This is a genomic window from Enterococcus sp. FDAARGOS_375, assembly GCF_002393265.1.
Classification (GTDB): Bacteria; Bacillota; Bacilli; order Lactobacillales; family Enterococcaceae; genus Enterococcus_D; species Enterococcus_D innesii.
The window spans coordinates 3198187-3313529 of record NZ_CP023515.1 but is presented as its reverse complement, the minus strand read 5'-3'; the positions used below and the strand labels follow the sequence as shown (position 1 = coordinate 3313529).

The following is a 115343-nucleotide window of genomic DNA, read 5'->3' as shown; positions in this document are numbered from 1 at the left end:
TTTAATGGTTTCGTGTTTTTCTTTATTGTATACGGAACGAATTTTTGCTGCAGAAGCGAGTTTTTCACTAACGGTGGAAGAACCAATCATTTTTGATTTTCAGGAGATTGATTTTAGCAATGAATTACTGAGTTATGAAGGTAGTCTAAAAGTTGAAAGTTCTGCCAGTGATGTGACAACGGCTTATCACTTGGAGATCTCTTCAAATGGCAGTGGTTTGAGCGCTGCTTTTGAAAATGCGGCAGAACTGGTGGCAACAGAAACGATGGATGACCACCATTTTTATGTTACATTAGATCCTAAAAAATTTCTGACGGCAGATCAAGGTAACTATAAAGTAATTTTTACTATCACGGAAATCTCTTCTGCAGCGACGAATCAAAATTTGTCGTCTTCACTTTTGCCGTCAAGTAACAACCAAGAAGACCATGCATCCATCGTCGAGAGTGATGAGAGTGTAGGGGAATCAGCTACGACAAGTACCTCTTCAACAGAGGCAACCTTTTCCACAGAGAGTCTCTTGCAGAGTAATGCAAGTTCTTCTCTAGTGGAAGAAATGGAAACGACTGATACTTCCTTCATGCCGGAATAAACAAATAGTGGCTTGGCTTTTCCTTGTTTGCTAGAGAGAGTGGGTCAAAGTAATAAGCGTTACGACCGTTATCTGAAAAAATTTCACTTTTCATGTCTATTTATTTTCGTTAACTGCCACCAGTTTTGATGGAGGAAAATGAAAATTTCGCGAGATAAGATTAAAAAAACCTTTATTCTTTTGGTGAAAAAAATTGCAAAAAGAAGAGAAGTTTGCCAAAAAAAATAGTGTATAGTTTTTTTGTAAGCTCGATTCTTACAAAAAAATATATAAGGAGGAATGAAATCAATGAAAAAGGTTATCTTAGCAACAGCGTTCTTATTTGCTCTCTCTATTGGTGTGTCCGTACCTGTAGCAGCAGAGGAAGTTGCTGTAACTGTTAACGAAGGAACAGCAACATTTACGTTAGAAACACCTGCTGAAACAAAAACGGTTGACTTTGCAGAGATTAGTTTTACGGATGCAAAAGCAGATCCGCTATCAGGTACTTTCTCACTATCGGGAACATTAGCGAATAAATCCTTCGGTGCAAAAAAAGTGGTGATCACAGCACAAGTGCCGGGAGAAACAATTGCACCTGGTCTAACCGTTGCTACAAGTGAAGTATTCAGTGTGGAAGCAGAGCAAGGATACGAAGCAACTCAAACAGGTACTTTTGACTATACGATCGATCCAGCAACATTTGACAGTACCAAAGAAGCAGATTATCTAATCACTTTGACTGCATCAGAAGCTACGGACGTTACACCTTAATTTCATGTCTAGTTCTAATTGCGAGAAGAAATACGGTTTTTTTAAGGTGGTCTTTTTTTGCCTGTTCTTAGGAATGTTCTTTTACACTGAAAGTGTAGCAGCGGAAGAACAGATCAGCTCTTCATTTGATGTTTCGATCCAAGCTGATGATGAGACAAGTCAGATAAAGGATATTCAATTTGCACCTCAATTGAATCAGGAATATCGCTATACGGCAACTGTTACCAATCTTGAAAACTATGCCATTGAAGTCTCGATTTTTCCAAGTATCGCTGTTTCCACGAGGAATTCGATGACTTATGTAGCGGAAACAGAAAATTTACTGAACCAAGATTATGATTTAAAAAATTATGTAAAAATCCAACCGCAAGATGGGAATTTCGTTGATGGTTTTTTGCAATTAGATGCAAAGCAAAGTCGAGATGTTCAAATCATCATTAATGTAAATAAAAGGATTCATGGGGAAGTATTAGGTGGGATCAATTTTTCTCAGGTAATCGACATACAAGAAAATAAAGATTCTGTAGATATTCAGCAAGTCTATCAGAAAGTAATCGTCGTTCGCCTAAAACTGAATGAACTGGCTAAAGGAACAAAACAGACTATCGGGGATTTTGAATTTACGATTACTGGAGACACAACGACTCTTTCTTATTATCTATATAATAATGATCCGCTTGTGACCTATGCTGAGGGTGGCACCTATCGTGTGATCAATCCCAATCAGGAGATTATCGCTGAAGGGAAGATAGAGTCGGAACAGATTGTTCTTTCACCCTATATAAAAACGCTCTTTAATGTCCCATTGTTGGATGGGGCCGAATTGATGTCTGGGGAGTATCAATTTATACGATCAGATGGCAACGACGAAACGACAACGTATTTTCATTATACAAAGGAAGAGGTCGACCAGTTTATTGAGGAGGCTGCTGATTCTAGCAATACAATTACTGTTCAATCAAAAGCCAATCTTTGGTTGGTCATCGCCTTATCACTCGTTTCCGTCTTGCTTATTTTGACGCTTGTAAAATTGCTAAAAAAATAAGAGAAGTTTAGGGGAGATCGTTACCCCTAGACTTTTCTTGTTGCGTAAAATCTTTCTTAATCCTTTGACAGACCGTTGGGCGGCCGCTGATTTTGCTCTCCCACAGGACTGTCTCGAAAAAAGCTGTTTTTATTTTGTACTTGCTTATTTTCTATAGTTTTTTTCACTTTGATCAGGGGAAAGGTTCGGTGGTAAATCGTTAAAGGACTTTACAAATCGGTTGGCTTCATTGGTCCTTTGAGTAATTGATGATCCTTGCAGTAGTTTTTTATGAACGGCAGGATCATTTCTTTTTGCTTTTTATTATTAAAAAGAAGCAGATTTTAGCATAAAAGAGATATTCTTTTTTATTAATAACTAATGTTATATGTTTTCTTGTTAACTATGAGTTAACTAACATCACAGAAGTAACTATCGTTAAGAAGGAGATTACCATGGATTTATGGAAGTTGTTTCTAACGGAGCGGCAAGAACAAAAATTGAATTTATTAGAGGATATTATTTCAAGGACGGAAGCATCAATCGATGAATTAGCTTGTAAGCATTCACTTACGAACCGCAATGTGAAATCATTAATCATGCAGATAAACGAAGATTACATAGAAAACACAAGCACGACAGACGCACTGATCAGATTCGAAAATCGATTATTTCGGATATCCACGTTGAAAGCATCAGGAACTTATCCTTCGCTGTATTCAAATTTGAAAATAACGTATATTAAGCAAAGTGCCGTTTTCCAAGTCTTGATTTACTTTCTTAGGCATCGAAAAGTGGGGATGATCAAACTATCCACTCATTTTAATTATAGTCAGTCTTATTGTTATAAATTAGTCAATAGGGCAAACGATATCATACGATCTATGGGGATAGACTGTCAAATCAGTAAGCGAATGAATTATTTGATTGTGGAAGGAAGGGAGAGTCAAATCAGAATGCTTTCATATATCTTGAATAGCCATTCTACGACATTTGCAGAAGACAACAATTACCTTTATAGAAACGAAAAGAGTCCTACTAAGATTCAACGGGACAAACTTTCTAGAATAACTAGAATTTTTTTAGATGCGCATAAGATGGGCCACTATACCGATGTGATCTCAGATCAGGAGATGTCTATTGGTTTGTGCTTGTACGAAGAGCTTCATTTAAGCTTTTCCCAAACGTTTTATCCTTTAAATAAAAAAATAAATGATGCTGCTTTTCAATCAGAAAAATTTCTTTACTATCTCTTTGCTGTATATTTCTTTCCAGAATACTTAACTCCTGAGATTTGTGAGCGTTTAGGGGAAGGGTTAATGAGACTAACAAAAAATCCTATCGTGGATAGAGCGGTTGAAGCATTAGAAAAAATGGAAGAAAGTTATAGCATTCCTGATAATCTTCATCGCACGTTTGTCTTCCAGCTGGTCTATCGCTCTTTAATCACAGATAAACTAAGCTTAAGCTCTTTCTTTTATCTTGAAGACAAGAAATTATTGATGAATGATAAATTTTTAACCATAAAAGAGATGTTAAAATCTGTTTACAAAGAAAGTATATCAGAGCGAGACTTAGATATATTTAGTACCCAGTTAACTGAGCTGCTCTATTCTTATGTTGGACATGTCATGGCAAAACCCTTGCATGTAATGATCCATATTACGTACCATGCCAACTATGCTGTGTTAGTGAAAAATTATATAACAGGTGTATACAAACCAGAGACAGTTACCATGGTAGGAAATTTTGCAGATGCAGATCTTGTTATTTCTGATCGGTTCGTTGAGTCGAAAGAAAATCAGTATTTTTTCTTTCTTGAAGATATCCATAATATTGAGACATGGAAAAGATTAGGGGAGTTTATTAATAGCAAGATTATTGAAGGACGAATTCGATCAGATACGATAGAAAAAATCAGCTAGTATTAGCGGAAAGAGTACAGTTTTGATTAAAAGGCTAAGTAAATTCTTGGTTACATTCAAACAAAAAAGATATCTATAAAAGAAGGCTGCGACAGTCATCTTTTATAGATATTTTTTTAAGACGTAATTAGGCTAAACTAATGGGATGAGGATAAGGATTTTTTGATGGAGATTTCAACCACTTCAGGCATTTGGATCACAGAGATGGTTGAAGGATCATACGAGCCATCAGGTAATTTTTTTAGAAAGTAATTTTTGATTTCTTCTACTTCTGTCGGGCGAATATTTCGTTTTTTATTGATCAGCAGAATTTCATTGTGGTTCGGCGCTGAGGTAAAGATCACGGTCGTATCTCCGGCTGTGTAAACCTTTACAAGTTCTGCGTCGGTATTTTCAAGTTGATTCAGTACTAGTCGAGAATGGCTGTTCGTAACATTGATTAATTTCACCAGACTCACCTCACATTCTATGTATTTATTAATAACATTATAGGGCGTTTTTTTTCAAAAGAAAAGCCAGACAACTCGGAATTACCCAATTTTTTGGCAAAACATGGTTGTCTGGCAAAGGAAACGGTTCAAGACACGTTTTTAAAGCTTGTTACTCGTTAGTTTCCGAAGATTCTTCTTCAGTCGTGTCGGCTTCTGAAGAAGGTGCAGGGGATTCAGCGGAAGTTACAATAATCTTATCTGAATCTTCCAATTGGGCTTTTAACTGACGCACTTGCGGATGCTCCAAATAGAATTCTGCAATCCCATCTTCGATTTGATCTTGGATCGTTCTACGCAGCGGGCGAGCACCCATCGTTGCACTGTAACCAAGATCCACCAATTTTTCTTGCACGTCTTGTGGAACATCGATATGCAGTTTTTGATGACTAAGGGTTTGATTGACATCATGCAGCATAAGTGACACGATCGATAACAAGTTTTCCTTGCTTAGTGCCTTGAATTCGATGATCCCGTCAAAGCGGTTGAGAAATTCTGGCGTAAAGTAATTGTTCAATTGATTTAACACGGAACGAGTGATGCCTTCACGTGCGGCACCAAAGCCAACATTGGCTTCAACTTTGCCGGTTCCGGCATTACTTGTCATGATGATCAGGGTATCTTTAAAGCTGACCGTACGTCCTTGGGCATCCGTCAAACGACCATCATCGAGAATTTGCAAGAACATATGCAATACATCAGGATGGGCTTTTTCCACTTCATCCAATAGAATCAAGCTGTAAGGATTCCGGCGAACTTTTTCAGTCAATTGACCTGCTTCTTCATAGCCGACATAGCCAGGAGGAGAGCCGATCAATTTTGATACACTGTGTTTTTCCATGTATTCTGACATGTCGAAACGAATCATTGCTTCTTCGGAGCCAAACATTTCATAAGCTAATTGTTTGGCTAATTCCGTTTTCCCGACACCGGTTGGACCGACGAAAAGGAAAGAGCCGATCGGACGATTTTGCTTCCCTAAACCAACCCGGTTTCTGCGAATCGCTTTGGCTACTTTATCGATTGCTTCATCTTGTCCGATAACTTTTGCTTTCAAGTCATCCGCGAGATTTTTTAATTGGGTTTGTTCTTTTTCTTTCAATTCGCCAACTGGAATATTCGTCCGTTCTTCAACGATTTGTTCCATGTCTTTTTCAGTAATGACTGGCGTTTCTTCTTCGCTGATTTGACGTTCTTTCATTTTTTGCAGTTTGTTGATTTGATCGCGATAGTAAGCAGCTTTTTCAAAATCTTCTTCTCGAGAGGCTGCTTGTTTTTGTTCTTCTGCTTCTTGCAATTTCTTTTCGATCGTTTTTGGATCAACGATTTGAATCGTCAAGTTTTTCTTCGAACCTGTTTCATCTAGTAGATCGATCGCTTTATCAGGCAAGAATCGGTCTTGGATGTAACGGTTAGAAAGGGTAGCGGCAGCTGCGATCGCTTCATCAGTATATTTCACATGATGATAATCTTCATAGCGTGGCTGCAGGCCTTTTAAAATACGAATGGTTTCTTCAACAGAAGGTTCATCCACACGCACTGGTTGCAAACGGCGTTCTAAAGCAGCGTCTTTTTCGATAATGCGGTATTCATTTAACGTCGTTGCTCCGACCATTTGTAGTTCTCCACGGGCAAGCGCTGGTTTTAAGATGTTTCCAGCATCCATATTACCGTCGCCAGCTGCACCAGCCCCAACGATTTCATGGACTTCATCAATAAACAAAATCACGTTTTCTGCTTGCTTGATTTCTTCAATCAATTTTTGGATGCGTTCTTCAAATTGGCCACGAATACCTGTACCTTGCACAAGAGAGGCAACGTCTAGGCGAATGACTTCTTTGTCCATCAGTTTTTGTGGCACATCGCCATCAACGATTTTTTGGGCTAACCCTTCAACGACGGCAGTTTTCCCAACTCCGGGTTCACCAATAAGAACAGGGTTATTTTTGGTTCGGCGATTAAGGATCTCGATCACTCGTTTGATCTCTGAATCACGACCAACGACTGGATCGACTTCGCCATCACGAGCCATTTGAGTGATATTAATGCCGTATTCTCCTAACAAACCTGCAGGTGCTTGGTTATTGCGTGGAGGCTGACCGCCGACAAAACCGTTACCGCCAGTTTGTGTCGGTGGAGTTTGTTCATAAGGGGTATTTCCTTGCTGCATTTGACGAGACATTTGACGGAATAGATCATCAAGATTGCCAAATCCAAAAGGATCTTGCGCCATTGCAGCTGCAGCATTCCCAGATTGAGCTTTTAATTTTTGGTAACAACTTTGACAATAATCGAGTTGTTTTCTTTGACCATTGACATTGGCATATAAATGAATTGAAGCTTCATTTTTGCCGCAACTTTGACAAAGCATAGATTCACGACCTTTCATATTTGTTCCAACAACCCTATTTTACGGCGCTTTTGATTGCTTGTAAAAGAAAAGGGGCTGTGGGCAAAGAAACGGTCACCTTCGAGGCAATGTATTATTGACCTTTACTGACCATGATTCTATTATACTAACTTTTTGTCAGACTGCAAGAATTTTACTCTGAAAAGTTCTCGCTGCTTTTTCATCTACAAAAGCGTCTTTTAAATAGAAATCAATTCAATTATAATAGAAAGAAAGAGGTGAGAATGGACGATGGAGAACAGAGATTTTGCTGTAGAAGTAGTGCGTTTACGCAATGGAGAGATCAAAGAATTGATTGTTCAACAGCCGGAATTTCTGGCATTTAGAGATGTCTGGCTCCAGCTGGAAGATCGGTCTTCTTTTGTCGGAGAAGCGGGGTTAAACGGGAAGATCATCTACCGTTATGTACAAGAAAATTAATAGGACATTTATTTCAATCGTTTATTTAAGAGAAAACGGTTGTCTATCGATGAAAAAAATGGTAATCTTAACAGTTGAAAGGGCGATTTTTTTCGGGTGTCATTGCATGCATGGAAATTTTGCCTTCACACAAAAAAACGTATCATAAAGGAGATTGATCAATATGGAAAAGAAAGATTTTCACGTAGTTGCTGAGACAGGGATTCACGCACGTCCAGCTACATTATTGGTTCAAACAGCAAGCAAATTTAACTCTGATATCAACTTAGAGTACAAAGGTAAATCAGTAAACCTTAAATCAATCATGGGCGTAATGTCATTAGGTGTTGGCCAAGGTTCTGATGTTACTATCACTGCTGAAGGTGCTGACGAAGCAGATGCAATCGCTGCAATCGTAGAAACAATGAAAAAAGAAGGTTTGTCTGAATAATGGTTGAGATGCTAAAAGGAATTGCTGCTAGTGATGGTGTAGCCGTTGCGAAAGCCTACCTGTTAGTACAACCTGATTTATCTTTTTCAAAAGTATCAGTTGAAGATACTGCAGCAGAGGAAGCACGCTTAGATGATGCGCTAGCGAAGTCAACAGCGGAATTACAACAAATCCGTGACAAAGCAGCACAAACTTTAGGTGAAGCAGAAGCACAAGTATTTGATGCTCATTTAATGGTTCTTTCAGATCCTGAGATGATCGGTCAAATCAAACAAAACGTGATAGATAACAAAGTCAATGCAGAAGCTGCGTTGAAAGAAGTTACTGACATGTATATTGGTATGTTTGAAGCAATGGATGACAATGCTTACATGCAAGAACGGGCAGCTGACATCAAAGATGTTGCGAAACGTATCTTGGCGCATTTGTTGAATGTGACTTTGCCTAATCCTTCAATGATCAACGAAGAAGTAGTCGTTGTTGCGCATGACTTGACACCAAGTGATACTGCACAATTAGACCGCAACTTTGTAAAAGCTTTTGTAACAGATATCGGTGGACGTACTTCTCATTCCGCTATCATGGCACGTTCTCTTGAAATCCCAGCAATCGTTGGAACAATGGAGATCACTGCAAAAGTGAAAGCGGGCGACATCTTAGCTGTTAACGGTATTATCGGTGACGTTATCGTCAACCCGACAGATGACCAAGCAGCTGAATTTGTTGAAGCTGGGAAAGCCTACGCAGAACAAAAAGCAGAATGGGAAAAATTGAAAGATGCTGAAACAGTTACCGCTGATGGTAAGCACTTTGAATTAGCTGCGAACATTGGAACGCCTAAAGATTTAGAAGGTGTCCACAACAATGGTGCAGAAGCAGTCGGTTTATACCGGACTGAATTCTTGTACATGGATTCTCCTGATTTCCCAACAGAAGAAGACCAATACAAAGCATACAAAGCAGTTTTAGAAGGAATGGCTGGCAAACCAGTGGTTGTCCGTACAATGGATATCGGTGGCGATAAAGAACTTCCTTACCTAAAATTGCCTCATGAAATGAATCCTTTCTTAGGCTATCGTGCATTGCGTATCAGCTTATCTGAACTTGGGGATGACATGTTCCGTACCCAACTTCGTGCGTTGTTACGTGCTTCTGCTCACGGCAACTTACGTATCATGTTCCCAATGGTGGCAACATTGAAAGAGTTCCGTACTGCGAAGAAAATGTATGAAGAAGAGCGTCAAAAATTGATTGACGAAGGCGTTGAGGTTTCTAACGAGATCCAAGTCGGAATCATGATCGAAATTCCAGCAGCTGCTGTCTTAGCAGACAAGTTTGCGAAGGAAGTTGACTTCTTCAGTATTGGTACCAATGACTTGATCCAATACACCATGGCTGCAGACCGCATGAATGAGCGCGTGTCTTACTTGTACCAACCATACAACCCATCAATTTTACGTTTAATCAAAAACGTGATCGACTCAGCGCATGCTGAAGGAAAATGGGCTGGTATGTGTGGAGAAATGGCCGGCGATCAAACTGCTGTGCCACTTCTTGTAGGTATGGGCTTAGATGAGTTCTCAATGAGTGCAACATCTGTTCTGAAAACACGTAGCTTAATGAAACGCTTGTCAACGACTGACATGCAAGAATTAGCAAAACGTGCTTTAGAAGATTGCGATACAATGGAAGAAGTTGTAGAGTTAATCGAACAGTATGTAAACTAATCATTTCTAGGCAACAAGCAATTTTTGCTTGTTGCCTTTTTTGTTTTAAGAAGACATTTTGTTTGAGTTGACTTGCAACAACTTACTACTTTTTTCAGAAAACGAACAGTTTTGTCATATCTTGGAATTAAGCTATGATTCCCTGAGTTTTTCCCGTATCATGGTTAAATGGGGAACAAAATCTAGGACCATGGTAGGAGTATCTCTGCGATCGCCTATGGTATACTAATATCAGATATAAGCATTTCCAAGGAGGAATCATCTTTGAAAGTACTTCTTTATTTTGAAGGAGAAAAATTATTAGCTAAATCAGGTATCGGTCGCGCATTGGCTCATCAGCAACGAGCGCTGACATCTGTCGGGATTCCTTTTACTCTTGATAAAAATGATGAGGATTATGACATTCTTCACATCAACACGTATGGAATCAATAGTATGCATATGGTCAACAAAGCCAAAAGACAAGGGAAAAAAGTGATTTACCATGCCCATTCTACAGAAGAGGATTTTCGGAATTCATTTATCGGTTCAAATCAGCTTTCGCCATTATATAAAAAATATTTGATCAATCTTTATTCCAGAGCCGATCAATTGATCACCCCGACCCCTTATTCGAAAGAACTTTTGGAAGGGTATGGTATCCAAGTGCCGATCGAAGCAATCTCAAACGGGATCGATCTTGACAAATATCAGCCGGATCAAGAGAAAGAAAAAGCCTTTCGTGAGTATTTCAATCTACTACCAGATCAAAAAGTGATTATATCGGTCGGTTTGTTTTTTGAACGAAAAGGCATTCTTGATTTTGTAGAGATAGCCAGACAATTGCCTGAGTATACGTTTATCTGGTTTGGTCATACACCAATGATGACGATTCCTAAGCAGATCCGCGACCTTGTCAATGAAGACCATCCAGAAAACGTGCTATTTCCCGGCTATATCAAAGGAGACATCATCGAAGGGGCATATTCAGCGGCTGATCTGTTCTTCTTTCCTTCCTATGAAGAAACAGAAGGAATTGTGGTCCTTGAGGCGTTAGCCAGCCACCAAAATGTGCTTGTTCGGGATATTCCTGTTTATAAAGGTTGGCTAAGCAATGGGCACAATGCATACATGGAAAAAAACAATCAAGGATTTATTGAGAAAATCAAAGGAATCGTGGAAGGCACGTTGCCACAGTTGAGTGAAGCCGGCTATGAAACGGCCAAGCAAAAAAGTATTGATGAAATCGGATATGAACTAAAAGAAGTTTATACAAAAGTGATGAATACGGAATGAAGAAACTAATGTAAAGTTTGGAGGGACCGTTTTGAAAATCGGATTTTTTACAGACACCTACTTCCCCCAGGTAAGTGGTGTGGCGACATCGATCAAGACATTGAAAGAAGAGCTTGAGAAAAAAGGCCATAAAGTCTATATCTTTACTACGACCGATCCAAATGCTGATCTGGATGAAGAAGATATCATTCGCATGCCAAGTGTCCCGTTTGTGTCCTTCAAAGACCGGCGAATCGTAGTGCGCGGCATGTTATATGCCTATTTGATCGCCAAAGAATTAGAGTTGGAATTGATCCATACCCATACCGAGTTTGGCTCTGGGATGTTAGGGAAAATGGTGGGGCGCAAATTGCAGATTCCTGTGATCCATACCTACCATACGATGTATGAAGACTACTTGCACTACATCGCCAACGGAAAGGTCTTACGACCATCTCACGTGAAATATCTTTCACGGCTCTTTGCCAACCACTCGACAGGTGTTGTTTGCCCAAGTGAACGAGTCATCGATACGCTGAGAGGGTATGGTGTGGTTTCACCGATGCGGATCATCCCCACAGGGATCGAAGTTGAGAAGTTTCGTCGACCGGACATTACAACTGACATGAAAAAAGAATTGCGGGAGAAATTGGGTATCACTGAGAATCAGCCCATGCTGCTTTCCCTCAGTCGTATTTCCTATGAAAAAAATATTCAGGCAATCATCGACGGGATGCCAGAAATTTTAACGAAGATTCCTGATGCGCAATTAGTGATCGTTGGGAAAGGTCCACATAAAGAAAAATTAGAAGAAAAAGTGGTGGATATGGCTTTATCTGACCATGTTCAATTTGTCGGTGAAGTGGCGAATGATAAGGTAGCGATCTATTATCATGCGGCAGATTACTTCGTCAGTGCCTCCACCTCAGAAACACAAGGTTTGACTTACACGGAAGCAATGGCCGCTGGGACACCATTAGTCGTTGAAGGCAATGACTACTTAAACACCTTGATCGATGATCCGTCTTTAGGCGTCACCTATGAGAGTGATCGGGATTTCGCAAAAGCATTTATTGATTATTATGAACGAAAGATTCCTGCTGATCCCGAAGTTCTTGCTAGGAAGATGTATGAGATTTCGGCACTACGTTTTGGTGAGTCGATGCTGTCTTTCTATCATGACATGGTCGCTTATTATGAAACAGAACGCATCGAAAAAGAAACCGAGCAAACATTAGAAAAATTCAAAGTTAAATTGAAGGCATTTCGCCGAACGATTGATTAAACAGAAAATTTTCGCAAGTTCATGTTTTTAGCGTATACTAAAGACATGAACTTTTTTATTTTGGAGGGATCTGCATGAAATTAGGATTTATCGGTACTGGCGTCATGGGTCAAGCGATGGTTGGTCATCTCTTAGCTGCAGGACATACAGTGAATGTTTACAATCGGACGAAAGCAAAAACAGATGAACTCGTTGCGAATGGAGCAATTTGGTGTGACACCCCAACAGAAGTTGCATCAGAAAGTGAAATCATCTTTACAATGGTTGGTTATCCATCTGACGTTGAAGAGGTTTACTATGGGCCTCAAGGGATTTTTCAAACGACTGTGACAGGCAAAACATTGGTGGATTTTACCACCAGCACCCCTGATTTGGCAGAACGAATCTACCAGACAGCGAAGGAAAAAGGAGCAGCGAGTATTGATGCGCCAGTTTCTGGTGGTGATCTTGGTGCGAGAAACGCCACGCTAACGATTATGGTTGGTGGCGATGAAGAAGCTTACCAACAAGTAAAACCACTTTTTGAAGTATTAGGAAAGACGTTTCAACTTCAAGGAGGGGCAGGGAAGGGTCAGCATACGAAAATGGCCAATCAGATCATGATTGCCGGAACTATGACGGGGATGACAGAAATGCTGGTCTATGCAAACCAAGCGGGTCTAGATTTACCACGAGTGATTGACACGCTTTCTGGCGGTGGGGCAGCCAATTGGTCCATGACGAATTACAGTCCACGTATCCTAAAAGAGGATTATTCACCAGGCTTTTTTGTCAAACATTTCATCAAAGATTTGGGGATCGCTTTGGATGAAGCCAAGAAGATGGGATTGGATTTGCCGAGCACCACTTTAGCTAAAAAATTGTATGATCAGTTGGCTGAAAAAGGCTTCGAAAATGACGGAACGCAGGCGCTGATTAAACTTTGGTGGCAAGATGAAAAAAAATCTTAAAATGACAAAAAAAATACGAAAAATCAATGCAAGATAGAGGATGTTTTGATACAATATAACGGACAGAAAAAGGAGGCTTACGAATGAAAAGTTCGCAATTAGTCGCTATCATCAAACGTTTAGAAGCGATGGTCGAAGCGCAAGACAATGAAGTTCAAGTACGTCGTTTTGAAAAAGAAGGCGTCGAAAAATGTACCGTTACTTATGACAATTCGACAGAAACGTTTGAATTAACGGAAGCAGAATCAAGTCAATCTTATCAATTTGATAACGTTGATATTGTAGCCATGGAAATCTATGATTTGATCCAATAAGAATGAGTGAGACGTTCGTCGTCATTTTCTCATTTCTATACAGCAAGCCTACTGGGGCTTGCTGTTTTTTATTTATCTGCTGCTTTTTCTTGGCGATACAGGTGATTGAGGATGATCCCTAATGGATCGAGATCTTTCGGGGCTAAAGGAAGCGCAGCGCTTGCTGGCGGAAGTGGCTGGAATGTTTCTTCAGGAGAAAGAATGTTTGTTTGGATCAACTTGCCAAAGCTAACTTGATAGTATTTGATTTGAGTCGTCTGTGATCCTGGCTCCTCTAAGTCAAGGGGTATAGAAAAAATCACTTCTGGTTCTTGAATAAACTGATTGACCCTCACGATTTCTTGGTAAAAGCTTTGCGCCGAATGGATTTCTCCCTGTAGCAAACTTGCTTGTTCAAATAATAAATGATCAATAAGATAGGTTAAGCGTTCATCCAAAAGTGAGAAGCACTCGGTTTTTTGTCCAGCAAAAAAACAGCCGATCTCTCGCCACTTCTCTTCCAAGGGATACGCCTCCATTTGAGGGAGTTGCTTACGTAAGGTCAATAGCGTCAGTTCGTTGACAGTCGGCAATTGAAAGGTTTCTGACAATAATTGAAACAACATCGGCAATTTTTTTGTTTGCCGAAAGGGACCATAACTGCCAATTTGTGGTGTTTGAGTGATCGTGAAGCTATGATTCGTCAAGTCAACAAAGCAGTAGTTGGCTGAATGGTTCATTTGTCGGTTGTAGATAGGATGAAAAGCTTGGATCAAACGACATTCAAGTAATAGTGCATCCAATTCTGTATCTGTTTCGATCGTTTCAAAATCAACGACATTATAAACAAGTCGAAGCACCTTATTGGCATGCTGCTGGTTTTTTCGGAAGTAGGAAACGACACGCTGTTTCAATGATTTGGCTTTTCCTACATACAAGACTTCGTTGTGCTGATCTTTCATTAGATAAACACCAGGCTTTTCAGGCAGGGCATTTGCTTTGTTTTTTAGAAACTCTTTGTTCGGATTCATCGATCGTTCCTCTCCTTCCTCCAAAGAGTAGCAGATGAAGTGTAAGAGAGCAACGTTTGCTGGCCATTGACAAGAAAAAATTAGAAATAGAGTGGAGGCAACGCAATGATAAACTTTGACATTCAAAGGAAATTTCTCTATAACGGAAACGGATTATTTTGTCAACTCGCAGCTTTTAAAATCTTAGAAAATCAATTCTTAAATAAAAATGCGCTTAAAAATAAAAAAAGTTCGAAAAAATTCTTGCATTTCTCAATAACTTCCGATATAGTTTGACTATCAAATGATTTGATTATCAAAGTATTCGGATGGTGAAGGTTATGGAACCCAATTTAGAAACAGTTAATGACTACTTAGTCAGCGTCTTTAATGACATCTTAGTGATTGAAGAATCTGAATTGAAAAAATCTCAATTCAAAGACCTTTCAATTACCGAAATGCATACCATCGAAGCCATCGGGATGTACAAAAAAAAGACCACGACTGAAGTTGCCAAAGAGCTTTCGATCACTGTTGGGACTTTGACCATCGCGATCAATCGTTTGGTGAAAAAAGAATATGTAGAACGGATTCGCAGTGAAGATGATCGGCGAGTCGTCAAACTAGGTTTGACGAAAAAAGGAAAACTCCTTTATCGTGTTCATCAGCATTTTCATCGTGAGATGGTGAAAGGTGTCTTGAGTCAGATGTCTCCTGAAGAGGAACAGGCACTGTTGAAAGCACTGAAAAATCTGCATGACTTTTTACAAGATTATAAGTGAGAATAATGGATGAATATGTTTGGGAAAATTACCGCGACTGCAAGTTATGTTCCAGAAAAAATCGTAACAAATGATGATCTATCAAATTTGATGGATACTTCAGATGAATGGATTCATTCTCGTACGGGAATCAAACGTAGAAGAGTCGCTGTTGGCGAAAACACTTCTGACCTTTGTATTCGCGTCGCTCAAACGCTCTTGCAAGATGCTCAGCTTTCAGCAGAAAGTCTAGATTTTATCTTGGTAGCGACGATCACACCGGATTTCAATACACCGGCGGTTGCTTGCCAAGTCCAAGGAGCGATTGGGGCAGTCAATGCCTTTGCTTTTGATATCAGTGCAGCATGTGCTGGTTTCGTTTATGCATTGTCTATGGCTGAAAAACTGATTCGAACGGGCGCTAAAAAAGGATTGGTCATCGGTGGAGAAGTACTTTCAAAAGTCTTGGATTGGAACGACCGTTCGACGGCTGTTTTATTCGGAGATGGTGCCGGTGGTCTATTGCTGGAAGCATCTTCAGAGCAGCATTTGCTCAAAGAGTCTTTAAAAGCAGATGGGAAGCGAGGCATGTCCTTGACATCTGGTTTTCGCACGAATGAGAATCCTTTTTCACAAAACGCTCCGGCGTATAGTGCTTGTATGCAAATGATTGGACGAGAAATCTTTGATTTTGCGACGCGTGATGTGGTCGCCTCGATCAATGATCTGACACAAGATGAAGCAATCGATTATTTTTTGCTTCACCAAGCAAATTCTCGTATTTTAGACAAAGTTGCTCGCAAGCTGAAGCAGCCCCGTGAGAAATTTTTGCAAAATATGCAAGATTATGGCAATACTTCGGCAGCCTCGATTCCGTTATTGCTAGATGAAGAAATCAAACGAGGTACACTGTCCCTTGGCAGTGGTCAAAAAGTGGTGTTCTCAGGTTTTGGCGGCGGATTGACATGGGGAACTATGTTAGCCACCTTATAACTTGTTCACGAAACAAAATTACTATTGAAAAACACATTGGAGGAATATACACATGGTATTCGAAAAAATTCAAGAAATCGTAGCAGAAGAATTAGGAAAAGAAAAAGAAGAAATCAAATTGAACACGAACATCCAAGAAGATTTAGAAGCAGATAGCTTGGATCTTTTCCAAATCATTAACGAGATCGAAGATGAATTCGATGTGAAGATCGAAACAGAAGATGGTATCACAACCGTTGAAGATCTAGTTAAATATGTAGAAAAACAACAAGCATAAAACAAAGGCTAGGCAGACAGCCTAGCCTTTCCTTTTTAAGAACGTGTTTTTGCTGATTCATAGACGAACTGCAAGAATCCATGTTCTCCAACGATAACCATCAAAGTAATGAAGGAGTGCAAAATGAAGACAGCCTTTTTATTTAGCGGTCAAGGTGCACAGTACCCAAAAATGGGGGAAGAGCTCTATCACCAAGAAGCAATCGTTCGTGAGACGTTTGAACAGGCCAGCACGATTCTAGGATATGATATGGCCGAGTTATGCTTTACTGAAAACGAACGTTTAAACCAGACGGAATATACACAGCCTGCCATTTTAACAGTAAGCACGGCTTTTTGGCGACTTTTGGATGCGCAAGAAATCAAAGCAGATGCTGTTGCTGGCTTGAGTTTAGGTGAATATACAGCCTTAGTCGCTAGTGGTGCGCTTGATTTCCAGACCGCAGTCGCATTGGTGCAAAAGCGCGGTCGGTATATGGCAAGTGCGGCGCCAGCAGGTGTTGGGAAAATGGTCGCTGTGATGAACACACCCGCTGAAACGATTGAAGAAATCTGTAAAGAAGCAAGTCAAGCCGGGATTGTGACACCAGCCAATTACAATACGCCGCAGCAGATCGTCATTGGAGGTGAAGCGCCGGCAGTGGATAAAGCGGTGGAATTGTTACAAGCTGCTGGAACCAAACGGGTGATTCCTTTAAATGTCAGTGGTCCTTTCCATACTGCTTTGTTGGAACCCGCATCGCAGCAATTAGCACAGGAATTAGATCAAATCACCTTTGATGAGTTGCAAGTACCTGTCATCAGCAATACGACCGCGCAGCCAATGCAGCAAGACCAAATCAAGGAACTGTTGACGCTGCAAGTGAAATCGCCAGTGCGTTTTTACGAAAGCATTGCGACACTAAAGCAGCTTGGCATCCAACATGTCATCGAGATCGGACCAGGAAAAGTATTGAGCGGTTTTATGAAGAAAATAGACAAAGAAATCCAGACTGCGCGTGTAGAAGATAGCCAAACGTTGGCAGATACACTAGCCCGATTCAACTAGGAGGAATTTATGGATCTGCAAAATAGAAACGTCTTTGTAACTGGTAGCTCGCGAGGGATCGGTTTTACCATCGCGGAAGCCTTTGCCAAAGAAGGAGCGAATATCGTTTTAAATGGACGAAAAGAAATTCCCCAGTCACTGATCGATCGCATCACCAGCTATGGCGTGAAATGTGTAGCGATCAATGGGGACATTTCTGATTTTGAACAAGCGGCAACCATGCTTTTAGAAGCAGAAGCGGCAGTCGGACCGATCCACATTTTAGTCAATAATGCCGGGATCACGAATGACAAATTATTGTTGAGAATGAAACCCGAAGATTTTGATTCAGTGATCAAAATCAATTTGACTGGTACCTTCAATATGACGCAGCACGCGTTGAAAAAAATGATGAAGCTGCGAGAAGGCCGCATCATCAATTTGACGAGTGTGGTCGGCTTGACGGGAAATATCGGGCAAGCCAACTATGCGGCAAGTAAAGCTGGCGTGATCGGTTTTACGAAATCTGCCGCTCGTGAAGGTGCCGCTCGGGGGATCACCTGCAATGCGATCGCCCCAGGTTTTATCGAAACAGAGATGACTGAAGTGCTGTCGGATAAAGTCAAAGAACAATCATTGGCTAATATTCCATTACAGCGTTTTGGATCCACACAGGATGTTGCACAAACAGCAGTCTTTTTAGCAAAAAGCCCCTACATCACTGGTCAGGTGATCAGTGTAGACGGCGGGATGGCAATGCAAGGGTAGGAGGAAGAATAGATGAATCGAGTAGTAGTTACAGGATACGGCGTCACTTCTCCAATCGGAAATGACCCAGAAACATTTTTAGCAAGTTTACAAAACGGGACCAACGGCATCGGCCCGATTACAAAATTTGACGCAGAAGCAACAGGGATCTCAGTTGCCGCTGAAGTCAAAGATTTTCCGTTAGAAAAGTACTTCGTTAAAAAAGATACGAAGCGGATGGATCTTTTTTCCATTTATGGAATTTATGCGGCGTTAGAAGCGATGGAAATGGCGAAGTTAGATACAGAAACCATTGATGTGGATCGTTTTGGCGTGATGGTTGGTTCAGGGATCGGTGGCTTGCCAACGATTCAAGACCAAGTGATTCGGATGCATGACAAAGGAGCAAATCGAGTATCACCAATGTTCGTACCGATGTCGATTGTAAATATGGTTGCCGGCAACATTGCGTTACGGGTAGGTGCGAAAGGCATTTGTACGACGACTGTTTCCGCCTGTGCTTCTGGTACCCATTCAATCGGTGAAGCTTTTCGGAACATCAAGCATGGCTATGCAGATGTTATGATCGCTGGTGGTTCAGAAGCGACGATCTGTGAAATCGGTATCGCTGGTTTTGCGTCTCTGACGGCGTTAACCACTGAATCAGACCCTGACAAAGCTTCCGTTCCGTTTGATAAAAATCGTAGTGGGTTTGTCATGGGTGAAGGCGCTGGTGTCTTCATTTTAGAATCATTGGCGCATGCGCAAAAACGTGGGGCAACGATTTTAGGTGAAGTCGTGGGGTACGGTGCGAACTGTGATGCCTACCATATGACTGCACCAAACCCTGATGGATCAGGTGCTGGAAAAGCAATGAAATTGGCGATGCAAGAAGCGGCGATCACCCCAGCTGAAGTTGGCTACATCAATGCCCACGGTACAAGCACACCTGCCAATGACAGTGCAGAAGCGACATCGATCCAATACGGATTAGGGGAAGACTATAAAAAACCATATGTCAGCAGTACAAAGTCAATGACTGGTCATTTGCTTGGGGCGGCTGGTGGAATCGAAGCCATTGCTTCACTATTAGCATTACAACATCAATTTATTCCACCAACCATCAACGTGACAGAACAAGATCCTGAGATCGACTTGAACGTTGTTATCAATCAAAGCCAACCAGCAGATTTGACCTATGCCATGAGTAATTCACTTGGGTTTGGCGGTCATAATGCAGTGATCTTGCTGAAACGTTGGGAGGAAGCGTAATTGGAAACACATGAGGTAAAAGAGCTGCTCAGCCAATTCGATCAATCGACGTTAACTGAGCTTCAATTAAAAAAAGAGACCTTTGAACTTTATTTTAATAAAAATACGACAAGTGGGCTACAAAATGCATCCTCTGCACCTGCAGCGAATGCTGCGCCAACTCCTGTTGCACCAACGCCTGCTGTCTCAGCAACACCTGACACAGTAGAAACGGCAAAACCTGCCTTAGAGGGCAAAGAAGTTGTCTCTCCATTAGTGGGTGTCGTTTATTTGAAACCAAGTCCTGATAAAGACAACTTCAAACAAATCGGCGATCACGTGAAAAAAGGCGATATTCTTTGTATCGTGGAAGCGATGAAAGTCATGAATGAAATCGTCAGCGACGTTGATGGCGAATTAGTTGAAGTCTTGGTTGAAAGCGAACAAATCGTTGAATACAATCAACCATTATTCCGTGTGAAAGAAGGGTAAAGCAATGAGCGCATTAACGATTCAAGAAATCAAAGAAATCATCCCTCATCGTTATCCGATGCTTTTAGTGGATCGGGTAGAGGAGTTAGAAGAAGGCAAACGGGTCGTTGCGAAGAAAAACGTTACTATCAATGAGCCATTTTTCCAAGGTCATTTTCCCCATGAACCAGTGATGCCCGGAGTATTGATCGTGGAAGCAATGGCGCAAGCAGGTGCTGTGGCATTGCTATCATTGGAAGATTTTCGTGGGAAAACTGCCTACTTTGGCGGTTTAGACAAAGCGAAATTCAGAAAAAAAGTAACACCAGGCGATACCTTGATCTTAGAAGTAGAAATAATCAAAGTGAAATCTGCAGCCGGCATCGGCAAAGGAATTGCCTATGTTGATGGAAAAAAAGTGGCGGAAGCAGAATTGACTTTCATGATTGGATAGGTGAGACATGTTTTCTAAAGTATTGATCGCAAACCGTGGCGAAATCGCCGTACGTATCATTCGCGCTTGTCGTGAATTAGGTATTCAAACGGTCGCCGTTTATTCAGAAGCAGATAAAGAAGCGTTGCATACAGAGCTTGCCGATGAAGCGATTTGTATCGGACCTGCCAAAGCAGCCGACTCTTATTTGAATGTACAGCAGATCCTAAGCGCTGCGATCGTCACAAAGGCTGAGGCGATCCATCCCGGATTTGGCTTTCTTTCAGAGAATAGCCGCTTTGCTGCGATGTGCGAGGAATGCAATATCGTCTTTATTGGGCCAAAGAGTGAGACTATCGATGCAATGGGAAACAAGATCAATGCAAGACGCTTGATGATCGAAGCAGAAGTACCGGTCATTCCCGGAAGCAAAGGCGCGATTTCTGATGTGGAAGAAGCTTTAACGATCGCTGAAGAGATTGGTTACCCGGTCATGCTCAAAGCAGCAGCCGGCGGTGGCGGTAAAGGGATACGGAAAGTCGCAGATAAAGAAGCATTGCCGCATCATTTTGCTTCCGCACAGCAAGAGGCGAAAGCGGCATTTGGCAACGATGAAATGTACATTGAAAAAATCATTTATCCTGCTCGACACATAGAAGTGCAAGTGTTAGGTGATTCTTTTGGTAATATTATCCACCTTGGTGAACGCGATTGCTCGCTACAACGCAACAACCAAAAAGTGTTGGAGGAATCTCCTTCTGTGGTGATTTCTGAAAGCAAGCGAGCAGAACTAGGAGAAGCAGCGGTACGTGCCGCACAAGCGGTAGGGTATCGTAATGCTGGCACGATCGAGTTTTTAATGGCGGACACTGGGGAGTTTTATTTCATGGAAATGAACACTCGAATCCAAGTGGAACACCCCATCACCGAAATGGTGACAAACATTGATCTAGTCAAAAAACAACTTGAAGTCGCTAGTGGTGAACCGCTAGGCTTGACGCAAGCAGACATCAAGATGACGGGCGCGGCGATCGAATGTCGGATCAATGCAGAAAATCCAGCCTTCAATTTTGCACCCTCTCCTGGTAAGATCAACAATTTGTTTTTACCAAGTGGCGGTCTAGGCGTTCGTGTAGACAGTGCCATGTATTCCGGCTACACGATCCCACCTTATTATGATTCGATGATCGCTAAAGTGATTGTTCACGGTGAGAATCGTTTTGAAGCATTGATGAAAATGCAGCGGGCGTTAGCTGAATTAGTGACCGATGGTGTCATTACGAATGCAGAATTCCAAATGGACTTGATCAGTCACCCGAAAGTGATTGCGGGAGACTATACTACCGCCTTTTTACAAGAGGAATTTTTGCCGAATTGGACACCTGAACAATAGGAGGGAAGTTGAGTGGCTTTATTTAAGAAAAAAAACTACATTCGCATCAATCCTAATCGAGGTCAGCTGCCAACGAACGAACCAGTCGTCCCAGATAATCTTTGGGCGAAATGTCCTAGTTGCAAACGAACGCTTTATACGAAGGAGATGGGGGCAGAGAAAGTCTGTCCTCACTGCGGATATAATTTCCGAATCAGTGCCTGGGAACGGATCGCTATCACGATTGATGAGAAAAGTTTTGAAGAATGGGACACAGATGTAACCACAAAAGATCCTCTTGATTTTCCTGAATATTTGGATAAAGTCGCACAAATGCAAGAAAAAACTGGGTTGCATGAGGCTGTCCTCACAGGAGAAGCAAAAGTTCAAGGATTGCCGTTAGCGATCGGGATCATGGATGCGAATTTCATCATGGGCAGTATGGGAACGGTCGTGGGGGAGAAGATCACCCGTTTGTTTGAACGTGCGATCGAAAAACAGCTACCAGTTGTTCTTTTTACCGCTTCAGGTGGTGCACGGATGCAAGAAGGAATTTTGTCACTGATGCAAATGGCAAAAATCTCTGCGGCGGTAAAACGCCACAGTAAAGCTGGCTTGTTTTATCTAACGGTTTTAACGGACCCGACCACCGGTGGCGTCACCGCTAGTTTTGCGATGGAAGGGGATATCATCCTGGCAGAACCGCAAGCCTTGATCGGTTTTGCTGGACGACGTGTGATTGAACAAACCATTCGTCAGGAACTACCTGAAGACTTTCAAAAAGCAGAGTTTCTGTTAGATCATGGCTTTGTCGATCAAATCGTTCCACGGACGAACTTGCGGGAGAAAATCCACCATTTGATTTCTTTGCATACGCGGAAAGGATGGGATCGCAATGACTAGAGCAGCCCACGAAATCGTTGAACTCGCTCGCAGCAAAGACCGTTTGACGGCACTGGATTACTTTGAAGGCATTTTTTCTGAGTTTGAAGAGTTTCATGGAGACCGTCTGTTTGGCGAAGATGAAGCTGTCGTTGGTGGGATCGCTTGTTTAGATGGCAAGCCAGTGACCGTGATCGGTATTCAAAAAGGCCGTAATCTGCCTGAAAACTTACGCAGAAACTTTGGCTCGCCACATCCGGAAGGCTATCGCAAAGCGTTACGCTTAATGAAGCAAGCCGAAAAATTTCAGCGACCTGTGGTCACATTGATCAATACAGCAGGGGCATTTTGCGGTATTGGTGCGGAAGAGCGCGGGGAAGGGGAAGCAATTGCCCGTAACTTGATGGAAATGTCCGATTTAACGGTGCCAATTCTGGCAATCATTATTGGTGAAGGCGGCAGTGGCGGTGCCTTAGCACTGGCATTAGGCGATGAAGTGTGGATGATGGAACATTCGATCTATGCGATTTTATCTCCCGAAGGCTTTGCTTCGATCCTATGGAAAGATGGCAGCCGTGCCAAAGAAGCTGCTGGCTTGATGAAGATCACTGCCCAAGAACTATATGAATTAGGCGTTATTGAAAAAGTGATTGCTGAAACCAATGAAGAGGCCTTTTTACCGAAAGAGCAATTGATGGAACAGATGAAAGCGGCAATCTCAACGAAACTTGCTGAACTTTCTACCTTACAAACAGAAGAATTGCTTGAGGCAAGGTATCAGCGTTTTCGCCGATTTTAACAACTAGGATATCCACTCTAATTAGAGGAAGGATATCCTAGTATTTTTTTATTGAAAGTGTTATTGAATAAATCGTGCAAATGACAAAGTTTTTAGTTTAAAATTTAATTATTCTGTGCTACTATGTATATATTCTGAATATAAGAAGATTATATTGCATAAATATTTGTTTTGAAGAGGAGCGTTTTTAATGAAAAAATTATTTGGAGCACTTGTTGTATTGACGGGGATTTTGGTTTTAGGAGCTTGTGGGAATGGCGGCTCATCGAGTACTGGAAGTTCTAGTGCCAGCGGTTCGGCGGATAATCAATTGGAAGCCATCAAAGCAGCTGGTGTGTTAAATGTGGCAACTTCTGCTGACTTTGCCCCGTTTGAATTCCATGCCTTGATCGATGGCAAAGATACGATCGTGGGCGCAGATATCGATATGGTCAATGAGATCGCTGATCGTCTTGGTGTTGAAGTAAATATTTTGGACCTTGATTTCAATGCTGTTTTGACTGCTTTGCAACAAGGAAAAGCCGATATCGCTGTTTCAGGCATCTCAGCAACTGACGAACGTAAACAGACTTTTGATTTCACCGACAACTATTTTACACCAGAACAAAAATTAGTTGTCAATAAAAATAACGAGTCGGCATTTGATTCAATCGAAAGCTTGTCTGGCAAAAAAGTAGGCGCTCAAAAAGGCTCGATCCAAGAAATGATCGTTCAAGACCAATTAGCTGATTCGCAATTGGTTTCCATTGCCAAAGTCCCGAATCTAGTCAATGAATTGAAACAAGGCTCGATCGACGGTTTGGTCCTTGAAAGTGCGGTTGCTGAATCGTATGTTGCACAAAATGATGACCTCGTGATCACTGATGTAGCATTAGAAGCATCTGAAGGCGATTCTTATGCAATTGCTTTACCTAAAGGGAGTACCGAACTACAAGAAGAGCTAAACAGTATTTTGAAAGAATTGATTGAAGATGGTACAATCGATGAGTATGTACAAAAGAACACAGATCTAGCCAATGAAAATGCGGCGCAATAGATAGAACGGAGTAGACACAATTATGGATTTATCCTTTTTAGCGATATATTACCCTTATTTTCTTTCTGGTGTGGTGATCACCATCGTGATCTCTATCATCACCGTGATCTTTGGAACGATTCTAGGGGTGATTTTTGCCCTAATGAAATTATCAAAAGTGACGCCTTTGCGCTGGTTTGCTAATGCGTATATTGAAGTCATCCGCGGCACACCGATGCTTGTGCAAATTTTGATCGCTTTTGGTCTTTTGCAAGGAATGTTTGCTTTGCCGACGGTCTCAATCGGCGTGCTGAGTCTTGATTTTGGGCGGCTCTTCCCAGGGATCATTGCCTTATCACTAAATTCCGGGGCATACGTTGCTGAAATCGTCCGAGGGGGGATCAATGCCGTTGATTACGGACAAACAGAAGCGGCAGGATCTTTAGGGCTGCGGCCTTTTCAAACGATGCGTTATGTCGTGTTGCCACAAGCACTACGCAACATTTTGCCGCCACTAGGCAATGAATTTATCGTTTTGATCAAGGATTCCTCTTTGCTTTCAACGATCGGTATCTATGAGTTAATGAACAGTGCCCAGATCGTTGTCACCAGTTCTTTCCAACCGTTAACGCCTTTTTATGTAGCGGCGGTCATTTACTTCATCTTGACGTTTACGACTTCGCGACTATTGAGTTTATGGGAAAAGAAACTAGGCAAAGGCTATCGTCGTTAAAAGGAGAAGACAAGCTATGATGTTAGATATTCAAGATTTACACAAAACCTTTGGCAGCAATCAAGTGCTAAAAGGGATCACCACGACGATCGATCAAGGAGAAGTCGTGGTGGTGATTGGGCCATCTGGGTCAGGAAAAAGTACGTTTTTACGCTGTTTAAACCTATTAGAAGTACCGACAAGCGGGAAGATATTTTTTGAAGGAACCGATATTACCGATCCAAAAAATGATTTATATAAGATGCGGGAAAAAATGGGTATGGTTTTTCAAAATTTTAATCTTTTTCCGAATATGACGGTTTTAGAAAACATTACCTTGTCCCCGACGAAAGTCAAAAAGGTAGCAAAATCGGCAGCGGATCAGTTGGCAAAACAACTTCTGAATGATGTCGGTTTACCAGATAAAGCAAAAGCTTATCCTCAAAGTCTTTCTGGTGGACAAATGCAGCGGATCGCCATCGCACGAGCTTTGGCGATGGAACCGGATGTGATGCTCTTTGATGAACCGACTTCTGCGTTAGATCCTGAAATGGTTGGCGAAGTATTGTCCGTTATGCAGCGTTTGGCTCAGCAAGGAATGACGATGGTCATCGTCACTCATGAAATGGGCTTTGCGAAGGAAGTCGCGGATCGGATTTTATTTATGGATCAGGGAATCATTATGGAGGAAGGAACGCCAGAACAGATCTTTGATCATCCGAAAAATCCACGAACCATTGATTTTTTGAGTAAAGTATTGTAAACTGCGAGAAGTTCGCAGTTGTTAGAGATAAATTTGGACCTTTCCTAAGCATCCTTTCAGTAAAAGGATGCTTTTTTGACGGAAAAATGACTACATTGAAGAAGTGATAGAACAAACGGTTGTCTTGGCAGGTTCCTTTTTCAGTTCTTTTACAAGAAACCTGCAGAAACTGGCGCACTTGCTAGTATTCAAAAAGATTCTATTGTATAATTACAGGTTGAAGAGGTCTGATCTTGATAGAAACCATCTGCGTGATTTTATGCAGATCGGACTGTTTCTTTTTAAGGATCGACAATTTGGATCGTTGACGAGTCGCCGATTTTTAATATGCGAAGAAATTATGCAGCAAAGGAGATTTTATGTTTTCAAATTATAAACCGACTTGGATGGTCGATGCGATTTATAAAATTACGCCCAGCCAACTTAAGGCACAGGGAATCAAGGGGATTTTGACTGACCTTGACAATACCTTGATTGCTTGGAACAATCCTGATGGAACCGAAGAATTAAAAAACTGGTTATTGGAAATGAAAAACGCTGGCATACCGGTGATAGTGGTTTCTAACAACAATAGTGAACGAGTGGCACGGGCAGTTGCCCCCTTTGGCTTAAAGTACGTACACCGCGCATTAAAACCTTTTTCAAGAGGGATCAAACAAGGGTATCAGCAATTAGGTTTGAAAAAAGAAGAGGTCGTCATGATCGGTGATCAAATCATGACGGATGTACGAGGTGCCAATCGTGCCGGTGTTCGCAGTATTTTAGTGAAACCAGTGATCCCAACGGATTCTTGGAAAACCCAGTTTAATCGAGCGGCAGAAAGAAAAATCATGAACTATCTATTGAAACATAACCCAGAGCTAAAATGGCGTGGAGGAATTTAATATGACAGAAGGAATCGAAGAAATTCACTGTATCGGCTGCGGGGCATTGATTCAAACAACAAACCCTAACGAATTGGGTTACACCCCGCAATCTGCATTAGAAAAAGGAATTGAATCAGGAGAAGTCTATTGTCAACGTTGCTTCCGCTTGCGCCATTACAATGAGATTCAAGATGTTTCGCTGACAGACGATGATTTTCTGCGTTTACTGAATGAAATCGGAGAAAAAGATGCCTTGATCGTTAATGTCGTCGATATTTTTGATTTTAATGGTTCATTGATCCCAGGACTGCACCGCTTTGTTGGGAATAATCCTGTCTTATTAGTGGGCAACAAGGTGGATATTTTACCGAAATCTTTGAAAAAATCGAAGATGACCCAATGGATGAAGGAACGTGCCCATGAAGCTGGCTTAAGACCCGTCGATGTATTATTGACGAGCGCCAAGAAACCAGGTGAAACGGAAGCTTTACTGCAAGCGATCGAAACGTATCGTGAAGGACGCGATGTGTATGTGGTTGGTGTGACAAATGTTGGGAAATCGACATTGATCAATCAAATCATCAAACAAACAGCGGGGATCAACGAACTGATCACGACTTCGCGCTTTCCTGGAACCACATTGGATAAAATCGAGATTCCATTGGACGATGGGCACTTTTTGATCGACACACCAGGAATCATTCATCGTCATCAAATGGCGCATTATCTAGGTAAAAAAGATCTAAAAATCGTGGCACCAGCCAAAGAGATCAAACCGAAAGTGTATCAATTGAATCCAGAACAAACCTTGTTCTTAGGAGGACTTGCCCGGTTTGATTTCATTCTAGGAGAACGCAGTTCATTTATTGCTTATGTAGCAAATGATGTGGCGATCCATCGGACCAAATTAACGAAAGCCGATGAGTTTTATGAGAAACATGTTGGTGGGCTGCTGCAGCCGCCGCGAGCAGATGAAGTGGCGGATTTTCCTGAACTCGTCCGTTTTGAATTTTCAATCAAAGAAAAAACCGACATCGTTTTTGCGGGACTTGGCTGGATCACGATCACCAAACCGTGTGTCATCGCCGGGTGGGCGCCAAAAGGTGTCGATGTGCTTAGACGTAAAGCATTAGTATAAGGAAGAAGGAAGATTATGGACTTACGAGGAAAACAAAAAAGATTTTTACGAAGTGAAGCGCACCATTTAAATCCGATTTTTCAAATCGGCAAAGGCGGCTTGAATGACGCAATGATGGCGCAAATTGAAGAAGCACTAGAAAAACGAGAATTGATCAAAGTCTCATTGCTCCAAAATACCGATGAGGTTGCTGACGAAGCAGCTGAAACGATCCGTGAGAAAGTCGGCTGTGAAGTGGTACAGATCATCGGACGAGTGATCGTTTTATTCAAACCGTCAAGCAAAGAAAAATACCAAACGATTTCAAGCAAAGTTCGTTCAATTTAGGAGGGAAAAGGCATGCAAGGACAAACATTTGGCAAGGTACAAACGGTTTTAGAAACACAAACACAAGAACTGGTACCGAAAAAGCAAGTGGGCATTCTTGGTGGAAATTTTAATCCAGTACACTACGCACATCTGGTCATGGGTGAGCAAGTAGGGCAAGCATTAGGGCTGGATAAAGTTTATTTCATGCCTGAGTATTTACCGCCTCATGTTGATGAGAAAAAGACGATCCCAGCTGAGCACCGCTTGGCGATGTTGGAGTTGGCGATCGCCGATAATCCGCGATTTGCTGTAGAGACCATTGAGTTGGAACGAAAAGGGAAGAGTTATACAGTTGATACGATGCGGGAATTGACAGCTAAGAATCCAGATACTAATTATTATTTTATCATTGGCGGAGATATGGTGAACTATTTACCAAAATGGCATCAAATCGATGAGCTGATGGAATTGGTAACGTTTGTGGGGGTTCGCCGCCCGGAAGTGCCCATTGACAGTCCATACCCGATTATTTGGATTGATATCCCCTTGATGGATGTCAGCTCAACGACAATTCGTAAAAAAGTACAACAAGGTTGTTCCGTTCGCTACTTATTGCCAGATAATGTGTTACATTATATTCAAGAAAAGGGGTTGTACTTGGATGAAGAGTGAACACTACACACAAGCAGAACGGGAACTTTTGATGCAAAAGGTCCAAATGCAGATGAGTCAAAAGCGCTTTGAGCATGTGTTGGGTGTCGAAAAAACCGCCGTTGCCCTTGCGGAAAAATATGGCGCTTCACCGGTCAAAGCCAGCATTGCTGCTTTGACTCATGATTATGCAAAAGAACGCAGCGATGAAGAATTTCGATTAGTCATTCGTAGAGATGGCTTTGATTTGGATCTCTTGAACTGGAACAATGCGATCTGGCATGGACTCGTCGGTGCTGATTTCGTTCAACGAGAATTAGAGATCGATGATGAAGAAATCTTACAAGCGATCCGTTTGCACACCACCGGAGCTGCCAAGATGAGCCTACTAGATAAAATCATCTATGTGGCAGATTATATCGAACCCGGACGAACGTTTCCTGGAGTCGTTGAGGCTAGGGAAATCGCAATGATCGACTTAGATGCCGCTGTTGCTTACGAAACGAAACATACCTTGCTTCATTTGATCGAAACAGAAGCAGTTATCTACCCAAAAACGATCGAAACCTACAATTTTTGGGTAGCCAAATATAGGAGGGAATTACCATAGATAGTCAGAAAATATTAGAAATTGCTGTAAAAGCCGCCGATTCAAAACATGCCGAAGATATTATGGCATTAGATGTGCGGGAAATCTCTTTACTAGCAGATTACTTTGTGATCTGTTCAGGAAATAGTGAACGTCAAATCAATGCGATCATCGATGAAGTCATCGATAAAGAAGAAGAAAATCAAGTATCTGTTCGCCGTGTCGAAGGAAAAGATGGTGGAAAATGGGTCTTGATCGATTTAGGTGACGTGATCGTTCACGTATTCAGTGCCTCAGAACGTGCTTTTTACAACCTAGAAAAATTATGGTCTGATGCGCCGCTTGTGGATCTTAATGAATGGGTCGTGGCGTAATGGCTTACGAAACCTTCGCATTTGTCTATGACGAAGTAATGGATTCCAGTCTCTATAAAAAGTGGCTGGATTTTTCTTGTCGTCATTTAGGAGAAAGAAAACAGCTGTTAGAATTGGCTTGTGGAACCGGTGCGTTAGCCGTTGAATTTGCCAATGCTGGTTTTGATGTGACTGGGTTGGATCTTTCAGAAGAGATGCTGATGATCGCTAGTCAACGGGCAGAAAAAGAAGCGGCAGCTGTGCAGTTTGTTGCGGGTGACATGCTGGATCTCGTAGATGTTGGCACCTATCAAGCAATTACCTGTTATTCTGACTCCCTTTGCTACATGGAAGACGAGCAGAGTGTGCAGCAAGTTTTTGATGGTGTTTACAGTTGTTTAGAAGAAGATGGCGTGTTTTTATTTGATGTGCATTCTTTATATCAAATCGATGAAGTCTTTCCTGATTATAGCTATCATTACCAAACCGATGAATTTGCCTTTCTTTGGGAAAGCTATCAAGGCGAAAAAGACCATAGCATTGAACACTTTCTGACCTTTTTTGTTGCACAAGAGAATGGCTTGTTTGAACGCTTAGATGAGCTTCATCAAGAAAGAACCTATCCTCTCGAAAGCTATTTAAGAATGTTAGAAAATGCTGGTTTTGCTAATGTTGAATGCTACGCCGATTTTATCGATACGAAACCAAATGAAAAAAGCCGTCGCTGGTTTTTTGTCTGCCATAAGTAACCGTTATGTAAAACAGGAGGGATGTCGATGAAGGCTTGCGGACTAGTCGTAGAATATAATCCTTTTCACCATGGACACCAATACCACGTGGACAAAGCTCGGCAAGAAACCAACGCCGAGGTCATTGTAGCCGTGATGAGTGGAAATTTTTTACAGCGTGGTGAACCGGCAATCATCGATAAATGGCAGCGAGCCCAAGCGGCATTGCAAAATGGCGTCGATTTGGTCGTTGAACTGCCATCCGCTTGGGCCGTCCAGTCTGCTGATTTTTTTGCAGCGGGAGCGATTAGGGTCTTACAAGATCTGCAATGTGATTCTTTGTGTTTTGGAACAGATGCGAAACAACCCTTTGACTATGCAAAGTTCGCTCAGTTTGAAAAAGAAAATCAGCGGATGATCGATGATGCATTTCAACGCATAGCTAGGCAAAATGCTACCTATAGTCAAAAAATGAGTGCGGTTCTCAGTGAGCTTTATCCTGAGTACCATGCAGAAAAAGATCAGCCGAATCATCTGTTGGGTATGGCGTATGCACGGGAAGTGTTACATTATGAAAAACCATTGCGCTTGGTCCCCATCCAACGTGTTGCGGCGTCCTATCATTCAGAACAATTCGATCATCCAACGATCGCCAGTGCAACAGCCATTCGCCAAGCAATCAAACAAGGTGCAGCTGTTGCGGATTTTGTTCCGGAAGCTACACAAAACTTTCTTTCACAAGCAACAGTCGACTGGGAAGCTTTTTGGCCGTACCTTCAATACCAGATCATTTCTGCCCCTCTTGAAAAATTAGCGGCTATTTACCAGATGGAAGAAGGACTAGAATATCGACTGAAACAATATGTGACGGCGGCGGATTCTTTTGCAGATTTTATCAAGTTGTTAAAGACGAAGCGTTATACCCAAACGCGGCTGCAGCGCCTTGCTTGTTATGTATTGTTCCAAGTGACAAAAGCTGAAATGAAGGAAGCCCAAGAACATTCCTTTATTCGAGTCTTAGGGTATACGAAGCAAGGGCAGCACTATTTAAAAGAGGTCAAAAAAGAGCTGACCCTGCCGCTGATCGCTAAATTCGGTAAGCAAGAAGCACAGCGCTATGGCTTGTCATTGCGGATCGACCAGATCTATCAACAAGGGAATGCTCAAATCACAGAACAAAATTTTCGAAGAATTCCGCTTTTTATTGATAAATAAGTGAAAATTACTTCACAGAACGCCATTTGACAAGTATAATGAATAAGGATTTTTAAAAACAAGAAAGCGAAGTGAAATCATGGGTCGTAAATGGGCAAATATCGTAGCGAAGAAAACTGCTAAAGATGCAAACAATAGCCGAGTTTATGCAAAATTTGGAATCGAAATCTACGCAGCAGCAAAATCGGGTGATCCTGATCCGCACGCGAACCAAAAATTACGCTTTGTTATCGAACGTGCGAAAACCTACAATGTGCCAAAACACATTATTGACCGTGCGATTGAAAAAGCCAAAGGTTCTGGCGATGAACAATACTCAGAACTTCGATATGAAGGATTTGGACCAAACGGATCTATGGTGATCGTCGATACTTTGACAAACAACGTCAATCGGACTGCAGCTGATGTTCGGGCCGCGTTTGGTAAAAACGGCGGGAACATGGGCGTTTCAGGTGCAGTTGCTTATATGTTTGATAACACGGCACTCTTTGGCTTTGCCGGTGACGATGCGGATGAGATCTTAGAATATTTGATGGACAAAGAGATCGATGTTCGTGATGTTGTTGAAGAAGATGGACAAATCATCGTTCACGGTGAACCAAGTGACTTCCATGCCATTCAAGAAGCCTTGAAAGAAAAAGGAATCACTGAATTCTCAATTGCAGAAATGCAAATGATTCCTCAAAATGAAGTAACCTTGACGGGTGACGATCTAGAAAAATTCGAAAAAATGATCGATGTGTTAGAAGATCTTGAAGACGTACAAAACGTCTATCACAATGTGGCAGACGCCGAAGAATAAAACGCACTTGGCAGCCTAGAGGTAATCTGGCTGCCATTTTTTGGTGTTTTTTTTCAATGGGTTTTCCGCTGCTTAGCCAAGTGAAAAAACAAGAGAGCGAGAAGCACTTCTCTTGAAAATTCTTCCAGATTCATTATCTTTTCAGTTGGTTTCTAGGCATTTTATATGTTATGATTTACTACATAAGCAAACAACTCGTTAGGGGGGCAGACATGGAAGAAAAAATCGTTTTAGAGCCATTTAATCGAATCTTAAGTGGTTTTGAGAAGCTAGCAGAAGTGTCTGTATCGATTTCTGACTGTTCGGCCCTTTGCCGAAAATATAAAAAGTATGGGGTAGAGGGGTATCGTTTGGGCGATTATCGTGGTTCTTCCTACTTAAATCGTTATTTAAACGTCGTGGTTGATCGCGCACCATTATTGATTTATAAAGAGCGTTTTTTGATTCCATTAGTCTTTCGCATGTCGGAATACTCTGAACGACTTTTTATCGATGAGTACCGAATGGAAGGGTTCTTCTTGCTGTTGGATTGGCTTTTAGAGCACCGACCAGAAAAAGCAATTATTGATTATAAACGAACGCGTGCTTTGCCTCACAGAAAAGAATTTGTTATCGATAGTTCATATGTACTTTTTCGATTGACAGAAATTCTTGATGGTGCTGGCTTCCCTCTTAGTCGCTTTACGACGATTGAGGAATTTAGTCAATGGAATCGTACCCATCGCTTGATCGATAACGGCAGTATCGGCCGACATACAAAATTATTCGTTCCAGAAGAGCCAGAACACGTTTCTGAGCTGCAAATGATTTTAACCATCGTCGGGATGCGTTATCCAGAAACCCGCTTGTTTATCGGCGAATTAAAAGGCTAAAAAACATCACTTTCGACTGTTTCTTCAAATGAAACAAGCCGATCGTGATGTTTTTTGTTAGTTTTTTAGTCAATCTTTGATGCTTCTTGGAACTGATAAGTGGCAGGATTAGCTTTTGCTAAAAGCGGCAATTCTTCGTTTGTAAGAATTGTCAACTGATGCATGGCCCGTGTCGCCATCGTATAGAAAATCAATTGGTCTTGTTCGGTCTCAAAAGCGGCCCCCAGCGTCCAGACAAAGACTTGGTCAAACTCTAGCCCTTTTGCTAAAAAGGCGGGGAAGATCATCACATTGCGTTTCATGAAGTCTTCTTCAGAAGTAATCAACTGCACTTGATCCTGCATTGTTTCTGCCAATTGATCATATAATTGTTGGCAATCCTTTGCGGTTTTACAAATGATCGCGGTGCGCCAACGCTGATTCTCAGCTGCGTCACGAATACTAGTTTCTAGGAAAGCCAGATTTTCAGTTGCAGTTCCTTTAGTAATTACTGGTACCGCCCCTTTACGAGCCGTCAATTCCACTTGATCACTGCCCACTAAAAATTGATTGGCGAAATCTGTGATTTCCTTAGTCGAACGATAGCTGGTTTTCAATTGATAACGTTTTACACTTTCGTGAGGGAATAATTCTGCTAATGCCCCGACGATCGTTTCATTGCCATACACTTTTTGATTCAAATCGCCGCAAAGGGTGATACCAGCCTTTGGATAAAGCTGACGCAGCAATGCCACTTGGGCAGGTGGGAAATCTTGCATTTCATCAATAAAGATAAACCGAGCTTTTTCTTCGACGTGAACAGGATAGAGCTGTTTAATCAGTAAGAAAAACAAAACGGCGTCTTCTTGTTTGATCTGTCTTTGGCGCATACCTTGACGAATGTCGGCAATACTTTGCTGCCAAGCCGCAGCCTCGATGCCAGTTTCTTTGACTGCAGCAGACTCAACCGATTGTAGAAAGTGTAAGTATTGTTTGGCTTGGTTGATAAACTGAAAGTTTTTCACTCCCCGCGTCAAGGAACGGAACTTCTTGCGGACGATTTGCTGTCTGAGCTTCTTCCGCAAACGACGTTCGTTTTCTTCGCTGTATTCTTGATGAGGATCGTTGGCGAATACTTGTTGCAATTGTTCTTCGGTCGCTTCTTTGACCCAGTCTTTTTTGGCTTCATCTTTTTCCAAGCCGCCGATTTTTTTTAATAATTTCGTTTGAAGCAGTTGGGTTCTTTGGTAAATCGGCAGTTCATTATTGGTTTCTTGATACCAGCGGCGAATTTGTTCTTTTGTCAAATAGGTTTGCCCTTGGATTTTTAGATCACGGAACAAGGGACCAATCGGTGCGATGGAACGGACATAACGGTTGATTTTTTCCACCAAGAAAAGACTGCTTTTGATTTTTTCAATGGCGTCGTCGTCTCCGCTTAAAAAGGTTTCTTCTTGTTGGGTTTCTTTCGTCACTTCATAGCCAGTCAGAATCAATTGGATAAAGTGGTGGAAGGTTCTTGTGGGCACTTCACTTTCCCCTAAAGAAGGCAGGACCATGGAAATATAATCAGAAAACAAATGATTGGGTGAAAACAGCAAGACTTGTTTTTCATCCAGCCATTTGCGATTCCGGTAAAGTAAAAAGGCGACCCGCTGCAACAAAGCAGAGGTTTTCCCACTTCCAGCAATCCCTTCGATCAGTAAGAATTTATTGGTGGTATCACGAATGATTTGGTTCTGCGCTTTTTGGATCGTTGAAACGATGTTACGCATTTGAGAAGAAGAGGCTTCATCCAAAATTTCCAACAAAAATTCGTCATTGATGATCTCCGAAGTATCGACCATCGACAAGATTTCACCATTTTGAATTTTAAATTGGCGTTTCAAAAGCAATTCTACCGTAAACCGATCAGTGTCTGTTTCGTAGAAGGTCTCACCAAGCTCTCCTTCATAGTAAAGATTGGCGATCGGTGCGCGCCAGTCAATGACGATCGTTTCTTCATCTTTGTCTCGCAATGAAGCGATCCCCAAATAGAGGGTCTCGGTCTCTTGTTCTTCTTTGAAATCGATTCGAGCAAAATACGGATTGCCCGCCATCGTTGTTAAGGTTTTGACGCGTTTTTCTTGCGATTCTGCGGTTTGGTATTTTATCAGCAATTCTTGTTCATGCTGCTGGTACTCGATAACTGATTCATAAAAGGCTTCACTGTCGCCCCCGCGAATTTTCTTATCGGCGATTTCTTTTAATTGATCATCCATTTTAGCGGCTAATTCTTGTTTTTGCTGCGAAAGGATCGCTTGTTCTCTGTGGATCAGAGCAATGGTTTCATTAACATGTTGTTGTTCTTTTTGACGTTCGTTCACGAAGGATCCTCCTTAAAAAAATTGCGACATAAAATTATAGCATATTTTCCCTGCGAATGTCGTGGAAAAAAAGAAACTATGCTAATATTTATAGAAAGAGCATAGTAATTCAAAAATTAGTCGAATTAGAGGTGGAAAGAGTGAGGGAAGAAGCAGAACTACTCCGACTGATCCAATCGGTGGGCGAAGGTGTTGGGGCACGTGCCATCGGTTTATCTGGTTCACGGACCGATCCGCAGGCGCCAAAAGATTTTTTGCAAGACTTTGATGTGGTTTATGTAATGGATGATATTCAGCCCTTGGTCGATGATCCTTCATGGTTAGAAGCCTTTGGACCGCTCATGATCAGGCAAACACCGGAAGCTAGCACCATCTATCCGCCCAGTCTGAGTGGTTGTTTTACGTACTTGATGCATTTTTTAGACGGAGTAAGAATCGATCTCATGCTTTGTCCTCTTGCACTGGTCGATCGGCTGGCTAACGAACCAGGCTTGCAGCCGCTGCTTGATCCAGACCAATTACTAAGTTTTACTAATCAAGCAAATCATTCGCATTACTGGATCAAGCGTCCGACCCAAGCCGCTTTTCGGGAACACTGCAACGAATTTTGGTGGGTAAGCACGTATGTCGTGAAAGGGCTGCTTCGAAAGCAGCTGATTTATGCTGCGGATCATTTATACACCATTTGTTGGCAAGAATTGTTATGGATTGAAGATTTGTTTGTTGCCCACACTCAGCAATTTCAGGTGAGTACTGGAAAAAATCATAAATACCTGCAGTCGTTTCTCACGGAAAAGGAGTGGCGGGAATTGACCTCATTGCTTGATTTTTCCACGATCACTGCTTGCGGTCAGTCACTTTTGAAGATGCAAAAACGTTTTGATGACCAAGCAAAGAAAATCAGCGAGAAATTGGGATTGGCTTATGATTGGCAAGAAGCTGAGAATGTCCAAACATATACGAAGTATTGGAGTGAAAAAAATTGGCAGATGAGTCCAGAGAATCAAAAATAAAAGGCAGTCAGATTCAGGCTTTTTGGCAACGATTTTTAAAAGTAAACTCAAGAAACCAATCTGCTCTGACCTATGAAGATGCTTGGTCCTTTGGTGATACCCCACAAATGGCCGATGAACTGGCAGCACTGGTTTTAGCTGGCAAAAAGACGGCAACGACATCTGCCGCTGCGCTCTATGAAATCGAGCAAGAAGCATTGCCGCAATCAGGAACGTATAGTGTTCTTTTAGATGGTTCGGATGTCCCAAGAGCTGTTCTTTATTTAGAGTCAGTGTCGATCGTGCCTTTTGATGAGGTGACAGCAGCGTTCGCCTTTTTAGAAGGGGAAGGAGATCGCACTTTGGCTTATTGGCGCCGTGTTCATGAAGCTTTTTTTCGACGAGCTTATGCCTCAGCGGGTTTGTCTTTTCATGCTCAAATGCTGTGTGTTTGCGAGAAGTTTTCTGTTGTGTATCAAGAAGATGAAGGCCATGATTTTCAATGAAAAGCGCGACAATCGCTTTTGTCTTTTTGAAAAAGGTGTATAATCAAAAGCAAACAAAGGAGGAAATCGTATGCCATTTATCCATGTCGAACTAGTTGAAGGGCGTTCACAAGAACAACTGACGAATATGATGAAAGAAATCACTGAGGCAGTCCATAAAAATACGGGTGCCCCTAAGGAGCATATCCACGTTATCATCAATGAAATGAAGCAAGGAACCTATGCTGTGAATGGCGATTGGAAATAATTCTCTTGCTTTTTCTTGTAGGTAGTGGTTTAATTGAGCCATAATCGATCAATAAAAAAGACACCTGAATTTGAGAGTCTTCGATAAGAGAGGGAAATCTTGGCTGAAAATTTCCTAGAAGAAAACCAAAGGATGACCACTTTTTTTAGACCTCTGTCGAAACGGAGGCGGTTGAACCGTTATCTCATGAAGAGGAAAACAGACTTTTTCTGTTTTTAAACAATAGGTGGAACCACGAGTGATCGTCCTAGTATCGTAACCGATACTAGGACTTTTTTTATTGATTGAAATCATTCAAAGGAGGACATTCATATGTCATTATTTATTACATTTCCTGATGGCGCAAAAAAAGAATTTGCTGTTGGGGTAACAACCAAAGAGATTGCTGAAAGTATCTCGAAAAGTCTTGCAAAAAAAGCCTTAGCTGGAAAAGTCAATGGACAACTGATCGATCTTAATCGTCCGATCGAAGAAGATGCAACGATTGAGATCGTGACACCCGATCACGAAGACGCCTTAGGCTTACTTCGTCATTCGACAGCTCATTTAATGGCTCAAGCTATGCGCAGACTCTATCCATCGATCCATTTTGGGGTAGGACCTGCAATTGATTCTGGTTTTTACTATGACACAGATAATGGGGAAAACCCAGTAACTGCGGAAGATCTACCTGCAATCGAAGCAGAAATGATGAAGATCATCAAAGAAAATCTGCCAATCGAACGACGTGTATTAACAAAAGAAGAAGCGTTGGCCCTTTTTGCCGAAGATCCATACAAAGTAGAGTTGATCACTGAATTACCAGATGACGAAACGATTACTGCCTATCAGCAAGGTGAATTTGTCGATCTTTGCCGCGGTCCTCACGTCCCATCAACTGGTCGTATCCAAGTATACAAATTGTTATCAGTGGCAGGTGCTTACTGGCGTGGAAGCTCTGATAACCAGATGATGCAACGAGTATACGGAACAGCCTTTTTCGATAAAAAAGACTTGAAGGAATTTATCCGTTTACGGGAAGAAGCAAAAGAACGCGATCATCGTAAACTAGGGAAAGAATTAGAATTGTTTATGTTGTCTCCTGAAGTCGGCGCTGGTCTGCCTTTCTGGCTGCCAAAAGGAGCAACGATCCGTCGTACGATCGAACGTTATATCGTTGATAAAGAAGTTAGCCTTGGGTACCAACACGTATACACACCAATCATGGCAAACGTGGACTTATACAAAACATCAGGGCATTGGGATCATTACCACGAGGACATGTTCCCACCAATGGATATGGGTGATGGCGAAATGCTGGTTCTACGACCAATGAATTGCCCGCATCACATGATGGTTTACAAAAATGACATCCATTCGTATCGTGAACTACCAATTCGAATCGCTGAATTAGGGATGATGCATCGCTACGAAAAATCTGGCGCGCTATCAGGGTTGCAACGGGTTCGTGAAATGACCTTAAATGACGGTCATACATTCGTTCGTCCTGATCAAATCAAAGAAGAATTCAAACGGACACTGGATCTTATGGTGGGCGTTTACGAAGACTTTAATATTACTGACTATCGTTTCCGTTTAAGCTATCGCGATCCACAAAATAAAGACAAATATTTTGATGACGATGCGATGTGGGAAAATGCGCAAACAATGCTAAAAGCAGCCATGGATGAATTAGAATTGGATTATTTTGAAGCTGACGGTGAAGCAGCTTTCTACGGACCTAAACTAGATGTCCAAGTGAAAACAGCTTTAGGTATGGAAGAAACATTGTCAACGATCCAATTGGATTTCTTATTGCCAGAACGTTTTGATTTGACATACGTTGGTGAAGATGGCGAAAACAACCACCGTCCAGTGGTGATCCACCGCGGGATCGTTTCAACAATGGAACGTTTTGTGGCTTATTTGACAGAAGTCTATAAAGGCGCATTCCCAACTTGGTTGGCACCAATCCAAGCATCGATCATTCCGGTCTCAGTCGAAGCCCACAGCGACTATGCCTACGAAATCAAAGAACGTTTGCAAGCGCAAGGTCTACGAGTGGAAGTAGATGATCGCAATGAAAAAATGGGGTACAAGATCCGTGCGTCGCAAACACAAAAAATTCCTTACCAAATCGTTGTTGGGGATCAAGAAGTCAATGACGCAACAGTCAATATCCGTCGCTATGGCAGCAAAGAAACTCAAGTGGAAGAGTTGAATCTTTTTGTTGATGCTATGGCTGCAGAAGTGAAAAACTATAGTCGCGCATAGTTTTTGTTACAAAGAAGATAATTGTCTTATAGTATATGCACCTGCTTTTTAGCAGGTGCTGTTTATCTATTTTTGTTCTATAAAAACTGTGGAAAATGCAGAAAATTTTGTTTTTGTGAATAAAATCATATATAATTAACAGGTAGCAACAAGGAGAAAAATAGAAGGGGTATGTGATGAACTATAATTATGGAGTAAGAAAAAAATCGGTTGTATCGGTCATTCTATTAACATTTATTACTTGTGGCATTTATACATTCTTTTGGATGTACCAAACAACCAAAGAACTAGCAGAGTACAGTGGGGACAATCGTCTTTCACCAGAGACGTCGATTTTATTAACGATCCTTACTTGTGGGTTGTACCAAATTTATTGGTGGTATCGAATCGCGGATATCTTTATGAGTGCGCAACAACGAGCGAAAATGCCTCGTTTGAGTGACAACAAAATTCTGTTTGTTGTCTTAAGCCTCTTTAATTTTGATTTTATCAATATGGCGATTTTACAAGGAGACATGAACCAAATGTGGGAAGCAGTTGATCAAAATACTATGACATCATCTGATGCTTCAAATGATCCGTTTGATTCAGATGATTGGGTCGATTATTGATCTGTCCGTTTAAATGGATAACGGGGGTTCCTTGTTCAGGTTGTGGCATGACGCGCGCATATTTACATTTATTCCAAGGCGATCTTCAAGGCGCGCTACATTTTCATCCCTTGTTTTGGTTAGTGCCGATCGTATTCGGGATCGTTTTATTCAAAAAAAATCCGAAAATCGGCAAACTTTACCACAGTCAAAACCTGTGGGTGACATTGACACTTTTAGTACTAGTAATTTATGGTGGTCGGCTCTGGCTTCATTTCCCACATGAAGCGCCCATGGACTTTGATCCAGAAAGTATTTTCCCACAACTACTACGTCGGATTGGTCAAGTGATTCACTAACATCCATTCACCCAAGCATTAAAAAACATTAAGAAAATGCTTTGTTTTTTTCTGAAAGCGAAGGGAACATGCGACAGTAGTTGAATCTTTATGAAAATTGTGTTATATTTACAATGTAATGATACTTAGAGTGAGTGAGCGGTTTTTTCGCTCACTCTTTTTAATGGAATGAAGTTCGTTTCGTTGAGAAATAAAGGAGGCGATGTTGTGAGTACAGTAGTGGAAACTGTTACAGATATAGTGACCCCTATTCTGGTTGCGCAAAAATTTGAATTAGTTGAAGTAGAATTCGTGAAGGAAGGGAAAAATTGGTTTCTTCGTGTGTTCATCGATAAAGAAGGCGGAATCGATATCGAGGAATGTGCCTTTGTCAGTGAACAACTTAGTGAACAATTAGACCAATGCGATCCTGATCCTATTCCACAAGCCTATTTCTTGGAAGTTTCTTCCCCTGGCGCCGAGCGTCCATTGAAGAAAGAAGCAGATTATCAACGGGCAGTCGGCGAGTACATTCATGTTTCTTTGTATCAACCGATTGATGGAGAAAAACAGTTCGAAGGCTTTTTACAGTCATTCGACGAAAATCAGCTAGTTATGAAGACCCGAATCAAAACCAGAGAAAAAGAACGAACGATCGACCGGAAAAATATTGCCAAAGCTCGTTTAGCCATTCAATTTTAAACACGGAGGAATGAAAGAATCATGAGTAAAGAAATGTTGAATGCATTGGATGCATTAGAAGCAGAGAAAGGCATTTCAAAAGAGATTGTCATCGATGCCTTGGAAGCGGCATTGGTTTCAGCGTACAAACGTCATTACGGGCAAGCACAAAATGTGGAAGTGGAATTTGATCAGAAAAAAGGCAACATCCACGTATATGCAGTCAAAGAAGTGACAGAAGAAGTCATGGACTCGCAACTAGAGGTTTCATTAAAAGAAGCGATGACAATCAACCCCGCTTATGAAATCGGCGACAAAATCCGCTTTGAAGTAACACCTAAAGACTTTGGTCGTATTGCGGCGCAAACGGCCAAACAAGTCATTTTGCAACGAGTTCGAGAAGCAGAAAGAAACATTATCTATAACGAATTTAGTGCTTATGAAAAAGACATTCTACAAGGAATCGTAGAGCGTCAAGACAATCGTTATATTTATGTGAACTTAGGTAAAATTGAAGCAGTACTTTCAAAACAAGACCAAATGCCAAATGAGTTTTATCAACCCCATGATCGGATCAAAGTATTCGTTTCTCGTGTTGAAAATACGTCTAAAGGGCCTCAAGTATTCGTTAGCCGTAGCCATCCAGATTTGCTACGCCGATTATTTGAACAAGAAGTGCCAGAAGTATATGATGGTACTGTAGAGATCGTAAGTATCGCTCGTGAAGCAGGGGATCGTGCCAAAGTGGCTGTTCGTTCTTTTGATGCTAACGTTGATCCTGTCGGCACTTGTGTTGGTCCTAAAGGACAACGGGTTCAAGCAATCGTCAATGAACTAAAAGGCGAAAATATGGACATCGTGGAATGGAATGAAGATCCAGCGATCTTCATTGCCAATGCATTGAATCCAGCGGAAGTTAGCGACGTTATTTTCGATGTTGATAATCCGAAGTCTTGTACCGTTGTCGTGCCTGATTACCAATTGTCATTGGCGATCGGTAAACGGGGACAAAATGCCCGCCTGGCAGCGAAATTGACTGGCTTCAAAATCGATATTAAATCAGAAACAGACATGGAAGAGTTTTATGCGAAGTTGGATGAAGGCGACTATATCGATGAGTATGATGCAAATGCTTCAGAAGCTGCTGAAGAAATCAGCACAGAAGCAACGGAATCTACAGAAACGCTCGATGAAGCAATCCTTTCATCAGACATGACTGCAGATGATTACGAAAATGTTGAGTTTGACGAAAAATAGTTGAGGTGAGATCGTGATGAAAAAACGAAAAATTCCTTTACGAAAATCAGTGATTTCAGGTGAAATGTTGCCTAAGAAAGAAATGCTTCGTATCACTCGTTCAAAAGAAGGCGTTGTTTCTATTGATCCAACCGGAAAAATGCCTGGTCGTGGTGCCTATATAGCGATCGAACCGGCTGAAGCCCAGAAAGCTTGGGATAAGCGTATTTTAGATCGAGTGTTGGAAACGAAATTGACAGATGAATTTTACCAAGAACTATTGGACTATGTAACGCACCAAAAAGCGCGAAAAGAGTTATTTGCAAATGAATAAAACCAAAGCATTAAATATGTTAGGACTAGCCATGCGTGCTGGGAAATTAGTGACTGGTGAAGAAATGACCTTAAAAGAGATTCGCAATGAGAAAGCTGCTTTGGTCATTGTCGCCAGTGATGCTGGTAAAAATACACAAAAGAAAATTAAGGACAAAAGTTCTTATTACGAAATTCCGCTCCTAGATGCATTTTCTGCTGATGAAATCAGTGCGGCCATTGGGAAACCAAGAATGGTCATTGGCATCTTAGATCAAGGATTTGCAAGGAAGGTGCAGGAATTAATATTAGGTTAGGAAGGTGATTGCATGGGGAAAAAAAGAATTTATGAACTTGCAAAAGAATGGAACAAATCGAGCAAAGAGGTTGTTGAAAAAGCACAATCTTTAGGCTTTGATGTCAAAAATCATATGGGCGCGATCTCAGATGGAGAGGCGCAGAAATTGCAGCAGTCATTAGGCGGCAATCCAAATGGTAAAACATCTGCAAACTCAAATCCCGCAAATCAGAAACCAGCCAACCAGCCGGAAAAACAAGAACAAAAGAAATTTAAAACGCAAAGAAATAATCCTAACTTCCAAAACCGTCATAACAATCAAAGTCAACAGCGAACTGCGCAAAGTAATAACCGTCCTGCTGGTCAAGGACAAGTAGATCGCACGAACAGTCAAGGAAGTAACAGACCAAATAACCAAGGAAGTCATAATCGAGTGAATAACCAAGAGAATCGTAACAATCAAGGGCAACAAAATCGCCCAACAAACCAAGGACAACAAAACCGTCCGAATAATCAAGGGCAACAAAACCGCCCAACAAACCAAGGACAGCAAAACCGTCCAAACAATCAAGGACAACAAAACCGCCCGAATAACCAAGGGCAACAAAACCGTCCAAACAATCAAGGACAACAAAATCGTCCGAATAACCAAGGACAACAAAACCGCCCAACAAACCAAGGGCAGCAAAACCGTCCGAACAACCAAGGACAACAAAACCGTCCGGCCGCTCAATCTGGAGGAAATACGCAAGGGGCAGACCGTAACAATAACCGTGCGCAAGGATCGAATGATTCCCGTGGAGGAAATCAAAACCGCGGCAAGTCAAATTACGGTGGTCCCAATAACAATTTCAACAATAACAATCGCAACAAATTTAACAAAAAAGGCAAAAAAGGCCGTCAGCAGACGGAAAAGAAACCGCCAGTTCCAGCACGTAAATTCCGTGAGTTACCAGAAGTATTGGAATACACAGAAGGCATGAACGTAGCGGATATCGCGAAAAAAATCTACCGTGAACCAGCTGAAATCATCAAGAAACTCTTTATGATGGGGGTTATGGTCAATCAAAACCAACCTTTAGATAAAGATACGATTGAACTGCTTGCTACTGATTACGGAATTGAACCACAAGAAAAAGTCCAAGTGGATATCGCAGACATCGATAAATTCTTTGAAGAAGAAGAACAAGTCGAAGAGAACTTGGTGTCACGACCACCTGTTGTGACGATCATGGGACACGTTGACCATGGGAAAACAACCTTGCTTGATACTTTACGCCATTCACGAGTGACGAGTGGTGAAGCTGGAGGAATCACCCAGCATATTGGGGCTTACCAAATCGACATCAATGGCAAACCAATCACTTTCTTAGATACTCCTGGACACGCGGCCTTTACCAGTATGCGTGCACGGGGAGCAAGTATCACCGATATCACGATTTTAGTTGTCGCAGCTGATGATGGTGTGATGCCACAGACGGTGGAAGCAATCAACCATGCGAAAGCAGCAAAAGTACCGATCATCGTTGCAGTAAACAAAATCGATAAGCCAGGTGCCAACCCACAACACGTGATGCAAGAATTAAGTGAACATGAGTTGATCCCAGAAGCCTGGGGTGGCGATACGATTTTCGTTGAAATCTCAGCGAAATTTGGGCAAAACATTGAAGAATTGCTTGAAATGATTCTTTTAGTAGCAGAAGTGGAAGATTTGAAAGCTGATCCTACCCAACGGGCAATCGGTACCGTCATTGAAGCACGCCTTGATAAAGGAAAAGGACCTGTGGCTACCCTATTGGTTCAACAAGGAACGCTTCATGTAGGTGATCCAATCGTTGTAGGGAATACCTTCGGTCGTGTTCGGGTAATGACGAATGACTTAGGTCGTCGTGATAAAACAGCAGGACCTGCTACACCTGTCGAAATCACAGGATTGAACGATGTCCCTCAAGCAGGGGATCGTTTCGTTACTTTTGAAGACGAGAAAACAGCTCGGGCAGCAGGGGAAGAACGGGCAAAACGTGCTTTAATGGAGCAACGCGCATCAAGTAGTCGTGTGACATTAGATAACTTGTTTGAAAGTCTAAAAGAAGGCGAACTGAAAGAAGTAAATGTCATCATCAAAGCAGACGTACAGGGTTCAGCTGAAGCATTAGCTGCGTCATTGAAGAAAATCGATGTGGAAGGTGTGCGAGTAAACATCGTCCATTCAGCCGTTGGTGCCATCAATGAAAGTGATGTAACGCTAGCAGCGGCAAGTAATGCCATCATCATCGGATTTAACGTCCGTCCAACACCGCAAGCCAAACAGCAAGCGGAAGCGGAAAAAGTCGATATTCGTTTGCATCGCATCATCTACAAAGCGATCGAAGAAATCGAAACAGCGATGAAAGGGATGCTTGATCCTGAATTCGAAGAAAAAATCACTGGTCAAATGATCGTTCGTGAAACATACAAAGTTTCTAAAGTGGGTACGATTGCTGGTTGCTATGTGACGGAAGGCAGCATTCGTCGTGACAGTGGCGTTCGCGTGATCCGCGACGGTATCGTTATCTATGAAGGCAAACTTGCCAGCTTGAAACGCTTCAAAGACGATGTCAAAGAAGTGAAGCTAGGGTTTGAATGTGGCGCGATGATCGAGAAATTCAACGATCTTAAAGTTGATGACGTGGTCGAAGGCTATGTGATGGAAGAAGTACCGACAAAATAACGGAATGACAACTATACAAGGAGGCTTTTTGAATGGCTAATTATCGAGATCGCCGAGTGGCACAAGAAATCTTAAAAGAAGTCAATCAAATTCTTCGTAAAAAAGTTCGTGATCCTCGCGTGCAAGATGTGACGATCACAGATGTACGAGTAACTGGAGATTTGCAGCAAGCAACGATTTTTTACAGCACTCTAACGGACTTAGCTTCAGATAAGCAAAAAGCCCAAGCAGGACTGGAAAAAGCAACTGGTTTAGTTCGTCGTGAATTAGGTCAAGCGTTAACGCTCTATAAAGTCCCAGAAATCCAATTTGAACTGGATGAATCTGTACAATACGGGAATAAAATTGATGAAATGATTCGTTCATTGCACTCAGAAGAATAAAAAAAGAACAGCTTCCAATCGAAGCTGTTCTTTTTTTATTTGAAATGAGCATCAGGTATTCATCAGTAAAGTGACCAGTCCAGCAACCCCTGTCCCCAAAAGCCAACCGCCAATCACGTCTGTTAAAAAATGGATCCCTAAGTAGACTCTGCTAAAGCCAATCATAAAGCTTAACAAAATTGCCAGTAGAGTCATCGGAAGGACTGCTGTGGGAACCAAAATTCCAAGATTCAAAGCAATCGTTCCGTACATAGCGGCTGATGTGGCAGCATGGGCACTAGGAAAACTATGGTCCTTTTCTTCAACCAAACGATGATCGATCGGCCGATCTCTTCGGACGATTCGTTTGATTAGATAAGCAGCTGCTGATACTATGAAGATACTGACTGCTGTTTTTGGTGCAAGATCCGCCCGCGATGATGGAAAGGCAAACAACAGTAAAGCGATCGCAACTGTCGGAAAGGCTTTTCCTAAATTGGTAAAAAAGTGCATCATGCGCGTCAAAGACGGAGTACGGCTTTGGATGATCTGCAAAGCAAACGCTTCTTCCCAACGCTGCATCGTGCCGAGCTGAATCATGATCAAAAAAATGGCAAATCCAATAAATGAGCCTATCGTTAAAACAACCATTTTAGGACCTCCTTATATGCTTAGTTTATCATGTAATGAGAAGGTGCGAAAAGGATTTTGTCGTGCAATGATTTTTTTTTATATGTTATAATAAGCAAGTTGAAGTGAAATGGAGGAATACGATGGACGGGATTTTACCATTATGGAAAGAGCGTGGACAAACTAGTCACGACTGCGTGTTTAAATTACGAAAAATATTAAAGACAAAAAAGATTGGGCACAGCGGCACACTAGATCCTGACGTGGATGGTGTCTTGCCCATTTGTATCGGAAAAGGAACGAAAATCGTTGAATACTTGGTTGATTCTGGAAAAGTCTACACCGGTGAGATCACTTTGGGCTTCAGTACCACTACAGAAGATCGGTCGGGGGATATCGTTGAACAACAAGCACTAACTCGTCCGTTTACGAAGGAAGAGATCGATCAGGCAATGAAACAGTTGACGGGTACGATTACCCAAGTACCCCCGATGTATTCGGCGGTCAAAGTCAATGGCAAACGACTTTACGAATATGCCCGCAACAATGAAACTGTCGAGCGGCCACAACGCAAAGCCGAAATTTATTCCTTTGAACGAATTTCAGAGCCGGTTACTCATGAGGACAATACGCAAAGCTGGCGTTTTGAAGTTTCTTGTGGAAAAGGGACTTATGTTCGCACATTAGCGGTCGACACAGGGAAATTGCTGGGTGTACCCGCGCATATGTCTGATTTGACACGCCTAAAAAGCGGTGGTTTTTCTAAAGAACAATCTTACACGATTGCAGAGGTTCAAAAGGCAGTCGATGAACAACGTGTTCCGGAACTACTACTACCTTTAGAATACGGGGTATCGGAGTTTGTTCAAGTGACGATCGATGCGGACCTCTGGCAGAAAGTAAAAAATGGCATGCGTTTGCCATTTCGTGCATTTGGATTACAAGAGCGCCCAGAAGAGTTAGTGGCGATTTTCTATCAAGAAAAATTAATTAGTATTTATAAAGCTCATGACAAATACCACGATATGATGAAACCGGTAAAAGTCATCCGTACAGAAATAGGAGAATGAACATGGAAATCATTGAAATGAGACACCCTTATGATCACGCAACGATTCCTGAAGAGGAGATCGTCTTAGTTTTAGGCTTTTTCGATGGCGTGCATCTAGGCCATCAGAAAGTCATTGAAACAGGGCGCAAGATTGCAGAGGAAAAAGGATTAAAATTGGCGTTGATGACCTTTAATCAACATCCCTCGATCGTGTTTCAAAAAGTCGATCCTGAAAAAATGCAATACCTGACCAGTTTGGCTCAAAAAGAAGCGCATATGGAACAACTTGGGGTAGACATTCTTTATATCATTGAATTTACTTCTGCTTTTGCAAATTTGGCACCGCAAGTATTTGTAGATGAATACATGATCGGACTGCATGCAAAAGTTGTTGTTGCAGGTTTTGACTATACCTATGGCAAGAAGGAAATTGCCAACATGGCGCTGTTGCCAACCTATGCAGAAGGACGTTTTGAAGTTGTGACTGTCGCGCAAGAATCGTTTGATGAAGAAAAGGTTAGCTCCACACGCATTCGCTCTGCGCTACAAAATGGCGATATGGCGCAAGTCAATCGCTTGTTAGGGTATATTTATGAATTTGAAGGAACCGTCGTTCACGGTGATGCTAGAGGACGAGAACTTGGGTTTCCAACCGCGAATATCAAAGTGAAGAGCACTGTTCGGTTGCCAAAAGAAGGTGTCTATGTGACGGAAATCAAAGTCGGTGACAAGTGGTATCCATCGATGGGATCGATTGGTCACAATGACACCTTTGGTCAAGGGCGCCAGTTAACAGTTGAAATCTATATTCTCGATTTTCACCAAGATATTTATGGGGAAACTGTGGCAATCCGTTGGCATCATTTCTTGCGTGATCAAGTGGCTTTCAATGGTGCGCAAGCATTGATTGAACAATTAAAGCAAGACGAACGAGACACTGAAGCTTATTTTGATGGCCTTTCAGAAGAAAACTAATCATTCGTAGTGAAAAGAAGCGTTTCTGGCTTCTTTTCACTTTTTCTTTTTCTCTCTTTTTATAACGTAGTTTATTTGAATTCTAATGCTTTCCCCATGAGGAAAAAACGTTTTTTCGATATACTAAAAAATAGGCTAAAATGATAATTTATGCAGTACGCTGCAAAGGGAAAGGGAGAGAAAAAGTGACAATTGGAAAAAAAGCGAAAAAGGGGAAAGAAAAGAAAGATTTAACCAAAATGAAAACGCCGCATACGTATGTCATCATTTTTGGGGTTGTGCTGTTGGCATGGTTGCTGACTTTCTTAGTTCCCGCTGGGAAATTTAGTACACAAGAAATCGAGTATACCGATGCAAATGGGGAAATCAGTACCAGAACGGTCTTAATGCAAGATTCGTTTCGTTATGCCTACCCGTTAGATAACGAATACGTCTATCAACAGTTGAATCAATTGGAAGACGATCCACAAGAGCTGGAAGAAATAGATGTCGATCCTGAGGCTTTAGCAGCTGTTCTAGCTGAAGGGCCTAAAGAGTTATCCCAGAGTCAATTAGATGAGGTGGGACTAACCGATGATACGCTTTACAGTCTTTACGGGGAAAAAATTTATGATACTTCTGAAAAACTGCATAAAACAGCCAAGGTTTGGGGAACTGATGACTTTAACGGTTTCGGTTTTTTAAATTTTGTTTTTGAAGGGTTGGTTTCTGGCGATAAATATGGATCAGCAGTTGGGATCGCAGCGCTGATCTTAGTGGTCGGGGGTGCATTTGGTATTATCATGCAAACCGGAGCGATCGATGCAGGGATCTTTGCGTTTATCAGCAAAACCCGTGGATTAGAACGTTTGGCATTGCCGTTATTGTTCTTTGCTTTTTCATTTGGGGGTGCTACTTTTGGGATGGCAGAAGAAGTCATTCCGTTTTCGATGGTCATGGTACCTTTCGTGATCGCATTAGGGTATGATTCGATCGTGGCGGTCACTGTCACTTATGTCGCCTCCCAGATTGGGAATGCCACCTCGTGGATGAGTCCATTTAGTGTGGCAGTGGCTCAAGGGATCGCAGGTATTCCGGTTCTTTCAGGGGCAACGTTCCGAATCATCATGTGGGTCGTGGTTACCGCATTATCTGCAGGATACCTCATGATCTATGCCGAAAGAATCCGCAAGAATCCGGAGAAGTCACTAACCTATCAATCGGATGCATATTTTAGAAATCATCTTGAGAAAACCTCTAGTGAGCAAAAACCCTTTCTATTAGGTCATAAATTGATCTTGGTTGAAATGCTAGCAGTCTTGATCTGGATCGTTTGGGGTGTGACACAAAAAGGCTATTATATTCCTGAGATTGCTTCCCAATTCTTTGTTATGGGCTTAGGGGCAGGAATCATTGCAGTTCTCTTCAAATTAGAAAATATGGGCTTGAATGACGTGGCGAGTGCTTTTCAATCAGGTGCCTCAGAATTGGCAGGAACTGCAATCGTTGTAGGGATGGCCAAAGGGATTCTTCTGGTTCTCGGCGGTTCTGATGCCAACGTGCCGTCAGCGTTGAATACGATTTTGCATAGCATCGGCGGTTTGTTAAGCAATGTTCCAGCATTTATTGGGGCTTGGTTCATGTACATTTTCCAAAGTTTCTTCAATTTGATCGTGACTTCAAATTCAGGTCAGGCTGCATTAACCATGCCGATCATGGCACCGTTAGCCGATCTTTTGGGTGTATCTAGACAGATCGCTGTCTTGGCTTACCAATTGGGATCAGGCTTTATGGATGCCTTCACGCCAGTATCAGCAAGTCTAATCGGTGTCCTGGGTGTCGCAAGAATCGAATGGGTGAAATGGGCGAAATTCCAGATCAAAATGCAAGGGTTCTTATTTGTATTAGGAACGATCTTCATCTTTATTGCGGTCGCAATCGGCTTGCAATAAGAAGTAATTAGGCACAAGGAGGAAGCACTCATGAAGGTGATACGACAAGCGGAGGTTTACGCGCCTGACTATTTAGGAAAAAAAGATATTTTATTAAATGAAGACAAGATTATTGCCATTCAAGATTCGATTCAAGGAGGATTCTCAGGCGTTGCTCTTGAAGAAATCGATGGCAGAGGGTTGCTTGCTGTGCCTGGTTTTATTGACTGTCACTTTCATATCTTAGGAGGTGGCGGGGAAGGTGGTTTTCAAAACCGGACACCTGAAGTGAAATTGTCTCAGCTGACCTCTGCAGGAGTGACGACGGTAGTTGGTTGCTTAGGTACTGACGGAGTAGGCAGAGATATGACTGCCTTGATCAGTAAGGCCCGTGGACTAGAGGCGGAAGGCATCACGACTTACTTGTATGACGGTTCTTATCGATTGCCATTGACGCCTGTCACGGATTCCATCATCCAAGATTTTTTGACTATCGATAAAATTATTGGTATTGGTGAAATTGCCGTTTCTGACCATCGTTCTTCACAACCAAGTTTCGAAGAATTTACCCGCGCGGTTGCGGATGCTCGTGTCGGTGGGATGCTTTCTGGAAAAGCAGGCATCGTGAACGTCCACTTAGGTGGAGGGAAGAAAAAATATGAGCTGCTTTTACGAACCATCGAAGAGACAGAGATTCTAATCAGCCAATTTTTACCTACACATGCCAATCGGACCAGTGAGCTTTTCGAAGCGAGTATTGCTTTTGCAAAAATGGGTGGAACGATCGATTTTACGGCGAGTGAAGATCCTGATTTCTGGGAAAAAGAAGACGATGAGGTTCGCTTCAGTAAAGGATTGAAACGTTTGTTAGCAGAAGGGATCGGGCTGGATCAATTTACCATGACCTCTGATGGGCAAGGCAGTCTCCCTTACTTTGATGAAAACAATCAATTCATAGGTCTGGGTGTCGGCAGTTCGCGAGCGCTGATGGTAGGCATTAAAGAAGCAGTCCAAAAAGAGCAGATTCCATTGGAAATCGCCATTCGTGCAATCACTTCCAATCCAGCGAAAGTATTGAAGCTTGATCAAAAGGGACGTCTTGCAGCAGGGATGGATGCTGATATTTGCTTGCTGAACAAAGAATCATTCGCTGTAGAAACAGTTCTAGCAAAAGGCAAAACGATGGTAGAAAAACAAGAAGTGAAAGTATGGGGTACCTTTGAGCAACTAGCGTAAAAAGAAGCCAATTTTGGCAGACTAAGAGTCGGTTGTTTTTCTAAACAGAGTTGTAAAAGACAAAAAAGCAGCCCGATCTATGACCAGCATTTGCTGGACTTGATCGGGCTGCTTTTTCACTTAAATGCAAGAATTCTTATGCTTGCAGCTCATCTAATTTCTTCATGTCTTCTTCAGAAATTTCAAAGTCAACTTTGGCATTATCTGAAATGTATTCTTCATGAACGGATTTTGGCAATGGCAAAATATCTTTTTGTAGTAGGTAACGAATAGAAAGCTGTGGAATCGATTTTCCATAGGCTTCCGCAATCGTTTTGACCGCATCGTTGTCTAGTAAACGACCAGTAGCGATTGGTGAATAGCCTTCCACTAAAATTTCGTGCTCTTTGCAAAATGCCAATAATTCTTCATTTGTGCGACCAATATGGTAAATAAACTGATTGACCATTGGTTTCACATCGCAATGATCGAAAATATTTTGTAAATCTTTTTGATCGAAGTTTGAAACACCGATCGATTTTACTTTTCCACTTAAGTAGGCTTCTTCTAATGCTTTCCAAACATCGATGTTTTCAAGATAAAAATCTTTATTTTCTGGATTGTTTCCCATGATTTTCCAAGGACGAGGGGCATGGATCAAAATCAAATCGATATACCCTAAGTCAAGTTTTTTTAGAGAAGCATCAATGCTATCAACCGCTTCTTGATAAGTTTTTAACTCAGCAGGTACTTTCGTGGTAACAAAAATCTCTTCACGAGCAACGCCTGAATCGCGGACAGCTTTCCCAACTGCTTCTTCATTTTTATAAGCAGCAGCTGTATCGACATGTCGATAACCATCTTGGATGGCAAATTTTGTTGCATTGTAAGCATCTTCTGGCGAAGATTGCCAGGTCCCAAGGCCGATCTTAGGAATCGTCAGTTTGTTCTGCAAAGTAAATGTTTCTTGTAATATCACGTATTTCAACCTACTTTCGTCGCTTTTTTTAGTTACATCTTTTATTATAAAACGTTTTCTTGTTTGATACAAATCTGACGCTGAAACTTTTTCGGTAAATTGACTTTCAAAGGGATCTTTGATACAGTAGCAGCAACCTCAAGCTGGAAAGATGTGGTAAGAATGGATTTTGTAAAAGAAGATTTTGCCTACTATCGGCGCTCTTTTGAATTGATGTATCGTAGTTATTTCCGTAGAAGAATGCTTGCTCTTGGCGTGGCGATTTTGATTATCTTAGGTTACCTATTTTTGTTACAAGAAAGTTTGCTTTTAAATATCATTTTGTTGGTTATTTTGCTAGGGATGATGGCATGGTTAGTTTCACTTTATCAGCGAGCGAGTGAGGTCGTACTTGCTTTCGAAGAAGAAAATCAGGTGCCGCAAATTTATCAACTGACAGAATTCGAGGATCATTATGCATTCCACATGAAGGATGGAACAACGATGCGCGTGAAGAAAAACGGCAATCGCAACTTTCCTTCCAATAATAAGCAGTACACGCTGATGGCAGGGTATAAGAAAGTGTTTTTTGTGCAACAACCCCTAATGATCTTTTATTATGACCTCTTAGAGATGAAGTATGATGAAGCGTATCGATTAAAGCGAAATCGCCAAAATGGGTTCAGGCGTTGGTCCCGGTATTTCAGTTTTCGCTCCTTTAAAGGATCTATCGGAAATGTTTTTCAATTTTTGCTAGGAAATATTTTTTTCTTATTTATCGCCTATCGGTTGATCCGTTACTTGATCGACATCTTGCTTCATGTTTTTTAATCGATCAAGCGTCCTTACATTCCTCACTGTTTTCATAGACTGATGAAAAAGATGATAGGACTTAATTTTTAAATCAAGGTATACTAGAGTCAGATAAGGCAAGCGATTGTCTTTCAAGAAGAGAGCTACTCTTATTCAGTAAGCCGCCGACAACAGCTTATCTTTTGTGGCGCTAACAATTTGGGGGAAGTGTTAGTTCTTGTAGCAGACCGCAATTTTTCTGTTTGCCATAAGAACAAAAACGGTAGTTTACCGTACTTAATAGGAGTAGTCCTCTTGGTTTTTTCTATGATTGTTCTGAAACATCACTTTCTTGAAGTGGTGTTTTTTTGCTTATTGCTATTTCAAGTGATAGGAGAATTCACAGATCTGTGCTACAATAAGTGCCGATACTCTCAGCAATGCGAGTGAAAAAGAAGATAGAGGAGAATCACTTAGTAATGCTTGAAGGTCAAACAATAAATGATCCATCTACAAAAAGCGCAGGAAATATTTCCGCGTATCTACATATACCTTTCTGTGAACATATTTGCTACTACTGTGACTTCAACAAAGTGTTTTTAGAAGGCCAGCCAGTGGATGAATACATCGAAGCACTGTTGAAGGAAATTGAGTTGACTCTTTTCCACCAGCCAGTCAGCGAAGCGGAAACGATTTACATTGGCGGTGGGACGCCAACGTCGCTTTCGGCAAGCCAGCTGGATCGATTGCTGTCAGGCGTACACGAATTATTGCCGACTCACACAACGAAAGAGTTTACCGTGGAAGCAAATCCTGGTGATTTGAGCGAAGACAAAATGCTGGTGTTGAAAAACCACCAAGTCAATCGATTGTCTATGGGGGTCCAGACCTTTGATAATCGCTTGCTAAAAAAGATTGGTCGCAAGCATACTGCTGAAGATGTTTATTCAACCATCCAACTGCTAGAAAAACATGATTTTCAGAATGTGACGATCGATTTGATTTATGCACTTCCGGGACAAAGCATTGAAAGCTTCCGTGATACGCTGACGCGAGCGATTGATCTCGGGTTGCCTCATTATGCGATGTATTCCTTAATCTTAGAAAACAAAACCATGTTTATGAACTGGGTTCGCCAAGGAAGAATGGCACTACCTTCTCAAGAAGCTGAAACGCAGATGTTTGACGAAGCGATCGCTGCGATGAACAAAGCTGGCTTGACCCAATATGAAATCAGTAATTTTGCCCGACCAGGGTATGAGTCCTTGCACAATCTAGTGTATTGGAACAATGAACATTATTTTGGCTTTGGGGCAGGCGCTAGTGGTTATCTTGGACAGTCTCGCTACAAGAATAAAGGACCGATCCAGCATTATTTGAAACCATTGCAGGAAAATCAGTTGCCAATCCACGAAATCGAAGAATTGACAACCAGCAATCAAATGGAAGAGGAACTTTTTTTAGGCCTCCGTAAAAAGGCTGGCATTTCAAAAATACGCTTTGCAGAAAAATTCGGGAAGTCTTTTCAGGAAATCTATGGTTCAACTAGCGAACAGTTGATTCAAAAAGGCTGGTTGGCTAGTCAAGGTGATCGTGTCTTTTTAACGAAAGCTGGGATGTTCATTGGCAACGAAGTGTTTGAAGCATTTCTCTTGGATGGAGAAAAATAAGAAAGAACAAGGAAGAAAAGCAGCCATTTCGCGCTGCTTCTTTTTTGCTTTCTTTTTTTAGCACTCTCTTAGAAAGAGTGCTAAAAAAGTGATGCAAATACTTGACATTCCTAGCAAATATGGTATATTTATAATCGTGTTAGCACTTAATAGGAATGAGTGCTAACGGAGGAGTGGATAAAATGTTGACACCTAGACAACAAATGATTTTACACCTCATCATCCAAAACTATACGAATACTGGTCAGCCCACGGGCTCGAAGCGATTGATGGAAGATGGGGTTGAAGCTAGCTCTGCCACCATTCGTAATGAGATGAAGGCGCTGGAAGAAGCTGGACTTCTATTAAAGACACATTCATCTTCAGGGCGTGTGCCATCAATAAAAGGGTATCGCTATTACGTTGATCACTTATTGAAGCCATCTGAAGTTGACCAAAACGAAATTCAAACCATTCGTCATTCTTTTGGAAAAGATTTTCATGAAATCAATGAAATCATCCAGCAGTCTGCCACGATCTTGTCCAACTTGACTAGCTATACAGCGTTGTCTCTAGGGCCAGATATGAAGGAAAGGAAATTGACGGGCTTTCGAATCGTCCCTTTGAATGCACGACAGATCATCGCGATCATCGTGACGGATAAAGGGAATGTCGAAAATCAAGTCTTTACCCTTCCTGAATCGATGAGCAGCGAAGATTTGGAAAAAATGGTAAGGATCATCAACGACAAATTGATCGGTGAACCTCTAATGACGGTCTACCATCGATTAAGAACCGAGATTCCGATGATTCTGCATAAGTATTTTCAAACGACTGACGGAATCGTTGATCTCTTTGATACGATGCTGAGCCATATTTTTGAAGAAAAAATCTTCGTCGGCGGGCGAATGAATCTTCTGGATTTTGAACCGACGCAAGATGTTAGTCAGTTCAAATCGATGTATTCATTTATGAAAAACGCAGATCAGCTGACACAGCTGCTGGCGCCAAGAGATTCTGCGATTCAAATCAGAATCGGCTCTGAGCTTGGCAATGACTTGTTACAAAATATGAGTTTGATCCAAGCCAGCTATGAAATCGAAGGTCATGGACAAGGAACGATCGCTTTATTAGGTCCATCAAGTATGCCGTATTCACGGATGTTTGGACTGATGGAAGTTTTTCGAGGCGAGTTAGCAAAAAAATTGGCCGATTATTATCGCGCATTAGACGCTGCCAATGAATAAGCGGCAATGAAACAAATCGTAGAAGGGATGGTTGAAACGTGACGGAAAAAGAAGAGCGTTTAGATGAAGAATTAGCTAAAACTGCTGAAGAAACCGCAGAAACACCTGAATCTTCAAATGAATCAACTGAAACTGAAGCACAGACTCCTCAACCAGAGGAAGAAGCAGTGGAAAAAAGCGAATTGGAACTTTTGCAAGAAAAGAATAACGAATTGGAAGATCAATTCCTGCGTGCTCGTGCAGAGATCGCAAATATCACTTCACGTAACCGCAATGAGCGGGAACTTTTACAAAAATACCGCTCGCAAGATCTTGGCAAAAAACTGTTGCCAGCAATCGACAATTTGGAACGAGCGATGGCAGCAGATGTCGATCAAGACCAAGCGGCGAATTTGAAAAAAGGCGTTGAAATGGTTCTTGAAAGTCTGCGTCAAGCCTTAAAAGAAGAGGGAATCGAAGAGATTCCTGCTGAAGGTGCAATGTTCGATCCGAACTTGCATCAAGCGGTGCAGACTGTACCTGCCTCTGATGAAACACCGGCAGACACAATCGTTACTGTCTTGCAAAAAGGGTATAAATTGCATGATCGTGTCTTGCGTGCAAGCATGGTCATCGTTGCACAATAGTTCTTTCTATCTATAAGTAGATGTTTAAATTAAAAAAGGGAGTGTATTACTTATGAGTAAAATTATCGGTATCGACTTAGGAACAACAAACTCAGCTGTTGCTGTCCTTGAAGGCGGCGAAGCAAAAATCATTACGAATCCAGAAGGAAACCGTACCACACCTTCTGTTGTTTCATTCAAAAATGGTGAGATCCAAGTAGGGGAAGTTGCAAAACGCCAAGCAGTGACAAACCCGAATACGATTTCTTCTATTAAACGCCATATGGGTGAAGCAGGATACAAAGTAGAAGTTGAAGGCAAATCTTATACACCACAAGAAGTTTCCGCAATGGTTCTTCAATACATCAAAGGATTTGCTGAAGACTATTTAGGTGAAAAAGTTGAAAAAGCAGTCATCACTGTTCCTGCATATTTCAACGATGCACAACGTCAAGCAACTAAAGATGCTGGTAAAATTGCCGGTCTTGAAGTAGAACGGATCGTCAATGAACCAACTGCTGCAGCTTTAGCTTATGGGTTAGATAAAACAGATAAAGATGAAAAAATCCTAGTCTTTGACTTAGGTGGCGGTACTTTCGACGTATCGATCCTTGAATTAGGCGATGGCGTCTTTGACGTATTGTCAACTGCTGGGGACAACAACCTAGGTGGGGATGACTTTGATAACAAAATCATCGATCACATGGTAGCAGAATTCAAAAAAGAAAACGGCATTGATCTTGGAAAAGACAAAATGGCTTTGCAACGTTTGAAAGATTCTGCTGAAAAAGCGAAAAAAGACTTGTCAGGTGTAACAAGTACCCAAATCAGCTTACCGTTTATCACAGCTGGCGATGCTGGTCCATTGCACTTGGAAATGACCTTGACTCGTGCGAAATTTGATGAATTAACAGCAGACTTAGTAGAACGTACAAAAATTCCAGTACGCCAAGCTTTGAAAGATGCTGGCTTATCACAATCAGAAATCGATGAAGTGATCTTAGTTGGTGGTTCAACTCGTATTCCGGCAGTAGTTGATGCTGTACGTAAAGAAACCAATAAAGAACCAAACAAATCAGTAAACCCAGATGAAGTGGTAGCGATGGGTGCTGCGATCCAAGGTGGCGTGATCACTGGGGATGTGAAAGATGTTGTCTTACTAGACGTTACACCATTATCATTAGGTATCGAAACGATGGGTGCTGTCTTCACAAAATTGATCGATCGTAACACAACGATCCCTACAAGTAAATCACAAGTCTTCTCAACTGCAGCAGACAATCAACCTGCCGTTGATATCCATGTCTTGCAAGGGGAACGTCCAATGGCTGCTGATAACAAAACATTAGGAAGATTCCAATTGACGGATATTCCACCAGCACCTCGTGGCATCCCTCAAATCGAAGTAACATTTGATATCGATAAAAATGGGATCGTCAATGTTTCTGCAAAAGATTTAGGTACACAAAAAGAACAAAAAATCACGATCAAATCATCTTCAGGTTTATCAGATGAAGAAATCGAACGCATGGTAAAAGATGCTGAAGCAAATGCTGAAGCCGACAAACAGCGCAAAGAAGAAGTTGATCTACGCAATGACGTCGATGCATTGTTGTTCACTGTTGATAAAACATTGAAAGAGCTTGAAGGCAAAGTGGATGCAGACGAAGTCAAAAAAGCGGAAGAAGCTCGTGATGAGTTGAAAGCTGCGGTTGAAGCAAACAACTTAGAAGAAATGAAAACCAAACGTGATGCTTTGAATGAAATCGTACAAAACTTAACCGTTAAATTATACGAACAAGCAGCACAACAACAAGCACAAGAAAATCCAGAAGCTGCACAAGGCGGCGCAGACGATGTGGTTGACGCCGACTTTGAAGAAGTAGACGGTGACGATAAATAATCGCTGTTTGTGAAAAAGCCAAAGTCACCGCTTTGGCTTTTTCTTATGAATTTGCGAAACGTATTTTTCTAGAGCGAATTATATGCTAAAATACGAGAGACGCAAGAATAGAGTGGAGGGAAGCCAATGGCAGACAAAAGAGATTATTATGAGGTCTTAGGTCTACAAAAAGGGGCTTCGGATGACGAAATCAAAAAAGCTTATCGTAAGCTTTCAAAACAATATCATCCAGACATCAATAAAGAACCTGATGCAGAAGCAAAGTTTAAAGAGATTTCTGAGGCCTATGAAATATTAAGTGATTCCCAAAAAAGAGCTGCTTATGATCAGTATGGTCATGCTGGTACCGATCCGAACTACGGAGGCGGTTATGGCGGTGGATTCGGCGGCTTTAACAGTGGCGGATTCTCCGGTGGCGGTTTTGGTGGATTTGAAGACATTTTCGAATCGTTTTTCGGGGGTGGAGGCGGCAGAGCAGCCAATCCTAATGCACCCCGACAAGGAGCGGACTTGCAATATGCGGTGGATCTTTCCTTTGAAGAAGCGATTTTCGGAGTGGAAAAAACTGTTCAATACAATCGTGAAGAAACCTGTCATACCTGCGGCGGGAACGGGGCAAAACCAGGTACTTCACCAGAAACCTGTCATAAATGTCATGGTGCAGGTACTATCAATGTTGAACGTCAAACACCACTTGGTCGTGTGATGAGCCGTCAAACCTGTGATGTTTGTCATGGAACTGGGAAAGAAATCAAGGAACCATGTACAACATGTCATGGTACTGGCCATGAAAAGAAAAAACATAATGTAAAAGTCAACGTGCCTGCAGGTGTCGAAGATGGACAACAAATGCGTTTATCTGGCCAGGGAGAAGCTGGGACCAACGGTGGTCCTTATGGGGACTTATACGTTGTTTTCCGTGTGGAAGAAAGTGATATTTTTGATCGTGACGGTTCTGAGATTTATTACGAGCTACCGCTGAACTTTGTCCAAGCTGCTTTAGGTGACGAAGTCAATGTACCAACGGTTCACGGGAATGTGAAGTTAAAAATCCCAGCTGGGACCCAAACAGGTACAAACTTCCGCTTACGCGGTAAAGGAGCCCCTCGCTTACGGGGAGGCGGCAATGGCGATCAACAAGTCAAAGTGAAGCTGATCACACCGAAGAACTTAAATGAGGAACAAAAAGAAGCATTGCGGGCTTATGCAAAAGCTAGTGGACATGAAACCACCGAACAACAACCAGAAGGATTTTTTGATAAAATGAAAGATGCTTTTGGTGGGAAAAAGAAATAACAAGTCAATAATCCAATTCATGCCCTGATAAAACCATCCGTTTTATCAGGGCATGAGTGGTTGAAAGAATATAAATGTGCAGTATGGACGAGAATCGAATCTTCTTGTCCATCTTTTTTTCTTTTCCTTTGAAATCGCTTGCTTAGTATGTCACAATGAAAGTAGACCAATTAAAGGAGGAGATACAATGGAAAGAATATTTGCGAGTCCGTCACGATACGTTCAAGGAAAAGGTGTATTGAAAGATGGTTTATCCCACATTAAAGATCTAGGGAAGAAAGTGCTGCTTTTGACCGATGAAACAGTTTGGAAAATTGCCGGTGAAGACTTATTTGATAATCTCAAAGCAGCTGATTTAGATCCGGTAAAAGAAATTTTTGGTGGAGAAGCTTCTGCAAATGAAATCGATCGTATCGTCTCTAAAGCCAAAAGCGAATCCATTGAAGTGATTGCTGCATTAGGTGGCGGGAAAGCCATCGATACTGGGAAAGCTGTTGCAGATGAATTAAAAATCCCGATTGCCGTTTTGCCAACGATCGCTTCTACTGATGCACCAACTTCGGCACTTTCTGTTATTTATACAGATGAAGGTCGCTTTGAAAAGTATCGTTTTTATCACAAAAATCCTGAACTTGTCTTAGTGGATACAGCCGTTATTGCGAAAGCGCCTGCCAAGTTATTGGCAGCGGGTATTGCGGATGCACTCGCAACCTATGTCGAAGCACGCGCCGTTGCCCGAAGCCATAGTCAGAATATGGTTGGCGGCATTCAACCAATTGCCGGCATGGCGATCGCTGAAAAATGCGAAGAGATTCTTTTTGAGAATGCGCTGAAAGCCTATCAAGCAAATAAAAAACTAGTCGTTACCGAAGCGTTTGAACAAATCGTGGAAGCCAACACTCTGTTAAGTGGTTTAGGTTTTGAAAGTGCTGGTCTGGCAGCAGCTCATGCGATCCATAATGGCTTGACAGCCCTTGAAGGAGACGTCCATGATTTGACTCATGGAGAGAAAGTTGCTTACGGGACACTTACACAATTGATGCTGGAAAACGCGGATCCTGATGAAATTGACCAATATATTGAGTTGTATCAGGCGTTGGAATTACCAACGACATTAGCTGAAATGCATCTTGCGGATGTCAGTGATGCAGACCTTATGAAAGTCGGCAAACAAGCAACCATCGAAGGGGAGACGATTCACAATATGCCGTTCACGGTATCTGCAGAAGATGTTGTAGCCGCGATCAAAGCCGTGGATGCCTATGTGACCGCTTATTATCCTCTATGATGTTATTTTATAAACGTTCATTGATCGATACTTGTTGATTAAAAAAAACGTTTGACAATGAAAAAGAGTCGTGCTATTTTGTTAACAAGCAAATTAAAGGAGGGAACAAGACATGACGAACTTCAACACGCAAACTACATGTTGTTGTTGTATGGTGCAAAAAGCAGCATACCCATTTGTCATGCCTATTATTAGTTCCTTTGTCGCAGCAGATCGCTGAGTTTTTTAGTGATTCGCTTCTATCCGGATAAGACGACATTTTTGGGGTACTGATGTAATAGTCAGTACCCCTTTTTGTTTGCTATTTTTTACCGCTTTCATTGGCGACGGCTGGTGATTGCAAACGAAAATGAGTACATGAAGCATACGAGTTGTACCAAAAACTTGAGCGAGGAGTCGAGCGATGATCGTTAATAATATAAAAGCATTGATTGGGCAAACCCCATTCTTTGAATTTGATGCCGCAGCATTTGGTGGCAAAAAGGGAAGTACCATCTATGCAAAACTTGAGTATTTAAACCCTGGCGGAAGTATCAAGGACCGGTTAGGAAAATATTTGATCGATGAAGCGTTTCGTGAGCATGTGATCGATCATGAGACAACCGTTATCGAACCGACAGCGGGAAATACTGGAATTGGTTTGGCTTTAGCTGGGATCGAGTATGGCTTAAAAATGATTTTTGTCATTCCTGAAAAATTCAGCCTTGAAAAGCAGCAATTGATTGAAGCATTAGGCGGGACCATCGTTCATACGCCCACTGAAGCAGGCATTCAAGGGGCGATTGAAAAAGCAAAGGAACTAGCAAAACAGCTGCCAAATAGTTTTATGCCAATGCAATTTCACAATCAAAACAACCCTGCAGCCTACCAAGCAACCTTAGGCCCAGAGATCTTTCAGGAGCTATCTGGAAAAATTGATAGCTTTGTTGCCGGGGCTGGTAGCGGGGGAACCTTCGCAGGTGTCGCAACATACTTAAAGAAACAAAAATCTAGTACTCGTCTTGCTGTTGTTGAACCAGAAGGATCAATCTTGAATGGCGGTCCTGCCCACGGCCATGAGATTGAAGGGATCGGTGTTGAGTTCATTCCACAATTTTTTGACGATTTACGTATTGATCAAATTTATACGATCAGTGATGCGGAAGGCTTTGCCTTTACTCGTTACTTGGCAAAAAACTATGGTCTGCTTATTGGGAGTTCAAGTGGTGCCGCCATGGCAGCAGCCGTCAAAGAAAGTTTTGTTTTGCCAACGGGCAGCTCGATCGTCACAGTTTTTCCCGATGGTGGCGACCGCTATCTATCAAAACAAATTTATGCTGCGAATCCACAATTACACCATTTACAGGAGGAGAATACAATGCACTTTAATACAAAAGTAATCCACGGTGGTATCAGTGAAGACGAAACGACTGGGGCGGTCAGTGTGCCGATCTATCAAACATCAACTTACAAGCAAAACGCACTTGGTCAGCCAAAGCAATATGAATACAGTCGTTCAGGCAATCCAACTCGTTTTGCCGTAGAAGAATTGATTGCGGATCTTGAAGAAGGCGCCCAAGGGTTTGCTTTTGCCTCTGGATTAGCAGCCACCCATGCGGTCTTCTCGCTGTTTCAGACAGGAGATCACGTCATTTTAGGGGATGATGTATATGGCGGGACGTTTCGTTTGCTTCATCAAGTATTAGAAAAAAGCGGCTTGACTTATTCGCTAGTCAAAACCGATGATTTAGCTGCTATTGAAGCAGCAATTCTTCCTGAGACCAAAGCGATTTTTCTAGAAACACCGACGAATCCATTATTGAAGATTACGGACATCGCAATCGTTGCCCAACTAGCTAAAAAACAGGACATTTTGACGATCGTGGATAATACCTTTGCGACGCCATATTTTCAAAAGCCGCTGCAATTAGGCGCAGATATTGTGATTCACAGCGCTACCAAGTATCTCGGTGGACACAGTGATGTAGTAGCTGGGTTAGCGGTTGCCAAAGAGCTACAAATCGCCAAAAGAATTGCTTTTTTACAAAACGCCATTGGTGGTGTATTGGGGCCTCATGATAGCTGGTTGATCCAACGAAGCATCAAAACACTTGCTTTGCGGATGGAAGCACATCAAAACAACGCGATGAAAATTGCCCACTACTTACAAGCACATCCAGCTGTCGCAAAGGTTTATTATCCAGGATTGATTGACCATGAAGGACATGAAATCGCCAAATCACAGATGTCTGGCTATAGCGGTATGATATCTTTTGAACTAACCGATGAAACGAAAACAGCCGGCTTTGTTGAAGCATTAAAGATTTTTACTTTAGCAGAAAGTTTAGGTGGTGTGGAAAGTTTGGTAGAAGTGCCAGCCGTGATGACCCATGCCTCAATCCCTAAAGAAATTCGCCAGCAATCTGGGATCAAAGATGGCTTGATTCGATTGTCGGTCGGCATCGAAGACGGTGAGGATCTACAGGCAGATTTAGAGCAAGCGTTTGAAAAGGCAGGTAACTAGTGATGGGGAGAGAGTTTATTCCAATTTTTTCAGACTGGGCAGCTGAGTACGATGAAACAGTTGCAGGTAAGGATGAAGAATATCGAGCAGTTTTTTTAAAATATGAACAGTTACTAGCAGAAATTGCTGAAAAGGCAGGGCGGTCTGTGGTAGAATTTGGTAGTGGAACTGGAAATCTAACACAAGCTCTACTTGATCAAGGAAAAAATGTGCTGGCGATCGAGCCATCGCCAGAGATGCGGCGGATCGCCAAGTCAAAACCCAGTCTTTCTAAAGTGACTTTTGTTGATGGTGATATGGAGGTTTTTCCTGAGATCACGGATGCGATTGATACGATCGTTTCTACCTATGTTTTTCATCATCTTACGGAGGACGAAAAACAACGGGTGATCGGCAAATATGCGGCGATGCTGCCAAAAGGCGGGAAAGTGCTTTTCGGTGATACGATGTTTCTTTCTTTAGCCCGCAAAATGGAACTAATCGACAAAGCGCGTCAAGCTGGTCACCAGCGACTAGCCGCTGATCTGGAACGGGAGTACTATCCAGTTACTGCGGATATCGAACGGTACTTTCGCCAACATGGGTTTACCAGTCGTTTTAAGCAAATCAATGAGTATGTTTGGCTTGTGGAAGCACAAAGAGAGTAGGAGAGAAGTACAATGAAAATGAACGTTGAAAGCTTTAATTTGGATCATACGAAAGTCAAAGCACCTTATGTACGGGTTGCCGATAAAAAACAAGGAACGAATGATACCATTATCAAATATGATGTCCGTTTGAAGCAGCCGAACCAAGCGCATATGGATATGGCAAGTCTGCATTCTTTAGAACATTTGACGGCAGAATTGATTCGTAATCATGCAGATTATATCGTGGATTGGTCACCAATGGGCTGCCAAACCGGCTTTTATTTGACTGTCTTGAATCATGACGATTATGAAGAGATTTTGACAGTCCTTGAAAAAACCATGAAGGATGTTTTGCAAGCAACTGAAGTACCTGCCAGCAATGAAGTGCAATGCGGTTGGGCGGCGAACCATACCTTAGAAGGTGCGCAAAAATTAGCGCAAGAATTTCTTGATGAACGTGACAATTGGTCGACCGTTTTTGCCTAAACGAAAAAGATCATAGAAAAAAGTGCCTGTGTTTGTATTCACGGGCACTTTTTTTGTTGGCTAAGCAATAAGAAGAGGATTCAATATTTGGGGTTCTTCAAAGTGATAAGCTGCATTTTTGTTATCTTTTTGTAAGGCGTATTAGTTTTGGGGTGAACGTTGGTAAATAAGTGTAATATGTCGCTTCTGATCTGCTCACTGGATTTCAAATATTATTTGATAGTTTCAATAAATTATAAGTTGCAACTTACGCGGGTGAAAAGGAAATATTATAATAGAATTAACTACTCAATAAAAATGTGCTATATCAAAGGTGAATCCTAGTGGCTCTTACCAGGTCGGTAGGAAGTAGCACGCGGTTTGCCAAGAATGTATGTAAGCAAATCTTTTTTTAATAAAGAAGGAGAGGAAGAAAAGAAGATGAGCATCTTAAAGCAATGGCAAGCAAAACATCAAGCGAAAAAAGAAGCGAAAAAACAAGCGTTACGTTTAAAAAATGCGAGGCTTCGTGCGCAAGGAAAAGAGCCATTGAAAGGTTGGGGAAAGATGGTTGATACCGGCATCGGTGGGGCAAACAAAGCAAACCCGATCGATACAAAAGTATTTTTAGGTGAAAATCAAAAACAGATCTCAGAAGAAACAAAAAGAAAAAATCAATGAAAAAAGACCTCTGCAACAGTCCGAGAAAAGAACTGTTCCAGAGGATTTTTTTAGATATTCAAAACTTTGTCTAAGAAATCTTTCGTACGATCGTGCTTAGGGTTGGTAAAGATTTGCTCAGGTGTGCCGTCTTCTAAGAAATTACCGCCATCAATAAACATCACGCGGTTCGCTACTTCTTTGGCAAAGCCCATCTCATGAGTGACGATCACCATGGTCATTCCTTGTTTTGCCAAATCCTTCATAACATTTAGTACATCCCCAACCATTTCGGGATCGAGTGCGGAGGTTGGTTCATCGAACAGCATCACATCGGGATTCATCGCTAAAGCTCTCGCGATCGCCACCCGTTGTTTTTGTCCTCCAGATAGATTGTCAGGGTACATGTCTTTTTTATCAGCCAGACCTACCGTCTCTAATAAACGAATCGCGTTTTGTTCCGCTTCTTGCCGAGAAGCATTTTTTAGATCCATCGGGGCTAGAATGATGTTTTCTAAAACTGACAAGTGCGGGAAGAGATTGAAATGCTGAAACACCATGCCGATATGTTGTCGTACAGCATTGATGTTGGTGTTCTTATCCATCAGATGCGCGCCATCAATGATGATATCACCGCTGGTTGGTTCTTCTAAGCGGTTCAAACAGCGTAAGAACGTCGATTTTCCAGATCCTGAAGGACCAATCACACAAACAACTTCTCCTTCAGCGATGGAAACATTGATATTGTTCAATACGGTATTGTCTCCGTATTTTTTCACAAGGTTTTCAACTAAGATTTTTTCTTTCATGCTATTTCACCTTCTTTTCTAAAACTTTTGCAAGTTTCGTTAAAGCTGTGATCACGACTAAGTAAATAATCGCGATGATCAAGTAAACATAGGTACTTTGCGTGGTCCGAGCAACGATGATTTTCCCGGTTTGCAATAATTCTACGACTCCGATAACCGAGATGATCGTTGTATCTTTCAGCGAGATAACGAATTGGTTAACGAAAGATGGAATCATGATTTTGATCGCTTGCGGTAAAATGATTTTCTGCATCGTCCGAGTGTAGGTCATCCCCAAACTTCGAGAAGCTTCCATCTGACCTTTTGGCACCGCATTGATCCCGCCACGAACGATCTCAGCGATATAAGCACTGGCATTTAAGGTCAATGTAATGACCCCGGCTGCAAAGTCCGGAATTGTGATACCAATCGCATCGGAAAGACCGAAGAAGATGAAGAAAGCCAATACCATCATCGGGATACCACGAATGATATCTACATAGATTCCTGCAAAAACCCGTAAAGCTTTGATTGGTGCGACACTAAATAGTCCAAAAATGATCCCGATCACTAATGCTAAAGCAAATGAAATCAAGGCTAGTAAAAGGGTATTCCATAATCCTTTTAATAAGACGTTATAGTTGTTGCTGATCAAACCAGTGATCGTTGATTCATCTACTCGTTTTTCTGTGGCAGAACCATCTTCAATGTATTTGTTGATGATTTGATCGTACTCCCCAGTACGTTTCATTTCTTTCAATGCTTCATTAAACATTTGGATCAATTCAGGATTTTGGCCTTTTTTCACCGCAAATCCGTACTGACCGCCAGATTCTTTTTCAATCGGTGTCATTAGTTTTTGTCCTTGGCTGATGGCATAACCAATCACTGGATAATCATCCATCATGGCATCAATTTGCCCACCGTTAACAGCCGCATATAATTGATCGGCGGCATCATAATATTTGATGGAATAGCCATATTTCTCTTCGTTGGCGATCAGGAAGTCTGCACTTTCTGTCCCAACTTTCGCACCGACGGTTTTCCCATCTAAATCTTCATAAGATTTGATGGAATCATTGCCTTCTTTTACAGCAATCTGAATACCACTTTCAAAGTAAGAATCAGAAAAGTCATAGGATTGACGACGCTCATCAGTGATTGTCATCCCAGCAATCATCCCATCTGCTTGGTTACCGTCCAACGCTTGCAAAGCTCCTGAAAAACCGATGAAATTGAATTCAATGTTGAATCCTTGCAATTCTGCAGCCCGATTCATTAAATCAACATCGATTCCCACATATTCGTTGTCTTCGTTTTGAAACTCGAATGGGGCAAAAGCGGAATCACTGGCAATGCGGTAAACATCTTTCTTTGGTTCGACTTTCACCATTTCGCTAGTGTCTGCATCTGAATCAGACGTTGTGATGTAAGTATTGACGATTTCATCGTATTTGCCGGAAGCTTTCATATTGGCTAAACCAGCATTGAATTTTTCAAGTAGCTCTTGATTTTGGCCTTTTCTGACAGCGAATCCGTAAGAAGCACCTTTTTCAGGTTCGCCGACAAGTTTCATCGGTTCGCCATTGTTAATAGCATAGCCAAGCACTGGAAAATCATCGAAAGCGGCTGCCACAGTACCATTGCGTACAGCGCCATATAGTCCAGTAGCGTCATCATATAATTTGATGTCGTAGCCATATTGGTCTTTATTGCTTTCTAGAAAGCGGGCACTTTCGGTACCAACCTTTGCACCGACCGTTTCGCCCTCAAGATCTTCATAGCTAGTAATGCTGTCATTATCTGCAGCTACAGCCATTTGGATCCCGCTATCAAAATAAGGGTCAGAGAAATCAAAGGTTTCTTTACGTTCCTCTGTAATACTCATCCCAGCGATCATGCCATCTAGCTGATTTGATTGCACTCCTTGAATGGAGGCGTCAAAACCTAAAGGACGTAAATCGACTGCGAAACCTTGATCTTCAGCGATCGCGTTTAATAAATCTATATCGATCCCAACATATTCATTGTTTTCATTTTGAAATTCGAAAGGCGCAAATGTTAAATCTGTTCCTATCTTATACGTAGTTTCCTCCGCATTCGCTGACTTTACCGAAAAAGTAAAAAAGCTGACAATCAGCGCGATTATAGCGAAGGTCATGTGTTTTCTTTTCAAGAAAATTCCTCCTTTAGATATAACGTATCTATAAATTATATGGATTTTTTCTTCAACACACAAGTCTTTCTCTTTAAAAATATGACAAATTCCTTCAAACCTCACATCGGATGTTAGAAAAACGAACATGTTAAGTTATGCTAAATCGCATGAAACTTTCATAGCAAATGATGGCGAAAGTATGTTCGCTATGATATACTTATTATACTTATTTATGGAAAAGCGACAGCGAGTTTTTCTTTTTTTGTTGTCGTTTAGAATAATCGAGGGGGAATGAAGATGATCGAAAGAACAACTTCCCATGAATTTGACTTAGTATCAAAATATCAACCAGCAGGTGATCAGCCGGAAGCGATTCGTCAGTTGGTTGACGGGGTGGTCGGTGGAAAAAAAGCACAGATTTTGTTGGGAGCCACTGGTACTGGTAAGACTTATACGATTTCTAATCTAATCAAGGAAGTCAATAAACCGACATTGATCATTGCCCATAATAAAACATTGGCTGGACAATTATATGGCGAGTTCAAAGACTTTTTTCCAAATAATGCGGTCGAGTACTTTGTCAGTTACTATGATTACTATCAACCAGAAGCGTATGTTCCTTCCAGTGATACATACATTGAAAAAGACTCCAGTGTTAATGATGAAATCGACAAGCTACGGCATTCGGCAACCAGTTCTTTATTAGAAAGAAACGATGTGATCGTTGTAGCGTCCGTCTCCTGTATTTTCGGTTTAGGTTCGCCGATTGAGTATGCGAGACAAGTTGTTTCTTTACGAGTAGGGATGGAAAAGTCTCGAGACCAACTATTAAAAGAATTGATCGAGATCCAATTTGAGCGAAACGACATCGATTTTCAACGGGGACGTTTTCGCGTGCGTGGCGATGTTGTGGAGATTTTTCCAGCTTCTCGTGACGAGCGAGCATTACGCATTGAGTTTTTTGGGGATGAAATCGATCGAATCCGTGAAGTCGATGCCTTGACGGGTGAGATCATGAGTGACACCGAACATGTGTCGATCTTTCCGGCAACCCACTTTGTGACCAATGAAGACCATATGGAACATGCGATCGCCTCGATTCAAAGTGAGCTGGATGCCCGACTGGAAGTCTTGCGAGCGGAAAATAAGCTGCTAGAAGCACAGCGTTTAGAGCAGCGAACCAATTATGATATTGAAATGATGCGGGAAATGGGGTACACCTCAGGGATCGAAAACTACTCTCGCCACATGGATGGACGAAAAGAAGGGGAACCGCCCTATACGTTATTGGATTTCTTCCCAGATGATTTTCTATTAGTAATCGACGAATCACACGTAACGATGCCGCAAGTTCGTGGGATGTATAACGGAGACCGGGCGAGAAAACAAATGCTAGTGGACTACGGTTTCCGCTTGCCTTCTGCGCTGGATAACCGTCCGTTGCGTTTGGAAGAATTCGAGAAACATGTCAATCAAATCGTCTATGTTTCGGCCACGCCTGGTCCTTATGAGTACGATCAAACCGATACCGTCGTTCAACAAATCATTCGTCCAACTGGTCTGTTAGATCCGGTGATCGAAGTACGACCTATTATGGGTCAAATCGATGATCTCGTGGGAGAAATTAATGAGCGCGTTGAGCGAAACGAACGGGTCTTTGTTACGACCTTGACGAAAAAAATGTCAGAAGATTTGACGGATTACTTCAAAGAATTAGGAATCAAAGTCAAGTATTTACACAGTGATATCAAAACGTTGGAACGAACAGAAATCATTCGCGATCTACGTCTCGGTGAATTTGATGTACTAGTGGGGATCAACTTGCTACGGGAAGGTCTTGACGTACCGGAAGTTTCTCTGGTTGCGATTCTTGATGCCGATAAAGAAGGTTTCCTACGAAGCGAACGTTCATTAGTCCAAACTATTGGACGGGCAGCTCGTAACTCAGAAGGAAAAGTAATCATGTACGCCGATAAAATGACGGATTCGATGCAGCGAGCAATCGATGAAACAGCCAGACGCCGTGGTATTCAAGAAGCGTACAATAAAGAACATGGGATCGTACCGAAAACTATTATTAAAGAGATTCGCGATCTGATTGCGATCACGAAAGTGGCGGAAGAGACCGGTGAATACACTACGACATCTTATGAAGAACTAAGTCGTGAAGAAAAAGCAACCTTGTTGCTGAAATTAGAAAAAGAAATGAAAGATGCTGCAAAAGCATTGGATTTTGAAACGGCTGCTACCTTAAGAGATACTATTCTTGAGCTGAAGGCTGCTGATTAGAAGGAGAAACAATATGGCAAATGATAAAATTGTGATCCATGGGGCACGGGCCCATAATTTAAAAAATATCGATGTGACGATTCCCAGAGACCAGCTCGTTGTGGTAACTGGTCTTTCGGGTTCAGGGAAAAGCTCCTTAGCATTTGATACATTGTATGCCGAAGGACAGCGCCGATATGTCGAAAGTCTATCGGCGTATGCCCGTCAGTTTTTAGGGCAAATGGATAAACCCGACGTAGATAGCATTGATGGACTTAGTCCAGCGATTTCTATCGATCAAAAAACCACCAGCAAGAACCCGCGATCAACAGTAGGAACGGTTACTGAAATCAATGATTATCTGCGGCTTCTTTACGCCAGAATCGGTCACCCGATTTGTCCCAATGATCATATTGAGATTACTAGTCAGTCGGTTGAGCAGATGGTGGATGAAGTTTTGGCATTACCAGAACGCACCAAGATCCAATTGTTGGCACCGATCGTTTATCAAAAGAAAGGGCAGCACAAAAAAGTCTTCGAACGTATCCAAAGAGAAGGTTATGTTCGGATGCGGGTGGATGGCGAAGTCTATGATGTCTCCGAAGCGCCTGAATTGGAAAAAAATAAAAAGCATGATATTGCTATCATCATTGACCGAATCGTTGTAAAGGAAGGCATCCGTTCTCGTCTGTTTGATTCCTTTGAAGCGGCATTACGTTTAGCGGATGGCTATGCGGTAGTCGATGTGATTGGTCAAGAAGAGATGCTTTTCAGTGAGCATTATTCTTGTCCGTATTGTGGCTTTACAGTTGGTGAATTAGAACCACGGCTCTTTTCATTCAATGCGCCTTTTGGTGCTTGTCCAGACTGTGATGGTCTTGGTGTGAAGCTCGAAGTTGATGTAGACTTAGTGATTCCCGATCAAACCAAAACCTTACGTGAAGGTGCCATATTGCCATGGAACCCAATCAGTTCTCAATATTATCCGCAAATGCTAGAACAGGCTTGCCAAGAATTTAATATCGATATGGACACACCCTTTGAAGAACTGCCAGAAGAACACAAAGACATTATTTTGAATGGTTCGAATGGAGAAATTTTCCATTTCCATTATGAGAATGATTTTGGTGGGGTACGTGATGTTGAGGTCGCTTTTGAAGGGATCTTACCAAATATCAAACGCCGTTATCATGAAACCAACTCTGATTTCACCCGGGATCAAATGCGTTTGTATATGACGGAATTGACTTGTAAAACTTGTCATGGCTATCGTTTGAACCCTCAAGCGCTGTGCGTGCAAGTCAACGGAAAACACATTGGTGAAATGAGTGAGATGGCCATCAACAATGCCTTGAACTTTGTCGAAGAATTGAAACTAACGGAACAAGAGCAAATGATCGCACGTCCCATCGTGAAAGAAGTCGATGATCGTTTAAGCTTCTTAAAAAATGTCGGATTGGACTATTTGACCTTGAGCCGTGCGTCAGGCACGCTCTCTGGTGGGGAAGCGCAACGGATTCGTTTGGCAACACAAATCGGCTCCAATTTGTCTGGAGTGCTTTACATTCTTGATGAGCCATCGATCGGTCTTCACCAACGAGACAACGATCGTTTGCTCGATTCATTACGGAAAATGCGTGATCTTGGGAATACCCTGATTGTCGTTGAGCATGATGAAGACACGATGCGGGCAGCGGACTACTTGATTGATGTTGGTCCAGGTGCGGGACACGCAGGCGGTGAGATCGTGGCTGCCGGCACTCCAGATGAAGTTGCAGCTAATGCGTCTTCTTTAACAGGCCAATACTTATCTGGAAAACGACAAATCCCAACACCGGCAGAACGCCGCAAAGGCAATGGTGAAAAGATTCGTGTGACTGGTGCTTCTGAGAATAACTTGAAAAACATTTCAGTCGATTTTCCACTAGGAAAGTTCGTCGCAGTTACAGGGGTCTCTGGCTCTGGTAAATCAACATTAGTCAATGAAATTTTGAAAAAAGCGTTAGCGCAAAAAATCAATCGGAATTCGAACAAACCTGGTCGCTTTAAAACCATTACTGGTTATGAAGCTATCGATAAATTGATCGATATCGATCAAAGCCCTATCGGTCGGACGCCTCGAAGCAATCCGGCAACATATACCAGTGTCTTTGATGACATTCGTGATTTATTTGCTAAAACCAATGAGGCGAAAGTCCGTGGTTATAAAAAAGGCCGCTTTAGTTTTAATGTAAAAGGTGGACGCTGTGAAGCATGTAAAGGGGACGGAATTATCAAGATCGAGATGCACTTCTTACCTGATGTCTACGTACCTTGTGAGGTTTGTCATGGCAAACGTTATAACTCAGAAACCTTAGAAGTTCATTACAAAGGAAAAAATATTTCTGAGATCTTAGATATGACCGTGGAAGATGCAGTGGAATTTTTCCAACATATTCCAAAAATCCATCGGAAATTGCAAACGATCGTTGATGTCGGTTTAGGTTATGTCACTATGGGACAACCAGCCACTACTTTGTCTGGTGGGGAAGCGCAACGGATGAAACTTGCAAGTGAACTGCACAAAAATTCCAATGGTAAGAGTTTTTATATCTTAGATGAACCGACAACAGGTCTGCATACGGATGATATTGCCCGTTTGTTGAAAGTCTTGGAACGGTTTGTTGACGCAGGCAATACTGTTTTAGTGATCGAACACAACTTGGATGTCATCAAATCAGCGGATTATGTGATTGACTTAGGTCCAGAAGGTGGCGAAGGCGGTGGAACGATCATTGCAACTGGTACACCAGAAGAAATTGCTGCCGTTCCAGAAAGCTATACCGGTCATTATTTGAAAAAAGTCCTATGATCAAGAGGGAAAGCTTCCACTTTTTTACTTATCTGTCAATAGGTTTCGCTAAAGTTTAAGGAAGCCTGAAATATCTGTAAATTTCATGATAAAGGCTTGAAATCAAAAATTTATTTGATAGAATAGCAATAGGTATACGTATATTCGCATTGAATAAACTGCCTATAAGTTCTATCCGTTCAAAGTGGGAGAAAGCAATCAAAGATAGATACTTTGATTGCTTTTTTCTTTGTGGTATGATAATGCTATTGTAATTAAACGAAACGAGAGCGGTCGTTTTTCGTATTCAAAAGAGAGAGTGATTTTTGATGAGTCAGGAAAATTTTCTTCCCATATTATTAGGAAGCGATATGAATGTTTATGGTATGGCCAGAGCATTCCACGAAGCTTATGGCATTCAATCAGTTGCCTATGCTGGTGCGGAACTTGCGCCAACCCGCTTTAGTAAAATTGTAAAAATCAATCAAGTGGAAGGTTTTGACCATGATCCTGGATTCACTGAGACGCTGATCGAGTTAGGGAAAAACACTTACAACGATCCTACAATGAAGTATTTGTTGATTCCTTGCGGCGATGGCTATGCGGAACTGTTGGCAAAACATAAAGAAGAATTGCAACCTTATTATACCTTTATCGCCAATGATTATTCCTTATTAAAACGGTTGATCAATAAAGTAAGTTTTTACGAAGTTTGCGAGGAGTATGGTTTGCCTTATCCAAAGACGTTCATTTTAACGCCTGAACTGTTGACGGAAGGAACGTTTAAAGGAGAGCTGCCGTTTGATTTTCCTGTAGCCTTGAAACCTGCAAATAGTGTCGCGTGGCTTTCGGTTGATTTTGAAGGTCGCAAAAAAGCTTTCATCATTGATGATCGAGCAGAATTTGAAGAAATCGTTTCTCGCATTTATCAAGCGGGGTATCAATATGAAATGATCGTCCAAGATTTTATTCCTGGTGACGACAGCAACATGCGGGTTTTAAATGCTTATGTTGATGAGAATCATGAAGTTCGCGTGATGGGTTTAGGTCATCCGTTACTAGAAGACCCAACCCCAGGTGCTGTTGGGAACTATGTCGTGATTATTCCAGACGAAAATGAGCAAATTTATCAAATGATCCGCAAGTTTCTAAAAGAGATCGAATATGTTGGATTTGCCAATTTTGACTTGAAATATGATGCACGAGACGGGCAATACAAATTATTTGAAATCAACTTGCGTCAAGGAAGAAGCAGTTTCTTTATTACCTTAAGCGGATTGAATCTGGCGAAGTTTATCACAGAAGATTTAGTCTTCGATAAACCTTACACAGAAACGGTTTATGGCAAAGCTGACGCGCCAGAAGCGAAATTATGGTTAGGTGTACCAAAAAACATCTTCTTGACCTATGCAAAAGAAAATCCTGCGAAAGAGCGGGCAAAAAAATTATTAGCAGAAGATCGTTGGGGAACGACTGTTTTTTACAAAGAAGACTTATCTTTAAAGCGTTGGATTCTATTAAAGAGAATGTTCCATCTGTACAACAAACGATTCAAAACGTATTTCCATACGAAAGAAGGCTAGAAGATGGAGAATTTTTTTAGTATTTTAGGCGGCATGGGAACGTTAGCGACGGAAAGTTTTGTTCGCATCTTAAACCGACGGACGCAGACCCATAAAGACCAAGACTATTTGAACTATGTTTTATTCAATCATGCGACAGTTCCAGATCGGACCGCGTATATTTTAGATAATACGTTAGAAAATCCGGTTCCTTATTTAATGGATGATATCGAAAAGCAAAATCTATTAAAACCCAATTTTATTGTACTGACTTGTAACACGGCTCATTATTTCTTTGATGAATTACAAGCAGCCACTGAGATTGAGATACTGCATATGCCTCGGGAGGCGGCGAAAGTCGTTTTTGAAAAAGGCGTCACTGGAAAAGTGGCCTTTCTTGGGACAGAAGGCAGTGTCAAAGCCGGCATCTATGAGAAAGAACTGCGCCAGTTGGGACTTGATGTCTATCTGCCAGAGCCAGCGATCCAAAAAAAGGTCAATACATTGATCTATGATCGAATCAAAGAAAATGATCATCTTGATCAAGGGCTTTACTTTGAGATATTGGAAGAAGTTACCGAACGAATCGGCTGTGAAAGCGTAGTGCTTGGATGTACCGAGTTGTCCTTGATGGATGAGTTTGTGACTGACAATCCTTATCCAGTCGTGGATGCTCAATCGATTTTAGTTGATCGGACGATCGAAAAAGCATTGGCAGATCGCCAAGCAATCTAAAGCTGATAGCGACGTTAGCGGCATCTTTTGAGCTAACGTCTTTTTTTATGCCGGTGTTCCAATGATACGCCCGGCATGATATAATAGAGTTGTTTCAGAAAGGAGTTTTACCTATGACTGAAGTGGATCATTTAGAATTGGTTATTATTACTGGGATGAGCGGAGCCGGCAAAACGGTCGCTATCCAGAGTTTTGAAGATATGGGGTACTTTTGTATCGACAATATGCCCCCAAGCTTGATTCCTAAATTTTGGGAACTGATCAAAGAATCAGGGAAAGTGACAAAAATTGCCTTAGTTGTCGATTTGCGCTCTAGATCGTTTTTTGAAGAAATCCAGAGTATGCTGATCGATATTGAAAATACGAATTTTATCGACACCCGGATGCTCTTTTTAGATGCATCGGACAATGAACTGGTATCAAGATACAAAGAAACGAGAAGAGCTCATCCTTTAGCGATGGATGGCTTAATTACGGAAGGGATCCGCAAAGAGCGTGCGATCTTGGATGATTTGAAGACTCGTGCCAGTATCGTTATCGACACAACGACGTTAACTCCACGGCAACTGAGAGAAAAAATCAATCAAGAGTTTCGGGCTTCCCATGAGACGGGTTTTCGTGTTGAGATCGTATCTTTTGGGTTTAAGTACGGTTTGCCGATCGATGCTGATATCGTTATGGATGTGCGTTTCTTACCAAATCCTCATTATATTCCTGAGTTGCGTCCTTTAACTGGTAAAGATGAGCCGGTTTATGACTACGTTATGTCTTTTCCGGAAACGGAAGAATTCTATCAGCAATTTACTACGCTGTTGCAAACCATCTTGCCAGGGTATGTCAAGGAAGGAAAAAGCAGCTTGACGGTTGCCATTGGTTGTACGGGTGGGCAACACCGTTCGGTTGCTTTATCGGAGCGAATCGGGGCAACTTTGTCTGAAGACTATCGTGTAAATATTACCCATCGTGACAAAGATAAGCGTAAAGAGACGGTGAATCGTTCATGAAAATGAAAACATACCGGATCAGAAAGCCGAAGATCGTTGTGGTGGGTGGCGGAACTGGGTTACCAGTCATTTTAAAAAGTTTACGAAACCAAGGTGTTGACATCACAGCGATCGTTACGGTCGCTGATGATGGTGGCAGCAGCGGCGAAATCCGCAATTTGGTTTCATCGATTTCACCTCCGGGGGATCTGCGCAATGTTTTGGCGGCTCTATCTGATATGCCGCAACTGTATAATGATATTTTTCAATATCGTTTTAAAGCAGAAGACAAATTTTTGGCCAATCATGCCCTTGGGAACTTGATTATTGCGGCGATTGCCGAAATGCGCAACAGCACCTACGAAGCTATTCAGATTTTATCGAAAATCATGCATATCGACGGACGGGTTTTTCCTTCCTCTGATCTGCCGTTAGTCTTACATGCAGTGTTTAAAGACGGCACTGAAGCGGTAGGCGAGTCCAAGATCGCGGTCGATCGCAAAACAATCGATCGAGTCTTTGTTCGTAATCAAGAAAATAATGATGAGCCGAAAGCAGCTCGTAAAGTTGTTTCTTCAATTATGGAGGCAGATATGATCGTCTTGGGTCCTGGTAGTCTCTTTACTAGTATTTTGCCCAATCTCATGATCAGCGAGATTGGCCAAGCAATGTTGGAAACCCAAGCGGAAACCGTTTATATTTGTAATATTATGACCCAAAAAGGTGAAACCGAACACTTTAGTGATGCCGACCATGTCCGGGTCCTGCATAAGCATTTAGGCAAACCCTTTATTGATACGGTGTTAGTTAATACCGAGAAAGTTCCAGAAGGGTATATGGACCCAGAGATTTATGATGAATATCTTGTACAAGTGAAACACGATTTCCAAGGACTGCGAGAAGAAGCCAGCCGTGTCATTTCAGCTGACTTTCTGGAGCTTAGAGATGGCGGAGTTTTTCATGACGGAGATAAAGTGATTGAAGAACTTCTACGTATCGTTTACGGGGCCAAAATCTAAGAAAGGAGGGATTTTTTTATGTCCTTTGCAGCAGAAGTGAAAAAAGAATTGACTGCATTAGAAGTTCATCGCGAACATGCCAAGGCAGAATTGGCAGCTTTGATTCGGATGAATGGGTCATTAAGTATCAACAACCAGCAATTTGTTTTAAACGTTCAAACAGAAAACGCGGCGATTGCCAGACGCATCTATTCTTTACTAAAAGATCATTACGACGTGCGCAGCGAATTGCTGGTCCGTCGCAAAATGAAATTAAAAAAGAACAACGTCTACATCGTTCGTTTGAAACAAGAGACAAAGCGCGTGCTTTTGGACTTAGATATCATGGACGGGCTGATGTTTCAAAGCCATGTTTCTGATGAGATCATGGGCAATACTCAAAAAATGCGTTCCTATTTACGAGGCGCTTTTATGGCATCTGGATCGATCAATAATCCAGAAACCAGCCGCTATCACTTAGAGATCTATTCCATCTACGAGGAGCATAACCAAGATATTTGCGATATGCTAAACGCATATGGATTGAATGCCCGTGCATTAGAGCGTAGAAACGGGTATATCTCTTACTTGAAAGGCGCTGAGAAAATCGCTGATTTTTTGACCCTGATCGGGGCCACCAATTCCATGTTGAAATTCGAGGACGTACGGATCGTGCGTGATATGCGTAACTCAGTCAATCGTTTGGTGAATTGTGAAACCGCCAATATGAACAAAACGATCGACGCTGCTTCGAAGCAGATCGACAATATTGAATTTATTCAAGATCGAGTTGGCTTGCAAGCTTTACCTGAAAAGCTGCAAGAAATCGCCGAATTACGTCTGGAACATCCCGAGGTCAGCTTGAAAGAACTAGGAGAAATGATTCCATCAGGAGCGATCTCGAAATCAGGCATCAACCATCGTATTCGCAAAATTAATGAATTTGCGGATCATTTGCGTGAACAAGTCAGTTAATCTAAGTAGTGAATGAAATCAAAAAAGCAGGAGCTTGCATTTGACGTGGATTTTAGTGTCAAATCAGCTCCTGTTTTTTTGTTAGAGGTTATTCATTGATCAATGCAGTTAATTCTTCAGCAGAGATCGATTCATCAAAAATGTGCCCATCTAAGATAATCGTTGGCACAAATTGAATGTTGGCGTTTTTCGCTTCTTCCACAATTTCTCCGGCGATCGCAGGATGGTTTTGTTCAGCTAGCCCTAAGGTATTTTTCGCATATTCTGCCACTTCAGGTAAAGACAAATGACCCCATTCGTCTTGTGTTTGATAAATTTTTGTAATCTCAGCGATCGTTGCTTGTGGGTCTGTACTAGAAACAAAGCGGTGCATCACATTGCCTCGTTGCAATGATTCTTTTTCTTTGTCAAATAATTTGATGACACGGCGTAGTTTCCCAGCTGCGACAGCTTCACTTAAGATCGGTAACGATTCCTCAAACCATTGCCGACAATAAGGACAGCGCAAATTCATAAATTCTACGATTGGTTTTGCAGACGGGTTTCCGATATGTATCCCTGTTACTGCATTTGTTTCTTGTGCTTTGATAATTGAAATATCCATTTAGATTCCTCCTTTTTCTCTTAGTTTACCGAAGTTTCTATTGAAAGAAAAGCCACAGGTCTTTTCATCTAACTCTGTGAAATGAGAGCAAAAAAGAGCGAGAATCTATGTATTTCGTTTCACGAAATTAACAGAATTATACTGGGAATGCTTTTATATTCCTTAATTTTCAGCTATAATGAATTGTGTTTTATTGTGCAAAATGATGATTAAAGGAAGTTATATAGATGAGAAAAGGAAAAACAATGGATGGCAATACGGCAGCTGCCTATATTTCCTATGCCTTTACGGAACTTGCGGCGATCTATCCGATAACCCCTAGTTCAACCATGGCCGAATTAGTGGATCAGTGGTCTGCTCAAGGAAAGCATAATCTTTTTGGGCAGCCGGTGAAGGTTGTTGAGATGCAATCCGAAGCAGGGGCTGCTGGAGTGGTTCACGGCTCTTTAAAAACAGGTGCCTTAACGACAACCTATACGGCGTCACAGGGACTTTTACTGATGGTGCCTAATATGTATAAGATTGCTGGTGAAATGCTGCCAGGCGTCTTTCATGTCGCCAGCCGAGCAGTGACGACCAACGCCTTGAATATTTTCGGAGATCATACCGACGTAATGGCCACCCGACAAACAGGCTTTGCTATGTTAGCGGAAAGCAGTGTTCAAGAAGTAATGGATTTAGCGCCAGTCGCTCATTTAGCAGCTATCGAAGCCAATATACCTTTTTTAAATTTTTTTGATGGTTTCCGAACCAGTCATGAGATTCAAAAAATCGAGGTTTTGGACTATGAAGAACTCGCACAACTGGTTAATCATGAAAAATTGGCTGCTTTTCGTCAAAAAGCCATGAATCCGAATCACCCAACAACGAGTGGAACGAATCAAAACCCTGATATCCATTTTCAACAGCGGGAAACGATCAATCAGCATTATCAAACATTGCCTGAGATCGTTCGTTTTTACATGAAAAAAATCAATGCTTTAAGAGGGACCAACTATGATTTAGTGGATTATTATGGTGCTTCAGACGCCGAAGAAGTCATCGTTTCGATGGGCTCCTCGACGCAAACGATCCAGCAAACGGTGGATCATCTGTGCGCTTTAGGCCGCAAGGTAGGGGTCTTGTCGATCCATTTGTATCGACCATTCCCATTAGAAGTCTTCTTAGAAAAACTGCCTGCTTCCGTCAAAAGTATCGCTGTATTGGATCGCAGCAAAGAACCTGGCGCCAATGGCGAGTCTTTGCTTTTAGATGTGCAAAGTGCCATGTATGATGCAGCGATGCGGCCGACGATCATTGGTGGACGCTATGGTCTGGGGTCAAAAGATGTGACGCCTGATCAAATCGTTGCCGTTTATGACGAATTGCTCAAGCCAAAAGCCAGTCAAAAGAAACGCTTCACTATTGGGATCACGGATGATGTGACGCAATTGTCGTTGCCATCAAAGGGAACGCTAGATCTAACTGATCCATCCACCTTCCAAGCGAAATTCTGGGGATTCGGCTCTGACGGGACCGTCGGGGCAAATAAGTCAGCAATCAAAATCATCGGTGACCATACCGAAAAATATGTGCAAGGCTATTTCCACTATGATTCGAAAAAATCTGGTGGTCTAACGGTTTCCCATCTGCGATTTGGGGATAGCCCCATTCGTTCCACCTATCTGATCGAACACGCGGATTTCGTTGCATGTCATACGCCTGCGTATTTGCATACGTATGATTTGCTGAAAGGACTCAAAAAAGGCGGAACCTTTTTGTTAAATACGACTTGGTCACAAGAGCAAATCATAAAAAATCTACCAAAAAAGATGAAACGTTATCTTGCTGAAAACGAGATCCGTTTTTATACCATCAACGCCATGCAGTTGGCAATGGAAGTTGGCTTAGGTGGACGGATCAATACCGCGATGGAAACAGCCTTCTTTTACTTGGCAAACATCATTCCGACCGAGGAAATCTTGCCGATTTTAAAAGAAGAGGCGCTGAAAAGTTATCGGCACAAATCGATGGCGATCGTTGAAAAGAACCAAGCAGCCATTGATCGCACCATCGAATTATTACAAGAAATCCCTGTTCCAAGCATGTGGGCAACGATCGAAGTGCCGGAAAGGACATCCACTGCGACAACACAATTTGTGCGAGAAATCGTGGAACCCATCAACCGTCAAGAAGGCAATCAACTAAGCGTGGGTACCCTCGTACGGAATCAAATGACTGAAGGGGTGATTCCTGTCGGGACAACAGCGGTTGAGAAGCGGGGGATCGCTGTTGAAGTCCCCGAGTGGTTATCAGATCGCTGTACCATGTGTAATGAGTGTGCCTTTGTCTGTCCTCATGCGGCGATCCGTCCGTTTTTGGCAGATGAAGATGAATTAGCCGAAGCGCCGGAAGGCTTTATCGTCAGAGAGATGCGAGGCGCGAATGGGCAAAAATATCGAATTCAAGTTTCCGTTGAAGATTGTACAGGTTGCGGTCTTTGTGTGGAAGCCTGCCCCGCCAAAGGGAAAGCTTTGACGATGCGTCCTTACGAAGAACAAAAGGAACAAGCTTTAAATTGGGCTTTTGCGATGACTTTACGTCAAAAAGAAAATCCAGCAAAACCTGGGACGGTCCTAGGCTCCCAATTCAATAAACCTTTATTGGAGTTCTCTGGTGCTTGTGCGGGTTGTGGGGAAACCCCTTATGTCAAATTATTGACCCAAATGTTTGGGGATCGCATGATGATCGCCAATGCGACCGGCTGTTCTTCGATTTGGGGTGGAACCTCACCAGTATCCCCTTATACAACCAATCACTTAGGACAAGGTCCAGCTTGGTCAAACTCGTTATTTGAAGACAATGCCGAATATGGCTATGGCATGTTCTTAGCCAATCAAACGAGACGGGAGAAATTAGCAGCCCAGTTGCAGTCATTGAAAGCCGCTGTATCAGAAGAATTGCAGGCTTTGATTGAGGATTGGGACTTTCATCGAGAAGAAAGTGCTGGGACCCAGCAGCGAGCAGCGAAACTGATCGCCGCCTTAGAAGCGGAAGTCTTCGATACACCGCAGCTGGCTCCAATCTTGAAGGAGAAAGATTTATTCGTTAAGCCAAGCCAATGGATGATTGGCGGGGATGGCTGGGCGTACGATATCGGATTTGGTGGTATTGATCATGTCCTCGCTTCTGGTGCAGATGTCAACATTCTCGTGTTAGATAATGAAGTCTATTCTAATACAGGGGGACAAGTCTCTAAAGCAACACCGACTTCGGCAATTGCTAAATTCGCTGCGAGTGGCAAGTTTGTTTCCAAAAAAGACTTGGGAATGATGGCGATGACCTATGGCCACGTTTATGTCGCACAAATCGCATCTGGTGCCAATCAAATGCAAACAATCAAAGCCTTTGAAGAAGCCGAGCGATTCCCTGGGCCGTCAATCATTATTGCCTATACACCATGTATCACTCATGGTCTTGCTGGTGGAATGCGTCAATCCTTGAAGGAAGCACAAGAAGCAGTTGCATCGGGGTATTGGAGTCTCTACCGCTATAATCCGCTTCTGGCAGAAAAAGGGAAACAGCCAATGACCCTTGATTTCAAAAAGCCGGCATTTGACCAAATGCCCGCCTTTATGCAGACCCAAGTTCGTTTTGCATCTTTACACAGTGCCAACCCCAATGCGGCGCAAGCATTGTTTGAAAAAACCGTTTCAGATGCCAAAACTCGTTTCTATAACTATGCCCGTTTAGCAGGTCAAGAAGAAAAAATACGAGCAAAACTTGAAAAAACAGACGTTACGGACGAAAATAGCCCATTGGAAAGTGGTCACCCGGAACAAACAACGGCTGTAAAATCGACTCGTGTGCGTAGAGAAAGACAGACCCTAAGCGAAGAACAGTTAGCTGAAAGGGCTGCGCAGCGAGCGGCACGCGCGAAACGCCGTCAGCAAGAGTAAGCTAAGTGGTCTTAATCGCTCTTTGAGGAATCAATCGATTGCGGAGAAACGACCCTGAAAAACGGTTTGTGCTGTTTTTTCAGGGTCGTTTGTTTTTTTTCTATGAAATGGGTGCCGATGACTCCTTAGATGAAATCTTCGAAGACCTTTGACAAACAATGATTTCAGGATAATGGTAAACTAAGTAAAAGAGCTGTTTATTTTTTCAAAACTTTTTCATAAATTTGTTTTTTTTCAAATCTTTGAAGAAGTCCTATGTTATACTATTATCTGAAGTCTTAAGAATAAAGGAAGGCTGTTTATGTTGATAAATTTCAGGGATTTTTTTAATTTAGATTATTGGAGAGAATTGCTCTCATTTGATATATTTTCTTGGTCATTTTTAGTAAATGTTTTAGACGTGATCGTTGTTTGGTACTTGGTTTATAAGCTGATCCAGCTTGTGCGAGGCACAAAAGCGATCCAGTTGTTCAAAGGAGTCGGACTGTTCATTGTTCTAAGGTTTTTGGCAGGTATTGTAGGATTAAAGACGCTATCTTGGTTGATGGATCAAGTCATCACTTATGGTGTGATTGCTGCAATTGTTATTTTCCAACCAGAAATTCGACGAGGGTTAGAGCATCTCGGACGCAGCTCTTTCTTCAAGACTTCTAAGAATGAAAAACGACGGGATGAAGTTTTGGTCCAAGCGTTAGACAAAGCTGTTCAATATATGGCTAAACGAAAGATCGGTGCGTTGATCACGATCGAGCGGACGACGGGATTAGAAGAATACATCGAAACCGGGATTCCTTTAGATGCGGATGTGACGGGTGAATTGCTGATCAATATTTTTATTCCCAATACACCGCTTCATGATGGCGCAGTCATTTTAAGAGATGATAAGATCGCTGTTGCTAGTGCCTACTTGCCATTGTCGGAAAGTCCGCTGATTCCGAAAGAATTCGGGACACGCCATAGAGCGGCTGTCGGGATTTCAGAAGTCAGTGACGCATTGACTATTATCGTCTCAGAAGAAACCGGTGATGTTAGTATTACGCTAAATAATCGCATGTTGACCGAACTTTCTCGCCAAGAGTATCTTGACGTGTTGAATCGCGAATTAGTGCCGGAAGAAAAACCTGGTAAACGCAACTTGCTGCAATCTTTCTTTGAAGGGGTCAACAAAGGAGGAAGAAAATGATCAAGAAAGAACGTCGTCAAAACGTATTTTATGGTATACTAGCGCTGTTCTTTAGTCTGGTTCTGTTTTTCATCGCCAGCGGATCAAGTCTGCAAGTCAATCTTGCGGGAACATCAAATCCTTATGAGGAAGAGATCGATAATGTACCGATTCAGACCACCTACGATACGGATGAATACTTCATCCAAGGATTTGAAACAACAGTGGATGTGACCTTATCTAGTCGAAATCGTGTACAATTGAATGCGGAACGTAGTGAGGAAACACGGAGCTTTCGAGTCGTAGCTGATTTGACTGGGCTCGATGAAGGAACGCACGAGGTCCCTTTAGAAGTAAAAAATCTTAGTTCAAGTGTCACAGCTGAAATCGAACCAAAAACAGTCACTGTGACGATCGAGAAAAAAGTCACCCAAACCTTTACCGTTGAACCCGTCATCTCCACAGACGGAGCAACCAGCGGCTACGGCGTCGATTCAATGAGTGTCGATCCGCAGAAAGTAGAAATCACGACCGGCGATCAAACGTTAGCGGAAATCGACCGAGTGGTAGCAATCGTCAATCCCGATGATATCACAGGTGATTCAATCACTGTCAGTGGAACGATCGAAGCATGGGATAGTGACAACAATCCACTAGCGATCATCGCTGACCCTGATTCGGTAGATGTTGCCTTGATGATGGAAGCACCAAGTAAAGAAATTGAGTTGTTTGTTACGCAACAAGGGACAACACCAGAAGGGGTCTCCCATTATATCTACCGCATGAGCAGTATTAGTGCCGTTTTGACAGGACCACAAAGTATCTTGGATGAAACACAGCAGATTGGTGTGCCGGTGGACGTTAGTGAAATCACGACAACGACGGAACGGACAGTAACCATTCCAGTGCCTGATGGGACGACGATTAATCCGACCGTCGTGACGATCCAAATCACACCAGTTGCACAAACTACTACGGAGAATCAATCAAACAATTATAGCAATGAAGCAGAGAATAGTGAGAATTCTCAAGATAATTCTTCGGCAGTCGACACGACAAACGAGCAAACAGAGAATTCCGCAAGCAGCACAACGACAAGTAGTCCTTAGTCGTTTGACTGTAGAGAATGAATAAGAGAGGTTATTAAAATGGGAAAATATTTTGGTACAGATGGTGTTAGAGGAGAAGCGAATAAGGAGTTGACACCTGAATTAGCATTTAAATTGGGTCGTTATGGCGGCTATGTACTAAGTCAGCACGAAACCGGCGACCGTCGTCCTCGCGTATTGGTTGGGCGGGACACACGGATTTCTGGACAGATGTTAGAAAGCGCATTGATTGCTGGTCTATTATCCGTTGGGATCGAAGTATTCCAGCTAGGTGTTATTTCCACACCGGGAGTGGCTTACTTGACGAAAGTACAAAAAGCAAGCGCAGGTGTAATGATTTCTGCTTCTCACAATCCCGCACAAGACAATGGGATCAAGTTCTTCGGAAATGATGGCTTTAAATTAGTTGATGAACAAGAAGCTGAAATTGAAGCATTGCTTGATGCGCCTGAAGACACACTTCCGCGACCTTCTGCTGATGGCTTAGGAACGGTGGATGAGTTCCCAGAAGGGTTATTGAAATACTCTCAATTTCTACGTCAAACGATTCCTGACGATTTGGAAGGGATCACGGTTTGCGTTGATGCAGCAAATGGCGCAACAGCTACCAGTGTCAATCGACTGTTTGCCGATCTAGAAACAGAATTCTTCACGATGGGTACTTCCCCAGACGGATTGAACATCAATGATGGTGTTGGTTCAACGCACCCCGAAGCATTAGCTGAGTTCGTCGTTGAAAAAGGTGCAGATGCTGGTCTTGCGTTTGATGGAGATGGTGATCGGGTCATTGCAGTTGATGAATTAGGGAACATTGTTGATGGCGATAAAATTATGTATATCTGTGCAAAATATTTAGCAGAACAAAAACGCTTGAACCAAGGAACGATCGTTACGACGGTCATGAGTAACTTAGGCTTCCATAAAGCAGTCGAAGCCATTGGTTTGAAAGATGTGATCACACAAGTTGGTGATCGCTATGTCGTAGAAGAAATGCGTAAAAATGATTATAATTTCGGTGGCGAGCAATCTGGGCATATGATTTTCTTAGATTTTAATACGACCGGAGACGGCTTACTTTCAGGGATCCAACTATTGAATATCATGAAACAGACAGGGAAAAAATTGTCTGAATTAGCAGGAGAAGTAACGATCTATCCACAAAAGCTGGTCAACATTCGAGTGACCGATAAGAATGGTGCGATGGATGTTCCTGCAATCCGTAAAATCGTGGAAGAGACAGAAGCAGAAATGAACGGTGAAGGCCGCATCTTAGTTCGTCCTTCCGGAACAGAACCATTGCTTCGGGTGATGGCGGAAGCGCCAACGATTGAAAAAGTTGACTATTATGTAGAAAAAATCGCAGCGGTTGTTCGAGAAGAAATCGGTGCGGAATAATTAAACGAAAAAAAGACGATCAGAGGAAGGCTTTGATCGTCTTTTTTTCAGTTGCTAGTCAGAAAAAAGTGAAAAAGGATCGTCCTAATTATCACTGGAATAAAGGGTGCTCATTTAAGGTAAGTTGCGGTTTCAACAAGTGGAGCTAGTTTTTTAAAAGTCTTTTTGTATTTATTGGGCAAGCGTTAAGGGAAAAAGACCGGCTAAGTAAGATCGAGAGATCCACTTAGCCGGTCTTTTTATTTTGTAGAGTCTAATCAATTTGCTTTTGATCTTTTAAAAAACTTATTCGACCGTAACGGATTTTGCTAAGTTTCTTGGTTTATCAACATCGAATCCACGTTGTAAAGTAGCAAAGTATGCTAGCAGTTGCGTTGGAACGACTGCCACTAAGCTGGTTACCAATGGGTGGACGTTTGGCAAGATGATTTGATCGGTCGCTTTTGCTAATTCTTGGCTAACGATCACAAGGGTATGAGCCCCACGAGATTCGACTTCTTTTAAATTGCCTCGCGTATGAGAGCCGGTCACTTCTTCCGTGATCACACCGATCACTGGTGTACCTTCTTCGATCAACGCGATGGTGCCGTGTTTTAATTCACCAGCCGCAAAACCTTCCGCTTGGATATAAGAAATTTCTTTTAATTTCAATGCCGCTTCCATCGATACATAGTAATCATTCCCACGACCAATATAAAAGGCGTTGCGGGTATCAGATAAGAAATCTTCAGCAAATTGACTGATAACAGCTTTTTCATCTACTAGAGCTTCCATTGCAGAAGCAACGATGCTTAGTTCATGGAAGACATCAAAGTCCAATGCTTCAGGGACGGCTTTTTCATCACCAATGGCTTTTGCTAATAACGTCATCACTGCGATCTGTGCAGTATACGCCTTTGTAGAGGCAACAGCGATTTCTGGACCAGCATGAAGCAACAAGGTATGGTTCGCTTCTCGAGAAAGAGTAGAACCAGCAACGTTGGTAATCGTCAGACTAGGAAGACCTAACTGGTTGATGGTCACTAATACTTGACGGCTATCTGCCGTTTCACCACTTTGTGATAAGAACAAGAAGAAGGGTTTTGCTGACAACAATGGCATGTTGTAGCCAAACTCACTAGATAAGTGAACCTCAACAGGGATCTGTGTTAGTTTTTCTAAAATGGATTTTGCTGCCCAGCCAGCATGATTACTGGTACCACAAGCAATGATGTAAATCCGATCGCTCACTAAAAGTTCGTTTTTTAACGCTGCATCGATCACTACTTCACCGGATTCTCCTTGATATTCTTGGATCAAGCGGCGCATCACAGTTGGTTGATCATCGATTTCTTTTAACATGTAGTAAGGGTACGTTCCTTTTTCGATGTCAGTCAGATCTAGTTGTGCTTCATAAGATTCACGGTACACAAGGTTTCCTTTTGGATCTTCGATTTCGATCGCATCGGCGGTTACGGTCACCATTTCGCCATCTTCGATCTCAACAAAATGAGTCGTTTGATCAAGCATTGCTAAGGCATCACTACAGATGACATTAAATCCATCTCCCAAACCGATCAATAAAGGACTTTTGTTTTTGGCAACATAAATGGTTTCTGGATCATTTTTTTCGACTAAAGCAAAGGCATAAGAGCCGCGAATCAAGGACAAAGCTTTTTTGAAGGCTGCTTTGGTCGTGCTGTTGTCTTGCTCTTTCAACACTTCAATCAAATGAACAACGATTTCGGTATCTGTTTGACCTTCAAACTGGTGGTTGCTTAAATATTCTTGATGAAGCTCTTCAAAGTTTTCGATCACACCGTTATGAACCAAAACGAGTGCTTGGTTTGCTGAAGTGTGAGGATGAGCATTCATTTCTGATGGTTTGCCATGGGTCGCCCAGCGGGTATGTCCGATACCGATCGTTCCTGTTACTTCAGAAGTCACTTTTTCTTCCAAGTTTTTGATTCTTCCTTGGGCTTTCACTAAATGATCTGAAGTGCGATCAGCGACATAAAGACCTGCTGAGTCATAGCCACGATATTCCAAGCGTTCCAATCCGTTCAAAATAATCCGTTCTGCATTTGATTTTCCTACGATTCCTACAATTCCACACATAATGATAATCCTACTTTCAAAAAATTTAGTTTGACATTATGTATTTCTATCTGCGTAGCAAGTCTTTGTCATCATCTTGCGATGAGATTTGTTCTTGCCTGTAGAGTGCAGTCCCTAGAGTCATCCGCCGAATGTTTCGATAAACTCTTTCCTCGTCATCTGTTTCCAGATCAGGCGCTATCCTTATTGGTCTATCTATCCTCCTTGTGAGATATTTTATAGAAATACAAGCAATATCATAATATTTATTCCTGTTTCTGTCAACTGTAAGTTATATAAAAATAATTGGTATAGTTATTGGTAAGGCTGATTTGAACCTGTCTAAAGGGAATCAAAACAGCTGACATAGCTTTGTCGAATAAGATTCCCAAGAAATTTCCTCATAAAGCTATGCTTTTTTTTTTAAGTTCGATACAATAAAAAAGTAAGAAAGTGAGGGAATGAAATGCCAGAATTTGTAAATTGTATGACTTTTTCAGAGCTAAAGAAAATGATAGCTGCGATAGAAACAGATCCTAATGTCACAGATGAAACAAAGGTCATGTTGGATACGGGCTGGGACAGCTTGCAAGAAATTTTGCCCGGGTCAGTCACCGTTGAAACCGCGCAAACATTCGAAGTCCAGGATGAACTAACAAAGGAATTTTTTGGTGGCTATGTGTTAGCTGAAAAAAGTGGAAAATTTGATGCGGTTGGAGACGAAGAAGCAGTGATCGTCATTAAAAATCTATACTAATTATGGGAAAGGTGAAAAGTTAGGTGGGAAAATGAATAAAAGAAGATGGATCGCAGCGGCGATCGCAGCAGGGTTATTTATCTGCTCGGGGGTTTTTTCAGCAATCACAAATCGTCCAGAGCAAGAGGAAACTCAGACGCTGCAAGGGTTAAATGCTTTGTTCTATGGAAGTAATGCGATCGAAGAGACAACGTTAGTTGCCGGAGATCAAGACAATCGCATCGTTCGCTTATCTTTAGAAGGAACGATCGCCAGCAGCTCCAGCGGCGGTTTATTTACAACGGAATCTTATGATCATCAGCGGTTTTTAGAAGAACTACGGATGATCCAAGAAGATCCAACTATTGGGGGCATTTTGATGGAAGTCAATACGCCCGGAGGTGGCGTCTATGAAAGTGCCGAGATCGCTCGTGAGTTAGCAAAAATCAAAGAGTTAGGGATTCCGATGTATGTCAGCATGAAAAATATGGCAGCCAGTGGCGGTTATTATATCTCGGCAGGTGCTGATAAAATTTTTGCAACGGATGAAACGATTACCGGTTCAATCGGAGTGATCATGTCAGGGCTCAACTATGCCGGCTTATTCGAAAAGCTAGGGATCGAAGACAATACGTATAAAAGTGGTGCACTAAAAGATGTAGGTTCAGCAACGAGAGAACCAACAGAAGCCGACAAAGAAGTCTTGCAAACCTATGTCGACAATGCCTATGGTCGGTTCGTTAAAATCGTAGCAGAAGGACGTGGCATGACAGAAGAAGCTGTCAGAAAAATCGCTGATGGCCGCATCTATGATGGTCAGCAAGCAGTGTCTGTTGGCTTAGTAGATGAAATCGGCTTTCCTGAAGATACATTAGCAGCAATGCAAGCAGATCTAGGCTTGGAAGATGCCGAGATTTTCAGCTATGACGTTTCATCTACTGGATTTGCTTCTACTTGGTTAGGTTCAAGTTTAGCCGAACTGCAAGGATTAAAAGAATCAAACACAGAGCGAGTGATCCAATTGATGGAAAGCCTTGGAACCAGCGATGCTCCTAAACCTCTTTATTACTATGGAGGTGAATAACTATGACAGAGAAAAACAAGTATTCCGCTGGCGCATCGTCAACGGATGACAATCACACAAGTACGTCAATCGATCAAAGGGAACAGCGGGAAACCTCCATACCGTCAACCGGTCAAACGGATGCGCCAACTGAAGCACAGGTTTCAGAAACAACCGAACCAGTAAACGCCAGCAAAGCGATGAGAAACGGACAAGTAAACCATCCCGATGATTTTTATCAACAAGTCTTGAGGTCTTTTCAAGAAGAAGAGTATACCCAAAGCGAGATCGAAGAAAGACAAAAAGCGTGGCAACATTTTGAAGAACCTGAAAAACAGACCGAAGACAAACGGTTCTTTAATGACTTTCCTAGTTACTTTTTTGCCGGTTTTTGGATCCGTCTGTCTGCTTTTTTAGTGGATCTTCTAGTGATTCGGGCAATCACGCAAATAACGATCGGCAGTATCTATAATCTAGCGAATCTAACGGCAACTAACCAGCGGTTTGGCCTTTACAACATCTGTGCCTTAGGGATCTATCTCGGCTATTTTGTTCTGATGACGAAGCTGAATCATGGTCAAACAATTGGGAAAATGCTTTTTGGCATCCGCGTTATTTCTTTCGTCGAAGAAGAACTCAGCTGGCAAACGGTCTTGATCCGCGAACTTTGCGGGCGCTATGTGCTGCAATTCAATGTTTTCTTTTATCTCGGTTACCTGCCAATCATTTTTAATAAAAATAAGCAGCAGGCTGCGGATTATTTTGCTGAGACGAGTGTGGTGACCATCAATCTGATCAAAGCCTTTAATAAACAGGTAGATGCCAATCATGCAATGGTTGGTGCACAGAACTAACCAGCAGATCAAGCAAGTAGTAAAGGAGGGATCGTGAATGGGTGAGACGATTGATTTTCCAGGACCAAATGAACGGCTTCGTCTGGCGGCAGAAAAAGCCTACCAGTCAAAAGAGTTTTTGCAAGCTTTTCGCCTGTACAATGAACTCTATCAAAAAAATGCCAGTTTTGAGATCAATCAATGGCTGGTTGAATGTCTGCAGCAGCTGAATGATTTTGCCAAAGCGTTAGATCTGGCGGAAGACTATTTAGATGACTATTTAAAAGAAACCGATGGGTATTTACAAATTGGTCATCTGTTGATCTTGGATGGACAGTATTTAAAAGCTCGGCGCTGGCTTACATTAGGTAAAAAAACAAAAATTGCAAGCCGCTATCAGGAACAGTTAGCAAGTGAATTAGCTAAAGTAGAAGAAGTGCAGCAAATTTTAGGATTGGAAGATTTTCATGGGAAGCGCAAGCATTTACGTGCATTAGATGAAGCCAATCAACCGGTGAGTGCAACAGAATGGCACGTTTTTACCCAAGCCATTACTAAACCACAATTTGTCACGCTGATGCATGAAACGCTGGCTTCCATCAAAAATCCGTATTTACTGCCTAAATTAGTGGATGAGCTGGTGCGTTTAGAAGTAGACGAACCATTTGAACTGATCGATTACCTTGGGAATATGCAGCAGATCATTCCGAAAAAGGTGAAACTTTTGCAAGAGGATGACGCTGTTAAGGCGATCAAGAAAGAGATTGAAGAAACGATCGCCCAAGAAGATCCGATTTTAGCAGAAAGTGTCTCAGCAGAAATCAATGATCATTTAGCTATCAGCTACCCATTTTTACCAGCAAAAGAAGAGGCAAAAGCGTGGGTGGCAAGCTACGTTGCAGATTATCGCGGGTTATTTGAAGAAAAAGAACAGCCGAAAGCAGCGAATGAAATAGAAGAGCGCAAACGACACTTGCGCAATATCCTACGATTGAGCATTCGCTGAAAGAAAAATTCGCAACTTTCATGGTAAAATGTTTACAATTAAACAACGTTAGTGTACTATTTAAAGGTATGCATGAAGCTATTTCATATGTAAATCAATTAATATTCGGAGGGAAATAAATGACTGCAAAATGGGAAAAAACAGGCACCAATGATGGTGTTTTGACATTTACGATCGCTCAAGCAGAAATCCAAAAAGGCTTGACGACTGCATTCAATAAAGTGAAAGGCAATCTTAACGTACCTGGCTTCCGTAAAGGAAAAGTGTCACGCCAAGTATTTAACCGTATGTATGGCGAAGAAGCGTTGTATGAAGATGCATTGAACGCTGTTCTTCCAGAAGCTTATGAAGCTGCTGTAAAAGAAGCAGGGATCGATCCTGTTGCGCAACCAAAAATCGACGTTGACAGCATGGAAAAAGGCCAAGATTGGGTAATCAAAGCAGAAGTTACTGTAAAACCTGAAGTAAGACTTGGTGATTACAAAGAATTAACAGTTGAAAAACAAGACCGTGAAGTAACAGAAGAAGACGTGGATGCACGCATCAAACGTGAACAAGAAGCACAAGCTGAATTAGTTATCAAAGAAGACGAAGCAGCTGAAAATGGCGACACAGTCGTTATCGACTTTGAAGGCTTCTTAGGGGAAGAAACATTTGAAGGCGGCAAAGGTGAAAACTACTCACTTGAACTTGGCTCAAACTCATTCATCCCTGGCTTTGAAGAACAATTAGTGGGAACAAAAGCTGGCGATAGCAAAGACGTTACCGTGACTTTCCCAGAAGATTACCAAGCAGAAGATCTAGCTGGTAAAGAAGCAGTCTTCAAAGTAACGGTTCATGAAGTCAAAGCAAAAGAACTTCCTGAATTAGATGATGAATTCGCAAAAGACGTTGATGACAGCGTTGAATCATTAGCTGAATTAAAAGAAAAATACCGTGCTGAATTGACAGAAACAAAAGAAAAAGCAGCAGAAGATGCAAAAGACGAAGCTGCAATCCGTCAAGCAGTTGAAAATGCAGAAATCGTTGAATTACCACATTCAATGGTGCATGACGAAGTTCACCGTTCAATGGATGAATTCTTAAACAACATGCAACGTCAAGGAATTTCACCAGAAATGTACTATCAATTAACTGGATCAACTGAAGCTGATCTGCACACACAATTCGAAGGCGAAGCAGAAACACGCGTGAAAACAAACCTTGTCATTGAAGCAATCGCTAAAGCAGAAGGTTTGGAAGCAACAGAAGAAGATATCGAAAACGAAATCAAAGAACTTTCTGAAGCTTACAACATGCCAGTGGATCAAATCAAACGCGTCTTAACAGAAGACATGTTGAAACATGATATCACAATGAAAAAAGCAGTTGAACTTGTAACAGGTACTGCAAAAGAAGCGTAAGCAAAACTCTTAAAAGCGGCGAACATCTACCGGTGTTTGCCGTTTTTTCATGGGAGTAAAAATGGAGATTTTGGGAATTACTAACAAATGATAAGAAAACATTAGGCAAAGTAAAAAGAACTTTTTCTTTCAAAAAAGTTATGATATGATTGTTTAAGACTGCAAAGTTAGTAAACCAAATTCCACTCCTTTAAATAGGTTGGAAAATTTTCAAGGGGTGAACAGTATGTACGATAATACAAACGGTAATGAAGCTGTTCGTTGTTCTTTTTGTGGAAAAACACAAGAAGAGGTGAAAAAGATCGTTGCAGGTCCTGGGGTCTATATCTGTAATGAATGCATCGATTTATGCAAAGAAATCATTGATGAAGAGTTTTACGAAGAAGCAGTTCGGGAATTTACTGAAGTGCCGAAACCGCAAGAACTATTGAATGTTCTCAATGAATATGTGATTGGACAAGATCGTGCCAAACGAACATTGGCTGTAGCGGTTTACAATCACTACAAACGGGTCAATGTAGAAACGACAGCGGAAGATGTAGAATTACAAAAAAGCAATATTTGCTTGATTGGACCAACGGGTTCAGGGAAAACATTCTTAGCACAAACGTTAGCACGTTCTCTGAATGTGCCATTTGCAATCGCTGATGCAACTAGTTTGACAGAAGCCGGCTATGTCGGTGAAGATGTGGAAAATATTCTTTTGAAACTGTTACAAGCTGCTGATTATAATGTAGAGATGGCCGAAAAAGGGATTATCTATATTGATGAGATCGATAAAATCGCCCGTAAGAGTGAGAACGTATCGATTACTCGTGATGTCTCTGGTGAAGGTGTTCAGCAAGCTTTATTGAAGATCCTAGAAGGAACCACTGCTAGTGTGCCGCCTCAAGGTGGACGGAAACATCCGCATCAAGAGATGATCCAAATCGATACGACCAATATTCTCTTTATCGTTGGTGGGGCGTTTGACGGGATCGAAACAATTGTTAAAAACCGCTTAGGTGAAAAAACTATTGGATTTGGTACAAACAACAAACGTCTTGAAGAAGGCGAGAGCGTGATGCAACAGATCATTCCTGAAGACTTGCTTAAATTCGGTTTGATCCCTGAATTTATCGGTCGCTTGCCAGTGATGGCTGCTTTAGAGAAATTGACGGTAGATGATTTAGTGCATATTTTGACTGAACCTAAAAATGCCCTTGTCAAACAATATCAAAAATTGATGGCATTAGATGATACAGAACTCGAATTTGAGCCAGAGGCTTTACGTGCGATTGCTGCGCAAGCAATTGAGCGAAACACCGGAGCTCGTGGATTACGTTCGATCATCGAAAATATTATGATGGAAGTCATGTTCAATGTTCCTTCTGATGAGTCGATTCAAAAAGTCACTATTACGGAAGATGCTGCGAAAGGACTTGGCGAACCAAAAATCATTTACAATGAAGAGACCAAAAAAGCAGTCTAATCGAGACCAAGTCGGATAGTTTCATTGCTATCCGGCTTTCTTTTTGAAAAAAATGAAAAGGAGCGATCCAATGAAAGTACATGATGCTGAGATCGTCATCAGTGCTGTATCACCAGCACAATACCCAGATACACCCTTACCGGAGATTGCCTTAGCAGGGCGCTCCAATGTCGGTAAATCATCCTTTATCAATACATTGATTAACCGTAAAAACTTAGCCCGTACCTCGTCAAAACCGGGGAAGACCCAAACGTTGAACTTTTATTTGATTGAAAATACGCTGCATTTTGTCGATGTCCCTGGCTATGGCTATGCAAAAGTATCGAAAACCGAGCGAGCGAAATGGGGGAAAATGATTGAAACGTACCTCGAACAAAGAGAGCAGCTGCGAGCAGTAGTATCTTTGGTTGATTTACGTCATGCACCTTCTCAAGAAGATATTCAAATGTATGAATTTTTAAAGTATTATGAGATCCCTGTGATCGTGGTTGCTACCAAAGCAGATAAAATTCCTCGTGGAAAATGGAACAAGCACGAGAGTATGATCAAAAAAGCGTTGTCCTTTGATCCAGCAGATACGTTTATCCTATTTTCTTCTATTACCAAACAAGGAAAAGAAGAAGCATGGAAAGCGATTGAAGCAGCAATAAAATAATTATTAATTCGGAAACCGAAGCAAAGAAGTCCCTTGCTTCGGTTTTTCGCATTTTATAGTGGAAATTAGTTGATTTATGCTATTCTACGCAGCGTAGAGTGCTAAATTTGCCCAATTTTAGCGAAAATCTCCTTGTTATTTGTTAAACTTGTAACAAGGAGGTGTGGTCGAATGCATGAAACATTGAGTAAAAAACTAAAAGAGTATCGATCAAGGCATAACTTAACTCAGAAGGAATTAGCTGCAAGGTTATTTGTTTCTGATAAGGCCATTTCAAAATGGGAACGAGGGAATGGATTGCCAGATATTGAGACATTGGTTCATCTAGCCGATTTACTAGGGACACCAGTGGAAGAGTTACTAAAAGAAAAGAAAGAAACCTATTATTATGAATATAAAAGTGAACGGATGGTTCTGCGGCTTCCGTTAATGCACATTTTGATTCCCAATTTATTCTTATTGCTGAATCAAGTGACGAGCGTTCGAGAGTTTTTTGTTCTGATGAAAGAGTTACCAACTGCCAGCGGCTGGTTTAGCCTTGGTGTTAAAGCCAAAGGGGTTATTGCTTTGGGAATTGTCAGCTTAGGCTTTTTATCGATTGGCTTATTGTCCTTCGGAATGCTGGGGATTGGGACAGTCAGCACCGGTGTTATTGCAATAGGGAGCCTCTGTTTTGGCTTTTTAGTTGGGATTGGCAATCTTGCTGTCGGCTCGATTGTTGTCGGTAATCTTGGCATTGGCTGGCTCGCTCTAGCAAATGTTGCGATCGCGTGGATTGGGGTTGCCAATTACGGTGTGGGGAGTTTTATGGCTGTTTTGCCATCAAATTCAACCACGGAAGATTTTAACCAAGCGATTCAACAACTCTTAGCCTCGGAGATCCCTGACTTGATCAAGACCACTATCTTTGAACCAATGATTCATTTTACAAATTCACCGATTTTTGTGGTGATCTTCGTGATGACGATCTTAGCAGCCGTCTTCCTTATTCTCTGCTTGTTGACCATTGGCTTAGTGCGCTTACGTCAAAGCATGATGTATGAAGAGCTATAAGGAAACTATTAGATGCCAATTCTGATTGCTGCATTTAAGTAGACTCAGTGGCTCATTTTCTATTCGCATAAGTAAAAAGGCAAGGGACGGAAGCGTCCTTTGCCTTTTTTATTAGTCTGCTTTCTTACTATCTTTTGGTTGTTTTTTATTCTCATCATCAGGTTCGTTTTTTAAGAAACGTTCAATATCGTTTTGTTCCTTTTTATTGTCCTTATCGTTATCGGGAAGAAAGGCAAAATCATCAAACATTTTATCTAGCGAGTCTTCTCGTTGGAATTTTAAGCCCATAGGTTCACCTCCAAGCGCCTTTAGTTTACCACGAAAGGTGTGAGATTTCATCAAAAAAAAGCGAAATAGTGTTCAATCGTTTCTCCCTTTACTATAATTAAAGAAAGGGGATAGAAAAGAGGGATAGCGATGATCAAAACTGAAAAAATCTATGGCTTTCTACAATCGACACAAATGGAAGCATCACAGTTGCGTTTGTTGATTGAGAATTGGTTCACTTTGGTTCGTCTTAGCTATCAGCCGACGGAATATTACTACAATCAGCAAGAAAAGAAACCCTACGATTTTAATGAAATCAGTCGGTTGTTGCATAATGCCCCTGAAGAAATCAATACAGAAATTATTGTGACGGATGGCCAAAATGAGTCCAGTATCCATGTCATTCAAGAAGCAGTGTTGCAACGACATCTGTTTACAAAAGACGTATTTTCTACGCAAAAACCAGTTGTTTTAAGTTACTTCGATGAAACGATGCAAAGAGATGGCTTGTTCGGCTATTTGCGTTCATATGACGAGTACTTGATGCATAACGTCGAGCGAATCGAGAAAAGACAAAATTTTCAATCGATTGCTGAAATCAACGAGTTACCGAAGCGGAAAAATTTTGAACAAGAAATCGTCATCGACTGCAATCAGTTTTCTGGTTACGACGTCTTTTACAATGGCTATACACTGACCTCTTGCTGGCGAATGTACTTTTCGGCATTCTACGCGCATATCATTCCTCAGGTGATCATTACGGATGCGCAACAAGTTGAGCAAGTCCAAGTGAGAGAGCAAGGAATCGTGATGGTGGAATTGTATCGCGATCCATTTCAGTGGGATCACGAGTTGAATCTTTCTTACCAGCGTTTGTTTCGTGATCAAACTGGGATCGATCAATTAACATGGGATAACGGCGTCGGTATTTTAAGAGAACCATATATTGAATACGCCTTTGGCGATCACTTGATCCAAACCATCCAATACCAAAATGATCGGATGCAGCCGACAACAAAGCGTAACGCGACACATTTCGTCACTCGAAGCTTCGACCTGGTGAATGAAGAGTACCAGGAGCGTCGGGTAAAAGGTTACTTGAATGCACAAGCATATTTTCCTTGGATTGATCAAGAGCGGTTGCGCATGATGGATTATATCGTATTAAAACCGGAATTGACTGTAGATGATGGGGTCGAGGCATATGCCTTTTATATTCGGAATCACCTCGAAATTGATTACTCAGAGGATCGCTTTAAAGACTACACGGCTTGCTTACAATTTTATTTACCAGAAACAGCCTTGAAGGAGCTGCCGATAGACGGATTGAAAGCAGCGATGCCGGATGTTCATTTTGGGTATTTGCACCGCACGCGCAAATATACGTGGGTTAACCTAAAGAAGGATGGGAAAAAACTACGAGTATATTTTATGAATACCCAAAAGCTAGTCGAACAGCAGCTCTTTACCAATCAAGAATGAAAAAGACCCGCAAGATCACCAGGATCTTGCGGGTCTTTTCAATTAGGCTGTTTGCTCAGGCGCTTTTTTCAACAAACCGAATACGACGCCAGAAACGATTGCACCGATCAAGATGAATAGCAAGAACAAAATTGGTTTAGATAATAATAGGACAACGAAGATCCCACCGTGTGGGGCCATTAATTGGATATCAAAGGCACCGACAAGCGCACCAGTCAGTGCAGAACCGACGATAAAGCTTGGGATCGCCCGTAGTGGATCTGCTGCTGCAAATGGGATCGCACCTTCAGTGACGAAGGATAGCCCCATGACGATATTTGTCAAACCTGCTTCTTTTTGGTCTTTCGTGAATTTGTTTTTGAACAATAGTGTTGCGACAAAAATTGCCAATGGAGGAACCATTCCGCCGGCCATTACTGATGCCATCACGACGCTACCACCTTCAGCAACGGTGGTTGCCAATGTTGCAGTACCGAAAACATAAGCGGCTTTGTTGATTGGGCCACCTAGATCGGCTGCCATCATCGCTGCTAGCAACGCACCAAGCAAAGCAGCATTTGTGCCACTTAAGCCGGTCAGGAAGCTGTTTAAACCATCGTTGATGGCTTTCATTGGTACGTTGATCAATAACATCAAGAAACCAGTGATCAAAAGACCGAAAACAGGGTAGAAGAGGATCGTTTTGATTCCTTCTAATGATTTTGGTAAGCCTTTAAATAATGAACGTAAGAACTTGATGACGTAACCAGCTAGGAAACCGCCGATCAAGGCACCTAAGAAACCAGCACCACCTGTATTTGCTAAAGCACCTGCTGCGAAACCGACGATCAATCCAGGTCGGTCACTGATACTTGAAGCGATAAATCCAGCTAAGACAGGTAGCATAAAACCAAATGCCGCGCTACCGATTTGATTGAACCAAGAAGCTGCTTGATTGTAGTTTCCTAATTGACTCAAGGCATCTTGAGGGACACCCATGAACTGGTCAACCATGAAGGAAATAGCGATCATGATTCCACCGGCAATAACAAATGGTAGCATGTGAGAAACACCATTCATCAAATCTTTATAGATTCGTTGACCGACTGAACCATCAGCAGAAGCGTCCTCTTTATCAGAAGCTTGGCCGCTACCATGAAAAACAGGAGCAGTTCCGCTCATTGCTTCATTGATTAATTGCTCGGTTTTACGGATACCATCGCTGACTGGACGGTTTACTAAATGTTTGCCGTCAAAGCGATCCATTTCAACTTTTTTATCGGCAGCTACGATCACACCAGTAGCTCGGGCGATATCAGCTTCTGTTAAACGATTTTTGATTCCTTCTGAACCATTTGTTTCAACTTTGATGTCAACGCCAAGTTCTTTGGCTTTCTTTTTCAAAGCATCTTCTGCCATGTAGGTATGAGCGATCCCTGTTGGGCAAGCTGTAACTGCGACGATATAGGGACGTTCGCTAGTAGGTGCTGCTTCTTGGTTTGCCGCTTCTTCTGCTAAAGCATCGGCTTCTTGCTGTGCCTCAGCTTCTGAGAAAAGTTGCTGTACTTGATCAGCAGTTGTCGCTGTTTTTAATTTAGCAACGAAATCTGGATCGATCAATAAGCGAGAGAGAGCTGCTAATGCTTGTAAATGAGTATCATTTGCTCCTTCTGGTGCTGCAATCATAAAGAAGAGGTACGTTGGTTGTCCATCTAACGCCTCATAGTCGACACCCGCATTGCTTTTTGCGAATAAGACCGTCGCTTCTTTGACCGCACTATTTTTGGCATGGGGCATTGCGATGCCGTCACCTAGCCCTGTTGACGTTTGGGCTTCTCGGGCAAGAATTCCTTCTTTGTAGACTTCGATATCTGAAATTCGTCCGACAGCATATAATTTTGCGACCATTTCATCAATGGCACCTTTTTTGTCTGTTGCTTGCAAGTCCATGATCATGGCATCTTTCAGCATCAACTCGTTGATTTTCATTTTTTCCATCCTCCTATAAATTTACTTGTTCAATAATGACTTCCAGTAGTAGTTCTTCGATAAATGACGCCTCAGCTAAATCATCAGAAAAAGCAGTAGCACTGCCACAAGCGACACCCCATTTGAATGCGTCAACCACATCTTTGGTCTTCGCGTAACGTCCAATGAATCCAGCAATCATGGAATCTCCAGCACCAACTGAATTTTTCAAAGGTCGTTTCAACACATTGGAGCGATAGATCTCATTGCCAGTAAAGAGCAGGGCACCATCACCACCTAGAGAGACGATGACATTTTTAGCACCATCCTTTAACATTTTTTGACCATAAGGCAAAATATCTTCGATTGTTGAAAAAGAAGTTTCATATAGTTCGGCTAATTCATGATTGTTTGGTTTGATCAACAAAGGTTGATCCGTTAAAGCATCAAAAAGTTCCGCACCGGTCGTATCAATGACAAATTCCGCACCGGCTTCTTTAACGATTTTGATCAATTCTTTATAAAAGTCGGCTGGAAGACCAGCTGGTTTACTTCCTGATAGGATGACGATGTCTTCAGCAGAAAGAGCGGCTAGTTGTTGTTTTAGTTCTCCGATTTCCTTGTCACTGATCACTGGACCAAGCCCGTTGATCTCAGTTTCTTCGCCAGATTTTAATTTGATATTGATTCGGGTATCGGCAGCGACTTGTGTAAAGTTGCTGTTGATTTCCTCTTTGGTCAGCCACTCTTCAATAAAACGACCAGTAAATCCGCCAACAAAACCAAGGGCAGTCGAGGAGATGCCAATTCGCTTCAAAATCCGTGAGACATTGATTCCTTTGCCACCAGGTAGTTTAAAGTCTTGTTTCATTCGATTAAGGGCACCGATCTCCAAATGATCGACGTGGACGATAAAATCGATCGATGGATTGAGTGTTACTGTGTAAATCATTGTATTACCTCCATAATGGTTGTTTTTGCTCTGAATTTCGCTAAATAGTTTTTTGGGCAATAATCGGTGATGATCGTAGCCCCTTCGATAAAAGCAACTTGAGCAAAAGTTGTTTGCTGAAATTTGGAATGGTCTAGCAAGACATAGGCTTGTTGACTGTGCTCTAGTGCAATCTGCTTGATCAGGGCTTCTTCAGGATCGGGTGTGGTGAACCCAGCCTCAGAGTGAGCCCCGTTCATGCCCATAAAACAACGATTAAAGCGTAGTTTTCGCAGTTGTTCTCCAGCATTGATCCCTAACACAGCGTTCGTAGCTATCTTAATGGTTCCCCCTAAAATCATGGTGTCGATCCCGTGATCAATCAGTAGGGAAGCGTGCTTGACGGAGTTTGTGACCACCTTAAGGCCTGTGATAGCCGATAGGAAAGGAATCATTTCGAGGGTCGTTGTTCCAGCATCTAAGTAAATGACTTCACCATTTTTGATCGTCTGGGCAGCTGCTTTTGCTATTTTTTGCTTTTCCGTTTGAAACTTCGCTGTTTTTTCTGACATGTTTGGTTCGAAGCCTAATTGCTGGCTTTTCTTGGCTCCACCGTGAATTCTGACTAAAAATCCTTTGTCTTCCAATTCTTGCAGGTCTCTACGGATCGTTGATTCTGAAGCATTCAACAGTTGAATCAGTTCGCTGACCTTGACGATCTCTTCTTGTTCCAATCGTGCCAAAATTGCTTGATGACGCTCCTCTGTAAGCATTTTCATCACCTCTTCACTTGCCATAATACCATACGATTCATCCAAAATCAATCATAAACAGTAAAAAACATTCAAAATGTAAGCGCGAATAATTACAATCGGTCACAAACGGTCATGATAACCGTCATTTTGATTTGAACGCTATCCTTATATTTGACAATTTTTACTATTATTTGGCTTAATTGAAGTAAGGGGGGATAAATAAATGAATAACAAAGTCATTTTACAAGGGTTCGAATGGGACCTGCCGGCAGATAGCCAGCATTGGAACAAATTGAAAGAAATGAGTAAAGAAATCAAAGAGTATGGATTTACCGCAATTTGGCTGCCACCTGCCTATAAAGGGACAGCTGGGTCCGAAGACGTTGGGTATGGTGTCTATGATTATTATGATCTAGGCGAGTTCGATCAAAAGGGGTCGGTGCCAACAAAATATGGGACAAAGGATGAATATCTAGAAGCTATCAAAGCACTGCAAGAACAAGGAGTAGAGGTTTATGCCGACATCGTCTTCAATCACTTGATTGGTGCCGATGAAAAAGAAGTCGTTCCGGCGGTCAAATACAATACCGAAAACCGGAATGAACCGATCAGTGATGAGGAAGAAATCGAAGCCTGGACCAAGTTCACCTTCCCAGGACGTCAGGGGACGTACAATGATTACGTTTGGACGTGGCATAATTTTTCTGGTGTCGATTATGATGACCGCAACAAAGACCACGGGATTTTTAACTTCGCTGATAAGGGCTGGGAAAACCAAGTGGATGATGAGATGGGCAATTACGACTATTTAATGGGTTGTGATTTGGACATGGAAAATCCCGAAACAGTGGAACAACTCAATAAATGGGGCCAATGGTACCAAGAACTGACCGGCGTTGATGGGTATCGACTAGATGCGGTGAAACACATTGAGTTCAACTATTACGCAGATTGGATCTTGAATCGTCGGGAAGAAAAAGGCAAACCACTATTTGTTGTCGGAGAATATTGGTCAGGGGATCTGCCAAAATTAGAAGAGTATTTAGATTCTTCAGGAAATCTGATTTATTTATTCGATGTGCCTTTGCACTATAATTTATATGAAGCATCTCACTCGAATGGCGAATATGATATGAGTCAAATTTTTGCCGGTACACTGACTGCCGCGCGCGAAGATTATGCGGTGACTTTTGTAGACAATCATGATACGCAAGTCGGACAAAGTTTACAATCTTGGATAGACGGATGGTTTAAAGTCCATGCCTATTCATTGATCCTTTTACGTAAAGCTGGCGTACCCGTAGTTTTCTGGGGGGATTTATTTGGGATTCCCGCGCAAGAAATCGCTCCTGTTGGTGATGCTTTGGTCCATATGCTGAAACTTCGAGAGAAGCTTGCATTTGGGAATCAAGTGGACTATTTTGATGATCCTAACTGTATCGGCTGGGTATTAACTGGCGATTATGAACATGAGCTTTCTGGATTAGCGGTCGTGATGACCAATGCCCAAGGAGCGGAAAAAGAAATGACCATCAGCGCGATCCATGGTGGAGAGACCTTCGTGGATATTTTAAAGAATAATGAAGCGAAAGTGGTTTTAGATGATACCGGAAAAGGACTTTTCCCGGTCAATGATGGACAAGTATCGATCTATGTGAATGAAAGGCTAGTGGAGAAATATTTTAGCTGATTTTCATTAATAAAACTAATAAAGAGGCTGGTAAGTTTACAGCCTCTTTATTATGTAAACAAATATGGACTGACTTTTTTCTTTCAAAATGGAAGGCATCGTAAGGAAAAAAATCAAAGCGCTTTTAATTAAAAGTTTTCAAAGCGTTCGGTTTTCCCCTTTCCCGGATAATGCTATAATTGAGAAGATTGAGAAAGAAAGGATGTTTAAAATCATGTCATCCAAAAGTGAATTACTTGAACGCATGAACCCACGGCAAAAAGAAGCCGTTATGCATACGGAAGGACCGTTGCTGCTGATGGCAGGGGCAGGAAGCGGGAAGACCCGTGTCCTAACCCACCGAATCGCCTATTTAATAGAAGAAAAAAATGTAAATCCATGGAACATTTTAGCCATCACTTTTACCAATAAAGCGGCGCGGGAAATGAAGGAACGGGTCAGCCAATTATTAGGTTCCGGTGGAGAAGACGTTTGGGTCTCGACCTTCCACTCGATGTGTGTCAGAATCTTGCGCAGAGATGTTGATCGAATCGGTTATTCGAAGAATTTTACCATCATTGACTCTTCTGAGCAAAATACCCTGATGAAACGGGTATTAAAAGAATTGAATATCGATCCCAAAAAATATGATCCTCGTTCCATTTTGGGAACGATCTCTCATGCAAAGAACGAGCTATTGACACCTGAAGCTTACCAAGCCATGGAAGGTAGTCTATTTGAGCAAATCGTGGGTCGTTGTTATGAAAAATATCAAAAAGAGCTGCGCAATAATCAATGCATGGACTTCGATGATTTAATCATGAATACGATCCGCCTCTTCCAAGACAATGAAGATGCGCTGCAATTTTACCAACGGAAATTCCACTATATCCATGTCGATGAATACCAAGATACTAACCACGCCCAATACACGCTGGTCAATTTATTGGCCGCTCGTTTTCGAAATCTTTGTGTTGTTGGGGATGCGGACCAAAGTATTTACGGTTGGCGTGGTGCCAACATGCAAAATATTTTAGACTTTGAAAAGGACTATCCAGATGCCGCGACGATTTTGTTAGAGCAAAACTATCGTTCAACGCAAACGATTTTAAATGCGGCAAACCAAGTAATCAAAAATAACCGCAACCGTCCAGATAAAAATCTGTGGACAGAAAATCGTGATGGGGAAAAGATCACTTATTATCGCGGGGATAGTGAACGAGATGAAGCGCGATTTATCGTCAGTGAAATGCAGAAACAAATTGCAGAAAAGAACCGTAAATTCGGTGATTTTGCGATTTTGTATCGGACCAACGCGCAGTCACGGATCATTGAAGAAATGCTTTTAAAAGCCAACGTTCCTTATACGATGGTCGGCGGCAGAAAGTTCTATGACCGCAAAGAAATTCGTGATATTTTGGCTTATTTATCGGCGATCGCCAATCCACGAGATTCCATCAGCTTGGAACGAATCATCAATGTACCAAAACGTGGGATCGGTGCGACATCCGTCGAGAAACTACGAGAGTTTGCGAATCTTCATGAATGGTCATTGTTAGAAGCAGCCATGAACGTCGAGTTAGCAAATATTTCGGGGAAGGCCGGCAAAGAATTAGGAAGCTTTGGGATGATGATGGATGGCTTCGCCCAAATGGTTCCTTACCTCTCAGTAACCGAACTGACGAAAGAAATATTAGAAAAAACGGGTTATCGTCAAGAGTTAGTCAACCAGAATAATTTAGAAGCACAAGCTAGACTTGAAAACCTGGAAGAATTTTTATCGGTTACCCAAGAATTCGACAAACGGTTTGAGGCGCAAAACGAAGACGATGCAGATGCACCAGATGAGAAGTTGAGTGTTTTCTTAAATGACTTAGCTTTATTGTCAGACGTCGATAGTTATGAAGAAGAAAGTAGTCAAGTGACTTTGATGACCTTGCATGCGGCAAAAGGACTAGAGTTTCCAGTGGTATTCTTAATTGGGTTGGAAGAAAATATCTTCCCGCTTTCTCGAGCTTTAATGGAAGAAAGCGAACTCGAAGAAGAGCGGCGCCTTGCTTATGTGGGGATCACTCGTGCCGAGGAAGAGCTCTTTATGACCAACGCTTTTTCCAGAACATTATACGGCCGTACCCAATACAATCGTCCGTCACGGTTTATCGAAGAAATCGAACAAGATCTGCTGCAATCATTAGGCGAGCGTTCACAGCCTAAAGCTGCTGCACCGTTTCAACCAAAAGTCTTTAAACCGAGCTATACACAGCCGCGTCAAACGACCGTCGCTTCTAAGCAACAGACCTCTGCAGCGGGGAATACATGGCAAGTTGGCGAGAAAGTTCAACATAAAAAATGGGGAATCGGCACGGTCGTTCGGACGACTGGCAGCGCGCAAGACATCGAATTAGATGTGGCATTCCCACAACAAGGCGTCAAACGACTGTTGGCGGCCTTTGCGCCGATTGAAAAAGTTGAAAAATAAGGAGGATATTAGGATGGATGTCCCTTCAAAAGAAATCCAATCACGAGCAGAAGAGCTGCGTACGCAATTAAATCAGTACGCCTACGAATACTATGTAAAAGATCAACCTTCTGTTGAAGATTATATCTATGATCAGCTGTATGCAGAACTGGTTGAAACTGAAACCAACTACCCGCAGCTAGTAACCGAAGACTCGCCCACCCAACGAGTAGGTGGCATCATTTTACCTGGCTTTGAAAAAGTCACCCATGATATCCCACTTTATAGTTTGAACGATGTGTTTGATAAAGAAGGAATCGTGGCTTTTGATGCCCGTGTTCAAAAAGCATTGGGGAAAGCGGTAGATTATGTCTGCGAGCTAAAAATCGATGGATTGTCTATCTCATTAAAATATGAAGAAGGGCGCTTTGTTCGGGGAGCAACTCGAGGGGATGGTACGGTAGGTGAAAACATTACAGAAAACCTAAAGACCGTCAAATCGATCCCACTAAAATTAAAAGAACCAATCTCGTTGGAAGTTCGTGGCGAATGCTATATGCCAAAGGCTTCGTTTTTGAAGTTGAATCAACAGCGAGAAGAAGAAGGGGTGGAAGTTTTCGCCAATCCGAGAAATGCAGCTGCTGGAAGCTTGCGACAATTAGACACACGGATCGCAGCCCAAAGAAACTTAAGCACCTTCTTGTACACACTGGCTGATTTTGGTCCGATTGAAGCCAATGATCAATTTTCGGCATTGAATGAATTAGATCAATTAGGCTTTCGTACAAATCACGAACGCAGAGTTTGCCACACCATCGATGAGGTATGGGCATATATCGAAGAGTTTCATGACAAGCGCAGTGAGCTTCCTTACGAGATAGATGGTGTTGTCATCAAAGTCAATAATTTTAAAGATCAAGATGCGCTAGGCTTTACCGTAAAAGCACCCCGATGGGCGGCGGCATATAAATTTCCACCGGAAGAAGCGGAAACAGTGATCGAAACGATCGAATGGACCGTGGGACGAACGGGTGTTGTGACACCGACCGCTGTTATGACCCCTGTCCGGGTTGCCGGAACGACGGTCAGCCGTGCCAGTTTGCATAATGTAGATTTCATTAAAATGAAGGACATTCGCATTGGCGATTCGGTCATCATCTATAAGGCGGGGGACATTATTCCAGAGGTTGCGAAAGTCTTGGAAGAAAAACGCACGGAAGCAAGTCAACCCTTTGAATCGCCTACACATTGTCCCGAATGCGGGAGTGAGCTGATCCATTTAGATGAAGAAGTTGCCTTGCGTTGTATCAATCCGAAGTGTCCAGCGCAGATCAAAGAGGGGTTAAGCCACTTTGTTTCCCGAAACGCTATGAATATTGATGGTTTAGGGCCACGTGTTTTAGAGCAAATGTTCGATAAATCCTTAGTCAAAGATGTGGCCGACTTGTACTTTTTAACAGAAGAACAATTGCTGACCCTCGATAAAATCAAAGAGAAATCAGCTAATAACCTTTTGCGTGCCATCCATCAAAGCAAAGAAAATTCAGTTGAGCGCTTAATTTTCGGGCTAGGCATCCGTCATGTTGGTGCCAAAGCGGCTCGGATTTTAGCGGAACATTTTGGTGATCTTCGAACCCTTAGCAAAGCCAAAGAAGAAGAGATCATTTCGTTGGAAACCATTGGTGCTACAATTGCGGAAAGTGTCGTTACGTATTTTGACAATCAAGAAGTTCACGTCCTTTTAGATGAACTTGAAAAAGCGGGTGTTAACTTTGCTTATCTAGGGCTGAGAACGGATCAATTGGAAGAAGTGGAGTCGCCATTTAAAGAGAAAACCGTCGTTTTGACAGGGAAATTGAGTCATTTCACCCGCGAAGAAGCCAAGGAACGAATTGAAAATCTCGGTGGGAAGGTAACAGGCAGTGTGTCGAAAAAGACTGATATCGTTGTTGCCGGGGAAGAGGCTGGCAGTAAACTGACCAAAGCACAGTCCCTAGGCGTTACCGTTTGGGATGAAGCTCAAATGGTGGCTGCGATCGAAGGCAGTCATTCGGCAGATCAATAACTGTTAAGTATTGTCACAGACGAGAAGCAGTTGTTTCTTCTTGTCTAATTGAAATCATTTCTTCCCTGCAATCCGAGGAAAGAAATGATTTCTGCTTTTATTTGCAATTATATTTGATAATTTTCAAATTCTATTTCATGATTTGTTAAAAAAATGATACAATACATTGGAAAAACGTAAACGTAGATTACGGATACGAGAAAGAGGAGGATTTTATGGCGATCAGCGAAGAACAAGTCAAACACGTTGCCAAACTAGCAAAACTTTCATTCTCAGACGATGAATTACATGAGTTTACCTCTCAGCTAGGAAAAATTATTGATATGGTTGAAACACTTGAAGAAGTGGACACCACAGGAGTACCCTTTACATCGAATGTAGCAGAAACGATCAACGTGATGCGTGAAGATGTAACGACCGGCGGCTGGGACCGTGATGAATTAATGAAAAATGTTCCAGAATCCGAAGAAGGCTTTATTAAAGTGCCTGCAATCATTGACAATGGGGAGGCGGGTGCCTAATGACTGAACTATATAATAAAAGCTTAGAAGAATTGCATAGCTTATTAGTGTCAAAGGAAATTACTGCGACAGATCTAACGAGGGAAACCTTTGCTCGCATTAAAGAAACAGAGCCAAAAGTCGATGCGTTTCTTGCATTGAACGAAGAAAAAGCCCATGCGTTAGCGCAAGCTATCGATCAAAAAGGTATCACTGAAAGCAATGTGTTGGCAGGGATTCCCATTGGGATCAAAGATAACATTGTTACCAAAGATCTACGCACAACAGCTGCTTCTAAAATTTTAGGCAACTTTGACCCAATCTACGATGCAACCGTCATGGACAAAGTTTACCAAGCAGACATGATTCCAGTAGGTAAGTTAAACATGGATGAATTTGCGATGGGGGCGAGTACGGAAACGTCGTTCTTTAAGAAAACAAAAAACGCTTGGGACGAGACAAAAGTACCTGGTGGTTCATCAGGTGGCTCGGCGGCTGCAGTTGCAGCGGGACAAGTCCCCTTATCATTAGGTAGCGATACGGGTGGTTCGATTCGCCAACCAGCAGCTTTCAATGGAATCGTCGGGTTGAAGCCAACCTACGGACGGGTTTCTCGTTTTGGTTTGATCGCGTTTGCATCTTCGTTAGATCAAATTGGTCCAATGACCCGTGGTGTGAAAGACAATGCCATCGCATTAAATGCCATCAGTGGGTTTGATGCAAAAGATAGTACGTCAGCCGGGGCAGCTGTTCCTGATTTTACAGCAGGTTTGACTGGTGATATCAAAGGCATGAAAGTTGCTTTGCCGAAAGAATACTTAGGCGAAGGAATTCAAACGGGCGTCCGAGAAGCGATCTTAAAAGCTGCAGAGACTTTCCGTGCGTTAGGAGCGACCGTGGAAGAAGTCAGCTTGCCACATTCAAAGTATGGGGTAGCTGTTTACTATATCATCGCTTCTTCAGAAGCAAGTTCTAATTTGCAACGTTTTGACGGCATCCGTTACGGTTTCCGTTCAGAGAATGTCAGCAATTTAGAAGATGTCTATGTTAATTCTCGCAGTGAAGGATTCGGGGAAGAAGTAAAACGTCGGATCATGTTAGGTACGTTTTCACTAAGTGCTGGCTACTACGATGCATACTTCAAAAAAGCCGGTCAAGTACGAACGTTGATCAAACAAGATTTCGATAAGGTCTTCAGCCAATACGACTTGATCATTGGCCCAGCTTCCCCAACGGTAGCATTTGGTATTGGAGAAAATATCAATGATCCGATCACTATGTACTTGAATGATATTTTAACCATTCCTGTGAATTTAGCAGGACTGCCAGGGATGTCGATTCCAGCAGGTTTTTCTGAAGGACTGCCTGTCGGCTTGCAGATCATTGGGAAACATTTTGATGAAGCAACCATGTATAAAGCGGCTTATGCCTTTGAACAAGCAACTGATTTCCACACGAAAAAACCAGTGATTTTAGGAGGGGATAAGGCATGAACTTCGAAACAGTCATTGGGCTTGAAGTCCACGTAGAATTAAAAACAGAATCAAAGATTTTTTCTCCAGCACCTGCTCACTTTGGCGCTGAACCAAATAGCAACACGAATGTGATTGACTGGGGCTATCCAGGTGTTTTACCAGTAATGAACAAAGCGGCTATCGAATTTGGGATGAAAGCTGCGCTTGCGTTGAATTGTGAAATCTCAAAAGAAACGCATTTCGACCGCAAAAACTATTTCTATCCTGATAATCCAAAAGCCTATCAAATTTCACAATTCGATCAACCTATCGGTCATGATGGGTGGATCGAGATCGAAGTGGAAGGTAAAAAGAAAAAAATCCGCATCGAGCGAGTTCATTTGGAAGAAGATGCCGGGAAAAACATGCACGGCAAAGGCGGTTATTCTTATGTTGATCTAAATCGTCAAGGAACCCCTTTGATCGAGATCGTTTCCGAAGCGGATATGCGTTCACCAGAAGAAGCATATGCGTATCTAGAAGCATTGCGTTCAATCATCTTGTTTACAGAAGTATCCGATGTGAAAATGGAAGAAGGTTCTATGCGTTGCGATGCGAATATTTCGTTGCGACCTTACGGCCAAGAACAATTCGGAACAAAAACAGAACTGAAAAACTTAAACTCTATGTCCTTCGTGAAAAAAGGTCTGGCATTTGAAGAAAAACGCCAAGCCAAAGTATTGCTTTCTGGAGGCGAGATCCAACAAGAAACTCGTCGTTTTGATGAAGCAACCAGCAAAACATTATTGATGCGTGTCAAAGAAGGTTCTTCTGATTATCGTTACTTCCCAGAACCAGATATCCCACGGTTTGTGATCGATGATGAATGGATCGAACGTGTACGTCAAAGCTTGCCAGAAATGCCGCAAAAACGCCGGGCTCGTTACATCTCTGAATTGGGGTTACCAGAATACGATGCAATGGTCTTGACTTTATCAAAAGAAATGTCCGATTTCTTTGAAAAAACCATTGATGCCGGTGCGGATCCCAAACAAGCTTCTAACTGGTTGATGGGTGAAGTTTCAGCGTATCTGAACAGTGAGAAATTGGAACTGCCAGAAACGAAATTGACACCAGATAATTTAGCGGGAATGATTCGTTTGATCACCGATGGCACGATCAGTTCGAAGATTGCGAAAAAAGTCTTCAAAGAATTGATCACAAACGGCGGCGACGCTGAAGAAGTCGTAAAAGCCAAAGGATTGATCCAATTATCAGATCCTGTGCAATTACTACCAATGATCAATGAAGTACTAGATAACAACCAACAATCCGTCGATGACTTCAAAAACGGAAAAGACCGCGCAGTTGGTTTCTTAGTTGGTCAAATCATGAAAGCAACCAAAGGACAAGCGAATCCAGGCGTTGTGAACAAGCTGTTGCAAGAAGAACTAGCAAAGCGATAAGAGGCAAGCGATGAAAAGAGCAAGAGTAATCTATAACCCGACATCTGGGAAAGAATTGATTCGAAAAAATTTAGCAGATATTTTAGATGTTTTGGAAAGAGGCGGTTATGAGGCGAGTGCGTTTGCCACGACCGCTGCACCATTTTCCGCCCGTGATGAAGCAAGAAGAGCCGGTGAAGCTGGTTTTGATTTGGTGGTAGCGGCCGGTGGCGATGGTACGATCAATGAAGTCGTCAACGGAATCGCTCCATTAGAAAAACGCCCGAAGATGGCGATTATTCCTGGAGGAACCACCAATGACTACGCACGTGCACTAAAGATTCCTCGGACCGATATCAAAGCAGCTGCGGAAGTGATTTTAAAACAGCAGACGGTGAAGATGGATGTCGGAAAAACACCCAATACGTATTTTATCAACATTGCTGCTGGTGGACACTTAACGGAACTGACCTATGATGTTCCTTCTGAGTTGAAAAGTGTTTTTGGCTACTTAGCTTATCTAGCAAAAGGAGCCGAATTACTGCCCCGCGTCAAACCAATCAAAATGCATCTAAAGTATGAAGACGGAGAATACATTGGCGGAGCCTCAATGTTCTTTTTAGGACTAACGAATTCAGTAGGGGGATTTGAACAGATTGCCCCCGACGCTAAGCTTGACGATGGGAAGTTTTCACTGATTATTGTCAAAACAGCCAATATTTTTGAGATCGTCCATTTAGTCGCTTTGATGATGAATGGTGGCAAGCACATCAACGATCGTCGTCTGATTTATACGAAGACATCTTTTCTTGAAGTAGACGCGCCAGAACAGGTTAATCGTTTAATGATCAACCTTGATGGTGAATATGGCGGAGATGCTCCTATGCGCTTTGAAAATCTACACAATCATATCGAATTTTTTGCAAATGTTGATCAAATCCCTGATGATGCGGTCGTAGGTGAGCAGAACTATCAAGAAATGAGCGAAGGATTTATTAAAGAAGTCGAACGTCTTTCCGATGAGGACATAAATGGCGATGGCAAAATCGGCGACGAAACACAGTAAAGGATTTTCTTTTCATGCAAAGTGGAAGAACAGGGACTTTTGGACCTGTTCTTTTTTTAAAATGAATTGTGGAAAAAGTAATAGGATTATTTTTTCGGAAAGTTGATAGAACAGCTTTTCTTAAATTTTTGTAAAGGACGTTTTTCGAACGGTGTTTCACGAAATGTGTTTGTTTCACGAAAGTGTCTAAGGCAGTCAAAGATAAAACGAATAAAAATTACGAAAAAAGGACATTCTATCCTAAAAAAACGAACGTTAAGAATATATGCTCATTAAAGTTCGTTATTTCCGTATTTCTATGCAATCTAAGGATGCAAAAGCGGAGGAGAATATGCTATAATGGTGAAACGAAGAAATGGGGGGACCGGAATGGAGCAAATCGATTCTACAAAAGCGCTTGATCTGCTGAGAGATGACGCAGAACGAATCAAAAAGCTGATCCGAAACCAAGAAAATAGTTTATGTATCGCACAATGCAAAGCATTTGAAGAAGTGGTTGATACTCAGATGTATGGTCTATCACGGCAAGTGGCATTTGCGATCCGCTTGGGGATCGTCGATAATCAAACAGGACAACAATTGATGGCGGATCTTGAAAAAGATTTGAACCAATTGTACAGCGAGGTCTATGAAGACCAGCGGACACCTGAAATCGGCAAGGAGGCATAAACTTGCCAGAAAAAGTAAAGAAAAGACATTTATTAGATTATAGTATTCTCTTGCCGTATATTTTTATGTGTGTCACGGGTTTGATGATGGTCTATAGCTCCACGTCCTACGTCGCGATGACTGCTACAAATCCAACTACAGCTGCTTCTTATGTCATCAATCAAGCAATTTTTTGGTTGTTGAGTCTAGTAGCGATCACTGTCATGTATAAAATGAAAACGGATGTTTTTCGGAACAAAAAATTTGTCCAGATCGCCATGATCGTGATCTTATTCTTATTGATCGCTGCTTTCTTCTTTCCAAGAAGAAATGGGGCACTAGGATGGTTGTCGATTGCTGGTTTTTCCATTCAACCAGCTGAGTACTTGAAGTTTATTGTTATTTGGTTCTTATCTGTGACGCTATCTTATCGGCAAAAAGGCATTCAACAGGAGTTTTGGAAAACGGTTTGGCGCCCAATCGGAATCGTTTTCGTCTATACCGGGATCATGGCACTTTACCCAGACTTTGGGAATGCCGTGATCGTCATGTTACTGGCTTTTGTCGTTTTATTATCTAGTGGTCTGAATTACCTGTATACCTTGATATTAGGCGTGGCAGGC

At 42.0% G+C, this 115343-nt stretch carries 105 protein-coding genes and 1 pseudogene (2 of these 106 only partly in view); 92 read left to right on the top strand and 14 right to left on the bottom strand.

What is annotated here, in order from left to right:
- From CO692_RS17165 to CO692_RS17150, 4 genes are all read left to right on the top strand, one after another.
- Window positions 1-592: the 3' portion of a hypothetical protein gene (locus CO692_RS17165; RefSeq protein ID WP_096742811.1), read on the top strand. It extends 29 nt beyond the left edge of the window; the window shows 592 of its 621 coding nt (coding positions 30-621); its start codon lies off the left edge, out of view; the stop codon is at window positions 590-592.
- Window positions 593-880: 288 nt separating this feature from the next.
- Complete coding sequence (locus CO692_RS18000; protein WP_226818202.1) at window positions 881-1345, top strand: hypothetical protein; 465 nt, start codon at window positions 881-883, stop codon at window positions 1343-1345.
- A gap of 46 nt (window positions 1346-1391) precedes the next feature.
- Window positions 1392-2390 (top strand): DUF916 domain-containing protein, encoded by a 999-nt coding sequence (locus CO692_RS17155; protein WP_123906417.1) that lies wholly within the window; start codon window positions 1392-1394, stop codon window positions 2388-2390.
- 434 nt (window positions 2391-2824) lie between these two features.
- Window positions 2825-4294 (top strand): helix-turn-helix domain-containing protein, encoded by a 1470-nt coding sequence (locus CO692_RS17150; RefSeq protein WP_096742809.1) that lies wholly within the window; start codon window positions 2825-2827, stop codon window positions 4292-4294.
- A gap of 137 nt (window positions 4295-4431) precedes the next feature.
- Here CO692_RS17150 and CO692_RS17145 read toward each other — a convergent pair whose 3' ends face one another.
- Both CO692_RS17145 and CO692_RS17140 read right to left on the bottom strand, forming a co-directional pair.
- The gene (locus CO692_RS17145; RefSeq protein WP_077454383.1) at window positions 4432-4743 is read right to left on the bottom strand and encodes a DUF1827 family protein; all 312 of its coding nucleotides are present in this window, start codon (window positions 4741-4743) and stop codon (window positions 4432-4434) included.
- A gap of 151 nt (window positions 4744-4894) precedes the next feature.
- Window positions 4895-7153: an ATP-dependent Clp protease ATP-binding subunit gene (locus CO692_RS17140; protein ID WP_192940714.1), complete on the bottom strand. Its 2259-nt coding sequence runs from the start codon at window positions 7151-7153 to the stop codon at window positions 4895-4897.
- 270 nt (window positions 7154-7423) lie between these two features.
- Here CO692_RS17140 and CO692_RS17135 point away from each other — a divergent pair, with 270 nt between their 5' ends.
- The 7 genes from CO692_RS17135 to CO692_RS17105 all read left to right on the top strand — a co-directional run bounded on the left by CO692_RS17135 (window position 7424) and on the right by CO692_RS17105 (window position 13572).
- Entirely contained in the window at window positions 7424-7612 is a 189-nt protein-coding gene (locus tag CO692_RS17135) for a hypothetical protein (protein WP_096742807.1), read from the top strand.
- Between the two features lie 163 nt (window positions 7613-7775).
- Complete coding sequence (locus CO692_RS17130) at window positions 7776-8042, top strand: phosphocarrier protein HPr (RefSeq protein WP_003126335.1); 267 nt, start codon at window positions 7776-7778, stop codon at window positions 8040-8042.
- Window positions 8042-9769 (top strand): phosphoenolpyruvate--protein phosphotransferase, encoded by a 1728-nt coding sequence (gene ptsP / locus CO692_RS17125; protein ID WP_096742806.1) that lies wholly within the window; start codon window positions 8042-8044, stop codon window positions 9767-9769. The genes CO692_RS17130 and ptsP overlap by 1 nt, the downstream gene beginning before the upstream one ends.
- A 264-nt stretch (window positions 9770-10033) precedes the next feature.
- Window positions 10034-11044 carry a glycosyltransferase gene (locus CO692_RS17120; protein ID WP_077454380.1) on the top strand — a complete coding sequence of 337 codons (1011 nt, stop codon included), beginning with the start codon at window positions 10034-10036 and terminating at the stop codon, window positions 11042-11044.
- Between the two features lie 31 nt (window positions 11045-11075).
- A complete protein-coding gene (locus tag CO692_RS17115) occupies window positions 11076-12308 on the top strand; it encodes a glycosyltransferase family 4 protein (protein WP_005225884.1) in 1233 nt (410 codons plus the stop codon).
- A gap of 74 nt (window positions 12309-12382) precedes the next feature.
- Complete coding sequence (locus tag CO692_RS17110; RefSeq protein WP_096742805.1) at window positions 12383-13258, top strand: NAD(P)-dependent oxidoreductase; 876 nt, start codon at window positions 12383-12385, stop codon at window positions 13256-13258.
- Window positions 13259-13341: 83 nt separating this feature from the next.
- Entirely contained in the window at window positions 13342-13572 is a 231-nt protein-coding gene (locus CO692_RS17105) for a YkuJ family protein (protein WP_005225886.1), read from the top strand.
- A gap of 68 nt (window positions 13573-13640) precedes the next feature.
- Here the strand turns inward: CO692_RS17105 and CO692_RS17100 are convergent, their stop codons facing one another.
- Window positions 13641-14582: a GIY-YIG nuclease family protein gene (locus CO692_RS17100; RefSeq protein WP_096742804.1), complete on the bottom strand. Its 942-nt coding sequence runs from the start codon at window positions 14580-14582 to the stop codon at window positions 13641-13643.
- 320 nt (window positions 14583-14902) lie between these two features.
- Here CO692_RS17100 and CO692_RS17095 point away from each other — a divergent pair, with 320 nt between their 5' ends.
- The 24 genes from CO692_RS17095 to CO692_RS16975 all read left to right on the top strand — a co-directional run bounded on the left by CO692_RS17095 (window position 14903) and on the right by CO692_RS16975 (window position 33586).
- Window positions 14903-15343 (top strand): MarR family winged helix-turn-helix transcriptional regulator, encoded by a 441-nt coding sequence (locus tag CO692_RS17095; RefSeq protein ID WP_008378199.1) that lies wholly within the window; start codon window positions 14903-14905, stop codon window positions 15341-15343.
- 9 nt (window positions 15344-15352) lie between these two features.
- A complete protein-coding gene (locus CO692_RS17090) occupies window positions 15353-16315 on the top strand; it encodes a beta-ketoacyl-ACP synthase III (RefSeq protein WP_096742803.1) in 963 nt (320 codons plus the stop codon).
- 52 nt (window positions 16316-16367) lie between these two features.
- Complete coding sequence (locus CO692_RS17085) at window positions 16368-16592, top strand: acyl carrier protein (protein WP_005225890.1); 225 nt, start codon at window positions 16368-16370, stop codon at window positions 16590-16592.
- 123 nt (window positions 16593-16715) lie between these two features.
- A complete protein-coding gene (gene fabD / locus CO692_RS17080; RefSeq protein WP_096742802.1) occupies window positions 16716-17639 on the top strand; it encodes an ACP S-malonyltransferase in 924 nt (307 codons plus the stop codon).
- A gap of 9 nt (window positions 17640-17648) precedes the next feature.
- Window positions 17649-18386 carry a 3-oxoacyl-[acyl-carrier-protein] reductase gene (fabG, locus tag CO692_RS17075; protein WP_077454375.1) on the top strand — a complete coding sequence of 246 codons (738 nt, stop codon included), beginning with the start codon at window positions 17649-17651 and terminating at the stop codon, window positions 18384-18386.
- Window positions 18387-18398: 12 nt separating this feature from the next.
- Entirely contained in the window at window positions 18399-19637 is a 1239-nt protein-coding gene (gene fabF / locus CO692_RS17070) for a beta-ketoacyl-ACP synthase II (protein WP_008378187.1), read from the top strand.
- On the top strand, window positions 19638-20108 hold the full coding sequence (gene accB / locus CO692_RS17065; protein WP_096742801.1) for an acetyl-CoA carboxylase biotin carboxyl carrier protein: 471 nt from the start codon (window positions 19638-19640) through the stop codon (window positions 20106-20108).
- Between the two features lie 4 nt (window positions 20109-20112).
- Window positions 20113-20541, top strand: coding sequence for a 3-hydroxyacyl-ACP dehydratase FabZ (fabZ, locus tag CO692_RS17060; protein ID WP_005225895.1), 429 nt, complete (start codon window positions 20113-20115; stop codon window positions 20539-20541).
- A gap of 7 nt (window positions 20542-20548) precedes the next feature.
- Entirely contained in the window at window positions 20549-21913 is a 1365-nt protein-coding gene (locus CO692_RS17055; protein ID WP_005225896.1) for an acetyl-CoA carboxylase biotin carboxylase subunit, read from the top strand.
- 12 nt (window positions 21914-21925) lie between these two features.
- Entirely contained in the window at window positions 21926-22795 is an 870-nt protein-coding gene (accD, locus tag CO692_RS17050) for an acetyl-CoA carboxylase, carboxyltransferase subunit beta (RefSeq protein ID WP_096742800.1), read from the top strand.
- Window positions 22788-23573 (top strand): acetyl-CoA carboxylase carboxyl transferase subunit alpha, encoded by a 786-nt coding sequence (locus CO692_RS17045; protein WP_077454372.1) that lies wholly within the window; start codon window positions 22788-22790, stop codon window positions 23571-23573. The genes accD and CO692_RS17045 overlap by 8 nt, the downstream gene beginning before the upstream one ends.
- Before the next feature lie 190 nt (window positions 23574-23763).
- On the top strand, window positions 23764-24609 hold the full coding sequence (locus CO692_RS17040) for a transporter substrate-binding domain-containing protein (RefSeq protein WP_005225899.1): 846 nt from the start codon (window positions 23764-23766) through the stop codon (window positions 24607-24609).
- A 22-nt stretch (window positions 24610-24631) separates the two neighbouring features.
- Window positions 24632-25321, top strand: coding sequence for an amino acid ABC transporter permease (locus CO692_RS17035; RefSeq protein WP_005225900.1), 690 nt, complete (start codon window positions 24632-24634; stop codon window positions 25319-25321).
- A 16-nt stretch (window positions 25322-25337) separates the two neighbouring features.
- Window positions 25338-26063 carry an amino acid ABC transporter ATP-binding protein gene (locus tag CO692_RS17030; RefSeq protein WP_005225901.1) on the top strand — a complete coding sequence of 242 codons (726 nt, stop codon included), beginning with the start codon at window positions 25338-25340 and terminating at the stop codon, window positions 26061-26063.
- Window positions 26064-26422: 359 nt separating this feature from the next.
- Entirely contained in the window at window positions 26423-26947 is a 525-nt protein-coding gene (locus CO692_RS17020) for a YqeG family HAD IIIA-type phosphatase (protein WP_008378174.1), read from the top strand.
- 1 nt (window position 26948) lies between these two features.
- Entirely contained in the window at window positions 26949-28067 is a 1119-nt protein-coding gene (gene yqeH / locus CO692_RS17015) for a ribosome biogenesis GTPase YqeH (protein WP_096742799.1), read from the top strand.
- A gap of 15 nt (window positions 28068-28082) precedes the next feature.
- Window positions 28083-28394 carry a ribosome assembly RNA-binding protein YhbY gene (gene yhbY, locus CO692_RS17010; RefSeq protein ID WP_005225905.1) on the top strand — a complete coding sequence of 104 codons (312 nt, stop codon included), beginning with the start codon at window positions 28083-28085 and terminating at the stop codon, window positions 28392-28394.
- Between the two features lie 12 nt (window positions 28395-28406).
- Window positions 28407-29048 carry a nicotinate-nucleotide adenylyltransferase gene (locus tag CO692_RS17005; protein ID WP_005225906.1) on the top strand — a complete coding sequence of 214 codons (642 nt, stop codon included), beginning with the start codon at window positions 28407-28409 and terminating at the stop codon, window positions 29046-29048.
- A complete protein-coding gene (gene yqeK / locus CO692_RS17000; RefSeq protein ID WP_081118631.1) occupies window positions 29038-29637 on the top strand; it encodes a bis(5'-nucleosyl)-tetraphosphatase (symmetrical) YqeK in 600 nt (199 codons plus the stop codon). The genes CO692_RS17005 and yqeK overlap by 11 nt, the downstream gene beginning before the upstream one ends.
- Window positions 29638-29699: 62 nt before the next feature.
- Window positions 29700-29990, top strand: coding sequence for a ribosome silencing factor (gene rsfS, locus CO692_RS16995; RefSeq protein WP_005225908.1), 291 nt, complete (start codon window positions 29700-29702; stop codon window positions 29988-29990).
- A complete protein-coding gene (locus tag CO692_RS16990; protein WP_096742884.1) occupies window positions 29990-30718 on the top strand; it encodes a class I SAM-dependent DNA methyltransferase in 729 nt (242 codons plus the stop codon). The genes rsfS and CO692_RS16990 overlap by 1 nt, the downstream gene beginning before the upstream one ends.
- 27 nt (window positions 30719-30745) lie before the next feature.
- The gene (locus CO692_RS16985) at window positions 30746-31912 is read left to right on the top strand and encodes a nucleotidyltransferase (protein WP_096742798.1); all 1167 of its coding nucleotides are present in this window, start codon (window positions 30746-30748) and stop codon (window positions 31910-31912) included.
- 79 nt (window positions 31913-31991) lie between these two features.
- Complete coding sequence (locus CO692_RS16980) at window positions 31992-32714, top strand: YebC/PmpR family DNA-binding transcriptional regulator (RefSeq protein ID WP_005225911.1); 723 nt, start codon at window positions 31992-31994, stop codon at window positions 32712-32714.
- A gap of 212 nt (window positions 32715-32926) precedes the next feature.
- Window positions 32927-33586 carry a hypothetical protein gene (locus CO692_RS16975; RefSeq protein WP_096742797.1) on the top strand — a complete coding sequence of 220 codons (660 nt, stop codon included), beginning with the start codon at window positions 32927-32929 and terminating at the stop codon, window positions 33584-33586.
- A gap of 65 nt (window positions 33587-33651) precedes the next feature.
- Here the strand turns inward: CO692_RS16975 and helD are convergent, their stop codons facing one another.
- On the bottom strand, window positions 33652-35931 hold the full coding sequence (gene helD / locus CO692_RS16970) for an RNA polymerase recycling motor HelD (RefSeq protein WP_096742796.1): 2280 nt from the start codon (window positions 35929-35931) through the stop codon (window positions 33652-33654).
- A gap of 140 nt (window positions 35932-36071) precedes the next feature.
- On the opposite strand from helD, the gene CO692_RS16965 reads away from it, so the two are divergent.
- From CO692_RS16965 to rbfA, 12 genes are all read left to right on the top strand, one after another.
- Complete coding sequence (locus CO692_RS16965) at window positions 36072-36944, top strand: aminoglycoside 6-adenylyltransferase (RefSeq protein ID WP_096742795.1); 873 nt, start codon at window positions 36072-36074, stop codon at window positions 36942-36944.
- Window positions 36914-37429 (top strand): ASCH domain-containing protein, encoded by a 516-nt coding sequence (locus tag CO692_RS16960; RefSeq protein ID WP_096742794.1) that lies wholly within the window; start codon window positions 36914-36916, stop codon window positions 37427-37429. Before CO692_RS16965 ends, CO692_RS16960 begins: the two co-directional genes overlap by 31 nt.
- Window positions 37430-37499: 70 nt before the next feature.
- Window positions 37500-37676, top strand: a complete 177-nt coding sequence (locus CO692_RS16955) for a 2-hydroxymuconate tautomerase (RefSeq protein ID WP_005225916.1) — start codon at window positions 37500-37502, stop codon at window positions 37674-37676.
- A 312-nt stretch (window positions 37677-37988) separates the two neighbouring features.
- Window positions 37989-39929, top strand: coding sequence for a threonine--tRNA ligase (gene thrS / locus CO692_RS16945; protein WP_096742793.1), 1941 nt, complete (start codon window positions 37989-37991; stop codon window positions 39927-39929).
- A 176-nt stretch (window positions 39930-40105) separates the two neighbouring features.
- Complete coding sequence (locus CO692_RS16940; protein ID WP_096742792.1) at window positions 40106-40540, top strand: DUF4234 domain-containing protein; 435 nt, start codon at window positions 40106-40108, stop codon at window positions 40538-40540.
- Window positions 40541-40587: 47 nt separating this feature from the next.
- Window positions 40588-40878, top strand: coding sequence for a DUF2752 domain-containing protein (locus CO692_RS16935; protein WP_264291237.1), 291 nt, complete (start codon window positions 40588-40590; stop codon window positions 40876-40878).
- Between the two features lie 207 nt (window positions 40879-41085).
- The gene (gene rimP, locus CO692_RS16930) at window positions 41086-41559 is read left to right on the top strand and encodes a ribosome maturation factor RimP (RefSeq protein WP_096742790.1); all 474 of its coding nucleotides are present in this window, start codon (window positions 41086-41088) and stop codon (window positions 41557-41559) included.
- A gap of 21 nt (window positions 41560-41580) precedes the next feature.
- Window positions 41581-42795 (top strand): transcription termination factor NusA, encoded by a 1215-nt coding sequence (gene nusA / locus CO692_RS16925; RefSeq protein ID WP_077454434.1) that lies wholly within the window; start codon window positions 41581-41583, stop codon window positions 42793-42795.
- A gap of 16 nt (window positions 42796-42811) precedes the next feature.
- On the top strand, window positions 42812-43108 hold the full coding sequence (gene rnpM / locus CO692_RS16920) for an RNase P modulator RnpM (RefSeq protein WP_005225922.1): 297 nt from the start codon (window positions 42812-42814) through the stop codon (window positions 43106-43108).
- The gene (locus CO692_RS16915; RefSeq protein WP_015509584.1) at window positions 43101-43403 is read left to right on the top strand and encodes a YlxQ-related RNA-binding protein; all 303 of its coding nucleotides are present in this window, start codon (window positions 43101-43103) and stop codon (window positions 43401-43403) included. Before rnpM ends, CO692_RS16915 begins: the two co-directional genes overlap by 8 nt.
- Window positions 43404-43415: 12 nt before the next feature.
- Complete coding sequence (gene infB, locus CO692_RS16910; protein ID WP_096742789.1) at window positions 43416-46094, top strand: translation initiation factor IF-2; 2679 nt, start codon at window positions 43416-43418, stop codon at window positions 46092-46094.
- Window positions 46095-46126: 32 nt separating this feature from the next.
- On the top strand, window positions 46127-46477 hold the full coding sequence (rbfA, locus tag CO692_RS16905) for a 30S ribosome-binding factor RbfA (RefSeq protein ID WP_077454432.1): 351 nt from the start codon (window positions 46127-46129) through the stop codon (window positions 46475-46477).
- Window positions 46478-46528: 51 nt separating this feature from the next.
- On the opposite strand, the gene CO692_RS16900 is transcribed toward rbfA, so the two are convergent.
- Window positions 46529-47107, bottom strand: a complete 579-nt coding sequence (locus CO692_RS16900) for a phosphatase PAP2 family protein (RefSeq protein ID WP_081118623.1) — start codon at window positions 47105-47107, stop codon at window positions 46529-46531.
- A gap of 122 nt (window positions 47108-47229) precedes the next feature.
- On the opposite strand from CO692_RS16900, the gene truB reads away from it, so the two are divergent.
- The 4 genes from truB to iadA all read left to right on the top strand — a co-directional run bounded on the left by truB (window position 47230) and on the right by iadA (window position 52258).
- Complete coding sequence (gene truB, locus CO692_RS16895) at window positions 47230-48156, top strand: tRNA pseudouridine(55) synthase TruB (RefSeq protein ID WP_096742788.1); 927 nt, start codon at window positions 47230-47232, stop codon at window positions 48154-48156.
- Window positions 48157-48158: 2 nt separating this feature from the next.
- Window positions 48159-49112 (top strand): riboflavin biosynthesis protein RibF, encoded by a 954-nt coding sequence (ribF, locus tag CO692_RS16890; protein WP_081118621.1) that lies wholly within the window; start codon window positions 48159-48161, stop codon window positions 49110-49112.
- Window positions 49113-49351: 239 nt separating this feature from the next.
- A complete protein-coding gene (gene yfcC / locus CO692_RS16885) occupies window positions 49352-51043 on the top strand; it encodes a putative basic amino acid antiporter YfcC (RefSeq protein WP_186366405.1) in 1692 nt (563 codons plus the stop codon).
- 30 nt (window positions 51044-51073) lie between these two features.
- Window positions 51074-52258 (top strand): beta-aspartyl-peptidase, encoded by a 1185-nt coding sequence (gene iadA / locus CO692_RS16880; RefSeq protein WP_096742785.1) that lies wholly within the window; start codon window positions 51074-51076, stop codon window positions 52256-52258.
- Between the two features lie 136 nt (window positions 52259-52394).
- Here the strand turns inward: iadA and CO692_RS16875 are convergent, their stop codons facing one another.
- Window positions 52395-53216, bottom strand: a complete 822-nt coding sequence (locus CO692_RS16875; RefSeq protein ID WP_077454427.1) for an aldo/keto reductase — start codon at window positions 53214-53216, stop codon at window positions 52395-52397.
- 162 nt (window positions 53217-53378) lie between these two features.
- On the opposite strand from CO692_RS16875, the gene CO692_RS16870 reads away from it, so the two are divergent.
- The 12 genes and pseudogenes from CO692_RS16870 to CO692_RS16815 all read left to right on the top strand — a co-directional run bounded on the left by CO692_RS16870 (window position 53379) and on the right by CO692_RS16815 (window position 66253).
- Window positions 53379-54026 carry a hypothetical protein gene (locus tag CO692_RS16870; RefSeq protein WP_096742784.1) on the top strand — a complete coding sequence of 216 codons (648 nt, stop codon included), beginning with the start codon at window positions 53379-53381 and terminating at the stop codon, window positions 54024-54026.
- 440 nt (window positions 54027-54466) lie between these two features.
- Complete coding sequence (hemW, locus tag CO692_RS16865; protein WP_096742783.1) at window positions 54467-55657, top strand: radical SAM family heme chaperone HemW; 1191 nt, start codon at window positions 54467-54469, stop codon at window positions 55655-55657.
- A 182-nt stretch (window positions 55658-55839) separates the two neighbouring features.
- Window positions 55840-56883, top strand: a complete 1044-nt coding sequence (gene hrcA, locus CO692_RS16860; protein WP_005225934.1) for a heat-inducible transcriptional repressor HrcA — start codon at window positions 55840-55842, stop codon at window positions 56881-56883.
- Window positions 56884-56921: 38 nt separating this feature from the next.
- The gene (gene grpE, locus CO692_RS16855) at window positions 56922-57509 is read left to right on the top strand and encodes a nucleotide exchange factor GrpE (protein WP_077454424.1); all 588 of its coding nucleotides are present in this window, start codon (window positions 56922-56924) and stop codon (window positions 57507-57509) included.
- A 52-nt stretch (window positions 57510-57561) separates the two neighbouring features.
- Window positions 57562-59391 carry a molecular chaperone DnaK gene (dnaK, locus tag CO692_RS16850; RefSeq protein WP_096742782.1) on the top strand — a complete coding sequence of 610 codons (1830 nt, stop codon included), beginning with the start codon at window positions 57562-57564 and terminating at the stop codon, window positions 59389-59391.
- A gap of 126 nt (window positions 59392-59517) precedes the next feature.
- On the top strand, window positions 59518-60687 hold the full coding sequence (gene dnaJ, locus CO692_RS16845; RefSeq protein WP_005235650.1) for a molecular chaperone DnaJ: 1170 nt from the start codon (window positions 59518-59520) through the stop codon (window positions 60685-60687).
- A 187-nt stretch (window positions 60688-60874) separates the two neighbouring features.
- Entirely contained in the window at window positions 60875-61975 is a 1101-nt protein-coding gene (locus CO692_RS16840; protein ID WP_096742781.1) for a glycerol dehydrogenase, read from the top strand.
- Window positions 61976-62378: 403 nt separating this feature from the next.
- Window positions 62379-63197, top strand: a pseudogene (locus tag CO692_RS16835) (PLP-dependent cysteine synthase family protein); the annotation flags it as partial.
- 135 nt (window positions 63198-63332) lie between these two features.
- Window positions 63333-64478 carry a cystathionine gamma-synthase gene (locus CO692_RS16830; RefSeq protein WP_081118613.1) on the top strand — a complete coding sequence of 382 codons (1146 nt, stop codon included), beginning with the start codon at window positions 63333-63335 and terminating at the stop codon, window positions 64476-64478.
- Window positions 64479-64480: 2 nt separating this feature from the next.
- Complete coding sequence (locus CO692_RS16825) at window positions 64481-65125, top strand: class I SAM-dependent DNA methyltransferase (RefSeq protein ID WP_086292289.1); 645 nt, start codon at window positions 64481-64483, stop codon at window positions 65123-65125.
- 12 nt (window positions 65126-65137) lie between these two features.
- Window positions 65138-65593, top strand: a complete 456-nt coding sequence (locus CO692_RS16820; protein WP_008382180.1) for an S-ribosylhomocysteine lyase — start codon at window positions 65138-65140, stop codon at window positions 65591-65593.
- Between the two features lie 420 nt (window positions 65594-66013).
- Window positions 66014-66253, top strand: coding sequence for a hypothetical protein (locus CO692_RS16815; RefSeq protein WP_096742883.1), 240 nt, complete (start codon window positions 66014-66016; stop codon window positions 66251-66253).
- Window positions 66254-66303: 50 nt separating this feature from the next.
- Here CO692_RS16815 and CO692_RS16810 read toward each other — a convergent pair whose 3' ends face one another.
- A complete protein-coding gene (locus tag CO692_RS16810; RefSeq protein WP_077454419.1) occupies window positions 66304-67041 on the bottom strand; it encodes an amino acid ABC transporter ATP-binding protein in 738 nt (245 codons plus the stop codon).
- Window position 67042: 1 nt separating this feature from the next.
- The gene (locus CO692_RS16805; protein ID WP_096742780.1) at window positions 67043-69196 is read right to left on the bottom strand and encodes an amino acid ABC transporter substrate-binding protein/permease; all 2154 of its coding nucleotides are present in this window, start codon (window positions 69194-69196) and stop codon (window positions 67043-67045) included.
- Window positions 69197-69475: 279 nt separating this feature from the next.
- Between CO692_RS16805 and uvrB the strand changes: the two genes are divergently transcribed.
- The 7 genes from uvrB to whiA all read left to right on the top strand — a co-directional run bounded on the left by uvrB (window position 69476) and on the right by whiA (window position 79529).
- Window positions 69476-71467, top strand: a complete 1992-nt coding sequence (uvrB, locus tag CO692_RS16800; RefSeq protein WP_086292292.1) for an excinuclease ABC subunit UvrB — start codon at window positions 69476-69478, stop codon at window positions 71465-71467.
- A 13-nt stretch (window positions 71468-71480) separates the two neighbouring features.
- A complete protein-coding gene (gene uvrA, locus CO692_RS16795; RefSeq protein ID WP_096742779.1) occupies window positions 71481-74297 on the top strand; it encodes an excinuclease ABC subunit UvrA in 2817 nt (938 codons plus the stop codon).
- Window positions 74298-74605: 308 nt separating this feature from the next.
- Entirely contained in the window at window positions 74606-75859 is a 1254-nt protein-coding gene (locus tag CO692_RS16790; RefSeq protein ID WP_077454415.1) for a carboxylate--amine ligase, read from the top strand.
- A 3-nt stretch (window positions 75860-75862) separates the two neighbouring features.
- Complete coding sequence (locus CO692_RS16785; protein ID WP_077454414.1) at window positions 75863-76573, top strand: amino acid racemase; 711 nt, start codon at window positions 75863-75865, stop codon at window positions 76571-76573.
- Between the two features lie 113 nt (window positions 76574-76686).
- Window positions 76687-77577: an RNase adapter RapZ gene (rapZ, locus tag CO692_RS16780; RefSeq protein WP_077454413.1), complete on the top strand. Its 891-nt coding sequence runs from the start codon at window positions 76687-76689 to the stop codon at window positions 77575-77577.
- Window positions 77574-78575 (top strand): gluconeogenesis factor YvcK family protein, encoded by a 1002-nt coding sequence (locus CO692_RS16775; protein WP_077454412.1) that lies wholly within the window; start codon window positions 77574-77576, stop codon window positions 78573-78575. Before rapZ ends, CO692_RS16775 begins: the two co-directional genes overlap by 4 nt.
- 18 nt (window positions 78576-78593) lie before the next feature.
- A complete protein-coding gene (gene whiA / locus CO692_RS16770; protein WP_005235679.1) occupies window positions 78594-79529 on the top strand; it encodes a DNA-binding protein WhiA in 936 nt (311 codons plus the stop codon).
- A gap of 88 nt (window positions 79530-79617) precedes the next feature.
- On the opposite strand, the gene CO692_RS16765 is transcribed toward whiA, so the two are convergent.
- A complete protein-coding gene (locus tag CO692_RS16765) occupies window positions 79618-80133 on the bottom strand; it encodes a DsbA family protein (RefSeq protein ID WP_096742778.1) in 516 nt (171 codons plus the stop codon).
- Between the two features lie 227 nt (window positions 80134-80360).
- Here CO692_RS16765 and nifJ point away from each other — a divergent pair, with 227 nt between their 5' ends.
- The 4 genes from nifJ to glmM all read left to right on the top strand — a co-directional run bounded on the left by nifJ (window position 80361) and on the right by glmM (window position 87737).
- Window positions 80361-84071: a pyruvate:ferredoxin (flavodoxin) oxidoreductase gene (nifJ, locus tag CO692_RS16760; protein ID WP_096742777.1), complete on the top strand. Its 3711-nt coding sequence runs from the start codon at window positions 80361-80363 to the stop codon at window positions 84069-84071.
- 301 nt (window positions 84072-84372) lie between these two features.
- Window positions 84373-85254 (top strand): diadenylate cyclase CdaA, encoded by an 882-nt coding sequence (gene cdaA / locus CO692_RS16755; protein WP_005235688.1) that lies wholly within the window; start codon window positions 84373-84375, stop codon window positions 85252-85254.
- Window positions 85251-86342 carry a YbbR-like domain-containing protein gene (locus CO692_RS16750; protein ID WP_096742776.1) on the top strand — a complete coding sequence of 364 codons (1092 nt, stop codon included), beginning with the start codon at window positions 85251-85253 and terminating at the stop codon, window positions 86340-86342. Before cdaA ends, CO692_RS16750 begins: the two co-directional genes overlap by 4 nt.
- A 39-nt stretch (window positions 86343-86381) precedes the next feature.
- Window positions 86382-87737 carry a phosphoglucosamine mutase gene (gene glmM / locus CO692_RS16745; protein ID WP_077454554.1) on the top strand — a complete coding sequence of 452 codons (1356 nt, stop codon included), beginning with the start codon at window positions 86382-86384 and terminating at the stop codon, window positions 87735-87737.
- 285 nt (window positions 87738-88022) lie between these two features.
- Here glmM and glmS read toward each other — a convergent pair whose 3' ends face one another.
- Window positions 88023-89834: a glutamine--fructose-6-phosphate transaminase (isomerizing) gene (glmS, locus tag CO692_RS16740; RefSeq protein ID WP_096742775.1), complete on the bottom strand. Its 1812-nt coding sequence runs from the start codon at window positions 89832-89834 to the stop codon at window positions 88023-88025.
- A gap of 445 nt (window positions 89835-90279) precedes the next feature.
- Here glmS and CO692_RS16735 point away from each other — a divergent pair, with 445 nt between their 5' ends.
- From CO692_RS16735 to CO692_RS16700, 8 genes are all read left to right on the top strand, one after another.
- Window positions 90280-90570 carry a hypothetical protein gene (locus tag CO692_RS16735; protein WP_096742774.1) on the top strand — a complete coding sequence of 97 codons (291 nt, stop codon included), beginning with the start codon at window positions 90280-90282 and terminating at the stop codon, window positions 90568-90570.
- Window positions 90571-90601: 31 nt separating this feature from the next.
- Complete coding sequence (gene sppA, locus CO692_RS16730) at window positions 90602-91633, top strand: signal peptide peptidase SppA (RefSeq protein ID WP_081118601.1); 1032 nt, start codon at window positions 90602-90604, stop codon at window positions 91631-91633.
- Between the two features lie 2 nt (window positions 91634-91635).
- Window positions 91636-92466, top strand: coding sequence for an RDD family protein (locus CO692_RS16725; protein WP_081118600.1), 831 nt, complete (start codon window positions 91636-91638; stop codon window positions 92464-92466).
- Window positions 92467-92503: 37 nt separating this feature from the next.
- A complete protein-coding gene (locus tag CO692_RS16720; protein ID WP_096742773.1) occupies window positions 92504-93451 on the top strand; it encodes a hypothetical protein in 948 nt (315 codons plus the stop codon).
- Between the two features lie 119 nt (window positions 93452-93570).
- On the top strand, window positions 93571-94854 hold the full coding sequence (gene tig, locus CO692_RS16715; protein WP_096742772.1) for a trigger factor: 1284 nt from the start codon (window positions 93571-93573) through the stop codon (window positions 94852-94854).
- A 226-nt stretch (window positions 94855-95080) separates the two neighbouring features.
- Window positions 95081-96325 carry an ATP-dependent Clp protease ATP-binding subunit ClpX gene (gene clpX, locus CO692_RS16710; RefSeq protein WP_096742771.1) on the top strand — a complete coding sequence of 415 codons (1245 nt, stop codon included), beginning with the start codon at window positions 95081-95083 and terminating at the stop codon, window positions 96323-96325.
- Window positions 96326-96395: 70 nt separating this feature from the next.
- Window positions 96396-96980: a ribosome biogenesis GTP-binding protein YihA/YsxC gene (yihA, locus tag CO692_RS16705; protein ID WP_077454549.1), complete on the top strand. Its 585-nt coding sequence runs from the start codon at window positions 96396-96398 to the stop codon at window positions 96978-96980.
- Between the two features lie 171 nt (window positions 96981-97151).
- Window positions 97152-98033 (top strand): helix-turn-helix domain-containing protein, encoded by an 882-nt coding sequence (locus tag CO692_RS16700; protein WP_096742770.1) that lies wholly within the window; start codon window positions 97152-97154, stop codon window positions 98031-98033.
- 111 nt (window positions 98034-98144) lie between these two features.
- On the opposite strand, the gene CO692_RS17770 is transcribed toward CO692_RS16700, so the two are convergent.
- A complete protein-coding gene (locus CO692_RS17770) occupies window positions 98145-98321 on the bottom strand; it encodes an SPJ_0845 family protein (protein WP_189372193.1) in 177 nt (58 codons plus the stop codon).
- Between the two features lie 129 nt (window positions 98322-98450).
- On the opposite strand from CO692_RS17770, the gene CO692_RS16695 reads away from it, so the two are divergent.
- Entirely contained in the window at window positions 98451-99782 is a 1332-nt protein-coding gene (locus CO692_RS16695) for a hypothetical protein (protein ID WP_096742769.1), read from the top strand.
- Between the two features lie 42 nt (window positions 99783-99824).
- Here the strand turns inward: CO692_RS16695 and CO692_RS16690 are convergent, their stop codons facing one another.
- The 3 genes from CO692_RS16690 to CO692_RS16680 are packed head-to-tail and all read right to left on the bottom strand — an operon-like array spanning window position 99825 to window position 103433.
- Window positions 99825-101750, bottom strand: a complete 1926-nt coding sequence (locus tag CO692_RS16690) for a fructose-specific PTS transporter subunit EIIC (protein WP_086292305.1) — start codon at window positions 101748-101750, stop codon at window positions 99825-99827.
- 13 nt (window positions 101751-101763) lie between these two features.
- Window positions 101764-102681, bottom strand: a complete 918-nt coding sequence (gene pfkB / locus CO692_RS16685; protein ID WP_096742768.1) for a 1-phosphofructokinase — start codon at window positions 102679-102681, stop codon at window positions 101764-101766.
- Complete coding sequence (locus tag CO692_RS16680; protein ID WP_096742767.1) at window positions 102678-103433, bottom strand: DeoR/GlpR family DNA-binding transcription regulator; 756 nt, start codon at window positions 103431-103433, stop codon at window positions 102678-102680. Before CO692_RS16680 ends, pfkB begins: the two co-directional genes overlap by 4 nt.
- A 205-nt stretch (window positions 103434-103638) precedes the next feature.
- Between CO692_RS16680 and CO692_RS16675 the strand changes: the two genes are divergently transcribed.
- The 9 genes from CO692_RS16675 to CO692_RS16635 all read left to right on the top strand — a co-directional run.
- Window positions 103639-105105: an alpha-amylase gene (locus CO692_RS16675; RefSeq protein ID WP_096742766.1), complete on the top strand. Its 1467-nt coding sequence runs from the start codon at window positions 103639-103641 to the stop codon at window positions 105103-105105.
- 214 nt (window positions 105106-105319) lie between these two features.
- Window positions 105320-107563 carry a DNA helicase PcrA gene (gene pcrA, locus CO692_RS16670; RefSeq protein ID WP_081118592.1) on the top strand — a complete coding sequence of 748 codons (2244 nt, stop codon included), beginning with the start codon at window positions 105320-105322 and terminating at the stop codon, window positions 107561-107563.
- Between the two features lie 13 nt (window positions 107564-107576).
- Window positions 107577-109607: an NAD-dependent DNA ligase LigA gene (gene ligA / locus CO692_RS16665; protein WP_096742765.1), complete on the top strand. Its 2031-nt coding sequence runs from the start codon at window positions 107577-107579 to the stop codon at window positions 109605-109607.
- A gap of 215 nt (window positions 109608-109822) precedes the next feature.
- Window positions 109823-110128, top strand: a complete 306-nt coding sequence (gene gatC, locus CO692_RS16660) for an Asp-tRNA(Asn)/Glu-tRNA(Gln) amidotransferase subunit GatC (RefSeq protein ID WP_005225977.1) — start codon at window positions 109823-109825, stop codon at window positions 110126-110128.
- The gene (gene gatA, locus CO692_RS16655; RefSeq protein ID WP_096742764.1) at window positions 110128-111600 is read left to right on the top strand and encodes an Asp-tRNA(Asn)/Glu-tRNA(Gln) amidotransferase subunit GatA; all 1473 of its coding nucleotides are present in this window, start codon (window positions 110128-110130) and stop codon (window positions 111598-111600) included. The genes gatC and gatA overlap by 1 nt, the downstream gene beginning before the upstream one ends.
- Entirely contained in the window at window positions 111597-113027 is a 1431-nt protein-coding gene (gene gatB, locus CO692_RS16650; protein WP_096742763.1) for an Asp-tRNA(Asn)/Glu-tRNA(Gln) amidotransferase subunit GatB, read from the top strand. Before gatA ends, gatB begins: the two co-directional genes overlap by 4 nt.
- A 10-nt stretch (window positions 113028-113037) precedes the next feature.
- Window positions 113038-114072, top strand: coding sequence for a diacylglycerol kinase (locus CO692_RS16645; protein ID WP_081118589.1), 1035 nt, complete (start codon window positions 113038-113040; stop codon window positions 114070-114072).
- A gap of 369 nt (window positions 114073-114441) precedes the next feature.
- The gene (locus CO692_RS16640) at window positions 114442-114741 is read left to right on the top strand and encodes a YlaN family protein (protein WP_077454545.1); all 300 of its coding nucleotides are present in this window, start codon (window positions 114442-114444) and stop codon (window positions 114739-114741) included.
- A gap of 2 nt (window positions 114742-114743) precedes the next feature.
- Window positions 114744-115343, top strand: the 5' portion of a protein-coding gene (locus CO692_RS16635; RefSeq protein ID WP_077454538.1) for an FtsW/RodA/SpoVE family cell cycle protein. The gene runs 564 nt beyond the window's last position; the window shows 600 of its 1164 coding nt (coding positions 1-600); it begins with the start codon at window positions 114744-114746; the stop codon falls past the right edge of the window.

Excerpts from the sequence above, each read along its gene's own strand:
- CO692_RS18000 (WP_226818202.1), top strand. The coding sequence starts at position 881 with ATGAAAAAGGTTATCTTAGCAACAGCGTTCTTATTTGCTCTCTCTATT.
- CO692_RS17150 (WP_096742809.1), top strand. The coding sequence starts at position 2,825 with ATGGATTTATGGAAGTTGTTTCTAACGGAGCGGCAAGAACAAAAATTG.
- CO692_RS17140 (WP_192940714.1), bottom strand. The coding sequence starts at position 7,153 with ATGCTTTGTCAAAGTTGCGGCAAAAATGAAGCTTCAATTCATTTATAT.
- CO692_RS17135 (WP_096742807.1), top strand. The coding sequence starts at position 7,424 with ATGGAGAACAGAGATTTTGCTGTAGAAGTAGTGCGTTTACGCAATGGA.
- CO692_RS17130 (WP_003126335.1), top strand. The coding sequence starts at position 7,776 with ATGGAAAAGAAAGATTTTCACGTAGTTGCTGAGACAGGGATTCACGCA.
- ptsP (WP_096742806.1), top strand. The coding sequence starts at position 8,042 with ATGGTTGAGATGCTAAAAGGAATTGCTGCTAGTGATGGTGTAGCCGTT.
- CO692_RS17110 (WP_096742805.1), top strand. The coding sequence starts at position 12,383 with ATGAAATTAGGATTTATCGGTACTGGCGTCATGGGTCAAGCGATGGTT.
- CO692_RS17105 (WP_005225886.1), top strand. The coding sequence starts at position 13,342 with ATGAAAAGTTCGCAATTAGTCGCTATCATCAAACGTTTAGAAGCGATG.
- CO692_RS17100 (WP_096742804.1), bottom strand. The coding sequence starts at position 14,582 with ATGAATCCGAACAAAGAGTTTCTAAAAAACAAAGCAAATGCCCTGCCT.
- CO692_RS17095 (WP_008378199.1), top strand. The coding sequence starts at position 14,903 with ATGGAACCCAATTTAGAAACAGTTAATGACTACTTAGTCAGCGTCTTT.
- CO692_RS17090 (WP_096742803.1), top strand. The coding sequence starts at position 15,353 with ATGAATATGTTTGGGAAAATTACCGCGACTGCAAGTTATGTTCCAGAA.
- CO692_RS17085 (WP_005225890.1), top strand. The coding sequence starts at position 16,368 with ATGGTATTCGAAAAAATTCAAGAAATCGTAGCAGAAGAATTAGGAAAA.
- fabD (WP_096742802.1), top strand. The coding sequence starts at position 16,716 with ATGAAGACAGCCTTTTTATTTAGCGGTCAAGGTGCACAGTACCCAAAA.
- fabG (WP_077454375.1), top strand. The coding sequence starts at position 17,649 with ATGGATCTGCAAAATAGAAACGTCTTTGTAACTGGTAGCTCGCGAGGG.
- fabF (WP_008378187.1), top strand. The coding sequence starts at position 18,399 with ATGAATCGAGTAGTAGTTACAGGATACGGCGTCACTTCTCCAATCGGA.
- fabZ (WP_005225895.1), top strand. The coding sequence starts at position 20,113 with ATGAGCGCATTAACGATTCAAGAAATCAAAGAAATCATCCCTCATCGT.
- CO692_RS17055 (WP_005225896.1), top strand. The coding sequence starts at position 20,549 with ATGTTTTCTAAAGTATTGATCGCAAACCGTGGCGAAATCGCCGTACGT.
- CO692_RS17045 (WP_077454372.1), top strand. The coding sequence starts at position 22,788 with ATGACTAGAGCAGCCCACGAAATCGTTGAACTCGCTCGCAGCAAAGAC.
- CO692_RS17040 (WP_005225899.1), top strand. The coding sequence starts at position 23,764 with ATGAAAAAATTATTTGGAGCACTTGTTGTATTGACGGGGATTTTGGTT.
- CO692_RS17035 (WP_005225900.1), top strand. The coding sequence starts at position 24,632 with ATGGATTTATCCTTTTTAGCGATATATTACCCTTATTTTCTTTCTGGT.
- CO692_RS17030 (WP_005225901.1), top strand. The coding sequence starts at position 25,338 with ATGATGTTAGATATTCAAGATTTACACAAAACCTTTGGCAGCAATCAA.
- CO692_RS17020 (WP_008378174.1), top strand. The coding sequence starts at position 26,423 with ATGTTTTCAAATTATAAACCGACTTGGATGGTCGATGCGATTTATAAA.
- yqeH (WP_096742799.1), top strand. The coding sequence starts at position 26,949 with ATGACAGAAGGAATCGAAGAAATTCACTGTATCGGCTGCGGGGCATTG.
- yhbY (WP_005225905.1), top strand. The coding sequence starts at position 28,083 with ATGGACTTACGAGGAAAACAAAAAAGATTTTTACGAAGTGAAGCGCAC.
- CO692_RS17005 (WP_005225906.1), top strand. The coding sequence starts at position 28,407 with ATGCAAGGACAAACATTTGGCAAGGTACAAACGGTTTTAGAAACACAA.
- yqeK (WP_081118631.1), top strand. The coding sequence starts at position 29,038 with ATGAAGAGTGAACACTACACACAAGCAGAACGGGAACTTTTGATGCAA.
- rsfS (WP_005225908.1), top strand. The coding sequence starts at position 29,700 with ATGGCATTAGATGTGCGGGAAATCTCTTTACTAGCAGATTACTTTGTG.
- CO692_RS16990 (WP_096742884.1), top strand. The coding sequence starts at position 29,990 with ATGGCTTACGAAACCTTCGCATTTGTCTATGACGAAGTAATGGATTCC.
- CO692_RS16985 (WP_096742798.1), top strand. The coding sequence starts at position 30,746 with ATGAAGGCTTGCGGACTAGTCGTAGAATATAATCCTTTTCACCATGGA.
- CO692_RS16980 (WP_005225911.1), top strand. The coding sequence starts at position 31,992 with ATGGGTCGTAAATGGGCAAATATCGTAGCGAAGAAAACTGCTAAAGAT.
- CO692_RS16975 (WP_096742797.1), top strand. The coding sequence starts at position 32,927 with ATGGAAGAAAAAATCGTTTTAGAGCCATTTAATCGAATCTTAAGTGGT.
- CO692_RS16955 (WP_005225916.1), top strand. The coding sequence starts at position 37,500 with ATGCCATTTATCCATGTCGAACTAGTTGAAGGGCGTTCACAAGAACAA.
- thrS (WP_096742793.1), top strand. The coding sequence starts at position 37,989 with ATGTCATTATTTATTACATTTCCTGATGGCGCAAAAAAAGAATTTGCT.
- CO692_RS16940 (WP_096742792.1), top strand. The coding sequence starts at position 40,106 with ATGAACTATAATTATGGAGTAAGAAAAAAATCGGTTGTATCGGTCATT.
- CO692_RS16935 (WP_264291237.1), top strand. The coding sequence starts at position 40,588 with ATGACGCGCGCATATTTACATTTATTCCAAGGCGATCTTCAAGGCGCG.
- nusA (WP_077454434.1), top strand. The coding sequence starts at position 41,581 with ATGAGTAAAGAAATGTTGAATGCATTGGATGCATTAGAAGCAGAGAAA.
- rnpM (WP_005225922.1), top strand. The coding sequence starts at position 42,812 with ATGAAAAAACGAAAAATTCCTTTACGAAAATCAGTGATTTCAGGTGAA.
- CO692_RS16915 (WP_015509584.1), top strand. The coding sequence starts at position 43,101 with ATGAATAAAACCAAAGCATTAAATATGTTAGGACTAGCCATGCGTGCT.
- infB (WP_096742789.1), top strand. The coding sequence starts at position 43,416 with ATGGGGAAAAAAAGAATTTATGAACTTGCAAAAGAATGGAACAAATCG.
- rbfA (WP_077454432.1), top strand. The coding sequence starts at position 46,127 with ATGGCTAATTATCGAGATCGCCGAGTGGCACAAGAAATCTTAAAAGAA.
- CO692_RS16900 (WP_081118623.1), bottom strand. The coding sequence starts at position 47,107 with ATGGTTGTTTTAACGATAGGCTCATTTATTGGATTTGCCATTTTTTTG.
- truB (WP_096742788.1), top strand. The coding sequence starts at position 47,230 with ATGGACGGGATTTTACCATTATGGAAAGAGCGTGGACAAACTAGTCAC.
- ribF (WP_081118621.1), top strand. The coding sequence starts at position 48,159 with ATGGAAATCATTGAAATGAGACACCCTTATGATCACGCAACGATTCCT.
- yfcC (WP_186366405.1), top strand. The coding sequence starts at position 49,352 with ATGAAAACGCCGCATACGTATGTCATCATTTTTGGGGTTGTGCTGTTG.
- iadA (WP_096742785.1), top strand. The coding sequence starts at position 51,074 with ATGAAGGTGATACGACAAGCGGAGGTTTACGCGCCTGACTATTTAGGA.
- CO692_RS16870 (WP_096742784.1), top strand. The coding sequence starts at position 53,379 with ATGGATTTTGTAAAAGAAGATTTTGCCTACTATCGGCGCTCTTTTGAA.
- hemW (WP_096742783.1), top strand. The coding sequence starts at position 54,467 with ATGCTTGAAGGTCAAACAATAAATGATCCATCTACAAAAAGCGCAGGA.
- hrcA (WP_005225934.1), top strand. The coding sequence starts at position 55,840 with ATGTTGACACCTAGACAACAAATGATTTTACACCTCATCATCCAAAAC.
- dnaK (WP_096742782.1), top strand. The coding sequence starts at position 57,562 with ATGAGTAAAATTATCGGTATCGACTTAGGAACAACAAACTCAGCTGTT.
- dnaJ (WP_005235650.1), top strand. The coding sequence starts at position 59,518 with ATGGCAGACAAAAGAGATTATTATGAGGTCTTAGGTCTACAAAAAGGG.
- CO692_RS16840 (WP_096742781.1), top strand. The coding sequence starts at position 60,875 with ATGGAAAGAATATTTGCGAGTCCGTCACGATACGTTCAAGGAAAAGGT.
- CO692_RS16830 (WP_081118613.1), top strand. The coding sequence starts at position 63,333 with ATGCACTTTAATACAAAAGTAATCCACGGTGGTATCAGTGAAGACGAA.
- CO692_RS16825 (WP_086292289.1), top strand. The coding sequence starts at position 64,481 with ATGGGGAGAGAGTTTATTCCAATTTTTTCAGACTGGGCAGCTGAGTAC.
- CO692_RS16820 (WP_008382180.1), top strand. The coding sequence starts at position 65,138 with ATGAAAATGAACGTTGAAAGCTTTAATTTGGATCATACGAAAGTCAAA.
- CO692_RS16815 (WP_096742883.1), top strand. The coding sequence starts at position 66,014 with ATGAGCATCTTAAAGCAATGGCAAGCAAAACATCAAGCGAAAAAAGAA.
- CO692_RS16810 (WP_077454419.1), bottom strand. The coding sequence starts at position 67,041 with ATGAAAGAAAAAATCTTAGTTGAAAACCTTGTGAAAAAATACGGAGAC.
- uvrB (WP_086292292.1), top strand. The coding sequence starts at position 69,476 with ATGATCGAAAGAACAACTTCCCATGAATTTGACTTAGTATCAAAATAT.
- uvrA (WP_096742779.1), top strand. The coding sequence starts at position 71,481 with ATGGCAAATGATAAAATTGTGATCCATGGGGCACGGGCCCATAATTTA.
- CO692_RS16790 (WP_077454415.1), top strand. The coding sequence starts at position 74,606 with ATGAGTCAGGAAAATTTTCTTCCCATATTATTAGGAAGCGATATGAAT.
- CO692_RS16785 (WP_077454414.1), top strand. The coding sequence starts at position 75,863 with ATGGAGAATTTTTTTAGTATTTTAGGCGGCATGGGAACGTTAGCGACG.
- rapZ (WP_077454413.1), top strand. The coding sequence starts at position 76,687 with ATGACTGAAGTGGATCATTTAGAATTGGTTATTATTACTGGGATGAGC.
- CO692_RS16775 (WP_077454412.1), top strand. The coding sequence starts at position 77,574 with ATGAAAATGAAAACATACCGGATCAGAAAGCCGAAGATCGTTGTGGTG.
- whiA (WP_005235679.1), top strand. The coding sequence starts at position 78,594 with ATGTCCTTTGCAGCAGAAGTGAAAAAAGAATTGACTGCATTAGAAGTT.
- CO692_RS16765 (WP_096742778.1), bottom strand. The coding sequence starts at position 80,133 with ATGGATATTTCAATTATCAAAGCACAAGAAACAAATGCAGTAACAGGG.
- nifJ (WP_096742777.1), top strand. The coding sequence starts at position 80,361 with ATGAGAAAAGGAAAAACAATGGATGGCAATACGGCAGCTGCCTATATT.
- cdaA (WP_005235688.1), top strand. The coding sequence starts at position 84,373 with ATGTTGATAAATTTCAGGGATTTTTTTAATTTAGATTATTGGAGAGAA.
- CO692_RS16750 (WP_096742776.1), top strand. The coding sequence starts at position 85,251 with ATGATCAAGAAAGAACGTCGTCAAAACGTATTTTATGGTATACTAGCG.
- glmM (WP_077454554.1), top strand. The coding sequence starts at position 86,382 with ATGGGAAAATATTTTGGTACAGATGGTGTTAGAGGAGAAGCGAATAAG.
- glmS (WP_096742775.1), bottom strand. The coding sequence starts at position 89,834 with ATGTGTGGAATTGTAGGAATCGTAGGAAAATCAAATGCAGAACGGATT.
- CO692_RS16735 (WP_096742774.1), top strand. The coding sequence starts at position 90,280 with ATGCCAGAATTTGTAAATTGTATGACTTTTTCAGAGCTAAAGAAAATG.
- sppA (WP_081118601.1), top strand. The coding sequence starts at position 90,602 with ATGAATAAAAGAAGATGGATCGCAGCGGCGATCGCAGCAGGGTTATTT.
- CO692_RS16725 (WP_081118600.1), top strand. The coding sequence starts at position 91,636 with ATGACAGAGAAAAACAAGTATTCCGCTGGCGCATCGTCAACGGATGAC.
- CO692_RS16720 (WP_096742773.1), top strand. The coding sequence starts at position 92,504 with ATGGGTGAGACGATTGATTTTCCAGGACCAAATGAACGGCTTCGTCTG.
- tig (WP_096742772.1), top strand. The coding sequence starts at position 93,571 with ATGACTGCAAAATGGGAAAAAACAGGCACCAATGATGGTGTTTTGACA.
- clpX (WP_096742771.1), top strand. The coding sequence starts at position 95,081 with ATGTACGATAATACAAACGGTAATGAAGCTGTTCGTTGTTCTTTTTGT.
- yihA (WP_077454549.1), top strand. The coding sequence starts at position 96,396 with ATGAAAGTACATGATGCTGAGATCGTCATCAGTGCTGTATCACCAGCA.
- CO692_RS16700 (WP_096742770.1), top strand. The coding sequence starts at position 97,152 with ATGCATGAAACATTGAGTAAAAAACTAAAAGAGTATCGATCAAGGCAT.
- CO692_RS17770 (WP_189372193.1), bottom strand. The coding sequence starts at position 98,321 with ATGGGCTTAAAATTCCAACGAGAAGACTCGCTAGATAAAATGTTTGAT.
- CO692_RS16695 (WP_096742769.1), top strand. The coding sequence starts at position 98,451 with ATGATCAAAACTGAAAAAATCTATGGCTTTCTACAATCGACACAAATG.
- CO692_RS16690 (WP_086292305.1), bottom strand. The coding sequence starts at position 101,750 with ATGAAAATCAACGAGTTGATGCTGAAAGATGCCATGATCATGGACTTG.
- pfkB (WP_096742768.1), bottom strand. The coding sequence starts at position 102,681 with ATGATTTACACAGTAACACTCAATCCATCGATCGATTTTATCGTCCAC.
- CO692_RS16680 (WP_096742767.1), bottom strand. The coding sequence starts at position 103,433 with ATGCTTACAGAGGAGCGTCATCAAGCAATTTTGGCACGATTGGAACAA.
- CO692_RS16675 (WP_096742766.1), top strand. The coding sequence starts at position 103,639 with ATGAATAACAAAGTCATTTTACAAGGGTTCGAATGGGACCTGCCGGCA.
- pcrA (WP_081118592.1), top strand. The coding sequence starts at position 105,320 with ATGTCATCCAAAAGTGAATTACTTGAACGCATGAACCCACGGCAAAAA.
- ligA (WP_096742765.1), top strand. The coding sequence starts at position 107,577 with ATGGATGTCCCTTCAAAAGAAATCCAATCACGAGCAGAAGAGCTGCGT.
- gatC (WP_005225977.1), top strand. The coding sequence starts at position 109,823 with ATGGCGATCAGCGAAGAACAAGTCAAACACGTTGCCAAACTAGCAAAA.
- gatA (WP_096742764.1), top strand. The coding sequence starts at position 110,128 with ATGACTGAACTATATAATAAAAGCTTAGAAGAATTGCATAGCTTATTA.
- gatB (WP_096742763.1), top strand. The coding sequence starts at position 111,597 with ATGAACTTCGAAACAGTCATTGGGCTTGAAGTCCACGTAGAATTAAAA.
- CO692_RS16645 (WP_081118589.1), top strand. The coding sequence starts at position 113,038 with ATGAAAAGAGCAAGAGTAATCTATAACCCGACATCTGGGAAAGAATTG.
- CO692_RS16640 (WP_077454545.1), top strand. The coding sequence starts at position 114,442 with ATGGAGCAAATCGATTCTACAAAAGCGCTTGATCTGCTGAGAGATGAC.